General features: G+C 68.2%; 80 protein-coding genes, 1 pseudogene and 1 riboswitch. Of the genes and pseudogenes, 50 read left to right on the forward strand and 31 right to left on the reverse strand.

Annotated elements, in window-relative coordinates; all coding sequences use genetic code 11:
- Nucleotides 1-329: 329 nt before the first annotated feature.
- Together creC and creB are read right to left on the reverse strand one after the other, a co-directional pair.
- Entirely contained in the window at nucleotides 330-1769 is a 1440-nt protein-coding gene (creC, locus tag MMG85_RS11300) for a two-component system sensor histidine kinase CreC (protein WP_241046135.1), read from the reverse strand.
- 1 nt (nucleotide 1770) lies between these two features.
- Nucleotides 1771-2487, reverse strand: a complete 717-nt coding sequence (gene creB / locus MMG85_RS11305; RefSeq protein WP_241046136.1) for a two-component system response regulator CreB — start codon at nucleotides 2485-2487, stop codon at nucleotides 1771-1773.
- On the opposite strand from creB, the gene rlmJ reads away from it, so the two are divergent.
- From rlmJ to mfd, 5 genes are all read left to right on the forward strand, one after another.
- Complete coding sequence (gene rlmJ / locus MMG85_RS11310; protein ID WP_241046137.1) at nucleotides 2486-3343, forward strand: 23S rRNA (adenine(2030)-N(6))-methyltransferase RlmJ; 858 nt, start codon at nucleotides 2486-2488, stop codon at nucleotides 3341-3343. The genes creB and rlmJ overlap by 2 nt on opposite strands.
- 78 nt (nucleotides 3344-3421) lie before the next feature.
- Nucleotides 3422-4372 (forward strand): DUF808 domain-containing protein, encoded by a 951-nt coding sequence (locus tag MMG85_RS11315; RefSeq protein ID WP_241046138.1) that lies wholly within the window; start codon nucleotides 3422-3424, stop codon nucleotides 4370-4372.
- A gap of 55 nt (nucleotides 4373-4427) precedes the next feature.
- Nucleotides 4428-4976 carry a GNAT family N-acetyltransferase gene (locus tag MMG85_RS11320; RefSeq protein WP_055941897.1) on the forward strand — a complete coding sequence of 183 codons (549 nt, stop codon included), beginning with the start codon at nucleotides 4428-4430 and terminating at the stop codon, nucleotides 4974-4976.
- Between the two features lie 90 nt (nucleotides 4977-5066).
- Complete coding sequence (locus MMG85_RS11325; RefSeq protein ID WP_241046139.1) at nucleotides 5067-5339, forward strand: DUF4242 domain-containing protein; 273 nt, start codon at nucleotides 5067-5069, stop codon at nucleotides 5337-5339.
- A gap of 106 nt (nucleotides 5340-5445) precedes the next feature.
- Nucleotides 5446-9006, forward strand: coding sequence for a transcription-repair coupling factor (gene mfd, locus MMG85_RS11330; RefSeq protein ID WP_241046140.1), 3561 nt, complete (start codon nucleotides 5446-5448; stop codon nucleotides 9004-9006).
- 275 nt (nucleotides 9007-9281) lie between these two features.
- Here mfd and MMG85_RS11335 read toward each other — a convergent pair whose 3' ends face one another.
- Nucleotides 9282-10832, reverse strand: a complete 1551-nt coding sequence (locus tag MMG85_RS11335; RefSeq protein WP_241046141.1) for a phospholipase D family protein — start codon at nucleotides 10830-10832, stop codon at nucleotides 9282-9284.
- 116 nt (nucleotides 10833-10948) lie between these two features.
- On the opposite strand from MMG85_RS11335, the gene MMG85_RS11340 reads away from it, so the two are divergent.
- From MMG85_RS11340 to MMG85_RS11360, 5 genes are all read left to right on the forward strand, one after another.
- Nucleotides 10949-11494 carry a phosphoglycerate mutase family protein gene (locus tag MMG85_RS11340; RefSeq protein ID WP_241046142.1) on the forward strand — a complete coding sequence of 182 codons (546 nt, stop codon included), beginning with the start codon at nucleotides 10949-10951 and terminating at the stop codon, nucleotides 11492-11494.
- Nucleotides 11491-12156: a deoxyribonuclease V gene (nfi, locus tag MMG85_RS11345; protein WP_241046143.1), complete on the forward strand. Its 666-nt coding sequence runs from the start codon at nucleotides 11491-11493 to the stop codon at nucleotides 12154-12156. Before MMG85_RS11340 ends, nfi begins: the two co-directional genes overlap by 4 nt.
- 88 nt (nucleotides 12157-12244) lie before the next feature.
- A complete protein-coding gene (locus tag MMG85_RS11350) occupies nucleotides 12245-13108 on the forward strand; it encodes a pirin family protein (RefSeq protein ID WP_241046144.1) in 864 nt (287 codons plus the stop codon).
- 145 nt (nucleotides 13109-13253) lie between these two features.
- Nucleotides 13254-13976 carry an aquaporin Z gene (gene aqpZ / locus MMG85_RS11355; RefSeq protein WP_277399845.1) on the forward strand — a complete coding sequence of 241 codons (723 nt, stop codon included), beginning with the start codon at nucleotides 13254-13256 and terminating at the stop codon, nucleotides 13974-13976.
- A gap of 241 nt (nucleotides 13977-14217) precedes the next feature.
- Nucleotides 14218-14679: a hypothetical protein gene (locus MMG85_RS11360; protein WP_241046145.1), complete on the forward strand. Its 462-nt coding sequence runs from the start codon at nucleotides 14218-14220 to the stop codon at nucleotides 14677-14679.
- A gap of 34 nt (nucleotides 14680-14713) precedes the next feature.
- Here the strand turns inward: MMG85_RS11360 and MMG85_RS11365 are convergent, their stop codons facing one another.
- The 10 genes from MMG85_RS11365 to MMG85_RS11410 all read right to left on the reverse strand — a co-directional run bounded on the left by MMG85_RS11365 (nucleotide 14714) and on the right by MMG85_RS11410 (nucleotide 26709).
- Nucleotides 14714-15574, reverse strand: coding sequence for a pirin family protein (locus MMG85_RS11365; protein ID WP_241046146.1), 861 nt, complete (start codon nucleotides 15572-15574; stop codon nucleotides 14714-14716).
- Between the two features lie 186 nt (nucleotides 15575-15760).
- The gene (locus MMG85_RS11370) at nucleotides 15761-17122 is read right to left on the reverse strand and encodes an NAD-dependent succinate-semialdehyde dehydrogenase (protein ID WP_241046147.1); all 1362 of its coding nucleotides are present in this window, start codon (nucleotides 17120-17122) and stop codon (nucleotides 15761-15763) included.
- Between the two features lie 265 nt (nucleotides 17123-17387).
- Nucleotides 17388-18230: an ABC transporter permease subunit gene (locus tag MMG85_RS11375; RefSeq protein ID WP_241046148.1), complete on the reverse strand. Its 843-nt coding sequence runs from the start codon at nucleotides 18228-18230 to the stop codon at nucleotides 17388-17390.
- On the reverse strand, nucleotides 18227-19141 hold the full coding sequence (locus MMG85_RS11380) for an ABC transporter permease subunit (protein ID WP_241046149.1): 915 nt from the start codon (nucleotides 19139-19141) through the stop codon (nucleotides 18227-18229). Before MMG85_RS11380 ends, MMG85_RS11375 begins: the two co-directional genes overlap by 4 nt.
- Nucleotides 19138-20274 (reverse strand): polyamine ABC transporter ATP-binding protein, encoded by a 1137-nt coding sequence (potA, locus tag MMG85_RS11385; protein ID WP_241046150.1) that lies wholly within the window; start codon nucleotides 20272-20274, stop codon nucleotides 19138-19140. The genes MMG85_RS11380 and potA overlap by 4 nt, the downstream gene beginning before the upstream one ends.
- Before the next feature lie 101 nt (nucleotides 20275-20375).
- Nucleotides 20376-21497, reverse strand: a complete 1122-nt coding sequence (locus tag MMG85_RS11390; protein ID WP_241046151.1) for a polyamine ABC transporter substrate-binding protein — start codon at nucleotides 21495-21497, stop codon at nucleotides 20376-20378.
- Nucleotides 21498-21696: 199 nt separating this feature from the next.
- Nucleotides 21697-22812 (reverse strand): polyamine ABC transporter substrate-binding protein, encoded by a 1116-nt coding sequence (locus MMG85_RS11395; RefSeq protein WP_241046152.1) that lies wholly within the window; start codon nucleotides 22810-22812, stop codon nucleotides 21697-21699.
- A gap of 90 nt (nucleotides 22813-22902) precedes the next feature.
- Nucleotides 22903-24267 carry an aspartate aminotransferase family protein gene (locus MMG85_RS11400; RefSeq protein WP_241046153.1) on the reverse strand — a complete coding sequence of 455 codons (1365 nt, stop codon included), beginning with the start codon at nucleotides 24265-24267 and terminating at the stop codon, nucleotides 22903-22905.
- Nucleotides 24268-24443: 176 nt separating this feature from the next.
- Nucleotides 24444-25832, reverse strand: a complete 1389-nt coding sequence (locus tag MMG85_RS11405) for a glutamine synthetase family protein (protein WP_241046154.1) — start codon at nucleotides 25830-25832, stop codon at nucleotides 24444-24446.
- Nucleotides 25833-25947: 115 nt separating this feature from the next.
- Complete coding sequence (locus tag MMG85_RS11410) at nucleotides 25948-26709, reverse strand: gamma-glutamyl-gamma-aminobutyrate hydrolase family protein (RefSeq protein WP_241046155.1); 762 nt, start codon at nucleotides 26707-26709, stop codon at nucleotides 25948-25950.
- A gap of 209 nt (nucleotides 26710-26918) precedes the next feature.
- Between MMG85_RS11410 and MMG85_RS11415 the strand changes: the two genes are divergently transcribed.
- From MMG85_RS11415 to MMG85_RS11430, 4 genes are all read left to right on the forward strand, one after another.
- Nucleotides 26919-28298 (forward strand): glutamine synthetase family protein, encoded by a 1380-nt coding sequence (locus MMG85_RS11415; RefSeq protein WP_241046156.1) that lies wholly within the window; start codon nucleotides 26919-26921, stop codon nucleotides 28296-28298.
- Nucleotides 28299-28419: 121 nt separating this feature from the next.
- Nucleotides 28420-29709, forward strand: coding sequence for an FAD-binding oxidoreductase (locus MMG85_RS11420; protein WP_277399846.1), 1290 nt, complete (start codon nucleotides 28420-28422; stop codon nucleotides 29707-29709).
- A gap of 86 nt (nucleotides 29710-29795) precedes the next feature.
- Nucleotides 29796-31100: a diguanylate cyclase gene (locus MMG85_RS11425; protein ID WP_241046157.1), complete on the forward strand. Its 1305-nt coding sequence runs from the start codon at nucleotides 29796-29798 to the stop codon at nucleotides 31098-31100.
- 204 nt (nucleotides 31101-31304) lie between these two features.
- A complete protein-coding gene (locus MMG85_RS11430) occupies nucleotides 31305-31766 on the forward strand; it encodes a bacteriohemerythrin (RefSeq protein ID WP_241046158.1) in 462 nt (153 codons plus the stop codon).
- Between the two features lie 301 nt (nucleotides 31767-32067).
- Here the strand turns inward: MMG85_RS11430 and MMG85_RS11435 are convergent, their stop codons facing one another.
- The 3 genes from MMG85_RS11435 to MMG85_RS11445 all read right to left on the reverse strand — a co-directional run bounded on the left by MMG85_RS11435 (nucleotide 32068) and on the right by MMG85_RS11445 (nucleotide 35857).
- Entirely contained in the window at nucleotides 32068-33345 is a 1278-nt protein-coding gene (locus MMG85_RS11435; protein ID WP_241046159.1) for an MFS transporter, read from the reverse strand.
- A 223-nt stretch (nucleotides 33346-33568) separates the two neighbouring features.
- Nucleotides 33569-35071: an aldehyde dehydrogenase gene (locus MMG85_RS11440; RefSeq protein ID WP_241046160.1), complete on the reverse strand. Its 1503-nt coding sequence runs from the start codon at nucleotides 35069-35071 to the stop codon at nucleotides 33569-33571.
- Nucleotides 35072-35308: 237 nt separating this feature from the next.
- Nucleotides 35309-35857, reverse strand: a complete 549-nt coding sequence (locus tag MMG85_RS11445; protein WP_055941828.1) for a cupin domain-containing protein — start codon at nucleotides 35855-35857, stop codon at nucleotides 35309-35311.
- A gap of 227 nt (nucleotides 35858-36084) precedes the next feature.
- Here MMG85_RS11445 and MMG85_RS11450 point away from each other — a divergent pair, with 227 nt between their 5' ends.
- The 7 genes from MMG85_RS11450 to MMG85_RS11480 all read left to right on the forward strand — a co-directional run bounded on the left by MMG85_RS11450 (nucleotide 36085) and on the right by MMG85_RS11480 (nucleotide 43997).
- On the forward strand, nucleotides 36085-37461 hold the full coding sequence (locus tag MMG85_RS11450) for an aspartate aminotransferase family protein (RefSeq protein WP_241046161.1): 1377 nt from the start codon (nucleotides 36085-36087) through the stop codon (nucleotides 37459-37461).
- 65 nt (nucleotides 37462-37526) lie between these two features.
- Nucleotides 37527-38642, forward strand: coding sequence for an alanine dehydrogenase (ald, locus tag MMG85_RS11455; protein ID WP_241046162.1), 1116 nt, complete (start codon nucleotides 37527-37529; stop codon nucleotides 38640-38642).
- A 230-nt stretch (nucleotides 38643-38872) separates the two neighbouring features.
- Entirely contained in the window at nucleotides 38873-40363 is a 1491-nt protein-coding gene (locus tag MMG85_RS11460) for a CoA-acylating methylmalonate-semialdehyde dehydrogenase (protein ID WP_241046163.1), read from the forward strand.
- A 32-nt stretch (nucleotides 40364-40395) separates the two neighbouring features.
- On the forward strand, nucleotides 40396-41625 hold the full coding sequence (locus MMG85_RS11465; protein WP_241046164.1) for a beta-lactamase family protein: 1230 nt from the start codon (nucleotides 40396-40398) through the stop codon (nucleotides 41623-41625).
- A 162-nt stretch (nucleotides 41626-41787) separates the two neighbouring features.
- Nucleotides 41788-42573, forward strand: coding sequence for a hypothetical protein (locus MMG85_RS11470; RefSeq protein WP_241046165.1), 786 nt, complete (start codon nucleotides 41788-41790; stop codon nucleotides 42571-42573).
- A 166-nt stretch (nucleotides 42574-42739) separates the two neighbouring features.
- Complete coding sequence (locus MMG85_RS11475; protein WP_055941811.1) at nucleotides 42740-43108, forward strand: response regulator; 369 nt, start codon at nucleotides 42740-42742, stop codon at nucleotides 43106-43108.
- Nucleotides 43109-43151: 43 nt separating this feature from the next.
- Nucleotides 43152-43997 (forward strand): chemotaxis protein CheX, encoded by an 846-nt coding sequence (locus MMG85_RS11480; RefSeq protein ID WP_241046166.1) that lies wholly within the window; start codon nucleotides 43152-43154, stop codon nucleotides 43995-43997.
- Nucleotides 43998-44003: 6 nt separating this feature from the next.
- On the opposite strand, the gene rlmKL is transcribed toward MMG85_RS11480, so the two are convergent.
- The 3 genes from rlmKL to MMG85_RS11495 form a co-directional block, all read right to left on the reverse strand.
- On the reverse strand, nucleotides 44004-46139 hold the full coding sequence (rlmKL, locus tag MMG85_RS11485) for a bifunctional 23S rRNA (guanine(2069)-N(7))-methyltransferase RlmK/23S rRNA (guanine(2445)-N(2))-methyltransferase RlmL (protein ID WP_241046167.1): 2136 nt from the start codon (nucleotides 46137-46139) through the stop codon (nucleotides 44004-44006).
- 110 nt (nucleotides 46140-46249) lie between these two features.
- Nucleotides 46250-46777, reverse strand: a complete 528-nt coding sequence (locus MMG85_RS11490; protein ID WP_241046168.1) for a YqiA/YcfP family alpha/beta fold hydrolase — start codon at nucleotides 46775-46777, stop codon at nucleotides 46250-46252.
- Entirely contained in the window at nucleotides 46774-47265 is a 492-nt protein-coding gene (locus MMG85_RS11495) for an MOSC domain-containing protein (RefSeq protein WP_241046169.1), read from the reverse strand. Before MMG85_RS11495 ends, MMG85_RS11490 begins: the two co-directional genes overlap by 4 nt.
- A 77-nt stretch (nucleotides 47266-47342) precedes the next feature.
- Between MMG85_RS11495 and MMG85_RS11500 the strand changes: the two genes are divergently transcribed.
- The 5 genes from MMG85_RS11500 (at nucleotide 47343) to MMG85_RS18540 (ending at nucleotide 52065) form a co-directional block, all read left to right on the forward strand.
- Complete coding sequence (locus tag MMG85_RS11500; protein ID WP_241046170.1) at nucleotides 47343-47936, forward strand: N-acetylmuramoyl-L-alanine amidase; 594 nt, start codon at nucleotides 47343-47345, stop codon at nucleotides 47934-47936.
- A 174-nt stretch (nucleotides 47937-48110) separates the two neighbouring features.
- Entirely contained in the window at nucleotides 48111-49025 is a 915-nt protein-coding gene (tesB, locus tag MMG85_RS11505; protein ID WP_241046171.1) for an acyl-CoA thioesterase II, read from the forward strand.
- Nucleotides 49026-49034: 9 nt separating this feature from the next.
- A complete protein-coding gene (locus MMG85_RS11510) occupies nucleotides 49035-49532 on the forward strand; it encodes a DUF2007 domain-containing protein (protein WP_241046172.1) in 498 nt (165 codons plus the stop codon).
- Between the two features lie 94 nt (nucleotides 49533-49626).
- The gene (locus MMG85_RS11515; protein ID WP_241046173.1) at nucleotides 49627-50841 is read left to right on the forward strand and encodes a sigma-70 family RNA polymerase sigma factor; all 1215 of its coding nucleotides are present in this window, start codon (nucleotides 49627-49629) and stop codon (nucleotides 50839-50841) included.
- A 78-nt stretch (nucleotides 50842-50919) separates the two neighbouring features.
- Nucleotides 50920-52065 carry an RNA polymerase sigma factor gene (locus tag MMG85_RS18540; protein ID WP_345778849.1) on the forward strand — a complete coding sequence of 382 codons (1146 nt, stop codon included), beginning with the start codon at nucleotides 50920-50922 and terminating at the stop codon, nucleotides 52063-52065.
- A gap of 45 nt (nucleotides 52066-52110) precedes the next feature.
- Here the strand turns inward: MMG85_RS18540 and MMG85_RS11525 are convergent, their stop codons facing one another.
- Nucleotides 52111-52290: a hypothetical protein gene (locus MMG85_RS11525; protein WP_345778850.1), complete on the reverse strand. Its 180-nt coding sequence runs from the start codon at nucleotides 52288-52290 to the stop codon at nucleotides 52111-52113.
- A 33-nt stretch (nucleotides 52291-52323) separates the two neighbouring features.
- Nucleotides 52324-52833 (reverse strand): annotated as a pseudogene (locus MMG85_RS11530) (calcium-binding protein); the annotation flags it as partial.
- A 144-nt stretch (nucleotides 52834-52977) separates the two neighbouring features.
- Here MMG85_RS11530 and MMG85_RS11535 point away from each other — a divergent pair.
- From MMG85_RS11535 to MMG85_RS11550, 4 genes are all read left to right on the forward strand, one after another.
- Nucleotides 52978-53562, forward strand: a complete 585-nt coding sequence (locus MMG85_RS11535) for a phosphatase PAP2 family protein (protein WP_241046174.1) — start codon at nucleotides 52978-52980, stop codon at nucleotides 53560-53562.
- Nucleotide 53563: 1 nt separating this feature from the next.
- Nucleotides 53564-54286 carry an arginyltransferase gene (locus MMG85_RS11540; RefSeq protein ID WP_241046175.1) on the forward strand — a complete coding sequence of 241 codons (723 nt, stop codon included), beginning with the start codon at nucleotides 53564-53566 and terminating at the stop codon, nucleotides 54284-54286.
- Nucleotides 54287-54423: 137 nt separating this feature from the next.
- Complete coding sequence (locus MMG85_RS11545; protein ID WP_241046176.1) at nucleotides 54424-54792, forward strand: hypothetical protein; 369 nt, start codon at nucleotides 54424-54426, stop codon at nucleotides 54790-54792.
- A gap of 95 nt (nucleotides 54793-54887) precedes the next feature.
- Nucleotides 54888-56087, forward strand: a complete 1200-nt coding sequence (locus MMG85_RS11550) for an endonuclease/exonuclease/phosphatase family protein (RefSeq protein WP_241046177.1) — start codon at nucleotides 54888-54890, stop codon at nucleotides 56085-56087.
- Nucleotides 56088-56148: 61 nt separating this feature from the next.
- On the opposite strand, the gene MMG85_RS11555 is transcribed toward MMG85_RS11550, so the two are convergent.
- Nucleotides 56149-56448 (reverse strand): hypothetical protein, encoded by a 300-nt coding sequence (locus tag MMG85_RS11555; protein ID WP_241046178.1) that lies wholly within the window; start codon nucleotides 56446-56448, stop codon nucleotides 56149-56151.
- A 10-nt stretch (nucleotides 56449-56458) separates the two neighbouring features.
- Nucleotides 56459-57643 (reverse strand): formate-dependent phosphoribosylglycinamide formyltransferase, encoded by a 1185-nt coding sequence (gene purT / locus MMG85_RS11560; protein WP_241046179.1) that lies wholly within the window; start codon nucleotides 57641-57643, stop codon nucleotides 56459-56461.
- A 128-nt stretch (nucleotides 57644-57771) separates the two neighbouring features.
- On the opposite strand from purT, the gene MMG85_RS18475 reads away from it, so the two are divergent.
- Genes MMG85_RS18475 through MMG85_RS11600 form a run of 9 tightly spaced genes read left to right on the forward strand, consistent with a single transcriptional unit; the run spans nucleotide 57772 to nucleotide 62377 of the window.
- Nucleotides 57772-57894 (forward strand): hypothetical protein, encoded by a 123-nt coding sequence (locus MMG85_RS18475; protein ID WP_277399847.1) that lies wholly within the window; start codon nucleotides 57772-57774, stop codon nucleotides 57892-57894.
- Nucleotides 57895-57915: 21 nt separating this feature from the next.
- Nucleotides 57916-58779 (forward strand): SPFH domain-containing protein, encoded by an 864-nt coding sequence (locus MMG85_RS11565; RefSeq protein WP_241046180.1) that lies wholly within the window; start codon nucleotides 57916-57918, stop codon nucleotides 58777-58779.
- A gap of 15 nt (nucleotides 58780-58794) precedes the next feature.
- The gene (locus MMG85_RS11570) at nucleotides 58795-59070 is read left to right on the forward strand and encodes a hypothetical protein (RefSeq protein ID WP_241046181.1); all 276 of its coding nucleotides are present in this window, start codon (nucleotides 58795-58797) and stop codon (nucleotides 59068-59070) included.
- Nucleotides 59067-59261, forward strand: coding sequence for an Arc family DNA binding domain-containing protein (locus MMG85_RS11575; protein WP_241046182.1), 195 nt, complete (start codon nucleotides 59067-59069; stop codon nucleotides 59259-59261). The genes MMG85_RS11570 and MMG85_RS11575 overlap by 4 nt, the downstream gene beginning before the upstream one ends.
- Nucleotides 59258-59437: a DUF4177 domain-containing protein gene (locus MMG85_RS11580; RefSeq protein ID WP_241046183.1), complete on the forward strand. Its 180-nt coding sequence runs from the start codon at nucleotides 59258-59260 to the stop codon at nucleotides 59435-59437. The genes MMG85_RS11575 and MMG85_RS11580 overlap by 4 nt, the downstream gene beginning before the upstream one ends.
- Nucleotides 59434-60243, forward strand: a complete 810-nt coding sequence (locus MMG85_RS11585) for an alpha/beta hydrolase (RefSeq protein WP_241046184.1) — start codon at nucleotides 59434-59436, stop codon at nucleotides 60241-60243. The genes MMG85_RS11580 and MMG85_RS11585 overlap by 4 nt, the downstream gene beginning before the upstream one ends.
- A gap of 11 nt (nucleotides 60244-60254) precedes the next feature.
- Entirely contained in the window at nucleotides 60255-60800 is a 546-nt protein-coding gene (locus MMG85_RS11590) for a PH domain-containing protein (protein ID WP_241046185.1), read from the forward strand.
- A gap of 9 nt (nucleotides 60801-60809) precedes the next feature.
- On the forward strand, nucleotides 60810-61628 hold the full coding sequence (locus MMG85_RS11595) for a M15 family metallopeptidase (protein ID WP_241046186.1): 819 nt from the start codon (nucleotides 60810-60812) through the stop codon (nucleotides 61626-61628).
- A 29-nt stretch (nucleotides 61629-61657) separates the two neighbouring features.
- Nucleotides 61658-62377, forward strand: coding sequence for a DUF4328 domain-containing protein (locus tag MMG85_RS11600; protein WP_241046187.1), 720 nt, complete (start codon nucleotides 61658-61660; stop codon nucleotides 62375-62377).
- Nucleotide 62378: 1 nt separating this feature from the next.
- Here the strand turns inward: MMG85_RS11600 and MMG85_RS11605 are convergent, their stop codons facing one another.
- The 5 genes from MMG85_RS11605 to MMG85_RS11625 form a co-directional block, all read right to left on the reverse strand.
- Nucleotides 62379-63062, reverse strand: coding sequence for a DNA-3-methyladenine glycosylase (locus tag MMG85_RS11605; protein ID WP_241046207.1), 684 nt, complete (start codon nucleotides 63060-63062; stop codon nucleotides 62379-62381).
- A complete protein-coding gene (locus tag MMG85_RS11610) occupies nucleotides 63059-63427 on the reverse strand; it encodes a DUF423 domain-containing protein (RefSeq protein WP_241046188.1) in 369 nt (122 codons plus the stop codon). The genes MMG85_RS11605 and MMG85_RS11610 overlap by 4 nt, the downstream gene beginning before the upstream one ends.
- A 145-nt stretch (nucleotides 63428-63572) precedes the next feature.
- The gene (locus MMG85_RS11615) at nucleotides 63573-64730 is read right to left on the reverse strand and encodes a polyketide cyclase (protein WP_241046189.1); all 1158 of its coding nucleotides are present in this window, start codon (nucleotides 64728-64730) and stop codon (nucleotides 63573-63575) included.
- 229 nt (nucleotides 64731-64959) lie between these two features.
- Nucleotides 64960-65601: a response regulator transcription factor gene (locus tag MMG85_RS11620; protein WP_241046190.1), complete on the reverse strand. Its 642-nt coding sequence runs from the start codon at nucleotides 65599-65601 to the stop codon at nucleotides 64960-64962.
- Nucleotides 65598-66839: a sensor histidine kinase gene (locus MMG85_RS11625; RefSeq protein WP_241046191.1), complete on the reverse strand. Its 1242-nt coding sequence runs from the start codon at nucleotides 66837-66839 to the stop codon at nucleotides 65598-65600. Before MMG85_RS11625 ends, MMG85_RS11620 begins: the two co-directional genes overlap by 4 nt.
- A 179-nt stretch (nucleotides 66840-67018) precedes the next feature.
- Here MMG85_RS11625 and MMG85_RS11630 point away from each other — a divergent pair, with 179 nt between their 5' ends.
- The 8 genes from MMG85_RS11630 (at nucleotide 67019) to MMG85_RS11665 (ending at nucleotide 74559) form a co-directional block, all read left to right on the forward strand.
- Nucleotides 67019-67615, forward strand: coding sequence for a GNAT family N-acetyltransferase (locus MMG85_RS11630; RefSeq protein WP_055941746.1), 597 nt, complete (start codon nucleotides 67019-67021; stop codon nucleotides 67613-67615).
- Nucleotides 67612-68400 (forward strand): septum site-determining protein MinC, encoded by a 789-nt coding sequence (gene minC / locus MMG85_RS11635; RefSeq protein ID WP_241046192.1) that lies wholly within the window; start codon nucleotides 67612-67614, stop codon nucleotides 68398-68400. The genes MMG85_RS11630 and minC overlap by 4 nt, the downstream gene beginning before the upstream one ends.
- Nucleotides 68401-68444: 44 nt before the next feature.
- Nucleotides 68445-69254 carry a septum site-determining protein MinD gene (gene minD / locus MMG85_RS11640; RefSeq protein ID WP_241046193.1) on the forward strand — a complete coding sequence of 270 codons (810 nt, stop codon included), beginning with the start codon at nucleotides 68445-68447 and terminating at the stop codon, nucleotides 69252-69254.
- 2 nt (nucleotides 69255-69256) lie between these two features.
- Nucleotides 69257-69511, forward strand: coding sequence for a cell division topological specificity factor MinE (gene minE, locus MMG85_RS11645; protein ID WP_055941742.1), 255 nt, complete (start codon nucleotides 69257-69259; stop codon nucleotides 69509-69511).
- Between the two features lie 42 nt (nucleotides 69512-69553).
- The gene (locus MMG85_RS11650; protein ID WP_241046194.1) at nucleotides 69554-70039 is read left to right on the forward strand and encodes a hypothetical protein; all 486 of its coding nucleotides are present in this window, start codon (nucleotides 69554-69556) and stop codon (nucleotides 70037-70039) included.
- A 252-nt stretch (nucleotides 70040-70291) separates the two neighbouring features.
- Nucleotides 70292-72274, forward strand: coding sequence for a M2 family metallopeptidase (locus tag MMG85_RS11655; protein ID WP_241046195.1), 1983 nt, complete (start codon nucleotides 70292-70294; stop codon nucleotides 72272-72274).
- A gap of 75 nt (nucleotides 72275-72349) precedes the next feature.
- A complete protein-coding gene (locus tag MMG85_RS11660) occupies nucleotides 72350-73903 on the forward strand; it encodes a trypsin-like peptidase domain-containing protein (protein ID WP_241046196.1) in 1554 nt (517 codons plus the stop codon).
- 125 nt (nucleotides 73904-74028) lie between these two features.
- Nucleotides 74029-74559, forward strand: a complete 531-nt coding sequence (locus tag MMG85_RS11665; protein WP_241046197.1) for a metal-dependent hydrolase — start codon at nucleotides 74029-74031, stop codon at nucleotides 74557-74559.
- 154 nt (nucleotides 74560-74713) lie between these two features.
- On the opposite strand, the gene MMG85_RS11670 is transcribed toward MMG85_RS11665, so the two are convergent.
- Both MMG85_RS11670 and MMG85_RS11675 read right to left on the reverse strand, forming a co-directional pair.
- Nucleotides 74714-75124, reverse strand: a complete 411-nt coding sequence (locus MMG85_RS11670) for a hypothetical protein (protein WP_241046198.1) — start codon at nucleotides 75122-75124, stop codon at nucleotides 74714-74716.
- A gap of 18 nt (nucleotides 75125-75142) precedes the next feature.
- Nucleotides 75143-76396, reverse strand: a complete 1254-nt coding sequence (locus MMG85_RS11675) for a multidrug effflux MFS transporter (protein ID WP_241046199.1) — start codon at nucleotides 76394-76396, stop codon at nucleotides 75143-75145.
- Nucleotides 76397-76595: 199 nt separating this feature from the next.
- Nucleotides 76596-76717, forward strand: a riboswitch (glycine riboswitch).
- A gap of 40 nt (nucleotides 76718-76757) precedes the next feature.
- Between MMG85_RS11675 and gcvP the strand changes: the two genes are divergently transcribed.
- Entirely contained in the window at nucleotides 76758-79661 is a 2904-nt protein-coding gene (gcvP, locus tag MMG85_RS11680) for an aminomethyl-transferring glycine dehydrogenase (protein WP_241046200.1), read from the forward strand.
- A 51-nt stretch (nucleotides 79662-79712) separates the two neighbouring features.
- On the opposite strand, the gene MMG85_RS11685 is transcribed toward gcvP, so the two are convergent.
- Complete coding sequence (locus MMG85_RS11685; RefSeq protein ID WP_241046201.1) at nucleotides 79713-80456, reverse strand: SDR family oxidoreductase; 744 nt, start codon at nucleotides 80454-80456, stop codon at nucleotides 79713-79715.
- A 96-nt stretch (nucleotides 80457-80552) separates the two neighbouring features.
- Between MMG85_RS11685 and MMG85_RS11690 the strand changes: the two genes are divergently transcribed.
- Nucleotides 80553-81488: an AraC family transcriptional regulator gene (locus MMG85_RS11690; RefSeq protein ID WP_241046202.1), complete on the forward strand. Its 936-nt coding sequence runs from the start codon at nucleotides 80553-80555 to the stop codon at nucleotides 81486-81488.
- A gap of 115 nt (nucleotides 81489-81603) precedes the next feature.
- On the forward strand, nucleotides 81604-81762 hold the full coding sequence (locus MMG85_RS11695; RefSeq protein WP_241046203.1) for a hypothetical protein: 159 nt from the start codon (nucleotides 81604-81606) through the stop codon (nucleotides 81760-81762).
- Nucleotides 81763-82051 lie beyond the last annotated feature (289 nt).

An 82051-nucleotide genomic window follows, 5' to 3' on the forward strand; every position in this document is an offset into this window, starting at 1 on the left:
CCGGCGTGGCGAGCTTGCTCTCCCGCGGTCGTAGCACCCAAGGTGTGACGCTCGACCACGCCGGCTCTCGGCATCTAATCTGGCAGATCGCCAAGAGATAAGGGTGCCGAAGGCGGGTGAGGGGCGAGCGGAGGCAGCCAAGACTTGCACATGACAACGCGGACAGCAGGCGCAGTGCTATCGGCGAGAGATGCGATGCGTGAAAGGACAGCGCCCCTCATCCGCCCTCCGGGCACCTTCTCCCCGCAGGCGGGGAGAAGGAATGTTGACGTAGCGGGGCTTGAGGTGCTCTCCCCTCGCAGGCGGGGAGAAGGAAAGGCGCAGGCGGGTCAGACCACCGGCAGCGACAGCACCGCTTCCGCGCCGCCGTCCGGGCGGTTGGCCAGTGAGGCCTCGCCGCCGTGCAGGCGCATCACCTCGCGCACGAACGGCAGCCCCAGGCCGGAACTGCGCTGGCCACCCTCGGGACGCGGCAGGGAATAGAAACGCTCGAACACCCGTTCCTGCGCGTAGTCGGGAATGCCCGGGCCGCGATCGCGGACGATGAAACGTACCTGGTCTTCGGCCTGCTCGACCACCAGTTCCACCGTGCCCGCCGGTGGCGAGAACGCGACCGCGTTGTCGATCAGGTTGCCCAGCGCACGGCGCAGCAGGAAGACATCGCCCTCCACTGCCCAGGTGCCGGTTTGCGGCACGCGCACCACCTCCACCCCGTGCGGGGTGAGCTGGGCGTCGAGGCCGAGCACCACATCATCGGCGAGGGTGGCGGCGTCGATGCGCTCGCGCCGCTGCAGCCAGCCGTGCTGTTCCACTTCGGCCAGCGCCAGCAGCTTGTCGATGGTTTCGGTGAGCCGGTGCTCCTGGGTCCGGATGTTGCGCACGAAGCGCTGGCGGTCGGCTTCCGGCAGCGGCTCCTGCAGCAGTTCGGCCGCACCGCGGATCGCGGCCAGCGGGCTCTTCATCTCGTGGGTCAGCGATTGCACGTACTGCTCGACGTAGGCCTTGCCCTGCAGCTTGCGGCGCATCGTCTCCAGCGCGCGGCCCAGGTCGCCGATCTCGTCGGCGCGCGGTCGCGGCGGCGGTACCGGCTCGCCGGCACTGACCGCCTGCGCGTAGCGGTTGAGCCCGCCGATGCCGCGCATCAGCCACCACGTCATCACCACGCCGATCAGCGCCGAGATGCCGATCAGCCAGGCGCCCTGCAACAGGATGCTGCGCTGGCTGGCGACGATGAAGGGCTCGATGCTGCGGTTGGGCTGCGACAGGGTCAGCACGCCGATGAGGGTGCGGCCGTCGCCGGGATCGTAAATGGGCGCGGCCACGTGCATCACCGTATTGGTGGTGTCGCCGGGCGATTCGGCGCTGGAGCGTGCGCCGTACTCGCCGCGCAGCGTGCGGTAGACATCGTTCCAGCGCGAGTTGTCGCGGCCGACATCGCGGCCCTGCGAGTCGAACACCACCTGGCCGCGCGCATCGGTGACGGTGACGCGGTAGTCCACGCTGCGCTTCTGGAAGCGCCAGACCCAGGCTTTCGGATCGCGCTGCTGCGCCTGCGCGACATTGCCGGCGAACGCGCCATCGGCGATGCGCCCGGCCTTCAGGTCGTCGGCGGCCATCTCGGCCAGCATGTTGGCGGCGTCGACCAGCGTGGATTCCATCGCCTGCCGCACGCCGGGCTTCACTTCGTTGACGAACACCCGCATCACGAAGAACGCGGCGATGCCGACGATCAGGAAGAAGCCGAGGACGAGCTTCAGCCCCAGCCGCATCTCAGGCCTCGATGGCGTAACCCAGTCCGCGGTGCGTGCGGATCGGGTCGTGGTCGGCGCCGGCCGCGCGCAGCTTGGCGCGCAGCGTCTTCACGTGGGTGTCGACGGTACGGTCGGCGCTGTCGGCATCGCTGTCCCAGCCACGGTCCATCAGCTGCGCACGGCTGAGGATCGCGCCGGGCCGCTGCAACAAGGCATCCAGCAGCGCGTATTCGTAGCGGGTCAGGTCCAGCAGCTGCTCGCGGTAGCGGATGCGGTGGCCTTCGCGGTCGATGGCGAACGCGCCGCGCGCCACCCATTCACCGGCCTCGGCCCGGACCTGCGCACCGGTGCCCGCGCGGCGCAGGCGGGCGCGCACGCGCGCCACCAGTTCGCGCGGGGAGAACGGCTTGGTGACGTAGTCGTCGGCGCCCAGTTCCAGCCCCAGCACGCGGTCGATCTCGTCGTTGCGCGCGGTCAGGAAGATCACCGGCACGTCGCTGAAACCGCGCAGTTCGCGGCACACATCGAAGCCGCTGGCATCGGGCAGGCCCACGTCCAGTACCACCACGTCGACGCCGCCGGCACGCACGCGCGGCGCCACGTCGCGCGCCAGCAGGCAATGGTCGGCGTCGATGCCTTCGCTGCGCAGCGCATACAGCACGGCATCGGCGATGGCGGTTTCGTCTTCGGCAATCAGTACGCGGGGCATGGCGCAAGCATATATGCTGCGCGGCATGAATTATCGCCACGCCTTCCATGCCGGCAACCACGCCGACGTCCTCAAGCACATCGCGCTGCTGGCCATGGTCGATGCGCTGAAGCGCAAGGACACGCCGTTCTTCGTGCTGGACACCCATGCCGGACGCGGCCGCTACATGCTGGGCGGTGCGGAAAGCCGCAAGACCTCGGAAGCCGACAGCGGCGTGTTCAAGCTGATGGGCGCCGCGCGCCTGCCCGACCCGGCCGAGCGCTACCTGCGGGCGGTGGTCGCCAACAACCCAGTGGGCGCGCTGATCACCTACCCCGGCTCGCCGTTGCTGGTGGCGCAGGCGCTGCGTCCGCAGGACCGGCTGGCCGCCTGCGAACTGCAACCGGACGAAGCCAAGGCGCTGCGCGAGGTGTTCGCCGACGACGAGCGCGTGGCGGTGCACGCCCGCGACGGCTACGCGGCGATGAAGGCGCTGTTGCCGCCCCGCATGGGCGAGCAGCGCATCGCGCGTGGGCTGGTGCTGATCGATCCGCCGTACGAAGTGCAGGACGCGGAGTATCCGCAGATCATCGCCTCGCTGCGCGACGCCTTGGAACGCTGGCCTGCCGCCACGTACGCGGTCTGGTACCCGATCAAGCAGCGACGCAGCCTGCTGCCGTTCTTCCGCAAGGCGGCGGCGCTGCCCTCGAAGGGCGCTCTGATCGCCGAGCTGCAGGTGCGGCCGGATGACTCCCCGCTACGCCTCAACGGCAGCGGCATGCTGGTGGTCAATCCGCCCTGGCAGCTCGACCAGGCGCTCGCCCCGGTGCTGCCGATCCTGGCGTCCACCCTGGGCGAGACCGGCGCCAGCCATCGACTGGAGTGGCTGCGCCAGCCCGCCTGACCCCGGCCTGCCGATCACGCAGCGCCGTCAGGAGGCTGTGCGAGAATCGCCCCTCCTTCACCACGACGACCCCTCTCCATGGCCGGATCCAGCCTGTTCGCCCTGATCGACGACATCGCCACCCTGCTGGACGACGTGTCGGTGATGACCAAGGTGGCGGCGAAGAAGACGGCCGGCGTGCTGGGTGACGACCTGGCGCTCAACGCGCAGCAGGTGACCGGGGTGAAGGCCGACCGTGAGCTGCCGGTGGTGTGGGCGGTGGCGAAGGGGTCGGTGGTCAACAAGGCCATCCTGGTGCCGGCGGCGCTGGCGATCAGCGCGCTGGAGACCTGGCTGCACGGGCGCGGCTACAACATCCCGCTGGTGACCCCGCTGATGATGCTGGGCGGCGCCTTCCTGTGCTTCGAGGGCGTGGAGAAGCTGGCGCACAAGTTCCTGCACAAGGGCGAGGAAGGCGATCGCCATGCCGAGCGCGTGGCCGCGATCCAGGACCAGAACGTCGACATGGTCGCGTTCGAGAAGGACAAGATCCGCGGCGCCATTCGCACCGACTTCATCCTGTCGGCGGAGATCATCGTCATCTCGCTGGGCACGCTGGCCGGCCGCACCTTCGTGGAGCAGGTGCTCACCCTGCTGGCGATCTCGGCCATCATGACCGTCGGCGTGTACGGTCTGGTCGGCGGCATCGTCAAGCTGGACGACGCCGGCCTGGCGCTGGCCGCCGATAAGCGCGAAAGCGGCTGGGCACGGTTCAAGCGCGCCTTCGGTCGCGGCATCCTGTACAGCGCGCCGTACCTGATGAAGTTCCTGTCCATCGCCGGTACCGCCGCGATGTTCCTGGTCGGTGGCGGCATCCTCGTCCACAGCATCCCGGCCCTGCACCATTTCATCCAGCCCTACGCCGAAGGCGACCTCGGCTGGCTGTGGGAAAGCCTGTTCAACGCCGCCGTCGGCGTGGTGACCGGCGCGGTGATCGTGGCCGTCGTCACCGCGGTCTCGCGCCTGCGCGGCAAACGCCACCCAGCCTGAACCAGCGGCGCTCCGGCCCTCGCCGCCCCGGCGGATTTCATGCGAGCATCACGCCATGACTGCGCCAAAACGCCTTCCGCCCTGGCATGAACATTTCCGCCTGCCCAGCGGGCGCGAGCTGCTGATCCGCCCGATCCGGCCCGAAGACGCCGGCCCCATCCAGGGCGCGTTCGGCCTGCTGGGACCGGAAGAGATCCGCCACCGCTTCATGTACGCGCTGAAGGAACTGACGCCGGAGATGGCGCAGCGCCTGACCCACCCCGACCCCAATACCGAATTCGCCCTGGTCGCCGCCGAAGCGCTGCCGCCGGGCGAGGCCCTGGTGGGGGCGGTGGCGCGTGCGGCGCTGGTGTCGCGCACGCGCGATGCCGAGTTCGCGATCCTGGTCAGCCATTTCATCGCCGGCCAGGGCCTGGGGCGCCACCTGATGCGCAAGTTGGCCAAGTGGGCGCGCTCGAAGAAGCTCGACCGCCTGTACGGCGACGTGCTGGACACCAACCAGCCGATGCTGGCGCTGGCCGGATCGCTGGGCTTCAAGCGCGTGCGCGAGAACGACGGCTCCGGCCTGGTCCGCGTGGTGCTGGACCTGAACGAAGGTCCCTGAGGCCGCCGACCGGCGGTCGGCCCGGCCGCCCGGCTTCCCGCGTGTTGTCCGGTGAGAGCCTCGCTTCCGGCTCGCCCGCGTGAGGTCGCCATGCCCCGTTACCTGATCGAACGCGACATCGAGGGCGCCGGCCTGATGACCCCGGCCGAACTGAAGGCCGTCGCGCAGACCTCGTGCCGTGTGCTGGAAGACCTGGGCCCGCGGGTGCAGTGGGAGCACAGCTATGTCACCGACGACCGGGTCTACTGCGTCTATCGCGCACCCAACGAAGACCTCGTGCTCGAGCACGCGCGCCGCGGCGGCTTTCCCGTCGACCGCATCTCCGTGGTCGCCCAGGTCATCGATCCGCTGACGGCGGAATGATCCGTTGCCGACGATGACGGGCCCACCCGGGCCTGCTTGCTAAACTGCGCACCCCTTCGCGCTGGGCACCCCACGGTGTCCGGCGCTGCCGTTGTTGTGTGCACCGATGACCGACGCCCAGAAAACCTCCCTGCCCGTTCCCCCGCTGCCGCGTGGCGGCCAGTCCCGCGCCTGGTGGCGCGCGCCCGCCTCGCCGACCGCACTGGCCTGGTCGATCGCCATGGCCGCCGAGGCCCACGACGGCCCGCTGCTGGTGGTCGCCCGCGACAACCACGAGGCGCACCAGCTCGAAGCCGACCTGCACACCCTGCTCGGCAACCGCGCCGCGCTGCCGGTCGTGCCGTTCCCCGACTGGGAAACCCTGCCCTACGACCAGTTCAGTCCGCACCCGGACATCGTCTCGCAGCGCCTGGCCGCCCTGCACCGCCTGCCCACGCTGGCGCGCGGCATCGTGATCGTGCCGGTGCAGACGCTGATGCAGCGGCTGTCGCCGCTGCGCCACATCGCCGGCGGCAGCTTCGACTACCGGGTCGGCCAGCGGCTGGACTTCGACGCCGAGAAGCGCCGGCTGGAAGCGGCCAGCTACCGGCATGTGCCGCAGGTGCTCGACCCGGGCGACTTCGCCGTGCGCGGCGGCCTGCTGGATGTCTATCCGATGGGCGCCGAAGCGCCGCTGCGCATCGAACTGCTGGACGACACCATCGACTCGATCCGCCACTTCGATCCGGAAAGCCAGCGCTCGCTGGACCGCACCGAGGCCGTGCAGTTGCTCCCGGGCCGCGAAGTGCCGCTGGACGAACGCTCGGTGGAGCGCGCGATGACGCTGCTGCGCGACCGCTTCGACGTAGATACGCGCCGCAGCGCGCTGTACCAGGACCTGAAGTCCGGCCTGGCGCCGGCCGGCGTGGAGTACTACCTGCCGTTGTTCTTCGACCAGACCTCCACGCTGTTCGACTACCTGCATAAGGACGCACTGCCGCTGCTGACCGATGGCTTCGGCGAAGCGGCCGAAGCGTTCTGGGCACAGACGCGCAACCGCTACGAACAGCGCCGCCACGACGTGGAGCGGCCGCTGCTGGCGCCGGACGAGCTGTACCTGTCGCCGGACGCGCTGCGCGAACAGCTCAACCAGCGCGCGCGCATCGAGGTCTGCGGTCCGCAGCACAGCCGACACACCGATGCCCTGCCACTCGGCGACCAGCCGTTGCCGCCGCTGCCGGTCGCGGCGAAGGATGCGCCGGCAGGCGAGGCGCTGAAGTCGTTCCTCGGCCACTACCCGGGTCGCGTGCTGATCGCCGCCGACTCGCCCGGCCGTCGCGAGGCGCTGCTGGAAGTGCTGCAGGCGGCGGAGCTGAAGCCGGACGTGGTGAGCAGTTTTGCCGACTTCCTTTCAGGTCGTCATCCCCGCGCAGGCGGGGACCCAGCGACGTTGGGCCGTACCGACGAAAGCGCAAAGGCGCTGGGTTCCCGCCTGCGCGGGAATGACGCCGTCAGATTCGCCATCGCCGTGGCGCCATTGGCCGATGGCTTCGCGCTGGACGATCCGCGCATCGCGGTGCTCACCGAGCGCCAGCTGTTCCCCGAGCGCGCGACGCAGGCGCACCGGCGCAAGCGCACCGGCCGCGAACCGGAAGCCATCATCCGCGACCTCGGCGAACTGACCGAGGGCGCGCCGATCGTCCATGAAGACCATGGCGTAGGCCGCTACCGCGGCCTGATCGCGATGGACGTGGGCGGCATGCCCGGCGAGTTCCTCGAAATCGAATACGCCAAGGGCGACCGCCTGTACGTGCCGGTCGCGCAGCTGCACTTGATCAGCCGCTATTCCGGCGCGTCGGTGGAAACCGCGCCGCTGCATTCGCTTGGTGGCGAAGCCTGGGCGAAGGCGAAGAAGAAGGCCGCCGAGAAGGTCCGCGACGTGGCCGCGGAACTGCTGGAAATCCAGGCGCGCCGTCAGGCCCGCGCCGGCCTGGCGCTGCACCTGGACCGCGCGATGTACGAACCGTTCGCGGCCGGGTTCCCGTTCGAGGAGACGCCCGACCAGCACCACGCGATCGAGTCGGTGATCCGCGACCTGGCCAGCAGCCAGCCGATGGACCGCGTGGTCTGCGGCGATGTCGGCTTCGGCAAGACCGAGGTGGCCGTGCGCGCCGCGTTCGCCGCCGCCAGCGCAGGCAAGCAGGTGGCCGTGCTGGTGCCGACCACGCTGCTGGCCGAGCAGCACTACCGCAATTTCCGCGACCGCTTCGCCGACTGGCCGTTGAAGGTGGAAGTGCTGTCGCGCTTCAAGACCACCAAGGAGATCAAGGCCGAACTCGACCGCCTGGCGGAGGGCAAGCTCGACGTGATCGTCGGTACGCATCGGCTGCTGCAGCCGGACGTGAAGTTCAAGGACCTGGGCCTAGTGATCGTGGATGAGGAACAGCGCTTCGGTGTGCGCCAGAAGGAAGCGCTGAAGGCGCTGCGCGCCAACGTGCACCTGCTGACGCTGACCGCCACGCCCATCCCGCGCACGCTCAACATGGCCATGGCCGGCCTGCGCGACCTGTCCATCATCGCCACGCCGCCAGCCAACCGCATGGCGGTGCAGACCTTCGTCACGCCGTGGGATGCGGCCATGCTGAAGGAAGCCTTCCAGCGCGAACTGTCGCGTGGCGGCCAGGTGTACTTCCTGCACAACGACGTGGAGAGCATCGGCCGCATGCAGCGCGAGCTGCAGGAACTGGTGCCGGAAGCGCGCATCGGCGTGGCGCACGGCCAGATGCCCGAGCGCGAGCTGGAACAGGTGATGCTGGATTTCCAGAAGCAGCGTTTCAACGTACTGCTGTGCACGACGATCATCGAATCCGGCATCGACATCCCCAACGCCAACACCATCATCATGAACCGCGCCGACAAGTTCGGCTTGGCGCAGCTGCACCAGCTGCGTGGCCGCGTGGGCCGTTCGCATCATCGTTCGTATGCGTACCTTGTGGTGCCGGACAAGCGCAGTATCACCGCCGATGCGCAACGCCGGCTGGAGGCGATCGCCTCGATGGACGAACTGGGCGCCGGCTTCACCCTGGCCACGCACGACCTGGAGATCCGTGGCGCCGGCGAACTGCTGGGCGAAGACCAGAGCGGGCAGATGGCCGAGGTCGGCTTCAGCCTGTACACCGAGTTGCTGGAGCGGGCGGTGCGCTCGATCAAGGCCGGCCACCTGCCCGACGTCGACCTGGGCCAGGAACGTCGCGGTGCCGAGGTCGAGTTGAACGTACCGTCGCTGATCCCCGACGACTATCTGCCCGACGTGCACACCCGCCTGACGCTGTACAAGCGCATCAGCAGCGCGCGCGACAAGGAGGAACTGCGCGACCTGCAGGTGGAGATGATCGACCGCTTCGGCCTGCTGCCGGACCCGGCCAAGTACCTGTTCGCCACCGCGGAACTGAAGCTGGCCGCGAACGAGATGGGCATCCGCAAGCTGGAGCTGGGCGAGCATGGCGGCCGCATCGTGTTCGAGGCCAAGCCGAAGATCGACCCGATGGCGGTGATCCAGCTGATCCAGAAGCAGCCCAAGCTCTACACCATGGACGGCCCCGACAAGCTGCGCATCAAGGTGCCGCTGCCGGACGCGCCGGACCGCTTCAATGCCGCGAAAGGCCTGCTGACCACACTCGCCACATGACCGCGTAGCGTGCGCTGTGCGCACGATGCGCATGCGTCCCGACACCGCGACCCCTGTAGCGTGCGCCATGCGCACGACGCGCGGGTTGGCATCATGCAGTCGTGCGCGAAGCGCACGCTACGGCACGATGTCCGGTTCGGCATCATGGGAATGAGAGCAGCCGACCCGTAGCGTGCGCTGTGCGCACGACACGCGATCTGGCATCGAGCAGTCGTGCGCACGGCGCACGCTACGCTGCGGGGTTACGCGGCATGCGGTCGTGCGCGTGGCGCACGCTACAGTTGCGATTCGATCGGCAGCCAGCCGACCACGCGCGCGGTCCAGCGGCGCCAGACGCTGGCTTCGGGTTCGCGATCCCAGACCCGCGGCGGGTCGGTCGAGGCGTCTTCCCAGCGCAACGCGCCCTGCTGCAGGGTCACGCGGTAGCTGGTGTCCGGCGCGATCTTCGCCTCGTAGCTGCGCAGCAGCGCGGCGGCCGCACCGCGGTCGCGGAACAGCACGCCCATCTCGGTATTGAGGTTGACCGAACGCGGATCGAGGTTGAACGAGCCGATGAAGCCGCCCTCGCCATCCACCGCGAACGCCTTGGTGTGCAGGCTGGCGCCGCTGGAACCGAACAGGCTGCTGTCCTGCTGGCCGTGCGGCATCAGCTCGAACAGGGTCACCCCGCCTTCCAGCAACGGCACGCGATACGGTGCATAGCCGCCGTGCACGGCCATCACGTCATTGGCCGCCAGCGAGTTGGTCAGCACGCTCACGTCGACCCCTTGCGCGCGCTTGCCCACCAGCCAACGCGCGCCTTCGTCGCCGGGCACGAAGTAAGGCGAGATCACGCGCAGCTCGCGCTTCGCCTCGCCCATCGCCTTGCCCAGCCTGTGCACCAGCCAAGTGCCCTGTCCCTCGCCCTGCCCCTTCGAGGCCGGATCGGAATAGACCCCCACCTCGTCCAGCCAGTGCAGCGTGTTGCCGCCCACCAGCGCGCGCAGGCCGGGCGAACTGCGCAGGCGTGCGACATAGTCGGCCGCCTGCGTCGACCGGTAGCCGGCATCGCCGTTCTCGCGCAGGCGCTCCAGCGCGCCGTCTTCGGCCTTGGTCAGCGCCGACAGCGGGATCACCGAGGCGCTGTTCCAGAAATCGTCGAAGATCGCCGCCGTCTGGTCGACTGCCGGGCCGAGCAGCACCGCGTCCAGGTCGAGGAAGTTGGTCTGCGCGGCGGCGTCGAAATACTCGTCGCCCACGTTGCGCCCGCCGACCACCGCCACGCGGCCGTCGCCGATCCAGGCCTTGTTGTGCATGCGCCGGTTCATGGCCATGGGTCGCAGCAGCATCTCGCTGGCGCGGCCCAGCACACCGGCGCGGCTGCGCGAGGGATTGAACAGCCGCACCTCGATGTTGGGATGCGCATCCAGCGCCGCCAGGTGCGAGTCCTTGCCGTGCGCGGTCATGTCGTCGAGCAGCAGGCGCACACGCACCCCGCGGTCGGCCGCGCGCAGCGCTTCGTAGCCCAGCAGGTTGCCGGTGAAGTCGTGGTTCCAGATGTAGTACTGCAGGTCCAGGCTGCGACCGGCGGCGCGCGCGGTGGCCGCGCGCACGGTGAACGCATCCAGGTTGTCCGACAGCAGCGCCATGCCACTCTGCCCACGGTGTTCGCGCAGCAGCGGTGCGACAGCACGGTCGAGCGCGGTGGCATCGGCGGCGATCGGCAGCGACTGCGAAGGGGCGCCGCGTGCGCCTTCGGCGAACCGCCCGTAGCTGTACAGCGCCGTGCCCGACGCCACCACCACGAGCGCCAGCGCGATACCCAGCCGACGCAGCCATTTGCGCATGATCTCCCCCTCTTCACGGACCCGTCCCTATCGTAGCCGCAGCGCCGTGAGGACGCCGCTTGCACCGACCCGCCGGCCGTTGCACGCTCGCCACCCGCCCTTCGTCCCGGATCGTCATGCGCCTGCCCTCCCGGTTCCGTGTTCCTGTCCTGGCTGTGCTTGCACTGCTGGTCGCCGCATGCGGCACGACACCATCGCGAGATGCGTCGACGCCGCTGACGTTCGTCGTTGTCCGCCACGCCGAAAAGGCGACCGACGATCCCGAGAATCCCAGCCTCTCCGCCGCCGGTCAGGCACGCGCCGCGATGCTGGCCGAACGCCTGCGCGACGCGCCGCTGGTGGCGGCCTATGCCACCGAGTTCCGCCGCACGCAGCAGACCGCCCAGCCGGTCGCCGACGCGCACCGGCTGCAGCTCACGGCGTACTACGCGCGCGGCCCGGCCGGCGAAATCGCCGCACAGTGGAAACAGGCCCATCGCAGCGGCACCGTGCTGGTCGTCGGGCACAGCAACACCGTGCCGGCCCTGGTGGCGGCCCTGTGCGGCTGCGCGACCGATGCGATGGACGAAACCGAATACGACCGCTTCTCCATCGTGCGTTTCGACGCCGACGGCCGCGCGACGCTTGAGGTGCAACGCTACGGCGCACCTGCCGGCCCATGACGGCGATCTTCGGCGACTGGGACGGCAGCATCGCGGACGCACGCCGGCTGCAGGAAAGATTGGCCGCCGAAGTCGTGCTGCGCGATGAGGTAACGGAAACACCGCGCTGGCTGGCGGGCTTCGATGTCGGTTTCGAGGACGAAGGCGCCACGACCCGTGCCGCCGCCGTACTGCTGGCTGCGGATACGCTGCAGCCGGTCGCCACCGAAGTCGTCCGCATTCCCACCTCCATGCCTTACGTGCCCGGTTTGCTGAGCTTCCGCGAACTGCCCGCTCTGGTCGCCGCGCTCGAACGCCTGCCGCAGGTGCCCGATCTCGTCTTCGTCGACGGCCAGGGCATCGCCCATCCGCGCCGGCTCGGCATCGCTGCGCACTTCGGCGTGGTCACCGGCCTGCCCAGCATCGGCGTGGCGAAGAACGTGCTGTGCGGACAACACGAAACGCCGGGCCCGCTGGCGGGCGAACGCACGCCACTGATCCATCGCGGCGACCAGATCGGCTGGGTGCTGCGCAGCAAGCTGCGCTGCAATCCGCTGATCGTGTCGCCCGGGCATCGCGTCTCGATGCAGGGCGCACTGGACGCGGTACTGCGCACGCTGCGCGGCTATCGCCTGCCCGAGCCCACCCGACTGGCCGACCGGATCGCGTCCCGGCGCGGCTGAGCCCGCACGCAACAATCCGTTTCCCTGCCGTAGCGGGCGGGGACGATGTCCCGTGCGATGCTTCGTCCCTCTCCCCGAGGATCCGCCCATGACGACCATCATCGCGCCCCGCGTGCACGACCTTGGCGACGGCTTCAACGTGCGCCGCGCCGTTCCCAGCCTGCAGGCCCGCAGCGTGGGGCCGTTCGTGTTCGTCGACCACATGGGGCCGGCGGTGTTCGAGCCGGGGCGCGGCATCGATGTGCGCCCGCACCCGCACATCGGGCTGGCCACGGTGACCTTCCTCTGGTCGGGCGCGATCCACCACCGCGACACGCTGGGGTCGGAACAGGTCATCACCCCCGGCGACGTCAACTGGATGACCGCCGGCCGCGGCATCGCCCACTCCGAGCGCACGCCCGGCGACGTGCGTGCCGGTCGCCACGACGTGCACGGCATGCAGACCTGGGTGGCGCTGCCGCGCTCGGTGGAAGAGGTCGCGCCTGAGTTCCACCACCACACCGCGGCGACGCTGCCGCTGATCGAACGTGCCGGTGCACGCCTGCGCGTCATCGCCGGGCGCGCGTATGGCGAGGAGTCGCCGGTGAAGGTGTTCAGCGGCACCTTCAACGTCGCCGTCGACCTGCAGCCGGAGGCCGAGCTGGAGATCGACAACGACCATGTCGAGCGCGCGCTCTACGTGCTGGAGGGCGAGGCGCAGGTCGACGGTGCCGACATTCCGGACAAGCACCTGGTGGTGTTCGACCGCGGCAGCCGTCCGGTACTGCGCGCGAAGACGCCGCTGAAGGCCATGCTGCTGGGCGGCGAGCCGCTGGATGCCCCACGCCACCTGTGGTGGAACTTCGTGTCCAGCTCCAGGGAGCGGATCGAACAGGCCAAGCAGGACTGGCAGGAAGGCCGCTTCGGCCACGTGCCCGGCGAGACCGAGTTCATCCCGCTGCCGGAGCGTTGAACCGGTCGTCGGCCGGCAAATGTGACACTTGCTTCATTGGTGCCCGGATGCCGCTGGCGTAACGCAAAGCAAACACTTGCCGCGCTCGGCTTCCGCTATCGTGCGCGCACCGTCATGTGACGGGGTGCACGCAATGGGGGCCGGCATGGCTATGGCAAAGAAGCTCGCGGCAGAGTTCCTGGGGACCTTCTGGCTGGTGTTGGGCGGGTGCGGCAGCGCCGTGCTGGCGGCCAACTTCGGTGGCGACGGCAATCCGCTCGGCATCGGCCTGCTGGGGGTGTCGTTGGCCTTCGGCCTGACCGTGCTCACTGGCGCGTATGCCTTCGGCCACATCTCGGGCGGGCATTTCAATCCGGCGGTCAGCCTCGGCCTGTGGGCCGGCGGGCGGTTCCCGGCCCGGGAACTGCTGCCCTACGTGGTGGCGCAGGTGGTGGGCGGCCTCGCCGCCGGCTTCATCCTGTGGCAGATCGCCAGCGGCCATCCCGGCTTCGCGGTCGATCCCAACGCGGCGGGCGCGTTCGCCAGCAACGGCTACGGCGCGATGTCGCCCGGCGGGTTCACCGTGGCGGCGGCATTCCTGACCGAAGTCGTGCTTACGGCGTTCTTCCTGATCGTCATCATGGGGTCCACGCACGGGCGCGCGCCGGCGGGCTTCGCGCCGATCGCCATCGGCCTGGCGCTGACCCTGATCCACCTGATCAGCATTCCCGTCACCAATACCTCGGTCAACCCGGCGCGCTCCACCGCCGTGGCGATGTTCGCCGGCCCCGCCGCCGTGGGGCAGCTGTGGCTGTTCTGGCTGGCGCCGATCCTGGGTGGACTGATCGGCGGCATGCTGTACGGCTGGCTCGGTCGCGATCGCGATTGAGTCGCCTGCCCGCGCCCGTACCTACGGGCGCGGGCACGACCCACGCGGTGACGGGGGTCGCCGTTCGCGGACCCGGCGCGTTGTTTTGCGGCGCAGCATGGGCTAAGGTCGGGTCGACTGCCGGGGAAGCGGCAGCCGACACCGTGGAATGCGAGGGGATGACGCCAGGGCGCATGGCCCGCCGCGGTGGCCGATGAGGTGGCGCTGCCTGCCACCCGGACGTTTCATCCAGGGGGACTACATGAAGATCTTGATTGCCGTTGGCCTGAGCCTTTTCTCCGCCGTCGCGTGGGCGCAGACCGCGCCGGCGTGCCCGACCCTGCCCGCCGATGCCGGCCTGACCTGGGAACAGCGCGTCGATGCCACCTTCATCGCCTGCCAGGCCGTCAACGCCGAGGGCCGGCAGGTGCTCAACGTGATGTTGACCGCACGCGATCCCAGGATCAGCCTGGAGCGGCGCCTGCGCGAGGAAGAAAGCACCTTCTCCGGCGAGGAGATGTACTGGTACCGCCCGGACCTGGGTGGACGCGAAACCGCCGCCGAGATGGCCTCGCGCCGCATCACCGTGGTCGAGTACGACGACGACCGTTACGCGCAGGTCTGGATCAATGCCGCGTCGCCGGAAGAACTGGGCTCGCTGATCTCGCTGGCGCGCCAGCTCGACGTGGGCAGCGCGGGCGCCCAGCTCTCCGCCGGCAACTGAGGTCGCGGCGGGACGGCGTCCCGCCACACCTGCATCAGAACCGGCCTTCCTGGAAATCCACGAAGGCCTGCATCAGCTCCTGTCGCGTGTTCATGACGAACGGACCGTGCCGCATCACCGGCTCGCGCAGCGGACGCCCCGCCACCAGGATCAGGCGCGCAGGCTGGCTGCCCGCTCGCAGCTGCAGCGTGTCGCCGCCGCCCAGCACGCCCATCTCGTGCGTGTCCAGCGGACGCGCGTCATCGCCCTCGCCTACCGTCACCGCACCCTCGAACACGTACGCGAACGCGTTGTGGCCGGCGGGCAGCGCGTAGTCCCATGCCTGTCCCGGCTGCAGTGCGATGTCGAGATACACCGGATTGGTGGCCGGCTGCGAGATCGGGCCTTGCGTGTCGCCGACGGCGCCCGCGATCACCTTCACTTCGACACCCGTGGCCGGATGCGCGACCGGAATCCGGTCCGGCGCGAACTCCTGGTACTTCGGCGCCGTCATCTTGTCGCGTGCCGGCAGGTTCACCCACAGCTGGAAACCGCGCATGCGGCCGGATTCCTGCTCGGGCATCTCCGAATGCACCAGGCCGCGACCGGCGGTCATCCACTGCACCGCACCCGGCGTGAGCAGGCCTTCGTTGCCATGGTTGTCGCGGTGGCGCATGCGCCCGTCGAGCATGTAGGTCACGGTCTCGAAGCCGCGGTGCGGATGCTCCGGAAAACCGGCGAGATAGTCCTCGGCCTTGTCGGTGCCGAATTCGTCCAGCAGCAGGAACGGGTCCAGGTCCGGCAGGTCGGGGCCGCCGATCACGCGCGTCAGCTTGACGCCGGCGCCATCGGACGTGGGTCGGCCGCGGATCGTGCGGATCACGCGGGCGGGCGTGGTATCGGTCAGGGTGTTCATGGTGCCTCCGGTTCGACTGCCGACAAGATGGCACCGGCATGACCGCTTAGGAACGGCGGCCACCGTAACCATCCGTTCCACCGGAGCAGGCAATCCCTCGTAGGAGCGCCCCATGGGCGCGATGCTTTTGCTCCGGGAATGATCGAAAGCAGGAGCATCGCGCCCATGGGGCGCTCCTACAAACAATCAGGCCACGTAGACCGACTTGATGTTCATGAACTCGTGGATGCCATGTTCGGCCAGTTCGCGTCCGAAGCCGGAGCGCTTGGTGCCGCCGAACGGCAGGCGCACGTCGCTGCGCACGATCGCGTTGACGAAGGCGGCGCCGACGTCCAGTTGCCGGGCGATGCGGTCGCCGCGCGCCACGTCCCTGGTCCACACGCTGCCGCCCAGGCCGAACGTGGTGTCGTTGGCCACGCGCACGGCCTCGGCATCGTCCTTCACCCGCAGGATGCTGGCGACCGGTCCGAACAGTTCCTCGTCGTAGGCCGGCATGCCCGGTGCCACCGCATCGAGGATCGACGCCGGATAGCCCGCATGCGACGCATCGGGCTCGCCACCAAGCAGTACCTTCGCGCCCTTGGCCACGCTGGCCTGCACCTGCTTGTGCAGTTCGTCGCGCAGGTCCTGGCGCGCCATCGGCGCCAGCGTGGTGGCTTCGTCCTGCGGGTCGCCGAGCCGCAGCTTCGCCGCCGCTTCGACGAAGCGCTTCACGAACGCATCGGCGATGCCGTCCTGCACGATGAAGCGCTTGGCGGCAATGCAGGTCTGGCCCGCGTTGCCGAAGCGCGAAGCGATCGCGCCGGCCACGGTCTTCTCCAGGTCGGCATCGTCCAGCACGATGAAGGCGTCGCTGCCGCCGAGTTCCATCACGCTCTTCTTCAACTGGCTGCCGGCATTGGATGCGACGGATCGGCCGGCGCGCTCGCTGCCGGTCAGCGTCACCGCGGCCACGCGCGGGTCGCGGATGACCTCGGCCGCCTGGTCGTTGTCGATGTGCAGCACGCCCAGCACGCCGTCCGGCACGCCCGCCGCTGTCAGCACCTCACCGATCACGTCGGCGCAGCGCGGCACGTTGCTGGCGTGCTTGAGCACCGCCACGTTGCCCGCCATCAGCGCTGGTGCGAGGAAGCGGAACACTTGCCAGATCGGGAAGTTCCATGGCATCACCGCCAGCACGCAGCCGATCGGCTCGTAGCGCACGTAGCTGCGCTGTCCGTCGGTGGCGACCGGCCGGTCCTGCAGGTAGTCGGCCGCATGGTCGGCGTAGTAATCGCAGGCGCCGGCGCACTTGTCGACTTCGGCCAGCGCCTCCTTGCGCAGCTTGCCCATCTCGACGGTCATGATGCGCTGGATGTCGTCGCGGCGACGGCGCAGTTCGGCGCCGACTGCGCGCAGCAACTTGCCTCGCTGGTCCAGCGACAACGCGGACCATGCGGTGAAGGCACGCGATGAGGCGGCGAGAACCGCTTCGATCTGTGCGGACGTCATCAGCTCATGGCGGTATTCGACCTGCCCGGTCGCGGGATTGATGGTTTCGATGGTCATGGCGCTCGTTCGATGTGGTGCTGCATGGGTGAACAGGGCTGGATTCTGCGAGCGGCGACGTTACGGCGCCGTGGCGGGACATCCCGACCGTTGCCGGAAGCCCGTGGCCGTCATCCCAGCGCACGCTGGGATCCATGGTGACGTTCGCGATCACTTCTCGAAGGGAGCAAAGGCAAGATCAAGCTGGATCCCAGCTTGCGCTGGGATGACGGGACAAGAGTTGCGGGCGCGCCAGCGCGCGACCTGCCAACTACAGCCCCGATCGCTACCCGTTGTCCTGCAACGCCAGTTGCATGTCGCGCTGGCGGCGCTTTTCTTCGCGGTACATCAACCACCAGCCGAGGAAGGCGGCCACGCTCACCACCAGGATCATCAGGGTAGCGAGCGCGTTGATCTTCGGGCTCAGGCCCATGCGGACCGACGAGAACACCTTCATCGGCAGCGTGGTCGAGTTGGGACCGGCGACGAAGCTGGCGATCACCACGTCGTCCAGCGACAGCGTGAACGCCAGCAGCCAGCCCGAGACCAGCGCGGGCGCGATGATCGGCAGGGTGATGAGGAAGAACACCTTGATCCGGTTCGCGCCCAGGTCCATCGCCGCTTCTTCCAGCGACTTGTCCAGTTCGGACAGCCGCGAGGACACCACCACGGTGACGAAGGCCAGGGTGAAGGTCACGTGCGCGATCCAGATCGACAGGATGCCGCGCGGCTGCAGCCCGACCACCTGCCCCAGCGAGACGAACATCAGCAGGATCGACAGGCCGATGATCACCTCGGGCATCACCAGCGGCGCGGTGATCAGCGCGCCGAACAGGGTCTTGCCCGGGAAACGGCGCATGCGCGTCATCACCAGCGCCGCCATCGTGCCCAGCACCACCGCCGCGGTCGCGGTCCAGAACGCAACCTTGATGCTGATCCACGCGGCCTGCAGCATCTGCTTGTCGCGGAACAGTTCGCCGTACCACTTGAACGAGAAGCCGGACCACACCGTGGCCAGGCGCGACTCGTTGAACGAGTACACCATCAGGATGAGGACGGGGATGTAGAGGAAGGCGAACCCAAGCCCCAGCACCGTCCAGTTGACGGCGCGTTGTCGCGCGCGGCTCATGTCAGCCTCCCTTCCATCTCGCGCTGCTGCACCCGGTTGAAGATCAGGATCGGGATCAGCAGCAGGATCAGCATGACGATGGCCACGGCGGAGGCGGCCGGCCAGTCGCGGTTGTTGAAGAACTCGCCCCACAGCACGCGCCCGATCATCAGCGTGTCCGGCCCGCCCAGCAGTTCGGGGATGACGAACTCGCCCACCGCCGGGATCATCACCAGCATGCAGCCGGCGATGATGCCGGCTTTGGACAGCGGCAGGGTGATGGTGAAGAACGCCTTCCACGGCTTGGCGCCCAGGTCGTAGGCGGCTTCCAGCAGACGGTGGTCGTGCTTCACCAGGTTGGTGTACAGCGGCAGCACCATGAACGGCAGGTAGCAGTAGACGATGCCGATGTAGGCCGCCAGCGGCGTGTACAGGATCTGCAGCGGCTCATCGATGATGCCGATCTTCATCAGCAGATTGTTGAGCAGGCCGTTGTTCTTGAGGATGCCGATCCAGGCATAGACGCGGATCAGGAACGAGGTCCACGATGGCAGCACCACCAGCATCATCGCGATGTTGCGCGACGAGGGCGGCAGGCGTGCGATCACGTAGGCGATGGGGTACGCCACCAGCAGCGCGAGCAGGGTCGAGATGGCCGCGATCTTGATCGAACTGAGGTAGGCCGCCACGTACTGCGAATCGGTGAACAGCGCCGCGTAGTTGCCCAGGTTGAGCTTGAGCGTCAGCGCCTCGTCGATGTACTCGAGGATGGGCGTGTACGGCGGCATCGCGATCGCCAGCTTGGCGAACGAGATCTTCAGCACGATCAGGAACGGGATGGCGAAGAACAGCAGCAGCCACACATAGGGCACCGAAATCACCCCCCAGCGCGGCCCCGGCAGGCGCTTGCCCAGCGAGCGGAGGAGGTTCATGAGGTCAGCACCACGCCGTCGTTGTCGTCCCACCACACCCAGACTTCGTCGTTCCAGGTGAGTCCCTCGCTGGCCCAGCGCTGCACGTTGGCGAAGTTGGCCATGAACTTGTAACCGCTCGGCAGGCGCACGTGGTAGACCGAGTGGCTGCCGAAGTAGGCGATGTCCTCGATCACGCCCTTCGCCTTGTTGTGCGGCTGCGGCGGTTCGTCCTTGCCGATGCCCAGCTTCTCGGGCCGTACCGCGAAGCCGACCTCCTGGCCCTCGAAGCCCGAGATGCCGTGGCCGATGTAGATGGGATCCGGCAGCTGCGGCGAACGGATGGTGACGTAGTTGGCCTCGTCTTCCTCCACCGCGCCCTCGATCAGGTTCACCGAGCCGATGAACTCGGCGGCGAAGCGGCTGGTGGGCTGTTCGTAGATTTCATCGGGCGTGCCGACCTGGCGGATCCAGCCCTGGTCCATCAGCGCGATGCGGGTGGCCATGGTCATGGCTTCTTCCTGGTCATGGGTGACCATCACGCAGGTCACGCCGGACTTCTCGATGATGCTGACCAGTTCCAGCTGCATCTGCGAGCGCAGCTTCTTGTCCAGCGCGCCCATCGGTTCGTCCAGCAGCAGCAGCTTGGGCCGCTTGGCCAGCGAGCGCGCCAAGGCCACGCGCTGTTGCTGGCCGCCGGACAGCTGGTGCGGCTTGCGCTGGGCCAGCTTGCCCAGTTGCACCAGCGCCAGCATCTCCTCGACGCGCTTCTTGATGGCGTCCTTGGACAGGCCATCCTGCTTCAGGCCGAAGGCGATGTTCTGCTCCACCGTCATGTGCGGGAACAGCGCGTACGACTGGAACATCATGTTGAGCGGACGCTCGTACGGCGGCAGGTCGTTGAGCAGCTGCCCGTCCAGGTAGATCTTGCCGGACGAGGGCGTCTCGAAACCCGCCAGGCAGCGCAGCAGGGTGGACTTGCCGCTGCCCGAGCCGCCGAGCAGGGCGAAGATCTCGCCCTTGCGGATGGTCAGGTTGGTGTCGTCCACCGCCACGAAGCCATCGAACTCCTTGCGCACGTCGACGATGCGCAGGTACTCCTGCGCATCCGCCTTGCCGTTCGGTGCCGCGCCGTTGCCCTGTTCTGCCGCCATGGAGTTCCCCTGGTCGCCGGCCCGCATGGACGCCGGCGCGGATGTGGATGTCTGCGATCACCGATGGCCGGAACGGACGTCGTCCGTTCCGGCCGCGGCGCTTACTTGCCGGTCTTCAGCTCGGTCCAGATGCGCGTGTACTGGCGATCGACCTCGGGCGTGATGATGGCGAAGGTGAACAGCTTGGCTTCCACCTCCGGCGTCGGATAGATGGTCGGATCGCCGGTGATCGAGGCGTCCATCAGCTCCTTGGCCTTCGGGATGGCGTTCGGATAGCTGATGAAGTTGGAGTTGTTGGCCATCACCTGCGGGTCGAGCAGGTGGTTGATGAAGGCGTAGGCCTCGTCCAGGTGCTTGGCGTCCTTCGGGATGGCCAGCATGTCGAACCACTGCGGCGCGCCTTCCTTCGGAATGGCATAGGCGATGTTGACGCCGTTCTTGGCGTCGACCGCGCGGTCGCGCGCCTGGATGATGTCGCCGGACCAGCCGACCACCAGGCAGGTGTCGCCGTTGGCCATCGCATCGATGTACTGCGAGGAATGGAAGTTGGTGATGTAGGGGCGGATCGTCTTCAGCAGCGCGGCGCCTTTGTCGATCACGGCCGGGTCCTGGCTGTTGGGATCCTCGCCCAGGTAGTTCAGCGCGATCGGGATGATCTCCGACGGCGTATCCAGGAACGTCACGCCGCAGTCCTTCAGCTTGCTGATGTTCTCCGGCTTGAACACGATGTCCAGGCTGCTGGCGATGTCGGTGTTGCCGAACGCGGCCTTGACCTTGTCGACGTTGTAGCCGATGCCGGTGGTGCCCCACATGTAGGGAATGGCGTGCTGGTTGCCCGGGTCCTGGTTTTCCAGCCGCTTCATGATGGCCGGGTCGAGGTTGGCGTAGTTGGGGATCTTGCTCTTGTCCAGCGGCAGGAACACGCCGGCCTGGATCTGGCGGCCGAGGAAGTTCATCGTCGGCACGACCACGTCGTAGCCGCTGCTGCCGGCCAGCAGCTTGGTTTCCAGCACCTCGTTGCTGTCGAACACGTCGTAGGTCACCTTGATGCCGGTGGCCTTCTCGAAGTTCGGGATGGTGTCCTCGGCGATGTAATCCGACCAGTTGTAGACGTTGACCTGTTTCGCGCCGCCAGCGGCATCGCCGCCGTCACCGCCGGATTTTCCGCCGCAGGCGGCAAGGGTACACACGGCCAGGGTGGTTGCCAGTACGCGCAGTTTCATCAATCTCTCTCCATTCGGCCCGCGAGGGCGGCTTGATGTGGTCCCTTGCCGGCCGGGGGCCGTCGCGGGCGTGCTGTCATTGCAATGGCCGGATCCGTGCCGTCGTGCTCCCCTACCCCTCCCCCGTGGCATCGCCCGCTCCCCGGGGCGACGCCAGGATGACGAAGGGCGCGTCCGTCGCGGCACGCGCCCCGGTGTTTCAGCGCCCTGTCTTCAGTTCCGTCCAGATGCGCGTGTACTGGCGATCCACGTCCGGCGGCAGCACCGCGAAGGTGAACAGCTTCGCGTCTACGTCGGCCGGCGGGTAGATCGTCGGATCGTCCGCGATGCTCTTGTCGACCAGCGGCTTCGACGCCGGCACCGGATTCGGATAGGTCACGTAGTTGGTATTCGCCGCGGCGACCTTCGGGTCCAGCAGGTAGTTGATGAAGGCGTAGGCATTGTCGACGTTCTTCGCATCCTTGGGGATGGCCAGCATGTCGAACCACTGCGGCGCGCCTTCCTTCGGGATGGAGTACGCCACGTTGACGCCGTTGCCGGACTCGGCGGCGCGGTCGCGCGCCTGGATGATGTCGCCCGACCAGCCCACCACCAGGCAGACATCGCCGTTGGCCAGGTCGTTGATGTACGAGGACGAATGGAAGTTGCGGATGTACGGACGGATCGACTTCAGCAGCGCCGCGGCCTTGTCGATCACCGCCGGATCGAAGCTGTGCGGATCCTCGCCCAGGTAGTTCAGCGCGATCGGGATCAGTTCCGACGGCGTGTCCAGCACGGTGATGCCGCAGTCCTTCAGCTTGGCGGCGTTTTCCGGCTTGAACACCACGTCCCAGCTGCCGGTGACGGCGGTGTCGCCGAAGATGGCCTTGATCTTGTCGACGTTGTAGCCGATGCCGCTGGTGCCCCACAGGTAGGGCACGGCGAACTGGTTGCCCGGATCCTGCAGCGCGATGCGCTCGAGCATCTTCGGGTCCAGGTTCTTCAGGTTGGGCAGCTTGCTCTTGTCCAGCGGCAGGAACACGCCCGCCTGGATCTGCCGGCCCAGGAAGCTCAGCGACGGCACCACCACGTCGTACCCGCTGCTGCCGGCCAGCAGCTTGGTCTCGACCATCTCGTCGCTGTCGAACACGTCGTAGGTGACCCTGACGCCCGACTGCTGCTCGAAGTTCGGGATGGTGTCCTCGGCGATGTAGTCGGACCAGTTGTAGACGTTCAATGTCTTGGACGGCGCGCCATCGGCGGCCGCTCCTTCCTTGCCGCCACAGGCGGCCAGCACGCTGACGGCCAGCACCACGGTGATGGTCTTGAGCTTCATCGGCTTCTCCATGCAACAGGAATGCGGGATGGAACCATCATACGCCCGGGCCGCGACGCTGTGACGCAGCGCACGGACCGTGCGATGACATTACATTCCCAGGTCCGTCGCGGTGTCGTTGAGGGCTTTCCAGGTCTTCTCGAACAGTTCGTCGACCTGCGCGCGCGTGATCACCAGCGGCGGCGACAGCAGCATCGCGTCCCAGGTCGCGCGCAGGATCAGGCCATGCTTCAGCGCGTGGTCGCGGCAGCGCGGACCGACACTGCCGCGCTCCGGGAAGAAGGCGCGCTTCTTCTTGTCCGGCACCAGCTCCAGCGCACCGACCATGCCGGCGATGCGCGCCTGCCCGACCAGCCGGTGCTCGCCCAGCTCGGCCCAGCGCTGCGCCAGATACGGGGCGATCTCGGTCTTGGCGCGCTCGACGATCTTCTCGTCCTGCAGGATGCGGATGTTCTCCAGCGCCACCGCCGCGCACACCGGGTGGCCCGAGTACGTGGCGCCATGCGCCAGTTCGCCGCCCTGCTCCTTCAGCACCTTGGCCACGCGGTCGTTGAACATCGCCGCGCCCAGCGGGATGTAGCCCGAGGTGATGCCCTTGGCCACGGGCATGATGTCGGGCTGGAAACCGAAGTACTGCGAGCCGAACCATTCGCCGGTGCGGCCGAAGCCGCAGATCACTTCGTCGGCCACCAGCAGCACGTCGTACTGGCGGCAGATGCGCTCGATCTCGGGCCAATAGGTCTTCGGCGGGATGTAGACGCCGATGGCGCCCATGATGGGCTCGCCGATGAAGGCGGCCACGCGGTCCGGGCCGAGTTCGAGGATCTTCTGTTCCAGCCGGCGCGCCGCGAGCAGGCCGTACTCGTCCTCGGACAGGTCGCCGCCGTCGGCGAACCAGAACGGCGGATCGATGTGGTGGATGTCCGGGATCGGCAGGCCACCCTGCTTGTGCATGCCCTTCATGCCGCCGAGGCTGGCGCCGGCCATGGTGGTGCCGTGGTAGCCGTCGTGGCGGCCGATGAAGATGTTCTTCTGCGGCTGGTCCTGCACCGCCCAGAAGTGGCGGACCATGCGCAGGATGGTGTCGTTGGCTTCGGAACCGGAGTTGACGAAGAAGGAATGGTTGAGGTCGCCCGGCGCGAGCTCGGCCAGCTTGGCGGCCAGCGCGATGGTCGGCTCGGTCGTGCACTGGAAGAAGCTGTTGTAGTAGGCGAGCTGCGTCATCTGCTTCGACGCCACTTCGCCAAGTTCCTTGCGCCCGTAGCCGACATTGACGCACCACAGGCCGGCGAAGGCGTCGAGCAGCTGGTTGCCGTCGGCATCCCAGACATAGCAGCCCTCGCCCTTGGTCAGGATGCGCGTGCCCTTCTTGGCCAGCGCGGCGTTGTCGTTGAACGGATGCAGGTGATGCTCGGCGTCGAGCTTCTGCAGGGTGCGGGTGTCGAGTTGGTTCATACGGGCTCCATGATTTCGAGCCCCTCTCCCACCGGCGACCAAAGGAAGTCCCTGTGGGAGAGAGGGGTTGGGGAGAGGGTGCGGCGAAGTCCACGATGTCCGGATCGCCTGGACTTCGCCGCACCCTCATCCGGCGCTTCGCGCCACCTTCCCCCGGCGGGAGAAGGGAACAGCCTTCACACGTTCAACAACAGGAACTCCCGCTCCCACGAACTGATCACGCGGAAGAAGGTCTCGTATTCCTTGCGCTTCACCGACACGTAGGCACGTACGAAGCGCGCGCCCATCAGCTCCTGCAGCGGCGCGCAGCCTTCCAGTTCGTCCAGCGCCTCGCCCAGCGAGCGCGGCAGCTCGAAGCCGATGTCCTGCGCACTGCTAGCCAGCGGTTCGGTCGGCTTGAGCTGTTCGCGGATGCCGAGCAGGCCGCAGGCCAGCGTGCCGGCCATGGCAAGATAGGGATTGGCGTCGGAACCGGCGAAGCGGCTTTCCACGCGCATGTTTTCCGGCGTGTCCATCGGCACGCGCAGGCCGCAGGTGCGGTTGTCGTAGCCCCACTGCACGTTGATCGGCGCCACCTGCCCCAGCGCCAGTCGACGGTAGGAATTGACGTTGGGGCCGAAGAACGCCATCGCCATCGGCACGTACTTCTGCAAGCCGCCCAGGTAATGGCCGAACAGCTTGCTGCCCTTGCCTTCTGATTTGCCGGTGAACACGTTGCGGCCGGTCTTCACGTCCAGCAGGCTCTGGTGGATGTGCATGGCGCTGCCCGGCTCGTTCTCCATCGGCTTGGCCAGGAAGGTGGCGTACACGCCATGGCGCATCGCCGCCTCGCGCATGGTGCGCTTGAACAGGAACACCTGGTCGGCGCGCGACAGCGCATCGTCGTGGGTGAAGTTGACCTCCAGCTGCGCGGCGCCGGATTCGTGGATCAGCGTGTCCACGTCCAGCTCCATCGCATCGCAGTAGTCGTACATCAGGTCGAGGATGGGATCGAACTCGTTCACCGCATCGATGGAATACGACTGCCGCGCCGTTTCCGGTCGTCCCGAACGGCCGGCGGGCGGCAGCAGCGGGAAGTCCGGATCGGTGTTCTTCTGCACCAGGAAGAATTCCAGTTCCGGCGCCACCACCGGGCGCAGACCTTCCTTCTCGTAGGCCGCCAGCACGCGCCGCAGCACGTTGCGCGGCGCCAGGTCGTGCGGCTTGCCGTCCTTGGTATGGCAGTCGTGGATCACCTGCGCGGTGGGATCGGTCGCCCACGGCACCATGCGCACGGTGTCCGGATCGGGACGCAGGAACATGTCCGAATCCGACGGCGAGGTCAGTTCGTAGTAGTCGTCCGGATAATCGCCGGTGACGGTGGTGGCGAAGATGCCTTCCGGCAGACGCGTGCCGTAGTCGTGGCTGAACTTGTCGGCCGGGATGATCTTGCCGCGGGCGATGCCGGTGATGTCGGGCACCAGGCATTCGACCTCGGTGATGTTGCGCTCCCGCAGCCAGCGGCGCAGCGAGCTGTCGGCCGGCTCGGCGGCGGTCTTCTTTCGTTGTATGGGTTTCTTGCTCATGGTGTCCGCGCAATCAATTGAAGGAGGAAAGGACCGCCGCGTGCTGCGGCCGGCGTCTACGGCGTCGCCACGATGTGGCGAGCGCGCCCTCCCCAGGGCGGGGGATGCCGCCGCTTCATGCCGTCACTCCACGCTGCTGCGCACGCGCCCGGCAGGCATCGCCGAAGGCGCGGAAAATCGCCAGGTAGAACGGGTTGTCCGCCACCTTCCATTCCGGATGCCACTGCACGGCCAGCATGAAGGCCGGGCCGTCGTGGCGGAACGCCTCGATCAGCCCGTCCGGGGCCTGCGCTTCCACCACCAGCCCGTCGCCCAGCCGGCGCACGCCCTGGCCATGCAGCGAGTTGACCGTGGCCTGCGTGCCGCCGACCAGCCCGGCCAGCACGCCGCCGGGCACCAGCGCCACGTCGTGCGCCGGCCCGTACTGCACATCCAGCGGATCGTCCTTGTTCTCGCGGTGATCCATGAAGCCCGGCTGCTCGTGCACCTTCTGGTACAGGCTGCCACCGAAGGCGACGTTGACCTCCTGGAAGCCGCGGCAGATCGCCAGCACCGGCACGCCCATCTCGATCGCGAGCGGGATCAGCGGCAGGTTGGTGGCGTCGCGGCGGGGATCCAGCAGGTTGCCCTCGTAACTGGATTCGTCGCTGTAGTGGTGCGGTTCGATGTTGCTGACCGCCCCGGTCAGCAACAGGCCGTCGAGGCCTTCGAGCACCTGGCGCAGCGGCAGCACGGGATCCAGCGTGGGCACCAGCAGCGGCAAGCAGCCGGCGCCGTCGACCACCGCGCGCACGTACTTCTCGCCCACCGCGAGAAAGGGATGTGCACCGATTTGCTTGTGGTCGGTCGGCAGACCGACCCGCGGCAGCGGGGTCATGCAGGAAGCCCGGAATGGCTTGCAGGCAACTTAACCCGGCTGTTTTATTTTTACAACACGACGCTCTCGAATGACATTTTTGGCGCTGATATGGTGCGTTGCGGCACCAATTCCGGGCATTTCCGTGGGTTACGCAAATCCGTGCGTTGAGTATTCTTGACGCATCGACCGCTCTGCTAAGCTGCGCCGCAGCCTCCTGGATGACCCTCATGCGCCCCGATTCCGCCGCGCCTTCCCTGCCTGCCGACGACGCCGCCACGCTGGCCGCCCTCCCCGATTGCGAGCAGGTCGACCTGCTGCTGCCGGACATGAACGGGTTGCTGCGCGGCAAGCGCATCACCCGCGACGCATTGGAGAAGGTCTACCGCGACGGCGTCTGCCTGCCCATGTCGCTGATCGCCACCGACATCACCGGCAACACGGTGGAAGAGACCGGGCTGGGTTACGACATCGGTGACGAGGACCGCATCTGCCGCCCGGTGCCTGGCTCGCTGCGGCCGGTACCGTGGTCGCCCCGCCCCGCCGCGCAGCTGCTGCTGAGCATGGAGGATGCGAAGGGCGGCATGTTCGAGGCCAATCCGCGCGAAGTGCTCAAGCGCGTGCTGGCGCGCTACGCGGCGCGCGGCCTGAAGCCGGTGGTCGCGGTGGAACTGGAGTTCTACCTGTTCGACCAGCGGCTGGATGATGCCGGCCGGCCGCGCACCTCGATCAACCCGGCCACCGGCGTGCGCAACACCAGCACGCAGGTCTACTACATGGAAGACCTCAACGATTACCGCGGTTTCACCGATGCGGTGGCCGCGATCTGCCAGGCGCAGCGCATTCCTGCCGACACCGCGGTGGCGGAATACGCGCCGGGCCAGTTCGAGATCAACCTCAAGCACCGCGACGACGCCCTGCTGGCCTGCGACGACGCCATCTACCTGAAGCGCGCGATCAAGGCCGCCGCGCAGCAACAGGGCCTGATGGCCAGCTTCATGGCCAAGCCGTTCGCCGAACAGGCCGGCAGCGGCATGCATATCCACGCCAGCGTGCTGGACGCCGAGGGCCGCAACATCTTCGCTTCGCCGCAGACGGCGCCGGCCGATGCGCTGAAGCACGCCATCGGCGGCCTGCAGCGCAGCGACCAGGATTGCCTGCTGCTGTTCGCGCCGCACGCCAACAGCTACCGGCGCTTCGTGCTCAACGCGTTCGTGCCGCTCAACGATGTCTGGGGCTACAACAACCGCACCGTCGCCATGCGCATCCCGCACAGCGACGAGGCGAACACGCGCATCGAGCACCGCATCGCCGGCGCCGACGCCAACATCTATCTGGTCACCGCCGCCGTGCTCGCCGGCATGCTGCACGGCATGGAACAGGGCTTCGACCCCGGCCCACCGATCACCGGCAACGCCTACGAGCAGACCGAAGTCCGCACGCCGTTCTGGCGCGAGGCCATCGCGTCGTTCATGGGCAGCGAGTTCATCGGCGAACAGTTCGGCACGTCGTTCCGGCACATCTACGGCCAGCAGAAGCTCAAGGAAATGCACAGCTTCTATACCGAGGTGACGGATCTGGAATACGCGTGGTATCTGCGGTCGGTGTGAGGAACAACATGTCGCCCCGGATACCGTCATTCCCGCGCAGGCGGGAACCCAGCGACTTCAGCTTCGCAAGTCCAAAGACACTGGGTCCCCGCCTGCGCGGGGATGACGGCGGGGAGACCTCTTGAGCACCGTTGCCGCGCCCGCCTACCCCGACAGCTGGTACGCCGCCAGCGCCACGCCATTGCCGGCGCAACCTGCGCTGCAAGGCCGCATCGAGGCCGATGTCTGCATCCTCGGTGCCGGCTACACCGGGCTGTCGGCGGCGCTGGAACTGGCGGAAGCCGGCTACAAGGTGGTCGTGCTGGAAGCCGAGCGCATCGGCTGGGGCGCGTCGGGGCGCAACGGCGGGCAGGCGATCGCCGGCTTCAGCTGCGGCGAAGCGAAGCTGGAAGCGCTGGTCGGCTTCGATGATGCGAAGAAGATGTTCGACCTGTCGCTGGACGGCCTGCGCTGGCTGCGGGGTCGCATCGACCGGCACGGGATCGACTGCGACTGGCGCGACGGCCATGCCACCGTGCCGATCAAGCCGCGACAGCAGCGCGAGGTCGAACACGCGGTCGAGGACTTCAACACCCGCTATGGCCATCCCGTGCAATGGTGGAGCCGCGAGCGCCTGCGCGCGGAACTTGCCAGCGACCGCTACCTGGGCGCGATGTACGACCCGGTCAGCGGCCACCTGCATCCGCTCGCCTATGCGCTGGGACTGGGTCGCGCCGCGCTGGAGGTGGGTGCACGGATCTTCGAGGGTTCGCCGGTCATCCAGCTGATCCGGGGTGCGCGTCCCGTGCTGATAACCGCGCAGGGCGAGGTCGTATGCGACACGGTGATCCTGGCCGGCAACGCACTGCTGCGCGGGATCGCACCGGAACTGGAGTCGCGGATGATGCCGGTGGGCACCTATATCGCCGCCACGCCGCCGCTGGGCGAGGCGCGCGCGCGCGACCTGATCCGCAACGACATGGCGGTGGCCGACACCAACTGGGCGCTGGACTACTTCCGCCTGGGTCGCGACCACCGGCTGCTGTTCGGCGGACGCGCCAGCTATTCGGCGATGACCCCGCCCAACCTGCGCGGGGTGATGACGCGGCGCATGCACCGGGTGTTCCCGCAACTGGGCGATGTCGGCATCGAATACCTGTGGGGCGGGATGATCGACATCTCGCTCAACCGGGCCCCGCACTGGGGCCGGCTGTCGCCGAACCTGTATTTCGCCCAGGGCTTCTCGGGACACGGCCTGATCGCCGCCGGGCTGGCTGGCACCGTGCTCGCCCAGGCGATCCGCGGCCAGTCCGAGCGGCTGGACCTGTTCGCCAAGATCGACCACCACCCCTTCCCCGGCGGTCGCGCCCTGCGCACCCCGCTCTTGGTCGCGGCCATGGCCTGGTACAAGCTGCGCGACGCGCTCTGGTAGGCGGCGGCGTTCCGTGACGCGGCTCTCAAGTTCCGCCCGCAGGCGCCGATGAAAGTGACAGGAAACCTTCCTCGGCCTTCCCGAGCATGTCCAATCCGCAACGCGCCCTCCCCGCCACCGCCAGCCAGTCGCCCCTGCCCCAGCGTGTCCTGGTGGTGGAGAACTCGCGCACGCATGCGCGCCTGATCGGCGAGGCCATCGAGCAGAAACTCAGTCTGCCGGTGGTGTACGCCGCCACGCTGGGCGAGGCGCGGACCACGCTGGAGAAGCATCCCGACTGGTTCATGGTGGTCACCAGCCTGGTGCTGGCCGATGGCAGCCACGACGAGGTGGTCGAATTCTTCCTGTCGCGCCAGTTGCCCACCGTGGTGGTCAGCGGCGTGTACGACGACACCCTGCGCGAGCAGGTGCTGCGCCGGCAGGTGGTGGACTACGTGTTGAAGAACACGCCGGGCAGCATCGACTACCTGGTCTGGCTGGTGCAGCGGCTGGAGCGCAACCGCCGCATCGCGGCGCTGATCGTCGACGACTCGCGTTCGGCGCGGCAGCATGCGGCCGCGCTGCTGTCGATGTACGGCTTCCGCGTGGTCGAAGCCGCCGATGGCGAAGCCGGCCTGGCGATGCTGGACGCCAACCCCGACATCCGCCTGGCCATCGTCGACCAGGAAATGCCCGGCATGAAGGGCCACGAATTCACCCGCCGCCTGCGCGCACGCCATGCGCGCGACCACCTGGCGATCATCGGCATCTCCGGCACCAGCGACGGGAGCCTGGTGCCGCGTTTCCTGAAGAGCGGCGCCAACGACTTCCTGCACAAGCCGTTCTCGCGCGAGGAATTCTTCTGCCGCGTCTCGCAGAACATCGACCAGCTGGAACTGATCGGCACCTTGCAGGACCTCGCCACGCGCGACTTCCTGACCGGCCTGCCGAACCGCCGCCACTTCCTGGCCGAATGCCATGCGCTGCTGCCCAACACGCTGGGCCGGCAGCAGGCGGTCACCGCCGCCATCATCGACATCGATCACTTCAAGCACATCAACGACACCCACGGCCACGAGGCCGGCGACGTCGCGCTGAAGTCGGTCGCACAGGCCATCGCACGGCACGCAGGCGCGCAGGACCTGGTCGCCCGCTTCGGCGGCGAGGAATTCTGCGCGCTGGTGCCTTACCTGGGCGAAAGCGAGGCGGTGGAGTACTTCGAGTCCCTGCGTACCGCGATCGAAGCACTGGCCGTCGACATCGGCGGCCACACCCTGCGCATGACGGTCAGCATCGGCGTGTTCCGTACGCGCTTCCCCGGCCAGACGCTCAATCACCTGCTCAGCGAAGCCGACCGGCGTTTGTACCTGGCCAAGGCCGGCGGGCGGAACCGGGTGGTCTCCAGCGGCTGAGACACTCTCCTGTGGGAGCGACGTAAGTCGCGAGCTTTGCCGTCGTTGAGGTAAGAGCTCGCGACTTACGTCGCTCCCACACCAAACATCAATTTCGCTCCCTTTGACCCCATGCCGCAGCATTGATCCCGATCAATGCCAGGGCCTCGGTGCGAACCTAGATTCCCTGCGCATTCCGGCATCCGCCGGCAGGGGAATCCGCACATGACACTGCTGATCTGGCAGGACGACATGGACACCGGCATCGACATCATCGATGGCCAGCACCGCCGCATCGTGGAGATGATCAACCACCTCCACATCACGCAGAAGTCGATGGAACGCTTCGCCGTCGGCGAGGTGATCGACGAACTGGTCGACTACACGCTGTCCCACTTCGCCTTCGAGGAAGAGCTGATGGAGGAAGCCGGCTATCCGTTCAGCGCCGCGCACAAGCGCGTGCACGAGGTGTTCACCAAACGGGTTTCCGAATACCGGCTGCGCTTCGAGGCCGGCGAGGACATCGTGGACGAACTGCGCAGCATGCTATCGCGCTGGCTATTCAACCATATCCGCAACGACGACAAGGCGTACGCCGATTCGGTGAAGCGGCACCTCAACCAGTTCGTGCGGGACCACCAGCAGGGCGGCTGGCTGAGCCGCACCGTGAAGCGCCTGTTCGCGTAGCGTGCGCTGTGCGCACGAGAGGAATCTTGCGGTCGTGCGCGTGGCGGATCATGACGGTCACGACGTCGTAGCGTGCGCTGTGCGCACGGGGAGGAATCCTGAGGTCGTGCGCGTGGCGCACGCTACGGCATGGGGAGGAATCCTGCAGTCGTGCGCGTGGCGGATCACGACGGTCACGAGGTCGTAGCGTGCCCTATGCGCACGGGAGGAATCTTGCGGTCGTGCGCGTGGCGCACGCTACGGCGTGGGGAGGAATCCTGAGGTCGTGCGCGTGGCGCACGCTACGGCGCGTGCGGACACGTTAGCGGCGGCGCGGCATGACCAGCAGCGCCACCAATGTCAGGCCCGCCATCGCGGCGAGATACCAGCCGACCGATGCAAGCCCGTACCGTTCCCCCAGTCGCGTGGCGATGTACGGCGCCGGCGATGCGCCCAGGATGCCGGCCAGGTTGAACGCCAGCGATGCGCCGGTGTAACGCACGGCGGTGGGGAACATTTCCGCCAGGATCGTGCCGCAGGGGCCATAGGTCAGGCCCATCGCGCCCAGCCCCAGCGCCAGGAACGCCAGCACGCCCAGGTCGCTGCCGGATTCCAGCAGCGGTGCGAACAAGAAGCCGAAGCCGATGATCAGCAGCGTGGCCACGATCATCGCGTTGCGCCGCCCGAAGCGATCCGCGTACAGCGCCGACACCGGGATGGTGAGCGCGAAGAACAGCACGCCGGCCATCTGCAGCATCAGGAAGTGCTCGCGCGCGTACCCCAGCTTCGACGTGCCCCAGCTCAGCGCGAACACGGTCATCAGGTAGAACAGCACGAACGTGGCCACCAGCGCGAAGGTGCCGGTCACCAGCGCGACGGGGTGCTCGCGCACGGTGGTCAGCATCGGCACCTTGACGCGTTCGTCGCGGTCCAGCGCCTTCTGGAAATCGGGCGTCTCGGTGATGCTCAGCCGCACCCACAAGCCGACGAACACCAGCACGGCGCTGGCGACGAACGGAATGCGCCAGCCCCAGGCCAGGAACTGCGCATCGTCCATTACTTCGGTCAGCAGCAGGAAGATGCCGGTCGAGCACAGGAAACCCAGCGGCGCGCCCAGTTGCGGGAACATGCCGTACCACGCCCGCTTGCCCGGCGGCGCGTTCTCCGTCGCCAGCAGCACCGCACCACCCCATTCGCCGCCCAGGCCGATGCCCTGCCCCAGGCGGCACAGCGCCAGCAGCAACGGCGCGACGATGCCGACCTGCGCATAGGTCGGCAGCAGGCCGATCAGGACCGTGGAGATACCCATCGTCAACAGCGCCGCCACCAGCGTCGCCTTGCGCCCGACGCGGTCGCCGAAGTGGCCGAACAAGGCCGAGCCCACCGGCCGCGCGATGAACGCCAGCGCGAAGGTGGCGAACGACTGCAGCGTCGCGGTGGTGGGATCGCCCTGCGGGAAGAACAGGTGCGGGAACACCAGCACCGCCGCCGTCGCGTAGATGTAGAAGTCGAAGAACTCGATGGTGGTGCCGATCAGGCTGGCGAACAGCACGCGGCCGGGCGAGTTGGTGGGCGTGGAAGCGGCGGCGCTGGCGGTCATGGAGTAGCCGATCGGTGGGACGGGGCGATTCTGGCAGAACCACAAGCCGCGGTGCTCGCTGGGACTTCCCTCTCCCCGCCTGCGGGGAGAGGGTGCCGCAGGCGGGTGAGGGGCGAACGGAATCCGCGCAAACCAGACGCCGCGACGTTTCCGAGTTCGCGCGCGCCCCTCATCCGCCCTTCGGGCACCTTCTCCCCGCCTCGCGGGGAGAAGGAGACAACCCTCAGCTCCCCAGATTTATCCAGGTCGCCTTGATCTCGGTGTACTTGTCGAAGGCGTGCAGCGACTTGTCGCGGCCGTTGCCGGACTGCTTGTAACCGCCGAACGGGGCGGTCATGTCGCCGCCGTCCCAGTAGTTCACCCACACGCTGCCGGCGCGCAGTTTGCGGGCGACGCGATGCGCGCGGCTGATGTCTCGCGTCCACACGCCAGCGGCCAGGCCGTACTCGCTGTCGTTGGCCATGCGCAGGGCGTCTTCCTCGCTGTCGAAGGCGATCACCGACAGCACCGGGCCGAAGATCTCCTCGCGACTGATCGTGTGCTCGTGCGCCACGTCGTCGAATACGGTCGGCTCCAGATAGCAGCCGCCGGCTTCCACCTCGGCACGCCGGCCGCCCAGCGCCAGCCGCGCGCCCTCGGCCTTGCCCTTCTCGATGTAGTCCAGCACGCGCTGCGTCTGGCCTTCGTCGACCATCGCGCCCATCGGTGCGCCGGGATCGAGCGGGTGGCGCGGCCGCATGGCCTTGCCGGCCTCGACCACGCGGGCGACGAATTCATCCTTGATGGAGCGCTCCACCAGCAGGCGCGATGCGGCGGTGCAGACTTCGCCCTGGTTGTAGAAGATGCCGCCCGCCGCCGCTTTCGCGGCCACGTCCAGGTCGTGCGCGTCGGCGAACACCAGGTTCGGGCTCTTGCCGCCGCACTCCATGTAGGCGCGTTTCATGTTGGACAGGCCCGCGCACTGCAGCAGGCGCTTGCCGACCGCGGTGGAGCCGGTGAACACCAGGCCGTCCACGTCCAGGTGCAGCGCCAGCGGCTCGCCGGCGGTCTTGCCGAAGCCCGGCACCACGTTCAGCACACCGGCCGGGATGCCGGCCTGGATGGCGAGTTCGGCCAGGCGGATCGCAGTGAGCGGCGATTTCTCCGACGGCTTCAGCACGATGGAATTGCCCATCGCCAGCGCCGGCGCCAGCTTCCACGTGGCCATCAGCAGCGGGAAGTTCCACGGCACGATGGCGCCGATCACGCCCAGCGGCTCGCGCGTCACCAGGCCCAGCTCGTCCTGCCCGGTGGCGGCGACCTCACCGTACACCTTGTCCAGGGCCTCGGCGGTCCAGCCCATGCAGCGGATGGTCGCGGCGAGATCCACATTGCGGGCGTCGCTGACCGGCTTGCCCATGTCCAGCGATTCCAGCAGCGCCAGCTCGTCGGCATGCTCTTCGATCAACCGTGTGAGCTTCAGCAGGACCTTCTTGCGGTGCGTCGGCCGCGCATTCGACCAGGCGCCCGCATCGAAGCTGCGGCGCGCGGCGGCAACGGCGCGGTTGATGTCCTCCTCCTGCCCGTCGGCCACCTGGCCCAGCACGCGGCCATCGATGGGACTGATGCAGTCGAAGGTCTTGCCGGACGCCGCGTCCACATACCGGCCGTCGATGAAGGCCTGCGTGCGGATCGACAGCGCGGCGGCCATGGCCTGCCAGTCGTGTTGCGTGCGGGAATTGCTCATGGAGACTCCTGGGCTGTGTTCCCTTCTCCCACCGGGAGAAGGTGGCGCGAAGCGCCGGATGAGGGGTGCCACTGCCATCTATCCGGCACCTGTGCTGCATAGCGAGCCACAGCGAGTGGATGGAGCAAACAGCCGATGGACCGACTTCATGGCTCGCCGCGGCTCGTTCATCATAGGACCGTATAAGCGGTGGGGCACCCCCAACCCCTCTCCCGACGGGAGAGGGGCTCGAATCGTCTAGAACGTCGCCGGCGTATTCGCGCTGACGATCACCGCATCCACCTCGCCGACATTGCGGAACCGGTGCGGCACGCGGCTTTCGAAGTAGTAGGCCTCGCCCGCCTTCAGCACGCGCACCTGCTCGCCGACGGTGACCTCCACTTCGCCGGCGATCACCACGCCGCCTTCTTCGCCATCGTGCGCCAGCATGCTGTCGCCGGTGTCGCTGCCGGGCGGCATCACTTCGCGCAGGATGCACATCTGCCGTTGCGGACGGTGCTGGCCCACGAGGAAATAGTGGATGCCGTTGCTGCCCACGTCCGGCAACTCGTCGGCCACATAGAACGGGCTGTCGGGCAGGCCCTTTTCCAGATCGAGGGTGAAGAAGTCGGCCAGCGAGATTGGAATCCCGTCCAGCACCTTCTTCAGTGAGCTGACCGACGGGCTGACCTTGTTCTGCTCGATCAGCGAGATGGTGCTGTTGGTGACACCCACGCGCTTGGCCAGCTCGCGCTGGCTGAGGCTCTTGGATTTGCGGACCAGTTGCAGGCGTGCGCCGATGTCCATCACCACCCTTTGGTGAAACCCTGATGTCACGGGATACTTTACACCCCGGGACCCTAATCTTGGGAAGCCCTCTGGATGCTTCCGGGGCGGACGCTTACGCTGTGAAGGGTTGCAGCCATGAGGGCCGACGCGGCAGCCCCGCCTGCAAGGCCGACCGTGACCCTCGTCAGTTGTAAAGTTTTTTCAACGCGCTAAGCTGCGCCCATCCACCCCGCCCCGGACCCGCGATGAGCGCCGACGACACTTCCTCTTCCCGCGCCCTGGCCGACCATTACGCCCGCCAGAACCTCGAGGCACCGGCCTCGCTGGACCACTTCTGGATGCCGTTCACGGCCAACAAGCAGTTCAAGGCCAAGCCACGCCTGCTCGCCAGCGCGTCCGGCATGTACTACCGCGACGTCGACGGCAACGAGGTGCTGGATGCCACGGCCGGCCTGTGGTGCTGCAATGCGGGCCACTCGCGGCCGCGGATCGTCGAAGCGATCCGGCAGCAGATCGGCACGCTCGACTTCGCGCCCAATTTCTCGATGAGCTCGCCGCTGCCGTTCAAGCTGGCCGAGCGCCTGGCCGCGCTGGCGCCGGGCGACCTCAACAAGGTGTTCTTCAGCAACTCCGGTTCGGAAGCGGTGGACAGTGCGTTGAAGATCGCCCTGGCCTACCACCGCGTGCGTGGCGAAGGCCAGCGCACGCGCTTCATCGGCCGCGAGAAGGGCTATCACGGCGTCGGCTTCGGCGGCATGTCGGTGGGCGGCCTGCCGAACAACCGCAAGTGGTTCGGCCCGGGGCTGTCGGCGGTGTCGCACATCCGCCACACGCTGGACGTGTCGCGCAATGCGTTCTCGAAGGGCCTGCCGCCGCACGGCATCGAGCTGGCCGAAGATCTCGAAAGGCAGATCGCGCTGTATGACGCCTCCACCATCGCCGCTGTCATCGTCGAGCCGATCTCCGGCTCGGCCGGTGTGGTCATCCCGCCGCAGGGCTATCTGCAGCGACTGCGCGAGATCTGCGACAGGCACGGCATCCTGCTGATCTTCGACGAAGTGATCACCGGCTTCGGCCGCGTCGGCCATGCCTTCGGCGCGCAGCGCTTCGGCGTGACGCCGGACATGATCACCGCCGCCAAGGGCATCACCAACGGCTGCGTGCCGATGGGCGCGACCTTCGTGTCCGACCGCATGTTCGACGCCTTCATGAGCGGTCCGGACCACGTCATCGACATGTTCCATGGCTACACCTACTCCGGCCACCCGCTGGCCTGCGCCGCCGCGCTGGCCACGCTGGACACCTACGAGGAGGAAAACCTGTTCGACAAGGCGCTCAGCCTGGGCGATTACTGGCAGGAAGCGCTGCACTCGCTGAAGGGCCTGCCGAACGTGATCGACATCCGCAATGTCGGCCTGGTCGGCGCCATCGAACTGGCCCCGCGCGCCGGCGCGCCGGGCACCCGGGCCTACGACGTGTTCAGCCGCGCCTTCCATGACGGCCACCTGCTGACCCGGGTGACCGGCGATGTCATCGCCCTGTCGCCGCCGCTGATCGTCGAGAAGCCGCATATCGACCGGATCGTGGATGTCCTGGCGGACACCATACGGGCAACCGCGTAAAATTACGGACCAATGGCACCAGCGCTCCCCACGCGCGAAGCCCCTTCCCGCTACTGGAGAGCAACATGCTGATTGGCGTCCCCAAGGAAATAAAGAACCACGAGTACCGCATCGGCCTTACGCCGGCGGGTGCACGCGAACTGGTCTCGAACGGCCACCAGGTCATCGTCCAGCGCGACGGCGGCAAGGCCATCGGCCTGACCGACGAGCAGTACATCAAGGCCGGCGCGCAGATCGTCGACACGGCCGAAGAGATCTTTGCCCGCGCCGACATGATCATCAAGGTCAAGGAGCCGCAGCCGAACGAGTGCGCCATGCTGCGCCCCGGCCAGGTGCTCTATACCTACCTGCACCTCGCGCCCGATCCGGAGCAGACCAAGGCGCTGGTCGCTTCCGGCGCCACCTGCATCGCCTATGAGACCGTCACCGACCGCAAGGGCGGCCTGCCGCTGCTGGCGCCGATGTCGGAAGTGGCCGGCCGCATGTCGATCCAGGCCGGCGCGCATGCGCTGGAAAAGGCGCAGGGCGGTTCCGGCGTGCTGCTCGGCGGCGTGCCCGGCGTGAAGCCGGCCGAAGTGCTGGTGATCGGCGGCGGCGTGGTGGGCATCAACGCCGCGCGCATGGCGATGGGCATGAACGCGCACGTCACCATCCTCGACCGCTCGCTCGACCGCCTGAAGTACCTGGACGAGCTGTACGGCCACCAGCTGACCACCATCTATTCCACCCGCGACGCCATCGAAGAGCGCCTGCCCGACACCGACCTGGTGATCGGCGCGGTGCTGATTCCCGGTGCCGCTGCCCCCAAGCTCGTTTCGCGCGACCAGCTGAAACTGATGCGCCCCGGCTCGGTGCTGGTGGACGTGGCGATCGACCAGGGCGGCTGCTTCGAGACCTCGAAAGCCACCACCCACCAGAACCCGACCTACGAAGTGGACGGCATCATCCACTACTGCGTGGCCAACATGCCGGGCGGCGTCGCCCGCACGTCCACCTTCGCGCTGACCAACGCCACCCTGCCCTTCGCCGTGCAGCTGGCCAACAAGGGCGCGAAGCAGGCCATGCTGGACGACGAGCACCTGCTCAACGGCCTGAACGTGCACGCCGGCAAGATCACCTACAAGGCGGTCGCCGACGACCTGGGTTACGCCTACGCGCCGGCGCGCGAAGCACTGGCCTGATGCGCTGTTCCTTCTCCCCGCGCAAGCGGGGAGAAGGTGCCCGAAGGGCGGATGAGGGGCATGCCGGAGCCGTCATTGCCCCAGCGGTCGCCAATCGATCGAGCGTCCGGAAAGCACAACACTCGGAACAACGCATCACGTTTGAAGACACGGGCGCCGTCGCCCCTCACCCGCCCTTCGGGCACCCTCTCCCCGCACGCGGGGCGAGGGATTCCACCAGGTAGTCCGCCATGACTGAAGCGCTGCATCATTTCTTCAACGGACAGCAGGTGGAGGGCAGCAGCGGCCGGTTCAGCGACGTCTTCGACCCCGCCATCGGCACCATCACCGCCCGCGTGCCGCTGGCGTCGGCCGATGACGTCAGGCGGGCGGTGGACGCCGCATCCGTCGCCTTCCCCGCCTGGGCCGCGACCACGCCGCTGAACCGCGCGCGGGTGATGTTCCGCTTCAAGGAACTGCTGGAAAAGCACGCCGGCGACCTGGCGAAGATCATCACGTCCGAGCACGGCAAGGTGCTCTCCGATGCACGCGGCGAAGTGACGCGCGGGTTGGAGGTCGTCGAGTTCGCCTGCGGCATCCCGCACCTGCTCAAGGGCGAGCATTCGATGAACGTCGGCCGCGATGTCGATTCGTGGAGCGAGTACGCGCCGCTCGGCGTGGTCGCCGGCATCACGCCGTTCAACTTCCCGGCGATGGTGCCGCTGTGGATGTTCCCGGTGGCGCTGGCCTGCGGCAACACCTTCGTACTGAAACCGTCCGAGCGCGACCCGTCTGCGGCGTTGTTCATGGCCGACCTGCTGAAAAAGGCCGGGTTGCCGGATGGTGTGTTCAATGTCGTCCACGGCGACAAGGTGGCGGTGGACGCCTTGCTCGATGAGCCGCGCGTGCAGGCGTTGAGCTTCGTCGGTTCCACGCCCATCGCCGAATACATCTACGCGCGCGGCAGCGCCAACGGCAAGCGCGTGCAGGCGCTGGGCGGGGCGAAGAACCACATGGTCGTGCTGCCCGATGCCGACCTGGACGGTGCCGTCTCCGCGCTGCTTGGCGCCGGCTACGGTTCGGCCGGCGAGCGCTGCATGGCGATCTCGGTAGCGGTCTGCGTGGGCGATGCCACCGCGGACGCACTGGTGGCGGCGCTCGCGCCCAAGGTCGCCGCGCTGAAGATCGGCCCGGGCTGCCTGGATCCGGAAATGGGCCCGCTGGTCACCGCTGCGCACCGCGACAAGGTGCGCGGCTATGTCGATGCCGGCGTGGCCGAGGGTGCGACGCTGGTCGTCGATGGCCGCGGCCACGTGGTAGACGGCCACGCCGATGGCTTCTTCCTCGGTGGCTGCCTGTTCGACCGCGTCGCCCCGGACATGACGATCTACCGCGAGGAGATCTTCGGCCCCGTGCTCTGCGTCATGCGCGTGCCGGATCTCGACGCCGCCCTGCATCTGGTCAACGCGCACGAATACGGCAACGGCACCGCCGTGTTCACCCGCGATGGCGGCGCCGCGCGCGAGTTTGCCCATCGCGTGCAGGCCGGCATGGTCGGCATCAACGTACCGATCCCGGTGCCGATGGCCTTCCACAGTTTCGGCGGCTGGAAACGCTCCATCTTCGGCCCGCTGCACGTGCACGGTCCGGATGGCGTGCGCTTCTACACGCGCCTGAAGACCGTCACCGCCCGTTGGCCGGAGACGCACGCCGCCGAGTTCGTGATGCCGACGATGAAGTAAAGTCGGTGCCGGTCCCCGAGAGGCGCTGGCGCATGTCCTTCCGTCGTATCCGCATCCTCGTCCTGCTGCCCTGTTTCGCTGTCGCGGCGATCGCATCGGCCGGCGAACCCGTCGCGCAGGTGCGCGTCGCCTTCGACCGCGACGGCATCGTCGCCACCCGCGCCGAAGGCCAGGCCGATCTCGCCACCGGCCGCCCGGTCACCGCCGACGATCCCGTGCGCATCGCCTCGATCTCGAAACTGGTCACCGCGATCGGCGTGATGCGGCTCGTTGATGCCGGCACGCTCGACCTCGATGCCGACGTGTCCACCTACCTGGGCTGGACGCTGCGCCACCCGCAGTTCCCCGACACACCGATCACCCTGCGCCTGCTGCTGTCGCACCGGTCCAGCCTGACCGATGCCGCCGGCTACTACGCCACGCCGCTGGGCGAGCCGCTCAGGACGATCCTCGACGATCCGAGGGCCTGGGACGACGCGCATGCGCCCGGCACGCACTTCCGCTACACCAACCTCAACTTCCCGCTGGTGGCGATGGCGATGGAGCGCGCCACCGGCGAACGCTTCGACCTGCTGATGCGCCGGCTGGTGCTGGCGCCGCTGCAGCTGTACGCGTGCTTCAACTGGGAAAGCTGCGACGCGGCGACCGCCACGCGCGCCGTGGTGCTGTACCGCGAGCGCGCGCCGGTGCGCGACGAGAACCGGGCGGGCAAACCCGCCTGTGCCGTCGTCGTCGAGGAGGGCGCCGATTGCGATCTCGCCCGCTGGAAGGCCGGCGAGAACGGCGCGCTGTTCTCGCCGCAGGGCGGCCTGCGCATCTCGGCCAATGGGCTGGCGAAGATCGGGCGCCTGCTGTTGAACGACGGCGAAGTCGATGGCGTCCGGCTGCTGCAACCGGCAGGCGTGGCTGAACTGTTGCGCCCCCAGTGGACCTTCACCGGCGACAACGGCGTGACGCACGAAGAAGACACCGGCGTCGGCACGGCCAAGGCCTTCTTCTGCCGCTACGGCCTCGCCGCGCAGACGCTGGCGACACCGCATGCGCAGTGCGGTGATGACCTGTTCGGCGATGGGCGCGCGTACGTGGGCCATTCCGGCGACGCCTACGGCCTGCGCTCCGGCTTGTGGATCGATCGCGAGCGCGGCACGGGCGTGACGTATTTCGCCACCGACGCGGGCACATCGGCGGCCGGTACGCACTCCGCCTTCACCGCCGTCGAGGAAGCGCTCGCAGGCAACGGCGACCCGCTTCCCCAGCAGTGAAGGCGGCGTGAAATCCGCGGGCGATGCGGCCTGCGTGCACGGCGCGTGAAGAACGAGGCGCGTGTGTTCTGCGACGTTCGCGCATCCATTGTCGGCACATCCGCGTAAGGGGTGGCGCCCGATGCACGAGGCATCGGCCTTTTCCCCTGGAGGATTCCCCCGATGAAGAAGTCGCTCTTTGCAGTGGCCGTATCGTTCGCCCTCGCAGCACCCGCCTACGCGGCCGGCCCGCAGCCGGGCAAGTTCTCGATGTCCGTCTTCGGCGGCACCGACACGCCTGTCAGCGGCGATGTGCACGATGGTGCGACCGCCGCGGTGCCGGACCTGGGCCCGTTGAATCCGGCACTCGCCGGCGTGAGCGCCGAGCTGCGCATCCAGCCGCGCTCGCATGAAGACATCTACGACAACGCCATGGGCTACGGCCTGGAGTTCGCCTACGGGCTGAGCCAGAACGCGGAAATCTTCGGCCAGATCCGCCGCACCGAAACCGATCCCGGCACCGTGCAGGTGGGCGGCGCCTTCGTGCCCGCGCTGAACACCACGCTGCCTGTCTACGGCACCTTCAGCGACTACAAGGCGACGACCGTCGAAGCCGGCTATCGCCACTACTTCATGGAACCGGGCTACACCCGCCCGTTCATCGCCGGTCGCCTGGGCGCCACGCAGACCGACGACATCCGCGCGACCTTCGAGATCCCCGACGCCGGCATCACCATCGCCAACGCGCCGTTCACCGAGAAGAAGTGGGCCGCCAGCGCCGGCATCGACGTCGGCGTGCTGATCCCGGTCGGCGAGTCCTTCAGCATCACCGCGCAGGCGGGCGTGCGCTACGTGGCCGACCTGAGCGGCGACGACAGCGCCATCGGCGGCCTGGGCCTGGGCTCGATCAACGACACCGGCAAGCGCGTGTCGGTGCCGGTCTCCATCGCCGCCCGCTTCGACTTCTGACCGCCGCGCGCCGCGGACGGACCGCCCCTCTCCCCGGGCCGTCCGCGGCGCGATGTGCGTGCGCCACCTCTCAAGATCTCCCTGCACCGGCCGATAGTGCCTACATGTCGCCCCGCGTCGATCTCCGACGCGGGGCCTTCACGATCCAACAGGGGGATCCACCACCATGACGTCACGTCCTACCGTCCTGCTGTGCGACGACTCGCGCGCCTTGCGCATGCTCGCCGCACGCCAATTGTCCGACTGCGGCTTCGAAGTCGTCGGTGAAGCCGGCAACGGCAACGAAGCCTTCGACCAGTACCAGGCATTGCAGCCCGATGTGGTGCTGCTGGACCTGGTGATGCCGGAGTGCGACGGCAAGCAGGCCCTCGCCCGGATCCTCTCGCACGATCCCGGCGCCCGCGTGGTCATCCTCAGTTCGCTCGGCGCGCAGAGCGACATCGAGGACTGCCTGAAGCTGGGTGCCAAGTCGTACCTGCAGAAGCCCATCGATCCGGAAGTGATGGATCGCGTGCTGCACGAAGCGGTCGCCTGACCACCGCGCACGTTCTCCTTCCTCTTCAGTACGAGACCACATCATGGCAGCGAAATTCCTGGGCCAGTTCCTTCTGGAACGCGGCACCATCACCTCCGCACAACTGCTGGCCGCGCTCGACGCGCAGCGCGCCTCCAACCCCCTGCTCGGCGAACTGGCCGTGCACCACCAGATGCTGGATGCCACGCAGGCGCGCCGCATCAACGACCGCCAGCGCGCCGAGGATCGCCGCTTCGGCGACATCGCGCTGGAGATGGGCCTGCTGGACGCCGGCCAGCTCGACGTGTTGCTGACCGCGCAGAAGAAGGGCCGCAAGCTGTTCGGGCAGATCCTGGTCGAACAGGGCACGCTGACCGCCGAGCAGCTGGAGACGGAACTGGCCGCGCATCGCCGCGACCTGGACGAAGCCAATCACGCGCTCGCACTGGGCATCGCCGGCCACGCGCTGGCCGACGTGGCCACCAGCGCCATCCGCGTCAGCAACCGCCTGTTCCCGCGCCTGCTGGGCAGCCAGTGCCAGGCCTCCGGCATCGCCGATGCCGCCACGCTCGCCGCCTGCGACGTCACCGCGCACGTCCGCATCGACGCCGGCACGGAATCCCTGCTGATCGGCATCGGCTGCAGCCGCGCCACCATGCAGGCGATCGGCTGTTCGCTGCTGTCGATCACGCCCGACCAGTGCGACGACGAGCTCGCCCTCGACGCGCTGGGCGAACTGGTCAACGTGCTGATGGGCTACGTGGTGCGCGACACCCTGGCCGATGACGCCAGCTATCGCGCGCATCCGCCGGTCACCCAGCTGTCGGCCAGCGACCTCGCCTCCCGCCACAGCACGCTGGCGCTGTCGATGGCCTCGCAGCGCGGGGATTTCGTGCTGATCGTCGGCTGAGGCGGCTTACGCCCGCGTCAGCCGCCAGGCGCGGTGGATGCGGGCGTTGCGTTCGAAGTCCGGCGGGATCGTGCTGGCGCTGATCTCCTCGCAGCGGGCGAACTCGGCCAGGGCGTTCTCGTCCAGCTTGAAGCGACGGAAGTTGTTGCTGAAGTACAGCACGCCGCCTGGCGCCAGCCGCGCCACGGCGGCACGCAGCAGGCGCACCTGTTCCTTCTGCACGTCGAAATCGTCGGCGCGCGCGGAGTTGGAGAACGTCGGCGGGTCGCAGAAGACCAGGTCGTACTCGCCCTGCTCCGCTTCCAGCCAGCGCACCGCATCGGCCTGCACCAGCCGGTGCTTGGCGCCGCCCAGGCCGTTCTCGGCCAGGTTGTCCGCGCACCACTGCAGGTAGGTCGCCGACAGGTCCACGCTGGTCGTCGACGCCGCCCCAGCGACCGCCGCCTGCACGCTGGCCACGCCGGTGTAGCAGAACAGGTTGAGGAAGCGCTTGCCGCGCGCCTCCTGCGCCATGCGGCGGCGCAGCGGCCGGTGGTCGAGGAACAGGCCGGTGTCGAGGTAGTCGAACAGGTTGACCCGCAACAGCGCCCCGGATTCGCGCACGACGATGAACTCGTCGCGCTGCTGCATGCGGCCGTACTTGGAACCGCCCTTGCCGCGCTCGCGCGATTTCACCGCGATCTGCTCCTGCGGCACGCCGAACACCTCGCGCGTGGCCGCCAGCAGTTCGCTGAAACGGCGACGCACGTCGTGCTCGGGAATGGTCGCCGGCGCGGCGTATTCCTGCACGTGCAGGAACGTGCGCGCCTGTCCGCCCTCTTCGGTGTACACGTCGATGGCGGCGGCGTACTCGGGCAGGTCGGCGTCGTAGGCGCGGTAACAGCTCACCTGTTCCTGTTCGCGCCAGCGCTTGAACTTCTTCAGGTTCTTGCGCAGGCGGTTGGCGACCATCTGCGCGCCGTCCGACAGCGGTTTGGCCTCACGCGGCTCGCGTGCCGGCGTGGCGACCGGGTCGCAGACGATCAGCGCGCATTCGATGGCGCCATTGAACAGCTGGTACTTCTTGCCGGCGCGCAGGCCGGTGGCATAGCCCAGGTCGGCATTGCCGCACAGCAGGCTGGCGCGCCATTGCGGCACGGCCCGCTGCAAGGCATCGCCCAGCGCGCGGTACAGGTCGGCGTCGGCGGCCAGCCGTTCGTCGTAGGGCGGATTGCAGACCACCAGGCCACGCGGTGTTTCCTGGACCGGCAGTTGCGCGATGTCGCGCGCGTCGAACTGCAGTTGCCCGGCCAGTCCGGCGAGCACGGCGTTGTCGCGGGCGGCGCGGATCGCGCCCAGGTCGATGTCGCTGCCGGAGAACGCCGGGCGCAGCGCCTTGCGTCCTTCCGTTTCGCGTTGCACCGCCTCGGCGAAGAGTGCACGCCACGCCTCCACGTCGAAGCCCGACCAGCGCGACGGCAGCACGTTGCCGTGGCGTTGCAGCCCTGGCGCCACGTCCGCCGCCATCAACGCGCCTTCGATCAGCAGCGTGCCGCTGCCGCACATCGGATCGAGCAGCGCGCCGCCCTCGTGGTACAGGGCCGGCCAGCCACCGCGCATCAGCACGGCCGCCGCCAGGTTTTCCTTCAGCGGCGCATCGTTCTGCGCCTGCCGCCAGCCGCGGCGATGCATCGGCCCGCCGCCGAGATCGATGGAGATCGTCGCGCGGTTCCTGCGCAGCGACAGGTTGATCCGCACGTCCGGCTGTTCCACGTCCACGGAAGGCCGTTCCAGGCCCTGCTGGCGCAGGCGGTCGACCACCGCATCCTTGACGCGCTGCGCGGCGAAGCGCGCATGGGTGATCGCCTCGCCGGAGACGTGCGCATCCACCGCCAGCGTCAGCTCGGGACGCGTATGCGTCTCCCAGGCGATCGCCATCACGCCGTCGTACAGCGCCTGCTCGTTGAGGCACTCGAACTCGGCGATGGGCCACAGCACGCGGCTCGCCAGGCGCGACCACAGCACCGCGCGCTGCGCATCGACCGGCTCGCCTTCGGCATTAACGCCGGCGATGGTCGCGGTGGCCCTGGGCACGCCGAGCGCCACCAGCTCATCGGCGAGCAGGTATTCCAGGCCTTTGGCGCAGGAGACGAAGAATTTCAAATGGAACCTCGTTATGAACGTCACCCCGGCGCAGGCCGGGGCCCAGTGACTTGCCCGCCGCGATCAACGTCGCCGGGTTACGGCTTGCGCCGGAATGACGGAAGGAGACGTCAAAGACGCGCCAGCAACTGTCCGAACGCCTGTGCCGAAGTATCGACATGATCGGACAGGCGATGCCCGTCATTGACCAGCAACAGATCGGCGCGGCGCGCATGCGCCCAGTCGACGACCGCTTGCGCCGGGATCAGTTCGTCATCCCAGCCATGGATGATGGACACGGGCACGGCGGCGGCATCGAGGGTCGGCAGCGGCCCCATCGCGATCGCCGGCGCCATCAGGAACAGACCACGCACCGGCACCTCCAGCGAAATCCGCCCGGCGATGTAGCCGCCCAGGCTGGAACCGGCGAGCACTACCGGACCACGCGCGGCCGCCGCCTGCGCCAGACCGCGCAGGCGCGCCAGCCGCGCGACCACGTCGCCGAGCGAACTGATGTCGCGGCGTGCGTCCAGGTCGGTGTAATCGGGGCGCTCATGGCTCCAGCCCAGCCGCTCGGCCACCTCGGCGAGCGCGGTGACCTTGGTCGCGTCCGGGCCGCTCTCGAACCCGTGCGACAGGATGCAGTGCCCGCGCGTCACAGCGCCTCCACCGGATCACCCAGGCGGAACCTGCCGCCTTCGACGATGCGCGCGCACAGGCCGCCATGACCGCGCATCGCGTTGTAGCCGCCGGGTCCAAGGGCGTCTTCCATGCGCGAGCACGGATCGCAGTCTTCCGTGCCCTCGAACACCGCGGTGCCGATGCGGAAGCGGCGCTGCTTCAACGCGACCAGCGGAATGCCCGACACCACCACGTTCCGGCGCAGCAGCGCCGGCGCCAGGTCCGGTCGCTGCGCCAGCGCGGCGATCACGGGCAGGTGTTCGGCCTGGATCAGGGTGATGCCGCGCTTGCCGCTGCCGCCCTTGTAGCGGTCGCCGACCAGGCCGGCGCCGGTGACGGCCTCGACGGCGTCGATGGCGACCATCAGCTCGTCACGCGCAGGCCGCAGGCCGATCCACTCCACCTGGCCGGCACGCGGCAGGGTGGCCATCAGCTTGGCCAGCGGGGAATCGGGATTGAGCGGCATGGGCGACCGGCGGCACGGGGAAGGCGGGCAGTTTACCGGACCCGGCTGCGGGGCGCCCCGCCTGCTAGCATCGGCGCATGAGCGCAGAACCCACGCCTTTCGCCCGCGTCGTCGATCCGCTGCCCTACGAGGACAGGCTGGAGGCGCGGCCGCTGGACCAGATCGACCTGGTGGTCATCCACTGCACCGAACTGCCGGATCTGGCCATGGCGCGCGAGTACGGCGAGCGCGTCCTGCATGCCTCGGGCACCGGCAACTGCGGGCACTATTACGTCGACCGCGACGGTAGCGTGCATGTGTACGTGCGGCCGGAGCGCATCGCCCACCATGTGCGCGGCTACAACCCGCGCTCGGTCGGGATCGAACTGGTCAACACCGGCCGCTACCCGCACTGGCTCTCCACCGGCAGCCAGTCGATGCACGAGCCCTACACAGACGCGCAGATCGCCTCGCTGGAGGCGCTGCTGGCGGACCTGCAGCACGAACTGCCCTCCCTGCGCTTCATCGCCGGCCACGAAGACCTCGACACCGCCTGCGAACCTGCCAGCGACGATCCCGATGTACTGGTCCGCCGCAAGATGGATCCCGGTCCGCTGTTCCCTTGGGACGCGGTGCTGCGTACGACCTCGCTGGAGCGGCTGCTGCCCCGGACGGATACCGGCGCCGCCTGACATCGACGCAGCCGTGACGGCGAATCCGGGCAGGGAATCGGACACGGATCAGGGCGGATGCAAGGCAGGTTCTGCCCGGTTTGATCCGCCTGTATCCGCGTCGAAACGAATCGCGCCGGGCGCTCGCGGACAGCCCGCTATAATCCGTCGCCATTGCATCGACCAGGCCCTGCCGTGCCCGCTCCCGAACCCGTCGTCTCCGAACTGATCGAGCTGCTGTCGCTGGAGCGGCTGGAAGACAACCTGTTCCGCGGCCAGAGCCGCGACATCGGCACCAAGTACGTGTTCGGTGGCCAGGTGCTGGGACAGGCGCTGTCCGCCGCGCAGGCCACGGTGGAAGGCGGCTCCGGCAGCCGCCGTGCGCATTCGCTGCACGCCTATTTCCTGCGCGCGGGCAACATCGAGGCGCCGATCGTCTACGAAGTGGACCGCACGCGCGACGGCGGCAGCTTTTCCGTCCGTCGCGTCACCGCGATCCAGCACGGCCGCGTGATCTTCTTCTGCGCGGCCTCGTTCCAGGCGGAAGAGGATGGCGCCGAGCATCAACTGTCGATGCCGGAAGTGCCGCAGCCGGAAGACATCACCGCCGCACCGCCGGTGCCGCCCGAGGTGATGGCCACGCTGCCGCCGAAGGTGCAACGCTGGATGTCGCGCCGCGGCCCGTTCGAGTTCCGCCACGTCTACCCGCGCGACGAACTGAATCCACCCAAGCGCCCGCCGTTCCAGCAGGTGTGGTTCCGCCTGAGCGAACCGGTCGGCGACTCGCCGGAACTGCATCGCGCCCTGCTTGCCTACGCCTCCGATTTCCAGCTGTTGGGCACGGCCACGTACCCGCACGGCATCAGCTACTACCAGCCGAACGTGCAGATGGCCTCGCTCGACCATGCACTGTGGTTCCATCGCCCGTTCCGCGCCGACGACTGGCTGCTGTATTCCATCGACAGCCCCAGCGCGAGCGGTTCGCGCGGCCTGGCGCGCGGGCAGATCTTCGACCGCCAGGGCCGGCTGGTCGCCAGCACCGCGCAGGAGGGCCTGATCCGCGTGGTGCCCGATGCCGAAGCGGCAGCGGCCGTCCCGGCGAAGGACTGAGGAACACGCATGCGCCAGGTGTTTTCCAGCCAGCGGATCGAGACGGTCGAAGGCGTCGCCAGGATGCTGACCGAGGCCGGCATTCCCGTGCACATCAGCAACGGGCGCTCGTACCACAGCAAGCGCGGCGGCCAGTTCAGCTATACCGAACCGGTGAAGGCGCAGTTGCAGCCTGCGGTCTGGGTGCGGCATGCCGACGACCAGCCGCGCGCACGCGAACTGCTGCGCGAGGCCGGCCTGCTGGAAAGCACGCGGCCCGGCTACGCATCCACGCTGACCTTCAGCAGTGCGCAGGACACCACGACGCCGCAGCGCTCATGGGCCTGGCGCATCCGCCTGGTCCTGCTGGCGCTGATCGCGCTGGCCGCCGTCGTGATGTGGATGCGGCGTCCCGTGCCGCCGCCCGCCGTAGCGCCGCCCGTGCCGGCGCAGACCGTCCCCACCCCGCCCGCGCCGGTGGACGAAGAAGAAGACCGCATCCGCATCCAACCCGTCAGCGGCGACTGAGCCCGGGGCATGGCAGGAGGCGTGTCGCGGCATCCGGTCACATCCGTCGCACTGGCCCGTCAGGGTCATCAGCCCACCGGATGAGCCTGACGCCATGAATACGATCGCCCTGGACCTGATGCTGCAGGCCGAACTGCCCGCCGCCACGCGCGGCAGCCAGGAAGCCTATGGCCGCATCGTCAACGCCTGCCAGAACACCGTCACCGCGATCGCCCTGGCCATCACCCGCGACGTGCAGGCCAGCGAGGACATCGCGCAGGAGGCCTTCCTCAAGGCGTGGCAGCAGCTCGACCGGCTGAAGAACAGCGCCAGCTTCCTGCCGTGGTTGCGGCAGATCACCCGCAACCTGGCCCGCGACTGGCTGCGCGCGCAGCACGGCCGGCCGATGTCCGGCGAGGTGGCGGAGATCGCCATCGGCATGGCCGCCGATCCGGACCCCACGCCCGCCGAACGCCTGCTGCAGACGGAAGAGGAAATCGTCGCCACCGAGATCATCTCCTCGCTGCCGGAGGACAGCCGCGAGGCGCTGCTGCTGTTCTATCGCGAGGGCCAGAGCTCGCAGCAGGTCGCCGAACTGCTCGGCCTCAGCGACGCCGCCGTGCGCAAGCGCCTGTCGCGCGCCCGTGCCCTGGTCCGCGACGAGATGCTGCAGCGGTTCGGCGAGTTCGCACGCTCCACGGCGCCGACGGCCGCGTTCACCATGATCGTGCTGGGCGGCCTGGTCGGTGCGATGCCGGCGGCCAGCGCGGCGACGGTCATCGGCTCCGGGGTGCTCGGCACCGGACTGGTGGGCAAGCTGGGCACCGGCGGCCTGACCACGGGCGGCGTCACCGGCGGCGTGGCCGGCGGCTCGCTGGGCGTGATCTTCGAGCAGATCACCCAGCATCCCGCCGCCCTCGGCGGTGTCCTGGGCGGCGTGATCGGTGGCCTGGCCGGTTACGCCTTCACCTGGTGGTACCTCGCGCGGTTCTGCCACACCGCACAGGAACGCGTGCAGGTGCGCCGCTTCATGGCGCTCAACGCGACCACCGGCTCGGCCTGGCTGTTCTGCCTGATGCTGGCGACGGTCATCGCGACGGGGTGGGTGGCGATCAGCCTGGTCACGCTCGCCGGCATGTGCGTGATCAACTACCAGTACCTGGTCACCCTGCCGCGGATCATGGACCCGATCCTCGCCCATCCCCGCAACGCCGCGCGCCGGCGTGGCTACGACTACGTCATCGGCCGCAAGGCCGTGGCGCTGACCAGCGCACTGGCTGTCGGCGCCATCCTCTACGCGCTGGTCGACAGTGGGCGGCTGGTGCTGTAGCGCGCGGCCCTGCCAGGGCGGGTCACACTTCGCGGAGCCGGTCGTCGTGCCTGCATGACCCGGACGAACGGAGGCAAGATGGACACCCTGGCAATCGAACTTTCCCTGCGCGAGACCCTGCCCGCGGCGGCACGGGGCGACAAGGCCGCTTACGGCCGCGTGGTCGCACTGTGCCAGAACGCGATCACCGGCATCGCGCTGGCGATCACCCGCGACGTGCAGGCCAGCGAAGACATCGCGCAGGAGGTTTTCCTGAAGGGCTGGCGGCAGTTGGCGACGCTGAAGAACCCCGACAGTTTCCTGCCATGGCTGCGCGAGATCACCCGCAACCTGGCGCGCGACCACCTGCGTGCACAGCGCCGGCGGCCGATGACCGGCGAAATCGCCGAGATCGCGCTGACGCTGGCCGCCGACACCGCACCAACGCCGGCGGAAACGGTGCTGCAGACCGAGCAGGAATGCGCCGCGCGCGAGGTCATCGCGATGCTGCCGGAGGAAAGCCGCGAAGTGTTGCTGCTGTACTACCGCGAAGGCCAGCGCTCCCGGCAGGTCGCCGCATTGCTGGGCATCACCGATGCGGCCGTGCGCAAGCGCCTGTCGCGTGCGCGCCAGTATGTGCGCGAGGAACTGATGGCGCGCTTCGGCGAGTTCGCACGCGCGTCGGCACCGTCGGCGGCATTCGCCAGCGGCGTACTGGGCATGCTGGCGGTGGCGGCGCCGCCCGCCGCAGGTGCCACCGTGCTCGCTGGCGGCGGCACGGTCGTGGGCAAGGGCGTGCTGAAACTGCTGGGAGGGACGGCGGGCGTGGCCGCGCTGGGAACGCTCGTCGGCATCGGCGCGGTGTGGTTCGGTATCCGCAAACCGCTGAAGGACCCGCTGGACGTGCGCGAGCGACGCGACCTGATACGGTACGGCGTGTTCTGCACCGCACTGATCGTCGCTTTCGTCGTGGGCATCGTGGCGCTGACCCAGGTGCGCGGATGGATGCCGCACCTGGGACTGACCCTGGTCTACGTGGGCGGCATCTGCTGGGCCAGCGCCCTCTGGTTGCCGCGCATCCTCAAACGGCGGCAGGCGCGCGATGCGATGCGCGATCCGGAAGGCGCACGCCGGCAACTGGAGCGCCAACGCTTCTGGAGGATCTGGGCCCTGGTGCTTGCTGTCGGACTCGCGAGCCTGGGCGTGTTGGCGGGCCTGGTGATGTCGGGCCGTCTTTCTTTCTGACGCCGGTTGCACGCGCACCCGGAGAACCGGGTGCGCGCGTGCCGCTCAGCGGCGGGAAGCCGCACCGGCGGCCAGTTCTTCCCGGGACAGGACGCCATCCTTGTTGCCGTCCAGCACATCGAAACGACCGGCCAGGCGGCGGTTGTCCTTCACCTCATCCCGCGACAGGCGACCATCCTTGTTGACATCGGCGGTGGCGAAGCGCTCATCCATGCGCGTCTGCATGCGCTGCTGGAAGTCGGCGCGGCGCTGCACATCGGCCTGGTCGATCTCGGCGCGCGTGAGCTTGCCGTCCTTGTCGGTGTCGGCCTTGGCGAACCACTCGTCACGACGCTGCTTGCCGCGCAGTTCGCGGTCGCTGCGGTCCAGCACGCCATCCTTGTTCGCATCCATCGTGTCGAAGCGTTCGGCGAAACGCGGCTGGGCCGCGGCTTCGGCTCGGCTGACCTTGCCATCGCCATCGGCATCCAGCTTCTTGAAGCCCTCGCCGTGGCGCGCCCCGCCATGGCTGCCGTGGCCGCGCATGCCCTTGCGCTGCGGGCGTTCGTCGGCGGTCAGCCTGCCGTCGCCGTTCTTGTCCATCTCGGCGAAGCGTTCGGCCAGGCGCGGGTGCGTGGCGGCCTCGGCCTTGTCGATGGCGCCATCGTTGTTCTTGTCGAGGCTGGCGCGTGCCGGCTTGCCTGCGTCGCCGGCCTGCGTGGCGGCGAACGCGGATCCGGCGCCGAGGGCGGCCAGCACGGCCACGAAAAGCAGGGTCTTGCGGTTCATCGTGTTCTCCTGAAGACGCGGCGCCATCTGCGCCACTGACACGGAAAACGCGCCGGCTCGGCGGCGGTTGACGCGCTGACGGACGCGTTCAGGCGGCGGACGGTCGCAGTGCCCGCGACCGGGACGCCGCAGTATGCTGACCACATGTCCCTGACCTTCGCCCGCACCCTGTCGATCTTCGGCCACCCCATGCTGGTGCTGCCGATGGCCGTGCTGGTGATCGCGCTGGCGCAAGGCAACGCGCACGAGGCGGCGTGGTCCGCGCTGGGCTTCGCTGCGTTCGCCCTGCTGGTGATGGGTTATTCGTGGTGGCAGGTCCGCCGCGGTCGCTGGGGCCACGTGGATGCCAGCGCGGTGCACGAGCGCAGCGCGCTGAATCGCTTCCTGCTGGTGGCGTTGTCGGCAGGCGCGTTGCTGGTCGTCTGGCACGGCGGCCAGCCGCTGTTCGCGTTGGGTCTCGCACTGTCCGCTGCGATGATCCTGGTGGCCGTGCTGACCTCACGCTGGTGGAAGCTGTCGCTGCACCTGGCGTTCGTCGTGTTCGCCGCTTGCCTGCTGCGCGAACTGGGCACGATGTGGATGCTCGCGGCCTTGCTGTTTGCGGTTGCCGTGGCGTGGTCGCGCCTCGCGCTCGGGCGCCACACCCGCCGCGACTTGGTGGCAGGCGCGGCGACCGGTGCGGTGGCCGGCCTCGCGTTCTGGCCGCTGGCGTCGCGCTGGACGGGATGACATGGGTGAGAACACGCAATCGCTCGATGACCTGCGCCTGTTCCATACCGGCGAGCATCCCTGCGGCTACTGGCCCGAGCGTGTCGCCCGCGACCTGGTGCTGGACCCGCGCGACCCACGGCTGCCGCAGTTGTATCCGGATGCGCTGGGCTGGGGTTTCCGTCGCTCCGGCGACATCGTCTACCGGCCGCATTGCCGGCAGTGCCGCGCCTGCGTGGCGGTACGCATCCCGGTGGCCGACTTCGCACCCGACCGCAGCCAGCGACGCTGCGCAGCGCGCAACGCGCGCGTGGAAACACGGATCGTCGCCGCCTTGCGCGACGACGAGCACCTGGCGCTCTACCAGCGCTACCTGGCCGCGCGGCATCCGCTGGGCGGCATGGACAATCACGGCGCCACCGAGTTCGACCAGTTCCTCGTCGGCAGCTGGTCGCGCGGCCGGTTCGTGGAACTGCGCGAGGACGGAGAGCTGCTCGCCGTCGCGGTGACCGACGTCATCCCCGGCGCGCTGTCGGCCGTCTACACCTTCTACGATCCCGCGCTGGAAGCCCGCAGCCTCGGCACGCTGGCGATCCTCCGACAGATCGAATGGGCACGCCGCGACGGCTACACGCACCTCTATCTCGGCTACTGGATCGAGGGCCATCGCAAGATGGACTACAAGCGGCGTTTTGCGCCGCTCGAGTGCTTCGACGGCCGTGACTGGGTTCGCACGCCTTTGTGAGGCGTGCAAGCGTTTGCGCTTAATGTGAAACGCAAATGTGAATAGCAACTTCGTGACGGAGTGCACAGAATGTGCCGCCGACGCTCCTGTGTGTCGGCGTTGGAATCCGAACATCCACTCACACGTCTGGAGCTTTCATGAAGTTCAACCTCCTTGCCCTCGCGGCGCTGACCACCCTTGTCATGGCCGCCTGCAAGCCTGCTGACGAAGCAGCTCCCGTCGCGGACGCGCCGGCCGTCGAAGCCCCGGCCACCGCGACTGCCGCCACGACCGACACGGTCGAGGCCGGCACCGGCGTCGCCGAGTGCGACCAGTATCTGGAAAAGGTCTACGCCTGCATCAGCGACAAGGTGCCGGAAGCCCAGCGCGACATGATGAAGCAGGGCATCGAGCAGTCGAAGGCCAGCTGGTCTGCGGTCACCGACAAGACCACGCTGGCTGCGCAGTGCAAAACCGCGATGGATCAGGCCAAGACCGCCTATGCGGCGATGGGCTGCTCGTTCTGACGGTCCAACGGCCGACTTCGTCGTCAGCCTGCGGCGCCCCGGGAGTCCGGGGCGCCTTTTTTACGTCTGTCACGGTGACGTGACAGAATCCGCGCATGCGCATCCTTGTCCTCCTGCTCACCATGACCCTCGCCGCCTGCAGTTCGTCCATGACCGTCGGCGAACCCACCGGCCAGCAGGACGTGCCACTTCGCGTGGCGACCTACAACACCTCGCTGTTCTCCGATGACGCCGGCGGCGTGATCCGGCAACTCGAAGGCGACGACGCGCACGCACGCAAGATCGCCGCGGTCCTGCAGAAGGTGCGCCCGGACCTGGTGCTGCTCAACGAATTCGACTACGACGACGCGCATCGCGCCGCCGATCTGTTCCAGCAGCGCTACCTGGAAGTGGCCCAACGCGGCGGTGGCGATCCGCTCCGCTACCCCTACCGCTACCTCGCTCCGGTCAACACCGGCGTGCCCAGCGGGCTGGATCTGGACCGCAACGGCGCGGTGGGTGGCGAAGGACGCGGGCGCGGCAACGATGCCTGGGGTTACGGCCTGCATCCGGGCCAGTACGGCATGCTGGTGCTGTCGCGCTTCCCGATCGACGAGGCGCAGGTACGCACCTTCCAGTTGCTGCGCTGGAGCACGATGCCAGGCACCACCAATCCGGTGGATCCGACCACCCGCGAGGCGTTCTATCCCGACGCTACCTGGAAGCAGCTGCGCCTGTCGTCGAAGTCGCACTGGGATGTGCCGGTGCGCACGCCGGCCGGCGTGGTCCATTTCCTGGTCTCGCACCCCACGCCGCCGGTGTTCGACGGGCCGGAGAACCGCAACGGCCTCCGCAACGCGGACGAGATCCGCCTGTGGCGCGAATACCTGACGCCGGGCGATGCGCCCTGGCTCTGCGACGACCAGGGCCGTTGCGGTAGCCTGCCGGCCGATGCGCGCTTCGTCATCGCCGGCGATCTCAACAACGATCCGGCCGATGGCGACGGACAGCACGACGCCATCATCGAACTGCTGGAGCACCCGCGCGTGATGCGCATGGCCACGCCGCGCAGCGAAGGCGGCGAGGAGACCGCGCTTGCCTATGCCGCCAAGGGCATGCAGCGCCGCGGCGCCCCCGCGCACGTCACCGGCGACTTCGGGCGTCGCAACGGCGCGCTGCGACTTGACTACGTGTTGCCGTCCACCGGCTTCGCATTGACGGGCAGCGGCGTGTTCTGGCCGAAGAAGGGCCATCCGGACGCCGCCATCGCCGACGGCAGCGACCATCACCTGGTGTGGGTGGATCTTTCCCTCTAGCAGGCCTTTTCTCCCACGTGCGGGAGTGACGGGCTGACCGGAAAAGCAGGAGCTTCGCGACTTACGTCGCTCCCACCGCCGGGGCGGCGACGCGCGGCCCGAAGCCGAACAGCGACTCGTTCTGTGCCGACACGATCATGCGGATCATGCTGCCCGGCACCATCAGTTCCACCTGCACGTCATGGCCTTCGGCATTCTTGCCGACCAGGGTCATCTCGGTGAAGGCGCCACCGGTGTCGATCTCGCGACAGAACACGTGCGGGCCGTCGGGCTGGTCGGTCAGGTAGGGCTTGATCGCGTCGCCCAGGGCTTCCAGTGCCTGCGGGAAGAAGAACACGGCGTAGCCGGTATTGCCGTTCATGGCGCAGGCCTCATTCCAGTGCAATGGTGATGGCGGCGGCGGCATCGCGTGCCACCGCGCGTGCGGCGTCGATGCTGTCCGCGCGCGCGAGGGTGACGCCGACGCGACGATGGCCTTCCACGCGCGGCTTGCCGAACAGGCGCAGGGCGGTGTCGGGCGTCGCCAACGCGACGTCCACGTTGCCGAACACCGGCACACCGTGGCCATGCGCCAGCATCGCGCAGGACGCGGACGGACCGCTCTGGCGGATCACCGGGATCGGCAGACCGAGGATGGCGCGCGCATGCAGCGCGAACTCCGACAGCTCCTGCGAGACCAGCGTCACCAGGCCGGTGTCGTGCGGGCGCGGCGAGACTTCGCTGAACCATACCTCGTCGCCCTTAACGAACAGCTCCACGCCGAACAGGCCCCAGCCGCCGAGGTCGTCGGTGACCGTGCGCGCGATCTGCTGCGCGCGCTCCAGCGCCCGCGGCGACATCGGCTGCGGCTGCCAGCTCTCGCGGTAATCGCCGTCCTTCTGCCAGTGCCCGATCGGATCGCAGAACGAGGTGCCGCCGGCATGGCGCACGGTCAGCAGGGTGATCTCGTAGTCGAAGTCGATGAAGCCCTCGACGATGCAGCGACCCGCGCCGGCACGACCGCCGGTCTGCGCATACTCCCAGGCCGCGTCGATGTCGGTTTCGTTGCGCAGCGTGCTCTGGCCCTTGCCGGACGAGGACATCACCGGCTTCACCACGCACGGCAGGCCGATCGCGCGCACGGCCTCGCGGTATTCGGCGGCGGTGTCGACGAACCGGTACGGCGAGGTGGGCAGGCCCAGCGTTTCGGCGGCCAGCCGGCGGATGCCTTCGCGATCCATCGTCAGCCGCGCGGCGCGCGCGGTGGGGATGACGCGCGCGGCGCCCTCGGCCTCCAGCGCGACCAGGGTCTCGGTGTGGATGGCCTCGATTTCAGGGACCACCAGATGCGGCTTTTCCAGCGCGATCAACGCGCGGATGGCTGCCGGGTCCAGCATGTCCAGCACGTGCGCACGATGCGCCACCTGCATGGCCGGCGCGTCCGCATAGCGATCGGCGGCGATGACTTCCACGCCCAGGCGCTGCAGTTCGATGGCCACTTCCTTGCCCAGTTCGCCCGACCCCAGCAACAGGACGCGGGTGGCATGCGGGGACAACGGGGTTCCAAGGGTGGTCATGCGCGAGAGTCCGGACGAGGGGTCGCCAGTTTACCGGGCTGGCTGACGGACGGTGCCTGCGGCACGTTGACATCTGATATCAAATTGATATCTTTCATTCACCCGAAAGCACCCACGAGGGACCCGACATGCTCCATGTGATCCACCAGATCCAGCGTCTCGCTCCCTCGCAGGCGCACCGGGTCGCTCCCGCCCTGCTTCTCCTCTCCGTTGCCCTGCTTGCCGCAGGCGCCGGCCTGTCGCTGCTGTGATCCCGTCCTGAGACCAAGACCATGAAAGAGAACGCCACGTCGTCGCTGCCCGGAATTCCCACCCTGCTGGGCCTGCTACTGCTCGGACTGGGGGCACTGGCCGTGTTCGTCCAGGGGGCCGCACTCAAGCAACCCGGTTATCTGGTCGCGGGCGCCCTCCTCGGTGTCGTCGTCATCTTCCTGATGGCGGGCCTGTACAAGCTGGAACCCAACCAGTCGGCCGTGCTCAGCCTGTTCGGCAAGTACGTCGGCACGGTGAAGGACAACGGCCTGCGCTGGAACAACCCCTTCTTCAGCAAGCGCAAGATCTCGTTGCGCATCCGCAATTTCGAGAGCAGCCGGCTGAAGGTCAACGAGCTGGACGGCAGCCCGATCGAGATCGCGGCGGTGATCGTGTGGCAGGTGGTGGATTCGGCGGAAGCCGTGTTCAACGTGGACGACTACGAGAGCTTCGTGCACATCCAGTCCGAGTCCGCGTTGCGCGCGATGGCCTCCAGCTACCCGTACGACCAGCATGAGGAAGGCCAGATCGCGTTGCGCAGCCATCCGCAGGAGATTTCGCAGCACCTGCAGGAGCAGATCGCCGAGCGTCTGGGCAAGGCCGGCGTGGACGTGATCGAGGCGCGCATCAGCCACCTCGCCTATGCGCCGGAAATCGCCCAGGCCATGCTGCAGCGCCAGCAGGCCAACGCGGTGATCGCCGCGCGCACCCGCATCGTCGCCGGTGCGGTGGGCATGGTGGAGATGGCGCTGGCCGAACTGCAGAAGAACGACGTGGTGAAGCTGGACGAGGAGCGCAAGGCGCAGATGGTCAGCAACCTGCTGGTCGTGCTGTGCGGCGAGCGCGGCACCCAGCCCATCGTCAACACCGGTTCCATCTACTAACGCGGACGCACGCGCATGCACGCCCTCGTTCCGCTGATCCTCGCCGTGTCCGGTCTGCCTGCCCTGCTGATCGGCGCATGGATGAGTCGCGAACCCACCGTCCGTTCGCGCGGCATGGCCCTGCACTGGGTGCTGGTGGGACTGGCGATCCAGGCCGGTGCGGTCGGCGTCTACTGGGCGGACGATGACGACAGGGTGGCCCAGGGCATCGTGATCGCCATGGTGGTGCTGGTGAACGCGCTGATCGTGTCGATGATGCTGCAGCTGCGCCGCAACAGGAAGCAACCGTGAGCGAGAAGCAGGACAAGAAGGCCTATCCGCTGCGCATCAACGCCGAGGTGCTGGCGGCGGCGCAGCGCTGGGCGGACGACGAACTGCGCTCGCTCAATGCCCAGATTGAGTACGTACTGCGCGACGCGCTGCGCAAGGCCGGGCGGCTGCCGAAGGGCGACGCCTCCGCAAACAAGAAGGAATCGCCATGAACCACCGCTGGAGCCACAAGGTCGTCGAAGTCCCGTACAAGATGTTCGCCGGCAAGCTGAGCGACCGCATCCAGCAGGAGCTGGACAAGATGAGCACGCAGGGCTGGGAACTGGTCAGTACGCTCTTCATCGAGCATGAAGTCTCGGTGCGCCTGTTCTTCAAGAAGCCGGCTTGAGCAGCGATGCCGTGGCCGGACTCGTGAAACGGATCACGCGCGTCTGGGTCACGCTGGGCATCGTAGCCACAGTGGTCTTCACCGCGTGGTGCCTGATCGCCTACTACGCCAATGCGGAAGGTCGTCGCGCGGCCGTCGGGGATGCGCGCGTCTCGGTCGAACATCGTGAGGGCCGCTGGGTATTCCTGCCGCGCACGCGTCCACCGCAGGCAACGGGCCTGCTGTTCTACGCCGGCGCGCTGGTCGATCCGCGCGCGTATGCACGGACGGCACGCCGTCTCGCCGAGGCCGGTTATCCCGCCGTGATCGTCGAACTGCCGCGACGGGGCGCTTTCGGAGGTGCGGAAGGTTCGCCCGTACTGGCACGCGGCCATGACGCGATGGCGGCGCTGCCCGGCGTGCGGTGCTGGATCGTCGGCGGCCATTCCCGCGGCGGTGAAGTGGCGTCGCGCCACGCGCTCACCGACCCGGCCGCTACTGCCGCCCTGCTGCTGGTCGCGACGTCGCACCCGCGCGACATCGATCTGTCGGCACTCTCCATGCCGGTGACCAAGCTGGTCGGCGACCGCGACGGCCTGGCCACCCCGGAACGCGTGGCACGCAACCGTTCCAGGTTGCCTCCGCAGACCCGCTGGGTCGAGGTCCCTGGCGCCAACCATTCGCAGTTCGGCGACTACGGCTTCCAGCCGGGCGACCGCTTCGCCCGTATCCCGCGCGAGACCCAACAGCGGGCACTGGCGGAGGAAACCCGCCGCCTGCTCGACCATGTCGCCGCGCAGTCCGACTGCCACGCTTCTCCCTATTGATCGGGTACCCCATGCAACAGACGCAGGACTACGCGCTCGCTCCCCTCGCCGGCCATGCGGCTCTTTGGATCTGGCTGCCGATGTTGGGCGCCATCGCGGTGACCGTCGCAGCGCTCACGATGCAATCCCCGGCGCCGCCTTCGCTCGTCGCGTGGCTGGCCGTACCGTTCGTGATGGCGGTCGGCATCGTGTTGACACTCGCTTTGCGCCGCAGACGCATCGTGCTGGACCACCGCACGCTGCGGGTCGAAGCGACGTTCTACACGAAGACCCTGCCGGTCGAGGCCATCGACCTGGACAGGGCGCGTGTGCTGAGCCTGGAGGAACATACCGACCTGTCGCCGATGCTGAAAACCAACGGCTTCAGCCTGCCCGGCTTCAAGGCCGGTCATTTCCGCCTGCGCAACCTGGGCAAGGCGTTCTGCCTGGTCACCGACCGCAGCCGCGTGCTCACCCTGCCCCTGCGCGATGGCGGCCTGGTGCTGCTGAGCCCGGCGCGCCCCGCCGACCTGCTGGCCCGGTTGCGCGAACTGGCGACACCCTCGCCGCACCGCTAAGCTGCGGGCATGCGACGCCTGCCCACCCGAGCGCTGAAAACGCGGCTGCACAACACCGCGCAGATCGAACTGTGGCCTGCGGACGTGTTGCGCGTGCGCAGCAATGCCGATGCGCGCGCACTTGCCGGTGCCCATACCGTACTGCGCCGCAAGCACGACGGCCGCTACCTGGCCGCAGTCTCAGCGCAGGCCGTGCATCCGCTGGTACCCACCCTGTCGCGCGAACCTGGACTCGACGAGGCCTGGGACGCACTGCACCAACTCGAAGGCGCGACGCGCGGATTCGATGCGGATGCGCAGGGCACGCTGCCACTGCACGCACTGCAGGAACGGCTGCACGAACTGGGGCTCGACGACACCTACGGCGAACGCAGCGGCCTTGCCCTGGTCGCCGAGCCCGCTGCGCTCGTCTTCGCCGGGCGGGACCGCTATCGCCGTCCCTTGTGGCTGACCGCAGCGGCCGCACGCGCCTGGCTCGCCATGCAGCACGCCGCCTATCAGGAAGGCGTCGTGCTCGACGCGATCTCCGGATACCGCAGCCACGACTACCAGCTCGGCATCTTCGCGCGGAAGCTGGCGCGCGGGCAGACGGTGGAACAGATCCTCACCGTCAACGCCGCACCGGGCTACAGCGAACATCACGGCGGCCGCGCCCTGGATATCGGCACGCCCGGCGAACCGCCGGCCGAGGAATCGTTCGAGCACACGACCGCATTCGCCTGGCTCACCCGCCATGCCGGCGACTTCGGCTTCGTCATGAGCTATCCCCGCGACAACCCGCACGGGATCGTCTACGAGCCGTGGCACTGGCGCCACGGCCTCACGTGACGTAGCGGGAACCACCAGGGAATAGCACGATGGACCAGCCGTACCAACCTCCTGCCGCGGAACTCACCGAGGTCCCCGACGTCGCGCGCGGGCGTCCCTTCCGCGATGCCACCCTGCTTACGCGCATGGCCATGGCCCTGCTGCTCGCAGGCACTGCGATCTCGGTGGCCGCGATCATCGTCTATCTCCTGCAGAACGTGGTGCTGGATGAAGTTGTCGCGGGCACACGCGAATACTACGACACGCCGTTGCCACTGCTGGCTGCGATGATCGGCACCGGTCTTTTGCAGATGCTGGTCATGCTGGCCAGTTACATCGTGATCGGCATGTGGCTCTACCGCATGTCCTGGAACGCGCACAGCCTGGCCGGCGCACGTCAGCTGACCGTGACGCCCCGCTGGGCAGTGCTCTGGTACTTCATTCCGTTCGCCAACTTGTGGATGCCGTTCGTAGCGATGCGCGAGACCTGGAAGGCCAGCGCATCTCCGCACGATGTGGCGAACGCACGCAGCCACCCGATCCTCCCGCTGTGGTGGATATTGTGGCTGGCAACGGGCGTACTGTCGTGGGCTGCCATGCAGACCAGCCTGACCATCAAGGACGTGCGGGACGAGATCGACAGCAACGTCGCGATGATCGCCAGCGATGCGGGCAACATCGTGCTCAGCCTGGTGCTGCTGTACATCGTCGGTCGCCTCTGGCGGATGCAACAGGATGCGCACGTCCGGCGCAGGGCGGTAACAGCCTGACTCAATCCTGCGACCGCTTAGTCGGCGCCTTCGCCTCGACCGCGAAGTCCGCGATCCGCCACAGGTACTGCGCCGCGTACGTGCGGTACGGACCCCACTTCTCCCCGCGCGCCGCCAGTTCCTTCGGCGTGGGCATCGTGTCGAGCTTGTCGACGAGCTGGGCGCCCTTGCGCACGCCCAGATCGTCGATCGGCAATACGTCCGGACGACCCAGGCGGAACATCAGCATCATCTCCACCGTCCAGCGGCCGATGCCGCGCACCGGCACCAGCGCGGCGACGATGTCGTCCTCGCGCATCGTCGACATCTGCCGCAGTGTGGGAATCTCGCCCCGTTGCTCGCGCGCCGCCAGGTCGCGCAGCGCCAGCGTCTTGTTGCCGGAGACGCCGCAGGCGCGCAACGCCGCGTCGTCGATGCGGTCGAGCGTGTCGACGTGCAGGCGCGTGCTGGCGATGGCCGCCTCGACACGTCCCACGATGGTGGCGGCGGCCTTGCCGCTCAGCTGCTGGTACAGGATCGCCCGCGCCAGTGCATCGACCGGGTCGAACGGTTTCTTCCAGGTGGGCTGCGGCTCGATGTAGCCGATCCGCTTCATCCACGCGCCCAGCCGGCGGTCGCGCCGGGTCAGGTGGTCCCAGGCCTGTTCGGTGTCGAAACCGCGCGCGTACCGTGGCACGGGCGTCAGCGCCGGATGGCGTCGACCGCCCAGATCACCCAGCCCAGCATCAGGGCAATGCCGCCAGCGGGTGCCAGTCGCGTGGACAGCCCGCCGAACGCAGCGGCCGCCAGGCTACCCGCGAACAGCAGCGTGCCCAGCAGCAGCAGGCACAGCGCCGCCTTTCCGGTGCGCCGCGTGGTGCTGGGCGCCAGCGCCGCCAGCGCCAGGCCATGGCCGAACGCGAACAACGCGGCGGTCTGCACGTGCGACTGCGCCTGCGCGGCCGCTATCCCGTGCGAGGCGTAGGCGGACAGGCCGACCGCCACCGCGGCGAGCAGACCGCCGGCCAGGGCCAGGAACGAAGGCTTGCGTTGACGTCGGTCGTAGTTCATCGGCTCAGCGGTCCCGGGATCGGGCGGGCATCCTGCCAGCGGAGGACGCCGCGCCGCCGGTTCGCCGCCCCACAAACGCAACGCGCCGCATGAAGCGGCGCGTTGGCGTGGAGCGGGTCATCCGGGACGGGTGTCCGGGAAGGGTTTACTGCTTGACGGCCCAGTAGATGTCGAACTTGCCGTCGGCCTCGAACGAGGCATCGACACCCGACTTCCACGACTCGTACGGACGGTCGACGACTTCGTGGCCGCCGGTGACCGCCCATGCACGCAGCGCATTGCGCTGGTTGTCGAGTTCGGCCATGTAACCGGTGTAGCTGGCGAACGCCGACTTGCGGGCTTCGGTGCGCACGTATTCGACCGGGGCGCCGGAGGGGATGGTGACCTTCAGCTCACCCGTCGACGCGACGGGCGTCGCCGGCGGCGTGACCGGGGCGGCATCGGCGGCGGCGTCGGCCTTCGGCGCCGCGCTGCCCTTGCGGACCGGCTGGGCGATGTCGAACGCGTACTTCTCGGAACCGAAGTCGGTGGTGATGACGCGCAGCGGGCCGGCGGCGACCAGGCCGTTGGCGTCCATCACGCGCTTGATCCATTCCTGGTTCTGCTTGATCGACGCCTTGATGGCGTCGTTGGTGCGGTCGATGTTGCCGGCGTTGACGACCAGCAGGTCCTCGGAGGGCACGTCGACGATCTTCAGGTCGGTCAGCGGGCTGCCTTCGGTGCGGTAGTCGAAGTTCGGCACCGTGGCCAGCATGTTGGTCAGCTTGCCCAGGCCGGCCTTGACGGCGTCGCCCACGTGGCGGCTGACGTACATGCCGGCATAACGGCCGATCAGGTTGAAGCCGTACGTGACCTGGTAGCTCTGGGTGATCTTGACGTTGCGGTTGTCCTTGCCGGTCGGCAGCAGGTCGAACGTGGCCTGCTTGTCGCTGCCCATGCGCTTGTCGACGATCGAGTAGACGATCTTGCCGGGCGTGCCGGGCGTGGTGGGACGCTCGCTGGTGACGATTTCCCAGCTGCCCTGGCCCCAGGCTGCGTTGGCGGAATTGAAGTCCACCTTGGCGCCGACGCCCGTGTTGTTCTCGCCACCGGAGTAGCTGAGTTCGTTGGCCGCGCTCGGGATCAGCGGGTTCCAGTCCTTCAGTCGACGCACGTTGTTCAGCGTGTCGAACACGATGGTCATGCGGCGGTTGGTCTCGACGCTTTCCTGCAGCGAGCGCGAGGACGGCAGGACCAGGCCGATCACCAGAAACAGCGCCAGAACCAGCGCCAACGCAATCACGAACTCGATCAAACGGGTCATTCAGGAGTCTCCGGGGGCCGGTGCCTCGGCCGTGAAAAAAATGCAACGCGCATCCTAGCAGGGTTGCGGGGCTTCGGGCAGCCCATCTGACACCGGTTGGCCGCCCGATTCCCGGACGTACGCGGGCGCATGCGACGGCCCTGCTGCGCTGCAACGGCGGGCATTCCGGGGCACCGCCGCGGATGCCCGGACCCGCCGTTCGCGCGCGTGCCGGGCCGGCCGGCCCGGCTCACACAAGCTGCAGCTCGAAGGCCTTCAGCACGGCGCGGGTGCGATCCCGCACACCCAGCTTCGAGAGGATGTTGGACACATGGTTCTTGATGGTGCCCTCGGCCACGCCCAGCGAATTGGCGATCTCCTTGTTGGAAAAGCCGCTGGCCATCAGCCGCAGGATCTCGGTCTCGCGGTCGGTCAGCGGGTCCGGGCGGTCCAGGCTGACGAACTCGTTGCGCATGTGCTCCAGCCCGGACAGCAGGCGCTGGGTCACCGCCGGCTGCACCAGCGAACCCCCATCGGCGACCGTGCGGATGGCCCCGACCAGCTGCTCCAGCGAGACATCCTTGAGCAGGTAGCCCTTGGCCCCGGCCTTCAGGCCGGCCAGCACCAGTTGGTCGTCGTCGAAGGTGGTCAGGATGATGGTCGGCGGCAGCTGGCCGGTGCGCGCCAGCGCCTGCAAGGCCTCCAGGCCCGACATCACCGGCATGCGCATGTCCATCAGCACCACGTCGGGCTTGACCTGGGGCACCAGGTCCACGGCCTGCTTGCCGTCCGCGGCCTCGGCCACCACCTCGATGCCGTCGTCCAGCGCCAGCAGGGAGCGGATGCCCTGGCGTACCAGGGTTTGATCGTCGACCAGACAGACACGGATCACAGGGTTCCTCCGGAGCTGAGCTCGGGTGTGGGTTCGGGTGGGTGAACGGGAAGGGGCGCGAGCGCGGGAGCCGCGTCGCTGACGGGAAGGGCGATGTGCAGGCGGAAGCCCTGCCCCGGCCGGGTTTCGATGCGCAGTTCGCCGCCGTACTGGGCCAGGCGCTCGCGCATGCCGGTCAGGCCGTTGCCGGCCACCACGTGCGGGCTGCCGGCGCCGTCGTCGCGGGCATCGATCAGGATGCTCGCCCCGTCGCGCCGGCAATGCAGCCACAGGTGGCGGGCGCCGGCATGGCGCACCGCATTGGTGATGATTTCCTGGGTGCAGCGGAGCAGCACGTGCGCCCGGTGCGGATCCTCGAGGGTCAGCGGCTCCTCGATGTCCATGTGCATGGCCAGCGACGGCACCTTTTCGGCCAGCGGCAGCAGGGCCGCGCCCAGGTCGATCGCGCCGCTGTCGCGCAGCTGGCTGACCGCCTCGCGCACATCCGTCAGCAGCAGGCGGGCCAGCGTGTGCGCCTGGCGCACGTGCTCCTGGGCCCGTCCTTCGGTCATGTGGCCGGCCACTTCCAGGTTCAGGCTGAGCGCGGTCAGGTGGTGGCCCAGTAGATCGTGCAGCTCGCGCGAGATGCGCGTGCGCTCGTTCACGCGGGCGCTTTCGGCCAGCAGCACGCGGGTGGCCCGCAGTTCGGCATTGAGCCGGCGCTGCTCCTCGCGCGCCTGCGCCTGCTGCCGCGCCACGTAGGTGGTGATCAGCACGAAGGCCGCGAAGCCCACGTAGAACATCGACTGGAAGAGCGCTTCCCAGAAGTTGAAATCGTCGCGCGCCATGAACGACGGCACCAGCAGCACATGCGCGGCAAGCAGCCAGGCGATGGCGAAACGCAGCTCCAGCAGCCACGGCAGCACGCCGGCCATGATCAGCAGCAGCACCGCGCCCAGCCCGGTCTGGGTGTAGAACCCCACGCCGATCGCGGTCGCCGTCAGCACCATCGCCAGCGGGACATTCCAATGCGCCGGCAGGCTGTCCCGCCGCCCATCCAGCGCCCGTGTCGCCAGCCAGTACACCGCGCCGAAGCTGAAGTAGCACAGGGCGGTGAGCGGCAGGTTGACCCCCTGCCCGTCCGTGCCGCTGGACGGCGGCAGCACCCACACATTCAGGATGATGGGAATCCCCACCAGGGCCCATGTGTAGAGCCCGGCGGCGCGCAGCAGGCGGGTATGGCTGAGTCGTCCCAACATCCCGGCATCTTAGGCGGAATCGCGCACGGCCATGTCCCAACTAAAGTCATGCCGACGTTGGAACGTGAGGTGGCCGGGTTCATCCCCGGCTCACCCGCGCCTCGCCGGTCGCGGCGGCCCCATGCGATAATCCCGGCTTGGCCGCGTGCCGCCCTGCAAGACCCGTTCGGAGTCAGGTAATGTCGATTGTCATCCGCGACGTGCGTGAGCACGAGCTGGATTCCGTCCTCGCCCTCAACAACAATGCCGGACTGGCGATCCTGCCGCTGGATTCGGCCAAGGTCCGCCGCTTCTACGAGACGGCCGAGTATTTCCGCGTCGCCGAACGCGAGGGCAACCTCGCCGGCTTCCTCGTCGGCTTCGGCTCCGGTGCCAGCCACGACAGCAGCAACTTCGCCTGGTTCGGCGAGCGCTACCCGCAGTTCTTCTACATCGACCGCATCGTCGTGGCCAGCCGCCGTCGCGGCGGCGGCGTCGGCCGGGCGTTCTACGCCGACGTGCAGAGCTTCGCCGAACTGCGTTATCCGCAGCTGGCCTGCGAAGTCTTCCTCGACCACGGCGCCGACCCCGCCCTGCTCTTCCACGGCAGCTTTGGTTTCCGCGAAGTGGGCCAGAACGTCATGGAGGAAGCCGAAGTCCGCGCCAGCATGCTGATGAAGGAACTCTGCAGTTATCCGTGGGTGCTCGACACCTATGGCGACGGGCTGCCGGACGTCCCGTGGACCCGCACCCGCCTGCTGGCCGACGCCAGCGCCCAGCGGCCGACCGGTACATGAGCGTGACGCGAGCGCCCGTGGATTACGAACAGGCCGGTGAACTGAAGATCGGCCAGGTCGGCATCGCCAACCTCCGCATCCGCACCCTCGATGTCGACCAACTGATCCGCGAGATGCGCGAACGCGTCGAGCGCGCGCCCAAGCTGTTCGGACGCGCCGCGGTGATCGTCGACTTCGGCGGCCTGACCCGGCTGCCCGACGCCGACACCGCGCGCGCCCTGATCGACGGCCTGCGTGGCGCGGGCGTCCTGCCGGTGGCGCTGGCCTACGGCACCCGCGAGACCGAAACCCTGTCCGAACAGCTGGGACTGCCGCTTTTGGCCAAGTTCCGCGCCCAGTACGAACCCACAGGCGGGGCACCCGCCCCGACCGCTCCCGCCCCGCGCGCCGCCGTGGCCGAGGCCGCGCCTGCCAAAGCGGCCGCGGCGCCGGTCGCGGCCAAGGCCGCGGACAGCAAGCCCGGCCTGGTGCAGAAGACGCCCGTGCGCTCCGGCCAGCAGCTGTACGCCGAGAACCGCGACCTGACCGTACTGAGCACCGTCGGCGCCGGTGCGGAAGTCATTTCCGACGGTTCCATCCACATCTACGGCGCGTTGCGCGGTCGTGCCCTCGCCGGCGCCCGCGGCAACGCCGAGGCGCGCATCTTCTGCCGTGAATTCCACGCCGAACTGGTCGCCGTCGCCGGCCACTACAAGGTGATGGAGGAAGTACCCAGCGAACTGCGCGGCAAGGCCGTGCAGATCTGGCTGGACCAGGACCAACTCAAGATCGTCGCGCAGGACTGACGCGCGGCGTTACCCGAACATAAGAACGACCAAGGAGAACACCGTTGGCTGAAATCATCGTAGTCACGTCCGGCAAGGGCGGCGTGGGCAAGACCACCACCAGCGCCAGCATCGCGTGCGGCCTGGCGCGTCGCGGCAAGAAGGTCGCGGTCATCGACTTCGACGTCGGCCTGCGCAACCTCGACCTCATCATGGGCTGCGAGCGCCGCGTCGTGTACGACTTCGTCAACGTCACCCAGGGCGAGTCGACGCTGAAGCAGGCGCTGATCAAGGACAAGCGTTTCGACACGCTGTACGTGCTGGCCGCCTCGCAGACGCGCGACAAGGACGCGCTGACCAAGGAAGGCGTGGAGAAGGTGCTCAAGGACCTGGACGCCGACGGTTTCGACTACATCGTCTGCGACTCGCCCGCCGGCATCGAGAAGGGCGCGTTCCTGGCCATGTATTTCGCCGATACCGCGATCGTGGTGGTGAACCCCGAAGTCTCCAGCGTGCGCGACTCCGACCGCATCCTGGGCCTGCTGGATTCCAAGACCCGCAAGGCCGAGAACGGCGAAACGCTGAAGCCGCACCTGCTGCTCACCCGCTACAGCCCGTCGCGCGTGGAAGGCGGCGAAATGCTGAGTATCAAGGACGTGGAAGAGGTGCTGGGCCTCAAGACGCTGGGCGTGATCCCGGAATCCGGCGACGTGCTCAATGCGTCCAACAAGGGCGAGCCGGTGATCCTGGAGCTGGAGTCGCCCGCGGGCCAGGCGTACGACGATGCCGTGGGCAGGCTGCTGGGCGAAGACCGTCCGCTGCGCTTCACCACCGTCGAAAAGAAAGGCTTCTTCAGCAAGCTGTTCGGAGCCTGATCATGGGCATGTTCGATTTCCTCAAGCCGAAGAAAGAAACCGCCTCCATCGCCAAGGATCGACTGCGGATCATCGTCGCGCAGGAGCGCACCACCCGCGGCGCGCCCGATTACCTGCCGATGCTGCAGCGCGAGCTGCTGGAAGTGATCAAGAAGTACGTGAATGTCGATGCCGAAGCGGTCAACGTGAAGCTGATCAAGGAAGGCGAGCACGACGTGCTCGACATCTCGGTGTCGCTGCAGGAAGGCAGCGCCTGACCGCCGGGGCGGGGTTCTGCTCCGCCCTCGCCTGATTCGACCATGGATGTCGGTACAGACACCGTCGAACCCGAGGTGATGCGGGTGGCTTCGCTGCCGTTCGCCGCGGCCGATGCCCTGCTCTCGCATTACGGATTGCGTCTGCATCGTGTCGACGACGGCGCGCCGATCCCCGGCAGCTTCTGGGGCGACCCCGAGGCCGGCGTCATCGCCCACAACGTGTACGTGCGCGGCGACACGCCCGTGCACTCGATGCTGCACGAAGCCTGCCACCTGATCGTCCTGCCGCCGGAGCGGCGCGCTCAGGTGCATACCGATGCCACCGACTCGGTGATCGAGGAAGACGCCACCTGCTGCCTGCAGATCATCCTGGCCGACCAGTTGCCCGGCGTGGGGCGTGGAAGGCTGATGGCCGACATGGATGCGTGGGGCTACACCTATCGGCTGGGCTCCACGCAGGCATGGTTCGAGCGCGATGCCGACGATGCGCGCGCGTTCCTGAAAGATCGTGGGCTGCCTCACCGCTGAGGCCGTCCCCCTGTAGGAGCGACGTGAGTCGCGACCTCACGCCCCAGCCACCCAAGACCCCCTGCCCCGCGCAATGAAGCAACCCACCTGACCGTGCTGCGGGACGCCTCACGCGCATTCGGTCGTTCAAGTTCCTGTCGCGACTCACGTCGCTCCTACAGTGGACAGCAGCGGCGCCACCGCACTTGCACCCCCCCCCCCACCCTCACTACCCTTCGGTTTCCTGCGCCCGCCGCATCCGAAGGACGTCCCGTGAAGCATCGCCACCTCCTGCTCGCCCTCGCCGTCGGCGTGGGCATCGCCACGCTCGCCGCCTGCAAGAAGGATGAACCTGCCTCCGAGGCGGCCGCTCCCGCCGCACCCAAGGGCGAGACCGCCGACCAGTTCATCGCGCGCGTCAACGACGAACTCAAGAAGATGTACCCGGAACTGACCGCCGCGCAGTGGCTGTCCAGCACCTACATCAACGACGACAGCCAGTTGCTGGCGGCCAAGGGCAACGAGCGCTACCTGACCCAACTCAACAGCTGGATCGCGCAGGCGAAGAAGTTCGAGGGCCAGCAGATGTCGCCCGAGACGGCGCGCGCCATCCAGCTGCTGAAGCTGGCCACCGCGATGCCCGCTCCCAAGGATCCGGCCAAGCTGGCCGAGCTGACCCAGATCGCCACGAAGATGGAAGGCACCTACGGCGCCGGCACCTATTGCACCGGCGAAGGCGAGGCGCAGAAGTGCCGGCAGCTGGGCGAACTCGAGGACGTCCTGCGCAGCAGCCGCGACTACGACGCGCAGCTCGATGCCTGGCAGGGCTGGCACACCATCGCGCAGCCGATGCGCCAGGATTACACCCGCTTCGTCGAACTGGTGAACGAGGGCTCGAAGGAAATGGGCTTCGCCGACGCCGGCGAGATGTGGCGCAGCGGCTACGACATGACGCCCGCCGAGATCGCCGCAGAAACGGACCGTCTCTGGGGCCAGGTCAAGCCGCTGTACGAGCAGCTGCACTGCTATACCCGCACCAAGCTGCAGGCCACCTATGGCGTAGAGAAGGGCCAGGTCAACGGCCTGCTGCCCGCGCACCTGATGGGCAACATGTGGCAGCAGGACTGGGGCAACCTCTGGGACGTGCTGGAACCGTACAAGGGCGCGGGCAGCCTGGACATCACCGGCGCACTGGAAAGGCAGTACCAGGCGGACTACCAGGCCGCGCTGGCCAAGGCCGGCCCGAACCTCGGCACGGACAAACTGTTCCAGGCCGAGCGCGAGGCCAAGCTGCAGGTCGCCAAGCAAATGACCGAGCGCGCCCAGGATTTCTACACCAGCCTGGGCATGCCCAAGCTGCCGGAAAGCTACTGGGCCAAGACGCAGTTCATCAAGCCGATGGACCGAGACGTGGTCTGCCACGCCAGCGCGTGGGACATGAACATGAGCGGCGACGTGCGCACCAAGATGTGCATCAAGCCGAACGAGGAAGACTTCACCACCATCTACCACGAGCTGGGCCACGTGTATTACTACCTGGCCTACAACAAGCTGCCGCCGCTGTTCCAGACCGGCGCGCACGACGGTTTCCACGAAGCGATCGGCGACACCATGGTGCTGGCGATGACGCCGGACTACCTCAAGTCGATCGGCATGGTCGATACCCCGCAGCAGAGCAACGAGGCGCTGATCAACGCGCAGATGCGCATGGCGCTGGCGAAGGTGTCGTTCATGCCGTTCGGCCTGATGATCGACCGCTGGCGCTGGGGCGTGTTCGACGGCAGCATCAAGCCGACTGACTACAACAAGGCGTGGTGGGAACTGAAGGCCAAGTACCAGGGCGTGGCGCCGGCCACCGCGCGCGGCGAGGATTTCTTCGACCCGGGTGCGAAGTACCATGTGCCCGGCAATACGCCGTACACGCGCTACTTCCTCTCGCACGTGCTGCAGTTCCAGTTCTACAAGGGCCTGTGCGATGCGGCCGGCCACCAGGGCCCGCTGTACACCTGCAGCTTCTACGGCGACAAGGCCGCCGGGCAGAAGTTCTGGGCGATGCTCGAGAAGGGCGCCAGCCAGCCCTGGCAGGGCACGCTGAAGGAACTGACCGGCACCGAGAAGATGGACGCCGGCGCGGTGCTGGAGTATTTCGCACCGCTGCAGGAGTGGCTGAAGCAGCAGAACGAAGGCCAGACCTGCGGATGGCAGGTGCCGGCCACCGCGGCAGCACCCACGCCGGCAGCGCCGGCCAAGTCGTAAGTCTCCTACCGCACGGGCGGACCGATGATGGTCCGCCCTTCTGTCGACCCGCCTTATGGAAAGGACGTCCGATCGATGAATCGCCCCACCCTCTATCTCTTCCTGGCAAGCCTGCTGGTCGCAGCGCCCGTTGTCGCAACGGCGGGCGCAACCCAGGTCGCCGGCGAAGCCAGCCGTACCTCTTCGCAAGCCGATCCGCGCTGGAAGCTGACCCAGTTCCCGGCGACCAGCGCCACTTCGCTGGGCTATCGTGAAATGCGCCTCGAGCGCCTGGTGGAGCTGGAACGCCGCAATGCCGGCCGGCACATCAAGGCGACCCAGATCGGCGTGGGCCGGACGCTGGCGAGCGAAGGCATCGCACGTTCCACCCCGGCGCTGCGCTGGATTCCGCTGAAAGCGGGTGGTTCCGTCGCCCGGCTCCGGGTTGCCTCACCGGACGCGCTGGGTATGCGCGTCGGTATCCAGACGAAGGGCCTGCATCCCCACGTCGAACTGCGCTTCGGGGGTTCGGATGATCCGGGACATGTCGTCGCCGAGACCACCGCCGCGGAAGCGCGGGCGCTGGCGGATGCCGACGGGGTGTACTGGACGCCGGCCACCGACGGCGCCGCGCAGATCATCGAGATCTACCGTCCCGCACACGTCACGATGGCCCAGGCACGCGTGCAGGCGCCGCAGGCATCGCACCTGCTCGCCAACAGCCGCAACGATTTCAAGATCGTCGAGAAGGTCGGCGAGTCGGGCACCTGCAACATCAACGCGGTGTGCCGCGTCGGCCAGCTGGGCCCGGCCTATGTGCAGGCAAAGGATGCAGTGGCCCACATGGTCTTCGTGGACGGTGGAAGCAGCTACATCTGCACCGGCACGCTGCTCAACGACACCACGCCGGCCACCCAGGTGCCTTACTTCTACAGCGCTGCGCACTGCATCGAGACGCAGACGGTCGCCAATACGCTCAATACCTACTGGGGCTACGAAAACAGCGGCTGCAGCACGGCCGATGGCCAGCGGCGGAATCCGCTGACCGGCGGCGCTGACATCCTGTTCGTCGATGCGGACGTCGATGCCCTGCTGCTGCGGCTGAAGAACCCCGCACCCGCCAATGCCACGTTCGCCGGCTGGGATGCAGGTACGCTGGCGCCGAACGCGGAGGTCGTGGCGATCCACCACCCCGCGGGCGATGCCAAGAAATATTCGCGCGGGCAGCACGTGACCGACGTCTACCCCGAGAACTACACCGTCGGCTGGCTGGAAGGCACTACGGAAGGAGGCAGCAGCGGCTCCGGCCTGTTCACGCTGCACGCGGACAAGACCTACCGCCTGCGCGGAGGTCTGTACGGTGGCAATGCGAGTTGCGCCAACACGGGCAATGTGTCCACGGCTGCCAACCGCGACCATTATTCGCGACTGGACCTGATCTTCCCGCAGATCAAGCAGTGGATTGCCGCCGACCCCGTCCGCGAGAACGGATCGCAGGCGCTGGTGCGTTCCGCTGGCGCCGTGGCGCAGGGTCAGGGCGCAAGGACGTTGCCCGCCACGTCCGCACCGGCGCCCGCAACCGTGACCCCGCCGACCGCGCGCGACCGTCTCCCCATCCTGCAGCGGCGGACCGGCACGCACGAGCGCTGAGGGCAGCCCTGCGAACGAACGGAAAAGGCCGGCACATGCCGGCCTTTTCTCTTCGCGCGCATCGGCTTCATCGTGGCCACACAGGGCATCGCGAGAGTGTACGCCACCTCCTGCATGCCACTTCCATGCCGACCATCCTGACCCACGCGCTGATCCCCCTGGCTGCCGGCGCCGCACTCGGGCGAAAACGTCTTTCGCCACGCCTGGTCGTCGCCGGCGTAATCGCGGCGATGCTGCCGGACGCCGACGTCGTGGCGTTCAAGCTGGGCATCGAATACGCGCATGCGCTCGGCCATCGCGGCGCCAGCCATTCGCTTGCCTTCGCCCTCGTCTGCGGCGCCTTGGCGGCAGGCGGTGCGCGCTGGCTCAGGGCGCCGGCCCTCACGGCGTTCCTGTTCATTGCCCTGTCCGCGGCTTCGCATCCGCTGCTCGACATGTTGACCGACGGCGGCCTCGGCGTCGCGCTGTACTGGCCGTGGTCGGATGCACGCCACTTCGCGCCATGGCGGGTGATCGAAGTGTCGCCCTTCGTGAACCGCTTCTTCAGCGCGCGCGGCGTGGAGGTGCTGCTGTCGGAACTGCGCTGGGTGTGGGTGCCGGTGCTGACGCTCGCTGGCGTCGCGGCATGGTTGCGCCGCCATCGCGATCCTCTGTAGGAGCGACGTCAGTCGCGACCGCACGGCAGGAAGATTCGATCGCGACGAAGGAAGCCTAGAAATAGGCGAAACAACCTTCACCGGCTGACGCGTCAACGACACGTCGCGATCCGCGGTCGCGACTGACGTCGCTCCTACAAAAAAATGCTGCCGCTCAATTGACGTCCGGCGCCGGTTCCGGCTTGTTCGCCTTCATCTGTTCGGCCAGTTGCGCCTCGAACTGCTCCAGCGTCAGGCCTTGCGCCGCGGCTTCGATCACCGCGGTGTCGCGCAGCTCGTCCGAATAGACCAGGCGCACCGCGTTGCCCTGCGCCTCGTGCAGGGCGGCGGCCTGCTTGATCATCGCCAACACCTCGGCCGCGCTGTCGGACGTGCCGGCGATGCGGCCATCCAGGCCCAGCACCCACACGCCCGCCTGGCGCACCACGCCGGCCAGCAGCTCGCCCTCGGGATTGCGCAGCTCCGCATGCGGCTCGATCGCCGGTGCGTTCGCGCGTGCCTGGTTGTGCGCCTTGGTCGCCTTGCGCTTCTTCGCCTCGCGGCGGGCCTTGGACTGGATCGACATGGGGGTTCTCGCAGGACGTCAGAGTTGATCGGTGGGTTCGAGTGCGGCGGCGTTGCGCGGACAGGCCAGCCGGCGCCGGTGGGCATGCGCTTCCCACTGCCACATCAGCCAGCCCAGCAGCACGAAGCCGGCCATCCCGAGCGCCAGGTGCAGGCCATGATGGCTCAACAACGGCGACAGCAGTCCGGCGATCACCGCATTGATGATGAGATTGCTGAACGCCTGCAGTGACGACGCGGCACCGCGCTGGCGCGGGTACATGTCGAGGATGGCCAGCGTCAGGATGGGAAACACCAGCGCCACGCCCAGCGCCGCCAGCATCATCGGCAGCACCGCCCACGGCACGCGGATGGCATCGCCGGCCCACGCGTTGTAGCCGACGTTGGCGACCATGGCCACGGCCATGCAGGCGTAGCCGATCCCGACCAGCCGGGTGCCCTCGATGCGCCCGGCCGCGCGCCCCGACAGGAACGCGCCCAGCACCATGCCCCCGATCGTGGGCAGGAACAGCCAGGCGAACTGCTGTTCGTCCAGGTGCAGCAGGTCCATCACGAACGCCGGCGCCGACGCGATGTACAGGAACAGCCCGCCGAAACTCAGCGAGCCCGCCGCCGCCAGCCGCAGGAAGCGCGGATTGCGCGCGATGCCCACGTAGTCGCGCAGCAGGATGCGCGGCGACACCTTCAGGCGCGCCTCGGGCGGATGCGTTTCCGGCAGCCAGCCGACCACCGCCACGATCAGCAGCAGCGAGAACCCGGCCAGGAACCAGAAGATCATCGGCCACGCGCTCCAGCCCAGGATCCAGCCACCCACGATCGGCGCGATGGCCGGGGCGATGCCGAAGATCATCGACACCTGGCTCATCAGCCGTTGCGCGTCGTCGCCATCGCGGGCATCGCGGATCACCGCGCGCCCGACGATGAAGCCCACGCCGGCCGACAGGCCCTGCACGGCCCGGAACAGCAGCAGCGTGCCCATGTCGGTAGCCAGCGCACAGCCCACCGAGGCCAGCAGGAACACGACCAGACCACCCAGGATCACCCGCCGCCGGCCGAACGTGTCCGACAGCGGCCCGTGCACCAGGCTCATCAGCGCATAGGTCAGCAGGTACACGCTGATGGTCTGCTGCATCGCCACCTTGTCCGCGCCCAGTTGCGCGCCGATGGCCGGGAACGCCGGGAAGATGGTGTCGATCGAGAACGGGCCGAACATCGCCAGCCCGCCCAGCAGCAGGGCCAGGCGGCGGTTGGAGATGGCGTGGGGGGCACTCATTGCGGGAAAACTCCGGACAGGCGCCGCGCGGCCACATGAACAGGCCTCGCCGGGCTGCACATGGTAAGCCCAAATCACCGGTGGCCCGCCCTGCCGGGCTATAATCCGCCGGCAACATCCGGTGGGAGAAGCCCGTCGTCCGCGACGTGCTGCCGAAGGCGCAAACGCCCGTAATCGCTCAGGCCCGATACCACCACTGCAACGACACTCTGGAGAGACCGGCCGCCCTCGCGGCAGCGCCGGCGCCGAAGGGGCACGAAGCACGCGACCTCCTCGTCGGCGCGCTTCCAAACTCTCAGGCAAAAGGACAGAGGGGCATCCCACGTGCGGCTTCCGCACGCTGGCCCTATTGCCCTTCCGGATGCCTCCCATGTCGAACACCCCCTCCCTGCGCGAGCTCGAGCACCACGGCGCGTTCCTCGAACGCCACATCGGTCCCAACGACGCCGAGATCGCGCACATGCTGCGCGTGGTCGGCCACGACTCGCTCGACGCGATGACCGACGCCATCGTGCCGGGCAGCATCAAGTCCGCGCAGCCGCTGGCCCTGCCCGCCCCGATCAACGAGGAAGAGGCGCTGGCCAAGATCCGCGCCGTCGCCGACCGCAACCAGGTGTTCCGCAGCTTCATCGGCCAGGGCTACTACGGCACCCACACGCCCAAGGTCATCCTGCGCAACATCCTGGAGAACCCGGCCTGGTACACCGCCTACACGCCGTACCAGGCGGAGATCTCGCAGGGCCGCATGGAAGCGCTGATCAACTTCCAGACCATGGTCACCGACCTGACCGGCATGGAGATCGCCAGCGCCTCGCTGCTGGACGAAGCCACCGCCGCCGCCGAGGCGATGACCCTGGCCAAGCGTTCGGCCAAGTCGAAGTCCACCACCTTCCTGGTCGCCGGCGACACGCACCCGCAGACGCTGGAAGTGCTGGCCACCCGCGCCGAGCCGCTGGGCCTCACCGTCGAGGTCGTGCGCTCCACCGACGCCTTCCACGAAAAGCTGGCCGCCGGCGACTACTTCGGCGTGCTGGTGCAGTACCCCGCATCGAGCGGCTGGGTCGCCGACTGGGCGAAGGACGCCGACACCATCCACGCCCACCACGCGCTGTTCGTCGTCGCCACCGACCTGCTGGCGCTGACCCTGCTGAAGCCGCCGGGCGAAATGGGCGCCGACATCGTCATCGGCAACTCGCAGCGCTTCGGCGTGCCGTTCGGTTTCGGCGGCCCGCACGCCGCGTTCATGGCCTGCCGCGACGCCTACAAGCGCAGCATGCCCGGCCGCCTGATCGGCGTGTCGGTCGACGCCGAAGGCAAGGCCGCCTACCGCCTGACGCTGCAGACCCGCGAGCAGCACATCCGTCGCGAGAAGGCCACCTCCAACATCTGCACCGCGCAGGTGCTGCTGGCGGTGATGGCCAGCATGTACGCGGTCTACCACGGCCCCGAAGGCCTGGCGCGCATCGCCGGCCGCGTCGCCCGCCTGACCGCCATCCTCGCCGCCGGCCTGCGCACGCTCGGCTACCCGGCCGTGCATGCCAGCGCCTTCGACACGCTGTGCATCGAACCGGGCGACGCCCGCGACGCCATCCTGGCCCGTGCCCGCGACGCCCGCATCAACCTGCGCGTGCGCGGCAACGGTTCGCTGTGCATCTCGCTGGACGAAACCACCACCCGCGCCGACATCGATACGCTGTGGGGCGTGTTCGCCGCTGAAGGCGCCACCCTGCCGTCGGTCGATGCGCTGGACGCCAGCGCGCCGTCGCTGATCCCGGCCGACCTGCGCCGCCGCAGCGACTTCCTGACCCACCCGGTGTTCAACACCCATCACAGCGAACACGAGCTGCTGCGCTACATGCGTGCGCTGTCGGACAAGGACCTGGCGCTGGACCGCACCATGATCCCGCTGGGCAGCTGCACCATGAAGCTCAACGCCACCGCCGAGATGATCCCGGTGACGTGGCCGGAGTTCGGCAATATCCATCCGCTGGCACCGGCCGATCAGGCCGCCGGCTACACCCAGCTGATCGACGAGCTGGAAGCGATGCTGGTGGAATGCACCGGTTACGACGCCGTCAGCCTGCAGCCCAACTCCGGCGCGCAGGGCGAATACGCCGGCCTGCTGGCGATCCGCGCCTATCACCGCGCGCGCGGTGAAGCGCATCGCGACATCTGCCTGATCCCCGAATCCGCGCACGGCACCAACCCGGCCAGCGCGCAGATGTGCGGCATGACCGTGGTGGTCACCAAGTGCGACGCCAACGGCAATGTCGACGTCGAGGACATCCGCCGCGCCGCCGAGAAGTACAGCGAGCGCCTGGCCGCGATCATGATCACCTACCCGTCCACGCATGGCGTGTTCGAGGAGGACGTGGTCGCCATCTGCGACATCGTCCACCAGCACGGCGGTCAGGTGTACACCGACGGCGCCAACATGAACGCCCTGGTCGGCGTGGCCAAGCCCGGCAAGTGGGGCTCGGACGTGTCGCACCTCAACCTGCACAAGACCTTCTGCATCCCGCACGGCGGCGGCGGCCCCGGCGTCGGCCCGTGCGCGGTGAAGGCGCACCTGGCGCCATACCTGCCGAAGAAGCTGGGCGGCGAAGGCGATGTCGGCATGGTCAGCGCGGCCAGCTTCGGCAGCGCCAGCATCCTGCCGATCAGCTGGATGTACATCACCCTGATGGGCGCGGCCGGCCTGCGCAAGGCCACCCAGGTGGCGCTGCTCAACGCCAACTACATCGCCAAGCGGCTGGAGCCGCACTTCGAGACGCTCTACACCGGCCGCAACGGGCTGGTGGCGCACGAGTGCATCCTTGACCTGCGCCCGATCAAGGACCGCACCGGCATCAGCGCCGAGGACGTCGCCAAGCGCCTGATCGACTTCGGCTTCCATGCGCCCACGCTGAGCTTCCCGGTGGCCGGAACGCTGATGGTCGAGCCGACCGAAAGCGAATCGCAGCACGAACTGGACCGTTTCATCGACGCGATGATCGAGATCCGCGAGGAGATCCGCGCGGTCGAGGACGGACGCCTGGACCGCGAGGACAACCCGCTGAAGAACGCGCCGCACACCGCCACGATGGTGATGGCCAGCGAATGGACCCACGCCTACCCGCGCGAACTGGCCGCCTTCCCGCTGGCCACGCTGAAGCTGCAGAAGTACTGGCCCCCGGTCGCGCGCGTGGACAACGTCTACGGCGACAAGAACGTCATGTGCGCCTGCATCCCGGTGGATGCGTACAAGGACGAAGTGGACGCCTGAGTGCGGTGCCACGCGTAACGGAGAAGCCCCGCTGATGCGGGGCTTCTTTTTTCAGCGCAACGCCGCCAGCGCCACCGCATCGGCGCCCGCGGGGTAGCGCAGTTGCCCGCCGTTATCGTGGACCGCGGCCCACACCGCTTGCGCGACATCGGTTTCGAGCGTGAACGCATCAGCGTCGGCGAAGCCGGCGAACACGTCCTGCGCATACCGCGCGTACGCCTCGGGCACCAGCCCGCGCATGCGCTCTTCGCCGTTCGCCGCGAAGCGCGTGGTGGGCGCGTAACCCGGCTCGACCAGCCGCACCGCCACGTCGAACGCGCCCAGCTCATGCGCGAGCGATGCCGTGAACCCTTCGATCGCCGTCTTGCTGGCGGGGTAAGCAGCGACCAGCGGCATCGGTGCCAGCGTAGCGCTGGAGGTGACGTTGACGATGGTGCCCCCGCGGCGCGCGCGGAACGCGGGAATGACCGCCTGCACCATGGCCATCGTGCCGAAGGTGTTGGTCTCGAAGATCTCGCGCACGGTATCCATCGGCGTGGCCTCGAACGCGCCGAACAGGCCCAGCCCGGCGTTGTTGACCAGCACGTCCAGCGGCCCGGCGGCGTCGAGCGCGGCGGCGATGCTCTCCGTTCGGGTCACGTCCAGCGGCAGGAGCTGCAGGCGTTCGTCATCGGGTAGCAGGCCGGGGCGCGGCGTGCGCATGGTGGCGATGACGCGCCAGCCCTCGGCGTGGAAATGGCGGGCGGTCTGCAGGCCGTAGCCGGAGGAGCAGCCGGTGATCAGGACGGTCTTCATGGGGTGATCCAGGGTGGTTGAACAGGACGCCACGATAGGCGAGCATCACCGGACCATCCATTGCGATAAATCCATTTTTTTTCTCGCATCGTCCAGATGTCCGACCCCCTCTCCGATGTCGTCCGCCTGCTCCGGCCGCACGCCGCCTTCTCCAAGGGCATCAGCGCGGCCGGGCGCTGGGCGGTGCGCTACGCGACCTTCGGCGAGCCCAGCTTCTGCATCGTGCAGGAAGGCCGCTGCGTGCTGGCCGTGGACGGCGAGGACGCCATCGCGCTGGAGACCGGTGACTTCGTACTGTTGCCGGCCACGCCAGGGTTCCTGCTCTCCGATGGCCGGACGCAGCTGCCGACGCACATCGATCCGGTACAGGATCCGCTGCCGGACCGCGACGTACGCCATGGCGTGCAGGACGGTCCGCCGGACGTGCGCCTGCTGGGCGGCTGGTTCCGCTTCGAGGCGCAGGAACCCACGCTGCTCGCCTCGCTGCTGCCCACGCTGGTGCACGTGCGCGGCGTGCCGCGCCTGTCGCAACTGGTCACCCTGCTGAGCGACGAAGCCGACCACGATCGGCCCGGCCGCACTGTGGTGCTGTCGCGCCTGGTGGATCTGCTACTGGTCGAATCGCTGCGCGCGACCCCGGGCGCGTCCGCGCCACCCGGCTTGCTGCGTGGACTGGCCGATGCGCGCCTGGCATCGTCGCTGCGCGATCTGCATGCGCGCCCGGCGCACGCGTGGACGGTCGCCCAACTCGCCGAGCGCGCCGCGCTCTCGCGTTCGGCCTACTTCGAGCGGTTCACCCGCGCGCTCGGCATCGCCCCGATGACCTACCTGCTGGCCTGGCGCATGGCGATGGCGCGCGATCTGCTGCGCAACCACCGCGTCAGCGTGGCCGAAGCCGCCGAACAGGTCGGTTACCGTTCCGTCAGCACCTTCAGCATGGCGTTCCAACGCCACACCGGGCTACCGCCGCGCCGCTATGCCCGCCAGCACGAGGCGGACACGCGCAAGACCAGCGCCTCCCCGTCGCACTGAACCTCCGGAGTCCGACCACACGTGTTGCGCGCCTCTCCCCTCTCGCTGCGTCAGCGGGGAGAGGGCGGGTGAGGGGCGAACGGAGCCTAGGCAATCGACGTAACGCGGTGCCTCCATGTTCAGCGCTCGCCCCTCATCCGCCTTCGGCACCTTCTCCCCGCCCAGCGGGGAGAAGGAACTGGCCGTGCTATCCACGCTGCTCACCGGCCCCTTCTTCCGGGCGCTGGTGAAACGCCGCGCTACCGCCGACGCGCACGGCCGTCACGCCGTGTGAGCGTAGCCAGGCAGAAATATTTTCCTGTAATCAGCAGACGACGCAGCGGTCCCCTCTCCCTGCGTCAGCGGGGAGAGGGTGCCCGAAGGGCGGGTGAGGGGCGAACGGAGCCTGGGCAATCGACGTAACGCGGTGCCTCCACGTTCGGCGCTCACCCCTCATCCGCCTTCGGCACCCTTATCTCTTGGCGATCTGCCAGATTAGATGCCGAGAGCCGGCGTGGTCGAGCGTCACACCTTGGGTGCTACGACCGCGGGAGAGCAAGCTCGCCACGCCGGAATCTCCCTGC

The organism is Pseudoxanthomonas sp. LH2527 (genome assembly GCF_022539275.1).
Classification (GTDB): Bacteria; Pseudomonadota; Gammaproteobacteria; order Xanthomonadales; family Xanthomonadaceae; genus Pseudoxanthomonas_A.

Coding starts and splice junctions, on each gene's coding strand:
- creC (WP_241046135.1), bottom strand. CDS start 1,769: ATGCGGCTGGGGCTGAAGCTCGTCCTCGGCTTCTTCCTGATCGTCGGC.
- rlmJ (WP_241046137.1), top strand. CDS start 2,486: ATGAATTATCGCCACGCCTTCCATGCCGGCAACCACGCCGACGTCCTC.
- creB (WP_241046136.1), bottom strand. CDS start 2,487: ATGCCGCGCAGCATATATGCTTGCGCCATGCCCCGCGTACTGATTGCC.
- MMG85_RS11315 (WP_241046138.1), top strand. CDS start 3,422: ATGGCCGGATCCAGCCTGTTCGCCCTGATCGACGACATCGCCACCCTG.
- MMG85_RS11320 (WP_055941897.1), top strand. CDS start 4,428: ATGACTGCGCCAAAACGCCTTCCGCCCTGGCATGAACATTTCCGCCTG.
- MMG85_RS11325 (WP_241046139.1), top strand. CDS start 5,067: ATGCCCCGTTACCTGATCGAACGCGACATCGAGGGCGCCGGCCTGATG.
- mfd (WP_241046140.1), top strand. CDS start 5,446: ATGACCGACGCCCAGAAAACCTCCCTGCCCGTTCCCCCGCTGCCGCGT.
- MMG85_RS11335 (WP_241046141.1), bottom strand. CDS start 10,832: ATGCGCAAATGGCTGCGTCGGCTGGGTATCGCGCTGGCGCTCGTGGTG.
- MMG85_RS11340 (WP_241046142.1), top strand. CDS start 10,949: ATGCGCCTGCCCTCCCGGTTCCGTGTTCCTGTCCTGGCTGTGCTTGCA.
- nfi (WP_241046143.1), top strand. CDS start 11,491: ATGACGGCGATCTTCGGCGACTGGGACGGCAGCATCGCGGACGCACGC.
- MMG85_RS11350 (WP_241046144.1), top strand. CDS start 12,245: ATGACGACCATCATCGCGCCCCGCGTGCACGACCTTGGCGACGGCTTC.
- aqpZ (WP_277399845.1), top strand. CDS start 13,254: ATGGCTATGGCAAAGAAGCTCGCGGCAGAGTTCCTGGGGACCTTCTGG.
- MMG85_RS11360 (WP_241046145.1), top strand. CDS start 14,218: ATGAAGATCTTGATTGCCGTTGGCCTGAGCCTTTTCTCCGCCGTCGCG.
- MMG85_RS11365 (WP_241046146.1), bottom strand. CDS start 15,574: ATGAACACCCTGACCGATACCACGCCCGCCCGCGTGATCCGCACGATC.
- MMG85_RS11370 (WP_241046147.1), bottom strand. CDS start 17,122: ATGACCATCGAAACCATCAATCCCGCGACCGGGCAGGTCGAATACCGC.
- MMG85_RS11375 (WP_241046148.1), bottom strand. CDS start 18,230: ATGAGCCGCGCGCGACAACGCGCCGTCAACTGGACGGTGCTGGGGCTT.
- MMG85_RS11380 (WP_241046149.1), bottom strand. CDS start 19,141: ATGAACCTCCTCCGCTCGCTGGGCAAGCGCCTGCCGGGGCCGCGCTGG.
- potA (WP_241046150.1), bottom strand. CDS start 20,274: ATGGCGGCAGAACAGGGCAACGGCGCGGCACCGAACGGCAAGGCGGAT.
- MMG85_RS11390 (WP_241046151.1), bottom strand. CDS start 21,497: ATGAAACTGCGCGTACTGGCAACCACCCTGGCCGTGTGTACCCTTGCC.
- MMG85_RS11395 (WP_241046152.1), bottom strand. CDS start 22,812: ATGAAGCTCAAGACCATCACCGTGGTGCTGGCCGTCAGCGTGCTGGCC.
- MMG85_RS11400 (WP_241046153.1), bottom strand. CDS start 24,267: ATGAACCAACTCGACACCCGCACCCTGCAGAAGCTCGACGCCGAGCAT.
- MMG85_RS11405 (WP_241046154.1), bottom strand. CDS start 25,832: ATGAGCAAGAAACCCATACAACGAAAGAAGACCGCCGCCGAGCCGGCC.
- MMG85_RS11410 (WP_241046155.1), bottom strand. CDS start 26,709: ATGACCCCGCTGCCGCGGGTCGGTCTGCCGACCGACCACAAGCAAATC.
- MMG85_RS11415 (WP_241046156.1), top strand. CDS start 26,919: ATGCGCCCCGATTCCGCCGCGCCTTCCCTGCCTGCCGACGACGCCGCC.
- MMG85_RS11425 (WP_241046157.1), top strand. CDS start 29,796: ATGTCCAATCCGCAACGCGCCCTCCCCGCCACCGCCAGCCAGTCGCCC.
- MMG85_RS11430 (WP_241046158.1), top strand. CDS start 31,305: ATGACACTGCTGATCTGGCAGGACGACATGGACACCGGCATCGACATC.
- MMG85_RS11435 (WP_241046159.1), bottom strand. CDS start 33,345: ATGACCGCCAGCGCCGCCGCTTCCACGCCCACCAACTCGCCCGGCCGC.
- MMG85_RS11440 (WP_241046160.1), bottom strand. CDS start 35,071: ATGAGCAATTCCCGCACGCAACACGACTGGCAGGCCATGGCCGCCGCG.
- MMG85_RS11445 (WP_055941828.1), bottom strand. CDS start 35,857: ATGGACATCGGCGCACGCCTGCAACTGGTCCGCAAATCCAAGAGCCTC.
- MMG85_RS11450 (WP_241046161.1), top strand. CDS start 36,085: ATGAGCGCCGACGACACTTCCTCTTCCCGCGCCCTGGCCGACCATTAC.
- ald (WP_241046162.1), top strand. CDS start 37,527: ATGCTGATTGGCGTCCCCAAGGAAATAAAGAACCACGAGTACCGCATC.
- MMG85_RS11460 (WP_241046163.1), top strand. CDS start 38,873: ATGACTGAAGCGCTGCATCATTTCTTCAACGGACAGCAGGTGGAGGGC.
- MMG85_RS11465 (WP_241046164.1), top strand. CDS start 40,396: ATGTCCTTCCGTCGTATCCGCATCCTCGTCCTGCTGCCCTGTTTCGCT.
- MMG85_RS11470 (WP_241046165.1), top strand. CDS start 41,788: ATGAAGAAGTCGCTCTTTGCAGTGGCCGTATCGTTCGCCCTCGCAGCA.
- MMG85_RS11475 (WP_055941811.1), top strand. CDS start 42,740: ATGACGTCACGTCCTACCGTCCTGCTGTGCGACGACTCGCGCGCCTTG.
- MMG85_RS11480 (WP_241046166.1), top strand. CDS start 43,152: ATGGCAGCGAAATTCCTGGGCCAGTTCCTTCTGGAACGCGGCACCATC.
- MMG85_RS11495 (WP_241046169.1), bottom strand. CDS start 47,265: ATGCCGCTCAATCCCGATTCCCCGCTGGCCAAGCTGATGGCCACCCTG.
- MMG85_RS11500 (WP_241046170.1), top strand. CDS start 47,343: ATGAGCGCAGAACCCACGCCTTTCGCCCGCGTCGTCGATCCGCTGCCC.
- MMG85_RS11510 (WP_241046172.1), top strand. CDS start 49,035: ATGCGCCAGGTGTTTTCCAGCCAGCGGATCGAGACGGTCGAAGGCGTC.
- MMG85_RS11515 (WP_241046173.1), top strand. CDS start 49,627: ATGAATACGATCGCCCTGGACCTGATGCTGCAGGCCGAACTGCCCGCC.
- MMG85_RS18540 (WP_345778849.1), top strand. CDS start 50,920: ATGGACACCCTGGCAATCGAACTTTCCCTGCGCGAGACCCTGCCCGCG.
- MMG85_RS11525 (WP_345778850.1), bottom strand. CDS start 52,290: ATGCAGACGCGCATGGATGAGCGCTTCGCCACCGCCGATGTCAACAAG.
- MMG85_RS11535 (WP_241046174.1), top strand. CDS start 52,978: ATGTCCCTGACCTTCGCCCGCACCCTGTCGATCTTCGGCCACCCCATG.
- MMG85_RS11540 (WP_241046175.1), top strand. CDS start 53,564: ATGGGTGAGAACACGCAATCGCTCGATGACCTGCGCCTGTTCCATACC.
- MMG85_RS11545 (WP_241046176.1), top strand. CDS start 54,424: ATGAAGTTCAACCTCCTTGCCCTCGCGGCGCTGACCACCCTTGTCATG.
- MMG85_RS11550 (WP_241046177.1), top strand. CDS start 54,888: ATGCGCATCCTTGTCCTCCTGCTCACCATGACCCTCGCCGCCTGCAGT.
- MMG85_RS11555 (WP_241046178.1), bottom strand. CDS start 56,448: ATGAACGGCAATACCGGCTACGCCGTGTTCTTCTTCCCGCAGGCACTG.
- purT (WP_241046179.1), bottom strand. CDS start 57,643: ATGACCACCCTTGGAACCCCGTTGTCCCCGCATGCCACCCGCGTCCTG.
- MMG85_RS18475 (WP_277399847.1), top strand. CDS start 57,772: ATGCTCCATGTGATCCACCAGATCCAGCGTCTCGCTCCCTCGCAGGCG.
- MMG85_RS11565 (WP_241046180.1), top strand. CDS start 57,916: ATGAAAGAGAACGCCACGTCGTCGCTGCCCGGAATTCCCACCCTGCTG.
- MMG85_RS11570 (WP_241046181.1), top strand. CDS start 58,795: ATGCACGCCCTCGTTCCGCTGATCCTCGCCGTGTCCGGTCTGCCTGCC.
- MMG85_RS11580 (WP_241046183.1), top strand. CDS start 59,258: ATGAACCACCGCTGGAGCCACAAGGTCGTCGAAGTCCCGTACAAGATG.
- MMG85_RS11590 (WP_241046185.1), top strand. CDS start 60,255: ATGCAACAGACGCAGGACTACGCGCTCGCTCCCCTCGCCGGCCATGCG.
- MMG85_RS11595 (WP_241046186.1), top strand. CDS start 60,810: ATGCGACGCCTGCCCACCCGAGCGCTGAAAACGCGGCTGCACAACACC.
- MMG85_RS11600 (WP_241046187.1), top strand. CDS start 61,658: ATGGACCAGCCGTACCAACCTCCTGCCGCGGAACTCACCGAGGTCCCC.
- MMG85_RS11610 (WP_241046188.1), bottom strand. CDS start 63,427: ATGAACTACGACCGACGTCAACGCAAGCCTTCGTTCCTGGCCCTGGCC.
- MMG85_RS11615 (WP_241046189.1), bottom strand. CDS start 64,730: ATGACCCGTTTGATCGAGTTCGTGATTGCGTTGGCGCTGGTTCTGGCG.
- MMG85_RS11625 (WP_241046191.1), bottom strand. CDS start 66,839: ATGTTGGGACGACTCAGCCATACCCGCCTGCTGCGCGCCGCCGGGCTC.
- MMG85_RS11630 (WP_055941746.1), top strand. CDS start 67,019: ATGTCGATTGTCATCCGCGACGTGCGTGAGCACGAGCTGGATTCCGTC.
- minC (WP_241046192.1), top strand. CDS start 67,612: ATGAGCGTGACGCGAGCGCCCGTGGATTACGAACAGGCCGGTGAACTG.
- minE (WP_055941742.1), top strand. CDS start 69,257: ATGGGCATGTTCGATTTCCTCAAGCCGAAGAAAGAAACCGCCTCCATC.
- MMG85_RS11650 (WP_241046194.1), top strand. CDS start 69,554: ATGGATGTCGGTACAGACACCGTCGAACCCGAGGTGATGCGGGTGGCT.
- MMG85_RS11660 (WP_241046196.1), top strand. CDS start 72,350: ATGAATCGCCCCACCCTCTATCTCTTCCTGGCAAGCCTGCTGGTCGCA.
- MMG85_RS11665 (WP_241046197.1), top strand. CDS start 74,029: ATGCCGACCATCCTGACCCACGCGCTGATCCCCCTGGCTGCCGGCGCC.
- MMG85_RS11670 (WP_241046198.1), bottom strand. CDS start 75,124: ATGTCGATCCAGTCCAAGGCCCGCCGCGAGGCGAAGAAGCGCAAGGCG.
- MMG85_RS11675 (WP_241046199.1), bottom strand. CDS start 76,396: ATGAGTGCCCCCCACGCCATCTCCAACCGCCGCCTGGCCCTGCTGCTG.
- gcvP (WP_241046200.1), top strand. CDS start 76,758: ATGCCTCCCATGTCGAACACCCCCTCCCTGCGCGAGCTCGAGCACCAC.
- MMG85_RS11685 (WP_241046201.1), bottom strand. CDS start 80,456: ATGAAGACCGTCCTGATCACCGGCTGCTCCTCCGGCTACGGCCTGCAG.
- MMG85_RS11690 (WP_241046202.1), top strand. CDS start 80,553: ATGTCCGACCCCCTCTCCGATGTCGTCCGCCTGCTCCGGCCGCACGCC.
- MMG85_RS11695 (WP_241046203.1), top strand. CDS start 81,604: ATGTTCAGCGCTCGCCCCTCATCCGCCTTCGGCACCTTCTCCCCGCCC.